This is a genomic window from Enterococcus sp. XAF26B05_ASV22 (genome assembly GCF_056727285.1).
The window spans coordinates 1,672,000-1,787,342 of the sequence record NZ_CM161538.1 but is presented as its reverse complement, the minus strand read 5'-3'; the positions used below and the strand labels follow the sequence as shown (position 1 = coordinate 1,787,342).

The following is a 115,343-nucleotide window of genomic DNA, read 5'->3' as shown; positions in this document are numbered from 1 at the left end:
CAATCCATTATATTAGACTCTGAAGCGAATGCATCGCAAATGCAGATCGATGCTGAAGCGCGTGCAAAACAAACGAAAATTGATGCCGAAGCACGTGCTGAACGAACAAAGATTGATGCGGATGCTGAAGCAGAAAGAATTCGTATAACAACAGAAGCTGAGAGACAGCGCATTTTAGCCTTGAATCAAGCAATTAAGGAAAGTGACTTAAATGAACAGGCCTTGGCTTATTTGGGAATAGAAGCATTTAAACAAGTTGTTAGAAGTGACACAAATACAGTTATCCTACCAAGCAACATGACAGAACTAGGGAATATTCCTGTAGTTAAAGAGTTGTGGGATGCACAAGATAGTAAAGAGTAATTATAAATATGGTGTGGAGTAATCTACAAAATTGACAGAAAAAGCAGATGAACGTTATCTGTTTTTTTGTTTTCTTAAACTAATTCAGATTAGCATATTTATTTTATGTAAACCTTTTTTAATAAAATCCAAGGTTTATGAAAATAAGAGTGCAATTTACTTGAAAATTATGTTTAGTATGATACAATGAAAGATGTGTAATTGTGTCTTTTGAAAGTCGCGCTGAAGTTTTCAGTGCTTTTTTACTGACTATCGCATAAATTAGCGTTTTGCTATTTTGGAGGTGAGAACAGTGGCACAAAGAATTCCTCAAGAAGTCATCGAGGAAGTGAGACAACGTACGAATATCGTTGATGTGGTTGGACAATATGTTCAATTGAAGAAATCCGGTAAGAATTATATGGGTCTTTGTCCGTTTCATGAAGAACGTTCCCCTTCATTTTCAGTAGCAGAAGACAAGCAAATTTTTCATTGCTTTGGCTGTGGAAAAGGTGGAACTGTTTTTAATTTTCTGCAGGAAATAGAAGGAATCACTTTTCCAGAGTCCGTACGAAGAGTGGCTGAATTAGAACAAATACCTGTCAATATCGACTGGGTCAATACAATGGAGTCAGAGGCATCAGAAAACGTACAGAATCGAAAATTGATCGAACTGCATAAAAAAGCTGCGGATTTATACCATCATGTTTTGATGAACACGCAAATTGGTGAACCTGCGTTAAATTATTTAATAGAGCGTGGTTTGACTAAAGAGCTCATTGAAACATTTAAAATTGGATTTGCTCCTCAAAAACGTGATTTTTTAAGCCAAGTATTTCAAAACGAAGAAGTAGCAGAACAGTTATCCAAAGAGTCTGGATTGTTCATACAACGGGACAATGGTGAGTTTTTGGATCGTTTTTACCAACGTGTCATGTTTCCAATCACTGATGATCGTGGGAATGTAATAGCTTTTTCAGGAAGATTACTTAAAACAGAAGATTTTCCAGGGGACGATATGCCGAAGTATTTAAATAGTCCGGAAACTAATTTGTTTAATAAAAGAGATACCTTGTTTAACTTTGATAAAGCACGTAAAGAAATCAGAAAAGAAAATACTGTCTTTTTATTTGAAGGGTTTATGGATGTTATCGCAGCTTGGCAAGCAGGAATCACGAGTGGCGTCGCTTCTATGGGGACTAGTTTGACTAATGAACAGATCCGTAAACTTGAACGTGTAGCGAAAGAACTTGTGGTTTGTTACGATGGTGATACAGCTGGAGTAGAAGCGACAAATCGTGCTATTTCTTTGTTGAGTGAGCATAGTCGTTTTCAATTAAGTATCGTCAGTATTCCTGAAAAACTGGATCCAGATGAGTATTTAAGAAAATACGGTAGCGATTCATTTCGCGAGTTAGCACTTCATGGTCGTGAAACTGTTTTTAGTTTTAAAATGCACTACCATCGTTTAAATCGCAATATGAACAATGAAAAAGAACAACTGGATTATGTGAATGATTTACTGCAAGAATTGCTTTTGGTGCAATCACCATTAGAACGAGATCGGTATTTGAATCAGTTAGCACAAGAGTTTCAGTTATCATTTCATTCCCTAGAAGAGCAATTAAAGCAGCTAGAAACGCAACAACGCTCTACTAAGAGAAGGGAACGCCAGCAACAAACAGCACGACCGCCACAAATTTACGAGATCGACGATATGTTGGAGCCACCGGAGATGCTAGAAGAGAGTACTACTCCTCCGTCGGTCGAAAATAAATTACCGTTGACACAAGTAGAGAAAGCAGAGCGCACATTGTTGTATCGTTTAATGAATGAACAAAGCGTCAGAAATCAAGTCGTTCAGCTGCCAGAGTTTAATTTTGCCCATGATCATTACCAGGAGCTTTACTTGTTATTAGATAGTTACATGAGTATTCATTCTGAGTTTTTACTTGCTGATTTTATTGATTATCTAAAGGAAGAAACGATTAAGAAATTAGCGATTGATATTTCTTTACAGACAATTTCTGAAGAGAGTTCGGATCGTGAAATTGCCGATGTTATAAGAGTAATCGAAAATTCTAGCTTAGAAGATCAGATTAAAGAAAAACAACGGCAAAAAAAAGAAGCAGAACGTTTAGGGAATAAGCAGGTAGTAGATGAACTATCGATTGAAGTGATAAATCTAGTCAAACAATTGCAAAAAAGTCGTATACTGTCTTAATTTTTAGATGATGTATTTGACTATTATTTATATATTTAACCGAATGGAAAAATGAAGGGGGCCTTCTTTCATGGAAAAAGAAACAGAAAAAAAATATGCAGCTGCATTGGCAGCCTTTATCAAAGAAAACAAGCCTAAAGGCAATGTTTTTTACGATGATTTAACAAACACATTAGCAACACCATTTACATTGAATGCCGATGAAATGGAAAAGCTGATCCAAAAAGTTGAAGATGCTGGCATCAGTGTCGTTGATGAAAATGGTGATCCGAGTGAACATAGTCTAAAAAAAGACGAAAAAGTTGCTGAAAAAGCCCAAATGGAAGATTTATCTGCCCCGACTGGTGTTAAGATCAATGACCCTGTTCGTATGTATTTGAAAGAAATCGGACGTGTTCAATTATTAACGGCAGCAGAAGAAGTAGAATTAGCTTTAAAAATCGAAGAAGGCGACCAAGAAGCGAAACAACGTTTAGCAGAAGCTAACTTGCGATTAGTTGTTTCAATTGCAAAACGTTATGTTGGTCGTGGTATGCAATTTCTTGATTTGATTCAAGAAGGAAATATGGGTTTAATGAAGGCCGTTGAAAAATTTGATTATCGCAAAGGATTTAAGTTTTCAACTTATGCTACTTGGTGGATTCGTCAAGCAATCACTCGTGCAATCGCTGACCAAGCTAGAACGATCCGTATTCCTGTGCATATGGTTGAAACAATCAATAAATTGATCCGTATTCAACGTCAATTACTGCAAGATCTTGGTCGGGAACCAACACCGGAAGAAATCGGTGCAGAAATGGACCTACCAACTGAAAAAGTTCGTGAAATCTTGAAAATTGCTCAAGAACCAGTTTCATTGGAAACACCAATTGGTGAAGAAGATGACTCTCATCTTGGGGATTTCATTGAAGATCAAGATGCAACAAGTCCTGCTGAACATGCAGCTTACGAATTGCTGAAAGAACAACTAGAAGATGTACTTGATACCCTGACTGACCGTGAAGAAAATGTACTACGTTTACGTTTTGGTTTAGACGATGGTCGTACAAGAACATTGGAAGAGGTTGGTAAAGTGTTTGGTGTGACTCGCGAACGGATTCGTCAAATCGAAGCGAAAGCATTACGCAAATTACGCCATCCATCTCGTTCTAAACAATTAAAAGATTTTCTAGAATAAGAAGATTTTTTGAAACATTTGAACAGCTCTTTTCGATTTCTTTCGGAAAGGGCTGTTTTTAACAATCGTAACAAAAAAGTTAGATAGTACATATTGGAAGAAACGTGATTTTATGGTAGATTAGATTTACGAATGTGTAGAATGTGAGGCGGAATGAATGACGAAACAATGTCCGAATTGCGGAACAGAGTTAGACAATCAAGAAAAGGTCTGTCCCGAATGTGGTTATTCCTTTAAAGATAAAAAAATAATTGAAGACAAAAAAACAGAAAATAATACCAAAGATAAAAAAACAGAGGATACTTCTAATTTTTTGAATAAAGAAGAAAACGAAAATATTGAATGGTCAGAACTAAAAGATATGAGTATTGGCCATGTAATGACAATGTTTAATGAACAACAACCGGACGAAAAAAATAGTGAAATATCCATTGATGATGAAAAAGAAAAGATAGATGAAACTGAAAACAGCGTTAATTCATCCGATAATAGAACAGATGAACTTGTAAATACTGCTGCTTTGGATCAGTACATCAATGAACATAAAAATGATAAATCGATTTCGAAAACACCAACTGAAACAAAAAAGACTGTAGAAATCGATGAAAAATCAGAATTAGAAGAGGAATCTGTAACAATTGATGAAGAATCGAAATCAAAAGACAAAGGACAAGATGAAGTGAAATCAAATGAGTCAGATAAAAAAACAGAAGCGACGGATACTGAGACAGAAAAAGTAAATAATCAGATACCAAAAGAAGAAATTACAAAATTTACGAAACCCGCAGACAATTCTGCAGAAGCAAAAACTATTGGCCCTAAAGCTTTGCCTAGTGATACATCCGAGATCCCATCAAAAAGTAAAAAGCCAGAAGAGATTGAAATGGATGAAGCACCTATTTTCTTTAAAGATTCAGAAGAAGCTAAATCTGCTAAAAATCAGTTTAAGAAGCCTCTGGACGAAGCAACGCCAACAAAAGAAATAAAAACTGAGCCTGTAAACACAACGACAGGTAAAAACTATAAAAAAATGTCAATCATTTTAGCGGCAGTTGTTGTACTTGCAGGAGGCTCATGGTTTGCCTATAGTCAGTCACAAAAGAAATCGTCAACAGGCACCCAAGTCGCGCAAAAACAAGAAAAATTAGCTGAACAGACTGAAAAAGAATTAAAAAGCTATTTTACAGATGACAAACAACTATTCTTGAAACCAGAAATGGTGAGTGTTGCGCCAAAGACTATCAAGGAAAATTTAGACACACTGAAAGAAGATTCCAGTTACAAAAATTTAGAGACTCTTTATAAAAAAGTCACAGATAAACAAGCTGCGATTACAAAAGTAAACGAATTATTTGCTGAACCAATCATTGATGGAAACAAATTAAAAGATGTAGCCATTAAAGCGGATAAAAAAGTTGATCTTAGTAAACGTGAAGAAAAAGATGCGTTTGATCAATTGCTAAATCAAGCAACAGATCAAGCTGTGAGCCAATATGATCAATTACAAAAAGCTAAAGCAGCAGTTGATGTATTTTATAAAAATAATGAACTAACTGATGCTTTGACAAGAGAAAATTATGCTACTGCAAAATCAGAAGTGGACAAAGTAAAAAGTGACACACTCCGTAAACCACTTAGCGAAACGTTGGTCAAAGCGGATAAATTATTGACGGATACAGAAGCAGCGATTGCTTCACAACAACAAGCATATGTAAATCAAACGCCAGCTGAAACAAATGAAACAGCTGCGACGGACGACCAAGGAAATAATGCGGAAACAACGACTGGTGTGCAGCCAGATTCAAATACGTTTTCATCTCCAAACGCTCAAGGTATTTACACGGATCCTGTGTACTCAGTCAACGCAGCGGATGTTAGTGATATGAGTAATCCTGCATGGAGTTGGGCTCCTGGTGTTCAGGAAAAAGTGATTGCGACCTGTATTGAACGCGGCTATATCACTGCAGGCGGCTATTCCTTACAACCAGCGAGAATCATTAATGGAGAAGGATACTATAATTTATATGGATCAGACAATCAGTATCTAGTCACAATCAATGCAAAAACTGGCTGGTTCAAAGGAAACGCATCAAGAAACGCAGGAAGATAAAAATAACGCTTTCTGAGAAGGAAGGTGGGTCTGAGACATAACTCTTTGAGTTGTATCTCAGACCTTTTAAATCGGAATAAATACGTTTGTTTAACCTTCGTTGTCCTTCCGGATTAAATCAAAAAATCAATGACGATTGATTTCAGTACAAGGAGAAATGTATGGAAAAAAGAGAATATATAACCTTTAGAGAAGGTGTAAATGCTTGCGTACCGACAATTTTAGGGTATTTGGGTATTGGTATTGCGGTGGGGGTAGTTGGTAAAAATGTAGGTCTTTCACTTGTTGAGATCGCGCTGATGTCGATTTTAGTTTATGCCGGTGGAGCACAATTCATCATTTGTGGAATGTTGGCAATCCAGTCACCGATTTCAGCCATTATTTTCACGACTTTTTTAGTCAATTTACGTCACTTTTTGATGAGTATGTCAGTCGCTTCCTATTTTAAGAAAGAACCTCTGATTACAAGTATCGGGATCGGAACTCTCTTGACAGATGAATCATATGGTGTACTTATGACAGCGTTGTCGACTAACCATAGAGTCAGTTCCGCTTGGACCCACGGATTGAATATAACTGCTTACTTAACTTGGATTCTGTCAACGATCGTAGGTGGTTTGTTGGGGACGTGGATTCCGGACCCATATCTATTAGGCTTGGATTTCGCCCTAGTCGCAATGTTTGCAGGATTATTTATTTTACAAGTTGATGGACCTATGAAGAAATACACGAAAGAAACACTGATTGTTTTAGGTACAGTTTGTTTGTCACTATATTTATTTATGGGCTTTTTTTCGCCAGAACTTTCTGTTTTATTCGCGACACTTTTAGGATGTACAGTTGGGATGGTGAATCATCATGAGTAGCAATTATATTTTACTGACGATTTTAGGATGTTCAATCGTTACTTGGATTCCACGGATTTTTCCTTTTTTAATTTCAAAACGAGTAGATTTTCCGGATTGGTTTCTTCGCTTTTTATCATATATTCCAATTTGTATCTTGACGGCACTCTTATTTCAGAGTATTTTAGAGGTTCAGGCAACAGGCTTTCCTAAAGTAAAAACGTTAGAAGCGTTAAGTTGTATTCCTACTTTACTTGTTGCTATTCGTACAAAGGATTTGATGAAGACAGTTGTAGTAGGAATTGTTACGATTGCACTATTACGTATTTTTTTAGGCTAAGTGCCAGAAGGAGAAAAAGATGAACGAATTATTAGCACAAATTTTTACAGCATTAGTGATCGACGAGAATGAAAGTCACTACTTTTTACAAAAAAATGGCATTACTTTGCGATTATCGAAAGAAGAAGGTACGCATGAAATCGGTGAAGCAGTAGAAGGCTTCGGTTATATGAATCAAAAACAAGAGCCGGAGATGACAACAACCATTCCTACAGCTCGTATAGGACAATATGCATTTGGGACGGTAACAGGTACAAGACGCGATTTAGGAGCCTTTGTGGACATTGGTTTAAAAGATAAGGATGTTGTTGTGTCTTTGGATGAACTACCTGTAATGCGTGAATTATGGCCTAAAAAAGGCGATCAGCTAATGGTTGCTTTAAAAGTTGATAATAAAGAACGAATCTGGGGCGAATTAGCAGATGAGAAAATCTTTAAAGCTATGGCTAAACCTGGAACAGAAGAGTTAAAAAATGAGAATATCAGTGGCATCGTCTATCGTTTGAAAATGATTGGTTCATTCGTATTGACTGATGATTTTTATATTGCATTTATTCATCCTTCAGAACGGTACCAAGAACCTCGTTTAGGTGAAAAAGTGAACGGACGTGTCATCGGAGTACGTCCAGATGGTATATTGAATATTTCTTTGAAACCTCGTGCATACGAAGCAATCAGCGATGATGCTGCAATGATATTAACCTTTTTAGAAAGAGCTTCTGATCATAAAATTCCATTTACGGATAAATCAAATCCAGATGAGATCAAGCAAACATTTGGTATAAGCAAAGCTCAGTTTAAACGTGCAATCGGTAATTTGATGAAGCAAGGAAAAATTATTCAAGAAGCTGGATTCACCATTTTAAAAGAAGATCAGTCAGAAAAATAATTGTTTTTTATTCTAATTGAGAATCACTTGCAAATGTTTTAGAGTTATTTTATACTTATTATAATATAAGATCAGGATTTGTGATTTTAGATTAAAATCATTCTAAATAAGGGGCTGCATTTATGGATTCTACTGCTGCTTTAAAAAAAACAAAACAACAATTGCATGAATCTGGTTTCAAACTGACGCCTCAACGAGAAGCTACCGTTTTGGTATTGCTCGAAAATGAAAAAGATCATTTATCAGCAGAGGAAATTTACTTTTTAGTAAAACAAAAAAGTCCAGAGATTGGTTTGGCAACTGTTTATCGAACATTAGAAATTTTAACTGACTTAAAAGTCGTGGACAAGGTAAGCTTTAATGACGGCTTAGCACGTTATGACCTACGCAAAGAGGGAGCAAAGCATTTCCACCATCATCTGTTATGTTTAGAATGTGGAAATATAGAAGAAGTCGAAGAGGATTTATTAGGTGAAGTGGAACAAGTGATTGAACAACGTTACCATTTTATGGTAAAAGACCATCGCTTAACCTTCCATGGTATTTGCCATGAGTGTCAACAAAAAAAGAAAAATCAACCGAGTGATGCTGTTACATCAGGACATTCAGTTGTTGATTAGACACTCTTTTTTGAAAAAGGTTGACAAGTCTTTAGGAATCTCATACAATGACTTCAATAAACAATAAAAGTCTTGATAAGAACTAGTAAGATAATACAGGTGTACAGAAAGTAGCCGGCTGTTGAGAGGCGCACAAACCCAAGGTATCTGAATTCCTCTTTGAACTTCACACCGAATTGAGTAGGCTGTGACGGTTACGCACATCCGTTATAGTGGCAGGGTATAAAGATGTACCTGACAAGTCAATGAGTGTAAGCTGATTGAAAACAAAGGTGGTAACGCGGATCATTTGGTCTCGTCCTTTTCAGAAATGAAGAGGACGAGGCTTTTTTTATCTTAGTTGGGATCATTTTTTATTGTTGATTATAAAAATGAAGGGAAGTAATCATATGAGCTTTAAGGCATTAAGTGAACCAATCAATCTTAAACAAGTCAAATCATTATCTAAATTAACGCCCGAACAAGACAAGAAAAAGGCCGTTCGTGATCAGGAATTAAAAGATATAATCGAAGGCAAAAGTGAAAAGATTCTTTTAGTGATCGGTCCTTGCTCAGCGCATAATGAAGATGCTGTAATGGAATATGTCACTCGCTTAGCCAAACTGCAAGAAATAGTCGAAGATAAAATTTTTATGGTCCCTCGAGTTTATACGAATAAGCCTAGAACAAATGGCGACGGCTATAAAGGCTTATTGCATCAGCAAAACCCAGAAGGAGAAAGCAATTTAATCAAAGGAATTGCTGCTGTACGCAGTTTGCATAATCGAGTTATCAGTGAAACTGGTTTGACAACTGCGGATGAAATGCTCTATCCCGAAAATTTAGAATTTGTTCAAGACCTTGTCAGTTATATCGCTGTTGGCGCTCGTTCCGTGGAAGATCAGCAACATCGTTTTGTTGCTAGTGGAATCGACCAACCAACGGGAATGAAGAATCCAACTAGTGGTAATTTAAACGTATTGTTTCACTCATTATATGCCGCACAGCAAAAACAAGAATTTATTTTCAACGGACTTGAAGTAGAATCTAGTTCTAATCCATTAGCCCATATTGTGTTAAGAGGTGGTTTGAATGAATATAATGAGAATATCCCAAATTATCACTATGAAGAGTTGCTAAAAGTTGTTGACCTTTATAAAGCTGGTAACTATAAAAATCCGTTTATTGTCATTGATACGAATCACGATAATTCAGGGAAACAATATAAAGAACAAATTAGGATCGTCAAAGAAACGTTGTTTAATCGCTCTTGGAATGACGACATGAAGCGCTGGGTACGAGGTTTTATGATTGAAAGTTTCCTTGAAAGTGGTCGTCAAGATGCGGATGGGAAAGTCTTTGGCCAATCGATTACGGATCCATGTTTAGGATGGGATGAGACAGAGGGATTAGTGAAATATATTGCTGAACATGCTTGATTTGATTACTAAATTGAAAATACTCGTATGCATTAAGGCTGAGACACAACTCTACGAGTCACATCTCAGTCTCAATACATACGAGTCAACGGTGAGCTAGAAGCTTATTTATCGGAGTAAAACTCTTCTAGCCCACACAATTTTTCATACTATTATTGATTATTTTTACAAATTAGCAAACTTTTCTAATAAACGAATCATTTGGCAAGTAAAGCCATATTCATTATCATACCAAGCGACAGTTTTGACTAATTGGAAATCACCAGAGGTTGTTACTTCTGTTTGGGTGGGGTCGAAAATAGACCCTTCTGTTGTTCCAATGACATCACCAGATACGATTTCACGATCATCATAGCCGAAAGAAGGATTGTCAACGGTTTGTTTTTTCATTGCTTCATTCACTTGATCAGCAGTTACTTTTGTTTTTAAAATAGAAACTAATTCTGTTAAGGAGCCATCAACAACGGGGACACGTTGCGCATGCCCTTGTAGTTTTCCGTTTAATTCTGGAATAACTAATCCTATTGCTTTGGCAGCACCAGTCGAATGAGGTATCGTATTGTCAGCGGCAGAACGAGCAGCTCGCAAATTACCACCTTTTACCGGACCATCAAGTAACATTTGAGTAGAGGTATACGCATGAACCGTTGTCATTGTACCAACTTCAATACCAAACTCATTATTTAAGAAAAAGGCCATAGGAGCTAAACAGTTTGTTGTACATGAGCCAGCAGAGATTATTTTGTCTTCTGGTGTCAAGGTGTCATCATTAACATTGTAAACAATTGTCTTCATGTCTCCAGCAGGTGCTGAAATGACGACTCGTTTTGCGCCTGCGTCTAAATGGGCTTGTGCTTTTGCTTCAGAAGTGTAAAAACCAGTACATTCTAAAACAATGTCCACATCGTTTTTTTCCACCCATTTCAATTTGCTGGCGTCAGCTTCTGCGTAAACTTTTGTTTTCTCCCCATCTACTACAATGGAATCATCTGTTGCTGTTACGTTTCCAGGATAAGTGCCATGAGTTGAATCAAATTGTAGTAATTGAGCTAACATTGTCGGACTTGTCAAATCATTGATTGCAACAACTTCAATATCATCGGAAACTTCTTTGATGCGACGGAATGCAAGACGGCCAATGCGTCCAAATCCATTAATTCCTACTTTTACTGTCATACTAAATTTCCTCCTTAAAATTAAATGCTTAATGAGCTGTTAGAGCCACAACTAAATTATATCCATGAGACACAATTTTAGCTTTAGACAACGTTACATTAAATAACATTATTTAATCATGTATTTAAAAAAACGCTGACTTACGCTATACTAGTAGCATGAACGCATTTCAAATTTTTGTCAAAAATCTTGTCTTTCAACGAGAGATTTTTACTGTATTCGTTTAACTTGATTAGAGTTGTTTCTATTAGGAGTGCAAGAACTGTAGCTATTGCTGTCTCTATAGTAGCTTACTATTCTAGTTCACAAAAGCCAATTTGGCTAGACAAAATCAGGTTTAACCTTTACAATAAGAAAGGCTTTCAAACTGAGAATGTTATTGAAAAGCGAAATCATGCAAACAACTAAAGTTGTTAAAAATGTAAAACCTGAAGAAATGGTGAGATTGATTTCTTTTATTTTTAATAAGAGATGCAATATTCCAAGTTCTTTAAGATAGGAGGACAAAATATGTCCATGTTTTTAGATCAGGTAACAATCGATGTCAAAGCCGGTAAGGGCGGAGATGGAATGGTTGCCTTTCGTAGAGAAAAGTATGTACCGGATGGCGGACCAGCCGGAGGTGATGGTGGTCAAGGAGGAGATGTGATTCTTGTTGTAGAAGAAGGATTACGTACACTGATGGATTTCCGTTTTAATCGACATTTTAAGGCACAGCCCGGTGAAAATGGTATGAGTAAAGGAATGCACGGCCGTGGTTCTGAGAATACCTTTGTAAAAGTTCCACCAGGTACAACAGTTCGTGATGCTGAGACAGGCACATTGATCGGTGATTTAATTGAAAATGGTCAAACTCTAACCGTAGCCAAAGGTGGACGCGGCGGGCGCGGTAATATCCGTTTTGCTTCTGCTAAAAATCCAGCCCCTGAAATTGCTGAAAATGGCGAACCCGGTCAAGAAAGAAAAATCGAATTAGAATTAAAAGTGTTAGCTGATGTGGGATTAGTTGGTTTTCCATCAGTTGGAAAATCTACTTTGTTATCTGTTATTTCATCAGCACGTCCTAAAATTGGGGCCTATCACTTTACAACCTTAGTTCCGAATCTTGGAATGGTATCAACAAGTGACGGACGTAGTTTTGCTGCAGCTGATTTACCAGGTTTGATCGAAGGTGCCTCTCAAGGGGTTGGACTAGGTACACAGTTTTTACGCCACATTGAACGGACAAGAGTTATTTTACATGTCATTGATATGAGCGGAATGGAAGGGCGCGATCCTTATGAAGATTATCTAGCTATCAATAAAGAGTTAGCCTCTCATAACATGCGTTTAATGGAACGTCCGCAAATCATCGTGGCGAATAAAATGGATATGCCTGAAGCAGAAGAAAATTTAAAGAAATTCAAAGAGAAAATCGAAGAAGAGCGGACAGATGAATACGCGGATCACCTACCTATTTTCCCAATATCTGGTGTTTCACGTAAAGGGATCGAACCTTTGCTTAATGCAACAGCTGATTTGATCGATGTAACGCCTGAATTCCCGTTATATGAGGAAGAAATTGTTGAAGATACGGTTCATTATGGTTTCCAACCTGAAGGACCAGAATTTACAATCGATCGTGATTCTGATGCAACGTGGATTTTATCTGGAGATTCATTGGAAAAATTATTCCAAATGACGAATTTTGAACACGATGAAAGTGTGATGCGATTTGCACGTCAATTACGTGGTATGGGAATTGATGAAGCATTACGCGCTCGTGGTGCAAAAGATGGAGATATTGTCCGAATCGGTGAATACGAGTTTGAGTTTGTCGAATAGAGGAATAATACGTATAAGAAGAGAGCTAGTGATTTCATTGGCTCTTTTTTTTGTACATTTAGTGATTTTCATCACAAACGGGTGTGTTTTGACTAAAGATATAAACAGATGGTTATTAAAAAGGGCCTGCTACTGATCTACCTCTAGATGTAAATGATTTTCTACTGGACTCTCCAGTACAATCGAACTTTTGACATTGGCGAATTGCATCCAATTTGCTAGTAAATCTTTCATTTCAGTAGTGTTAGTGACAGTTGCTTTCACTAAATAATTTACCTCTCCACTGACTATATGAACTTCATTTACATAAGGATTATGTTTTAGGAGTGCTACTGTTTTTTCAACAGGAGTCGTTACTTGGCTCAACTCCGTAAAAAAAGTAATACTTTGTTTGATATGTTGCATTGAAACTTGGATCGTAAAGTTTGTGATAATACCTTGCTCAACTAACTTATTGATCCGTTCTTTCACACTAGGACGACTTAAATTGACTTTTTGAGACAACTCAACGATTGAAATACGTGAATTTTCGTGCAGAATCTGTAAAAGCTTACGGTCAGTTGTATCCATTGTTTTACCTCCTACATAATGTTTTTTTATAAACAATTTGTCCATTTTATTATAGAGCAAAAAAATGGAGTTTTCCAGATAATTTTAGTGAAGTATCATTGCGAAGAACTGTATTTCAAAGGGTGAGTTTTCATATTGTAAAAAATTGTGCCTTACTTTTTCAAAAACGGAAGGAAAACGCTTACATTAAGTTCATATTTTTATATACAGGAAACCAAAAAATTCGTTATGATTAACCTATCTTGAGATGACGTTAATGTTTACTAGTAAATACAGTGTTTCTTCAATCTAAAAAGACAGACCAAAGAGGAGCGTTCTTTATGGTGAGAAACAGATGGTTAAAATTTTTGTTGCTATATGCAGGTGGTGTGGTTGTTTCTTTAAGTCAATTGAAACTAGTTCCGATTCAAAATGAATTAGGCCAAGATTTAGGTGTGAGTCTATCAATGGTTTCGTGGTTGATGTCAATATTTACAGTTTCTGGGATTTTTCTAGCGATACCAGGTGGCGCTTTCGTCACACGTTTCGGTCCTAAAAAATTATTGATTGGATTAATGGGGTGTTTGGCTATTGGAAATTTATGGGGAGCCTTTTCTACTAGTTTTTGGACCTTATTGATTTCAAGAGCAATTGAAGGAATTTCATTTTCTATGATTATTATGGTGGGAATCGTTTTGATTCATTTTTGGTTTAAAGAAGGAGATAGCGGCATTGCAACAGGACTTTGGGGAACCTTTTCAGCATTAGGATCAATGTTGGCAATGAACTTGTTTAAACCCTTATCACAGTCTTATGGCTTGCGTGCGCTTTGGCTGATTATAGCAGGTTTATCCTTGATTTTGCTGTGTTTGTACCTATTTTTCTTAGACCAACCAGCCAATCGATCTATCACTGAGCGAAAAGAAGTGAAAGGAACAGTCAAAAAAGTTATAGAGAACAAGTCGATTTGGTTTTTAGCATTGGCTCAAGGTTGCATGGCATTCATATTATTTGCTTTTATCAACCTTTATCCACAAATTTATACGCAACAATACGGATTATCGGAAACTTTAGCGAATCGTTACACAGGATATTTTGGTTTATTCGGCATTCCATTTGGTGCTTTAGCAGGTTATTTGATCGATAAGACAAAAAAGGGACAAATCATCATTTTCTGTTCATTTATACTGATGTTAGTGGCCACTTTTTGGATGGGTCACTTGTCAAATAGTTTTAGCTTCATTGGGCAACTCTTCGCACTTTCAGCTGGCGCGAGTTTATCGTCTTCATGTGTGATGATTTTAGCACCTAAAGTAGTAAAACAAGATCGGTTGATTGGGACAAGCATTTCCTTTATAAATTTATTTTATTACATTGGAATCTTTGTAGGAACACCAATTGTATCAGAGGTAAGCGAATCTAGTGATTCGTGGACAACAGCTATTTATGTATTAAGTGGTGTAGGAGTTGTGGCTTTGTTAGCTATTTTTGGTTTCGTTAAACGAAATAAAAACATTAGCAAGATGTAATTCGTTTGTTCAACAGGAAGTAGTTCATTTTTTTGGACATGCTTCTTTTAAATAAAACATTTGGAAGGTGACGAATAATGAAAAGAGAATTTCAGACAGATCTAGCGTTTGCAAAAGAATTAGATGAGAAAGATCCCCTCAAAAATATCAGAGATCGATTTTATGTTCAGCCTGGAGAAATATACATGGATGGTAATTCATTAGGTTTGGCTTCAAAAGATGCCGAAAAAGCATTGTTAAATATGATGGATATTTGGAAAAAAGAAGGAATCAAACTCTGGGATGGTTTATTTCATTACGCAGGGAAGTTGGGCGAAATGTCAGCACCACTGATCAATGCTCATCCAGACGAAGTTGTCATTACAGGAAGTACCACAATCAATATTCATCAATGCATTAGCACGTTATATAAACCCACTAAAGAACGCTATAAAATCTTAGTTGATGATTTGAATTTTCCGACTGATCGCTATGCTATTGATAGTCAGGTTCGTCTAAAAGGATATGAACCAAAAGACGCTGTAAAAGTTGTAAAAAGTCAGGATGGACGCCTAATTGATGAGTCGGCTATTATTGAAGCAATGACAGACGATGTCGCAATCATTCTTTTGCCGACCGTATTATATCGTAGCTCACAAGTGCTAGATATGAAACGAGTGACAGAAGCAGCACATCAAAAAGGGATTCTCATTGGTTGGGATTTATGTCATGCTATTGGCGCAATACCAATGGATTTTAAAGATGTTGAGCCAGATTTCGCCATTTGGTGTACGTATAAATATTTGTCCGCCGGTCCAGGATCGATTGCCGGACTTTACATGAATCGAAAACACTTTAAAGAAACACCAGGATTAGCTGGTTGGTGGGGGAATAAAGATGATACGCAATTTGAATTAAAACATGAATTTGAGCATCAAAGAGATGCAAGCGGATGGCAAATTGGTTCCCCAAGTTTCTTGGCAATGGCGCCGTTAGAAGGGACATTAACAATTTTTAATGAAGTAGGAATGGATCAGATTCGGACAAAATCACTATTGATTACCGCCTATCTAATGTATTTAATCGATGAAAAACTTGCAAAATATGGGTATGCAGTTGGTAATCCTCGTGAAGATAGCAAGCGAGGCGGGCACATTTGTTTAGAACATGACGAAGCTTACAGAATATGTAAAGCATTGAAAGAAGCCAATATCATACCTGATTTCAGAGAACCTAATGTGATTCGATTAGCTCCAATCGCTCTTTATAACACCTATGAAGAAGTCTACACATTAGTTGAAACATTAGAAGATATTGCAGTCAATAAAAAGTATGAAAAATTCAGTAATGAACGGACATTAGTTGTATAAAAAAACAGTGAGGTGAAAAGCATGCGTATCGGTATTCCAAAAGAAATCAAAAACAATGAAAACAGAGTGGCTATTACACCAGCCGGCGTAGTTAGTTTGATCAATAATGGACATCAAGTAATCGTTGAAAGTATGGCTGGTCTTGGTTCAGGTTTTACAAATCAGGAATATGAAGAAGTAGGCGCTACAATAGAGGACAACGTTGCGAACGTTTGGCAGTCTGAAATGGTTATTAAAGTCAAAGAACCTTTAAAAGAAGAATACCAGTATTTTCATGATGAGTTAATTTTATTTACCTATCTTCATTTAGCCCCCGAACCTGAACTGACTGATTCTTTGATTGAAAACAATGTCACAGCTGTGGCTTATGAAACGATGAGCTTGAATCGTACACTACCGTTATTGACACCAATGAGTGAAGTTGCTGGTAGGATGTCTGTACAAGTTGGTGCTCAATTTTTAGAAAAACCTAAAGGCGGAGAAGGAATTCTATTATTTGGTGTTCCAGGAGTCGAAAGAGGAAAAGTTGTGATTATCGGTGGTGGAGTAGCTGGTACAAATGCGGCAAAAATTGCTATCGGTTTAGGGGCAAAAGTAACGATTTTAGATGTTAATCCTCATCGATTAGCTGAACTGGATGATCTTTTTGGCAATAATGTTCAAACCTTGATTTCTAACGCTTACCACATTGAGAATAAAGTGAAAGAAGCAGATGTAGTAATCGGAGCAGTTTTGATTCCAGGTGCCAAAGCGCCAAAACTTGTGACTGAAGCGATGGTTAAACAAATGAAGCAAGGGGCAGTTATCGTCGATATTGCCATTGATCAAGGCGGAATTTTTGAAACGACGGATCAAATCACTACACACGATAATCCAACGTATATTAAACATGGAGTTGTTCATTATGCTGTAGCAAATATGCCAGGTGCTGTTCCAAGAACATCTACCTTCGCGTTGACAAATGCAACGATTCCTTATGCTGTTACGATCGCCAATAAAGGAATTGTACAGGCCGCAAAAGAGAACGAAACTATTTTAACAGGAATCAATACGTATAAAAAACATTTAACAATGGAAGCAGTGGCCAAAGATCAAAATAAAAACTATACATCTGTTAACGAATTACTAAAATAAAATACAGCGTTTAAATCATCTTATCTCTGAAGAATGAACATATTCAGAGATAAGATGATTTTTTCTTTTTATCTTTAAGGTTCATTTATGTTTCCTTTTATAAAATAAATTCAGTTAAAGGAGGCAATAAAATGGTTAAACTTAAAAATAGTTTTCAAAGAAAAGAAAAAAAATATGCATTAACCCATACAATGTATTCCCAATTAAGAGAAAAATTAACTCCCTATATGCAAGAAGACGAGTATGGGTTACACACAATCCTTTCAATTTATTTCGACACTCAAGATTATGAGATGATCAGGCATTCGATAGAAAAGCCTGTATACAAAGAAAAGTTCAGAATTAGAAGTTATGGTATCCCTACTGAACAGTCAATGGTTTTTTTGGAAATAAAAAAGAAAGTCAGTGGTGTCGTTTATAAAAGAAGGGTTGCTCTATCTTACCAAATAGCGAAAGAATATAGTCAAAAACCACATTCATTCAAGCTAAAAACAACAAAAGATCAGCAAATCAAACAGGAAATTGACTGGTTAGTTGCTCGCAGAAAATTAGAACCTAAAGTGATGATTGCATATGATCGACGAGCACTGTTTACTGCAGAAAATGACGATTTTCGACTTACCTTTGACTTTAATATTCGTTATCGAAAAGAAGAATTAACGCATACTTTAAATGATCAAGGTGAACGAGTAGCACCAGAAATCGATGTCTTAATGGAAGTCAAAGCATTGGGGGCATATCCACTTTGGTTTTCAGAAATCTTAGCAGCGCTTAATATTTATCCACTATCGTTTTCAAAATACGCTCAAACATATCAACGTTACTTATATTGCAAAGGAGATTTTCAGCATGTTGTCTAGTTTATTAGTAGAAAGTTCAGTGGATGTATCAATCAAACAACTATTAATTTGTATTGTAGTTTCAGTTTTATTAGGTCTTTTAGTGGCTTACGTTCATATGTACAGAAATATTTATAGTAAAAACTTTGTCATTACGTTAGCCGTCTTACCTGTTTTAGTCCAATTGGTTATTATGTTAGTCAATGGTAATTTAGGCACGGGGGTCGCTGTGCTAGGTGCATTTAGTTTGATCAGATTTCGTTCAGTGGCAGGTGGTGCTAGAGAAATTACGAGTATTTTTTGGTCGATGGGTATCGGCCTTGCTACTGGAATGGGCTACGTCAGTTACATTACGATATTTTCTTTGATTATTGCATTATTTTTACTTGTTTTGAATACACTTCATTTTGGTGAAAAGCAAAAATTGGCAGAAAGGGAAGTGAAAATCACGATTCCTGAAGATTTAGATTACCCAGGATTGTTTGATGATTTGTTTCAGCACTACACATACTCTGCCTATTTAGATTCAGTGAAGACCACAAATATGGGAAGTTTGTATGAACTACGTTATCGAATCACGTTAAAAGATAGTCGAATGGAAAAAGAATTAATGGATGCTATGCGTATAAGAAATGGAAATTTAACGATTGTTTCAGGAAAAGTTTCGACAAATAGAGAAGAATTGTAGGTGAATATCATGAAAAAAACCAAATTAGGTATCACAACTTTAACGATGTTACTCATTCTATTTACTGGATGTACCAAAACAACAAGTACAACTACTGCGACCTCAAAAAGTAATGAGAACGTTGTTGCGGTTCAGGAATCAAAAAAATCCTCTAATAATCAATATGGTAAATATGATGAAGAGGATTATGATGAAGGGTATGATGAAAAAACAGCCACAAAAATTGAATTAAAAGACTCAGGAAGTATTATAGATGGATCAGGTGTTTCTGAAAAAGATAATACGATCTCAATTACTGCAGGTGGTACGTATATTTTATCAGGAGATTATAAAGGTCAGCTAAAAGTTAGTGCAAATGAGGAAACAGTACATTTAGTCATGAACAATGTTTCAATTAGCAATGAATCATCTTCTGCAATCTATGTTGAGCAAGCAAAAAAAGTTATTACTACTTTAGTAGAAGGTTCAAAAAATAGCCTTTCAGATGGTTCTGATTATACATTTGCATCAGCGGATGAAACCGAACCAGATGCTACTTTTTTTAGTAAAGATGATCTAACAATCAATGGTTCTGGTACTTTAGATGTTACAGGGAATTATAGTAATGGCATTCGTAGTAAAGATGATTTGGTTATTACTAATGGTGTTCTCAACATTATAGCCAAAAACAATGCTATCAAGGGCAAAGACTCTGTATCTATTGCAAATGGAACATTCTCTTTAAAAACAACAGAAGGGGATGGAATTCAAGCGAATAACAGTACTGATACAGATAAGGGGTGGGTTGCATTAGATGGCGGCACGTATACGATTCAGTCTGGGAATGATGGCATTCAAGCGGAAACCAATCTGTCTATTGCGAAATCTGATCTCAAGATACAAACAGCTAGCGGGTATAACGATCAATCGATTGACACAACAGCCAGCTACAAAGGACTGAAGGCAGCAGGAAATATCATTATTGATGATGGGACTTTTGACATAAATACAGCTGACGATGCAATCCATTCAAATGCAACAGTCACAATCAATAATGGGACCTTTTCATTAACTAGCGGTGATGATGGTATTCACGCTGATACTGATTTGCTTATCAACAATGGGAAAATAACGGTCAGTCAATCATATGAAGGCTTAGAAGGAGCAACGGTAACGATTAATGATGGTGATATTTCTGTTAAAGCATCCGATGATGGCATCAATGCTGCCGGTGGTAGCTCTGGAGAAGATGGACAAGAAGGACAATTCGGTGCAGATTCATTTGGTGAACCTGGTAGTGGTGGTGATAGCACAAAATTCATAGAAATCAATGGTGGAACGACCTATGTGAATTCTGATGGCGACGGTATCGACAGTAATGGAGATGTTCGAATGACTGCAGGTACGCTAATCGTAAATGGTCCAACTGACAGTGGGAATGGAGCACTTGATTATGACGGAACTTTTACAATTGATGGCGGGATTTTTGCTGCAAGTGGGAGTTCGGGTATGGCAATGAGTGCTAGTGATACCTCTTCCCAAGCCGCACTAAGTCTTTTCTTCGATGATACCCAAAAAGCAGGAAGCCTAGTCAACCTTAAAAATGAAGCAGGTGAAACGGTCATTTCATTTGCGCCAGAAAAAGACTTTTCTCACATTGCAATTAGTTCACCTGATTTAAAGGTTGGAGAAACGGTCACGTTATCTACTGGCGGTAAAGATTCTGGAACAGCAAAAAATGGATTATACAGAGGAGGTGACTATACAAATGGAACAGAATTAGCAAAAATTTCGCTTAATGGCGTATTAACGTCCGTTGATCAATCTGGTTCTGAAGTGACTGGTAATCAAATGGGTGGAGGACCAGGTGGCCAACCGCCAAGATAATTGATTTTCATTGCTTTAAGGGCTGGTTTATTGATAGAATATAGCTATCAAATAGAACGAGGTGTTCATATATGTCCAAACGAGTTATTATTATGCATTTTGAAGTAGAAAGCCAAGCATATCAGGCATTCTCAGAAATAAAGAAACTATATGCTAGCAAAAAGATCAAGGGGGAACAAATGGCTGTTGTAACGCATGTAAACGACGGCGTGCATCAGTTTAAGATCGATGATTTCCTAGATTTTACTGGTAATAACCATACATCAACGAATAGTATGATTGGTATGCTGATTGGTATTTTAGGCGGCCCGTTAGGTATTCTACTAGGTTGGTTTGCAGGAAGTTTATTAGGCGCTTCGCAAGATGCGAAAGAAATTCAAGGTGCTCAAACCGTTTTTGAACATGTGACAAAGCAAATAGGTGAAGGGGAAACTGGTTTGATTTTGATTGCAGAAGAAGATGATAATCGACCTTTGAACCAACTGATCATGAACGAATTAGGTGGCGAAATCACGCGTTTAGATTTTGAAGATGTAGAAAAAGAAATCACACATGCGAAAGATGTAGAAAAAGAAACAACTGATTCAGCTAAAAAATCTTGGCAAGATAAAAAACAAGATTCAACTGAAAAAAACGACCATTAATCACTCATCAATGGTAAAATGAATAAATACACTAGAAGACGTGACAGAGAATTTTTCTATTCGTCTTCTTTTTTTGATTATAAGGATGTGAAAACAAGTGTTAAAAATACTCTTAGTAGAAGATGATGAAATCTTATCAGATAGTATTTTAGAGATTTTATCTGAAATCGGCGAAATCGTTCAAGTTTATGACGGAGAAGAGGCTTTATACGAAGGAGAACGAGGAATTTATGACTTAATCGTATTAGATTTAATGTTGCCATCACTATCTGGCGAACAGGTTTTAACGGGTTTAAGAAAGAAAAATATCTATACACCAGTTTTGATTTTAACAGCCAAAGATGGGCTACAAGATAAAGTAAACGGCTTTAAAAATGGTGGGGACGATTATTTGACTAAACCATTCCACCGAGAAGAATTGTTACTACGTGTTCAAGCATTAGCGCGTCGTTCATTAGGAATGAATGGAAAAAACGAGTTAATCGTTCACGATCTATGTTTAGATCTTGACAATCGACAACCAAGTTTTAAAGGGAATGACTTCACGCTCCAAGGAAAAGAATTCGATTTATTACATTATCTAATGCAAAATCAAGGGCGCATCATTACCAAAGATCAATTGTTTGATCGAATTTGGGGATTTCAATCCGATACAACATTGACGGTCGTTGAGGTTTATATGAGTAATCTTAGAAAGAATTTAAAACCTTTTGGGCTTGATCGATGGATCAAAACGTTGCGTAATGTTGGTTATCTTTTTGAAGTACCAGAAGGGATAGAACATGAATAAACAACTAAGCAAAAAACAAAGATTCAATTATTTTTTGATCAACTTAATTTCATTTGCAAGTATCTTTCTGATTTTAGGTTTGATTGTATTTCAGCTACTACAGACATCTATATACCAAACAGTAGATCATGACTTACAACGTTTAGCAACTGATCAAAAATTTCTACAACATCAAATGCTTCAGACTGAACGGCGGCAAGAAAACGTTTCTCAGTTAGGAAAATTCGATACACCGCCGCCCAATAATTTCCAGCAACAAGTGATTCTTTGGTCGAAAGATGGGAAGATACTGAATGAAGCAGAGTTAGGTTCTCGTTTTTATGATTTTCAAAATTTGACGTTATCAACGGATCAATTGAGTACAATAAGCAGTATACAAACAAAAGACAGTAACGATCGAACTTTGCAATTTCGCTCGATTACACTGCCTGTTGAAAATCAGGAGCAAGTCGCTTACATTCAGCTTTTAGTGAATATTGATCCAATCAAAGGAACTGTTGAACGGATTAAACAAATACTGATTATCTGTATGATTATTTTTGGCTTATTATCGATTGCATTGAGTTATTTTCTCTCTAAATGGTTCATGAAACCTATTATGATTTCCTGGAAAAAGCAACAGGAATTTGTTGAAAATGCATCTCACGAGCTAAGAACACCGCTAACAATCATTCAAGCAAAACTAGAAAAATTGTTTACCAAACCCAATCATACGATTTTAGAAGAATCTGAAACGATTGCTTTGTCTCTTGACGAAGTTCAACGTTTAAGTCAATTGACAAGCGATTTACTCTTATTAGCTCGCTCAGATTCCAATTCATTAACCTTAGAAAAAGAGCCTATAAAGAGTAACAACTTTTTGAATACGGTTCTACTGCCATACCAAGAATTAGCTTTGGCAGAAGAAAAAGAGTTTATTATCGATCTAGGCGAAGATCAGCAACTATGTTTCGATAAAAAAAGAATTCATCAATTACTGATTATTTTGTTAGATAACGCATTAAAATATACTGCAACTGGCGAGAAAATAACGGTCTTTTCAAGTGTTAAAAATAACGAATGGCTCATTAAAATCAGTGATACAGGTATAGGCATCGTTGAAGAAAATAAAGCCGCAGTATTTGAACGCTTTTATCGAGTAGAAGGATCTCGAAACCGTAAAACAGGCGGTTATGGCATTGGGCTTGCTATTGCGAAATGGATCGTAGAAGAACATCAAGGGAAAATTGAACTCACAGATACTATGCCAAAAGGCACCACTGTTATTTTGCGTTTTCCTGTATAATAAATATTATTTGCTAAAGCAGCCACTTTCTTCTAAAATAAAGAAGAAGATTAAGGAAAGTTAGGTAGAAGATGGAATTACAATTTTTAGGTACAGGAGCTGGGGTTCCAGCAAAACATCGTAACGTAAGTAGTATCGCTTTAAAATTATTAGACGAAATAAATGCAGTGTGGCTATTCGATTGTGGGGAGGGCACTCAACTGCAAATTTTGAAAAGTACTATTCGCCCAAGAAAAATCGAAAAGATTTTTATCACTCATTTACATGGAGATCACATTTTCGGCTTACCTGGGTTATTAAGTAGCCGTTCGTTTCAAGGTGGAAATGAAAAATTAGAAATTTATGGACCGGTAGGTATAGCGGAATTCATTCGGACAGCTCTGAAAGTTTCACAAACGCGTCTTTCGTATGAATTGAAGTTTATTGAAATCAAAGAAGGCGTCGTATTTTCTGATAAGCAGTTCACTGTCTCTTGTAAACCATTAGATCATGGCATTGCAAGTTTTGGCTACCGTATCGTGGAAGCTGATCATGAAGGAGAGTTACAGGTCGATAAATTAGCCGCTTTGAATATTCCATCCGGGCCAATCTATGGGAAAATTAAACGAGGCGAATCTGTAGAATTACCAGATGGACAAGTGATCAACGGAAAAGACTTTGTTGGTGAAAAAAAATTAGGCAGAACTGTAACGATTCTTGGGGATACAAGAAAAACACCAAATAGTGTAGCACTGGCAGAAAATGCGACTGTTTTAGTGCATGAGAGTACCTTTAACAAAGATGAAGCAAAAATGGCTAAAGCATATTATCATTCTACAAGTCATCAGGCAGCACAAGTAGCGTTAGAAGCAAAAGTGGAAAAACTAATATTGACACATATTAGTGCTCGTTATTTAACTGGAGATATCATCCAATTAGAAAATGAAGCCAAAGAGATTTTTCCAAATACAAAAGTCGTGAAAGATATGGAAATTATAGAAATCCCGTTTAAAGCGGAGTAAGGAGGCGTTAGAATGTTTAACGAACAGGATTTAACAGATAAAGTCGTTGTTGTAACAGGTGGTTCTGCAGGTTTAGGGGAACAAATTTGTTATGAAGCAGCAAAAAAAGGCGCAATTATCGTTGTATGTGCTAGACGGATTAACTTAATAGGGAAAGTAAAGGAAACTTGTGAAGAACTGAGTGGAAAAACCGCATTTTCCTTCCAATTAGATATTTCAGACCCTGAGAATGTGGAGAATGTTTTTGAAAAAATCAAGGCAGAGGTAGGACCTATTGATGTTTTAGTCAACAATGCTGGCTTTGGTATTTTTGAAAACTTCGTAGATATTGATTTAGCTGTTGCTAGAAATATGTTTGAAGTAAATGTATTAGGTATGATGGTCTTTACTCGAACAAGCTGCGATCCAGATGGCTGAAAGAGGGATTGGACATATCATTAATATCGCTTCAATGGCTGGAAAAATGGCTACAGCAAAATCAACGGTTTATTCGGCAACCAAATTTGCAGTTTTAGGTTTTTCTAATGCTTTACGCCTAGAATTGAAACCACTTGGTGTTTCTGTAACAACAGTAAATCCAGGGCCTATTCAAACAGAGTTTTTTGATAAAGCTGATCCGTCAGGGGATTACTTAGCCTCCGTAGATATGTTCGTTCTTGAGCCTAACAAGTTAGCAAAAGAAATTGTAAATACTATGGGGACTTGGAAGCGAGAAATCAATCGTCCGCGGGTTATGGAAGGTGCCTATCGTTTATATACATTGTTCCCACACCTAGGAGATTTATTAGCTGGTGGTGTATTAAACAAAAAATAATGGTTAGATCTAGCTTCTAATGCTAGCTTTAGTTTCAATCAGATGAGGAGGAAATGTAATATGAAAAATCAGTGGCGTGTTGTTATTGGGTTGATTTTGGTGCTAATTGTGGTCATCTTTGCAGTGTTAAATAACCAAACAGTACCTGTCAGCTTCGGTTTTGCCAAAATTTCTGGTCCATTGATCCTTATTATTTTAGGATCTGCAATAGTCGGTGCATTGATTGGTTTGTTAACTTCAACAACGACCATGTGGAAACAGAAAAAACAAGTAAAAGAATTACAGAAAGACATCGATGTTTATAAAAACGATGCAGATAAAGTAGTGCAAGAAGAGGTTGATAAAGTAAAACGATCGTACGAAAATCAGATCGCTGAACTACAGGCGAAATACGATGCCACAGCAGCTCAAGCCCCAATTACGCCTAGTGAAGATGCAGAATCTGTCGGTAGTCGTGTGGATCATTTTACTAAACCAAGAAGTAGCGAAGAAGAAATATAAAGCTTAAAAAGCAAAGATAATGCAGAAACAGTTTATCTTTGCTTTTTAATTTGCGGATTTTCAGGATACTTTCTTTAGTTTTCCCACTGTATTTGATATAATTACTTGGTTAGGAGTGACGTCGTGAAAAAAGCAAAATATACGTGGCAATTGCGGGAAAAGACAGAATTGCCAGAAGAATTTTCAACTATACTAACAAATGAACAGATCAATCCTTTACTAGGCCAAATTTTATGGCATCGGGGTATTCAGTCAAAAGAAGCGTTGGAAACATTTTTACGTCCGACAGTAGAAAACCTTTATGATCCTTTTTTACTGCATGATATGGAAAAAACTGTCACAAGAATTCAAGATGCTGTAGCACAAGGCGAAAAAATCTTGGTTTACGGTGATTATGATGCTGATGGTATTACAAGTACTACTGTTATGAAAGAGGCAATTGAACTGATTGGTGGGGAAGTAGAGTACTTCTTGCCTAACCGATTCATTCAAGGATATGGGCCTAATTTAGCTGTATTTAAAGAACAAATTGAGAATGGTATCCAGCTGATCATCACTGTGGATAATGGTGTGGCTGGACACGAAGCTATAAATTATGCGACAGAACAAGGCATAGATGTCATTGTAACAGATCATCATGAGTTACCACCTGAATTACCAAATGCATTCACAATCATTCACCCGAAACATCCCTTAGGAGAGTATCCATTTGGAGAATTAGCTGGCGTTGGAGTAGCTTTTAAAGTTGCAACAGCGTTATTGGGAGAACTGCCTGTTGAATTTCTTGATTTAGTTGCAATTGGAACGATTGCCGATTTAGTTTCACTGACTGATGAAAATAGAGTTCTCGTCAAAATGGGACTGGAAATGATTCAAACAGGTGAACGGATTGGTTTAGATGTGTTGGTTCACCTAGCCGAACTTAAAAAAGAGGCTATTAGTGAAGAAAATATCGGTTTTACAATTGCACCGCGCTTAAATGCATTGGGAAGATTAGGTGATGCGAGTCCTGGTGTTGAATTGATGACAACATTCGATGAAGAAGAAGCAAAGCGGATCGCAACCTATATCAATAGCCAAAATGATGAGCGCAAAGAAATCGTTGCTACCATTACGAAAGAAGCTTTTGAACTAATTGATCCGACTGCTCCAATCCATATTGTGGCAAAACAAGGTTGGCACGAAGGAGTACTTGGTATTGTTGCTGGTAGAATCATGCAAGATACAGGGAAACCGACAATTGTACTTACAATCGATGAAAACAACCAGCTAGCAAAAGGTTCTGGACGTAGTGTTTCCGCATTGAATTTGTTTGATTCATTAAGTGAAATCCGTGAAGAATTTATTCATTTTGGTGGTCATCATATGGCTGCTGGTATGACATTACCTGTAGCGAATATCGTCAAAGTAAAAGAACATTTAATTCAGTATTTAGAAATAAATCAAATTGATTTATCTCAAGGTCAAGAAATGCTGATCGATGAGTCATTGAAAGTCGAAGACGCTACGATTCCATTTATTCAGCAACTAAAAATACTGGCTCCTTTGGGAACAGATAATCCTGTACCTAATTTTGTTTTTGAAGATGTCTCAGTTGAGCAAAGTCGGCAAATTGGAGCCGACAAAAGTCATCTTAAATTCCAAATAAGTCAAGAGGGCACTAAATTAGATGCGATTGCTTTTCAGATGGGCAATCAAGTAGATGAATTTGGACAAGGAACAACAAACATCGTAGGGCAGTTGTCGATCAATGAGTGGAATGGTAATAAAAAACCACAACTGATGGTCAGTGATTTTTCAGTAAAAGGGACTCAATTGTTTGATCTAAGAGGAAAAAATGCTCGCCAAAAAGAGATACCTGCTGAACATACACTATATATTTACTTTAATGCGGAGAGTCAAAAATTGATTAATGATTCGAGCAGTCAGCGCTATTTATTTACGACGGTGGCTGAAACAGTAGAGTCTATCAAAACAACCGACAGTCAACAACTAGTGTTCGTTGACTGTCCAGATGATAGTGCTTTATTAAAACAAATCACTCAAGCTGGAAAAATTGAACGTGTTTATTTAATGGGAATTTCTCAAGAAGAAGCGTATTTGAATGGAACAGGAACAAGAGAACAGTATGCACAACTGTATAAATTTGTAAGACAACAAGAACAAGTGGATGTTCGTTACAAACTAAATGTTGTTGTACAACATTTAAAAATCCAAGAAAAGCTATTAATTTTTATGATTCAGGTGTTTTTTGATCTAGGATTTGTTACAATAGAGAACGGTGTTTTAAGAAAAGTTGAAAACCCTGAAAACCATCCTTTGACGGAAAGTATGGTCTATCAAACTCGCTTAAAAAGAATCAAAACAGAAGAATTTTTGTTATACAGCGATCGTGAGACATTACAACATTGGCTGTGGAATGAGGAGGAAGTATAAAAATGGATTTAAAAGATTATATTGCTAGTATTCCAGATTATCCAGAAAAAGGTGTTATCTTTAGGGATATCTCACCCTTAATGGCAAATGGCGAGGCGTACCGTGAAGCAACAAAGCAAATCGTTGATTACGCAAAAGAAAAGAGAATCGATATGGTCGTAGGTCCTGAAGCACGTGGCTTTATAGTAGGCTGTCCTGTTGCATACGAGCTAGGAGTTGGTTTTGCTCCTGTCCGTAAAAAAGGAAAGTTGCCTCGTGAAACAATTGAAGTAACTTATGACTTAGAATACGGATCAGATACATTGACACTGCATAAAGATGCAATCATTCCAGGACAACGCGTCTTGATTTGTGATGATTTATTAGCAACTGGGGGTACAATCAAAGCGACTATTGAATTGATTGAATCATTGGGGGGAATTGTTGTCGGCTGTGCATTTCTGATTGAATTGATGGATTTACATGGACGAGACAAAATTGCTGGTTATGAAATCGTTACATTGATGGAATATTAGAAAAAACTCTTTACTTCGAAATTCTGGAGTAAAGAGCTTTTTTTAAATATGCGGAAGTATTATTTTACTTTGATTTATGGATATTTGCGATATATATAATGTTGATGGTCCTCTTTTTTTCTTGTATGTGTGTACCGTTTTTCGTCCCATAACATGAACCATATAATAAATAGAGGGCTAACAATAAGTAAAGCGGACTGTAAGCCTAATGTTCCTAAGAAAATACCAATAATCAATACAACAAATAATAACCCGCCACGACGAACTGCTTTCATTCTTAATCACCTCATAATTTTTTATCGAACAAACGTTTGTATAGTTATTATACGAATGTTTGTTCGGTTTGTAAAGAGATAAATATAAAAAAAGATACTTCTTTTTTACTAATCAAAAAAGAAGTACCTAAAAGCCTTTAAACTAATGGGTTTTACGTTTTTCTAAGTATAAAGCAAAATTGAAAAGAACATGAAACCAGCACCTAGCATCACGAACAAATGCCAAACTACATGCATAAAGCGAACATTTTTTAAGCTATAAAATGCGGCACCTAATGTGTAGGAAACGCCACCTGCAACCAATAATGAGATACCTGTAGGACCTAAAGAGTCATATAAGGGTTTTGCAGCAGTAATGCACAGCCAGCCCATAATAATATAAATCACAGTAGAAACATTTTTTACTGTTTCTTGTTTGTGTAAGGTCAGGGATTTATAGACAACACCACTGATAGCCATTACCCAGATAAGCACAAACAATAACCAACCAAGCCAACCTTTTATGCTCAGCAAACAAAACGGCGTATAGCTTCCGGCGATCAATAAAAAAATCAAACTATGGTCAAAAACCTGAAAAACTTTTTTCGCTCTAGTAAAAATCAAACTATGAAATAGGGTTGAAGCCAGAAATAAAAGCACTAATGTTGAGCCATATATGGCGTAGGAAACGACATGTACAGTAGAATCAAGACGTGCGCCTTTTATTAATAAAATCACTAAGCCAGCAATACTTAATCCAGCCCCAATCCCATGAGTTACTGCATTAAGAACTTCATTTAAAATCATATATTTTTTTGAGAATTTTATTTTTTCCAAGAAATCAACTTCCTTCATTTTAATTTGGTGAAAAATAATTCTTTGTCTGTTATAATAATAATAGACATTTAAGCCTCAACTGTATTTTAACACGAATTGAGGTTGTTTTTAAAGAAAGAGTGATAAAATTATGACAAATGTTAAAATTGTGACCGATTCTTCTTGCACAATGCTGAAAAGTGTACGCGATGATTTGGATATTCAAATGATGCCTTTATCTGTAATGATTGACGGTGTAGTATACGCTGATGACGACCATTTAGAAGGCGAACAGTTTATGGAATTGATGAGTACAGCAAAAGCATTGCCAAAGACAAGCCAGCCGCCAATCGGCGAATTTGTGGAGCTATACGATCGCTTAGGAGCTGATGGAAGCGAAGTGATTTCCATTCATATGACAAAAGGCTTGAGCGGTACAGTAGAAGCGGCTAGACAAGCGGGGAATTTAAGCTCTGCCAATGTGACAGTAATCGATAGTGATTTTACCGATCAAGGCTTATCATTTCAAGTAATTCAAGCAGCTAAATTAGCTAAAAATGGTGCAAGCGTTCCAGAGATTTTAGCTGAAATCAATCATGTCAAAGAAAATACGAAGCTATTCATTGGAATTTCTACATTAGACAATCTAGTTAAAGGTGGTCGGATCAGTCGTACAACCGGACTTTTATCCAACATTTTTAATATGAAAGTAGTCATGGATTTCGAACATACAGAACTGATTCCTGTGGCTAAAGGTCGAGGAATGAAGACGTTCAATAAATGGTTTGATGAACTAAAAAATGAATTAAGTACTTTATCAAATGTGCGTCAAATCGGTATTTCTCACGCAGATGGATTAGAGTTAGCTAATGGATTTAAAGAAGGCCTACAAGCACTATTCCCTGATATGGAAATACCTGTGTTGCATACAAACCCTGTAATCGCAACTCACACAGGTAAGAGTGCATTTGCTATCATGTACTATACGGACTGAGTTTTGAGCAGATCAAACTGATCTGCTTTTTTTAATCAATTTTTTTATAACTTTTTACTGTACAAATGAAGTGAAAATAGAGATAATTTACTTTAATTAAAAATAATATTGCCAAATACTGTTAATCAGCGAATGTTCAACCTTTTCGTGATTCACAGCAAAGGAAGGGATACAATGAAATTACTTTTCAAAAGAAATTGGCCAAGCTTCACACTTTTTTTCATCACGATGATTGGTATTTTTTTATTATTAGTAGTGGCAATACCTAAAGCCAAACCAATTTTAGGTACTGGAACAATGCAAGTAGCTAAAACGGAAACAAAAGAAGTGCTCCACTACACCGCCATCGGTGACTCATTGACTGAAGGAATTGGTGATTTAACAAATTCAGGTGGATTCGTTCCACTCGTGGCTAAGGATTTGCAGGAGGAATATCATTTAAACGGTGTCCAAACAGATAATTTTGGAAAAAACGGTGATCGCAGTGATCAAATTCTTAAGCGAATCAAAAAAAATAAAGAAATCCAAGATGGCTTAGCTTCAGCAGATATTATTACGTTGACTGTGGGCGGAAATGACTTGATGAAAGTAATTAAGGGAGACGTATTCCGTTTAACGAAAAATTCGTTTGAAAGACCACTGAAAAATTATCAGAAAGAAGTAGAAAAAGTTCTAACGGAAATTCGCAATTACAATGCAGAGGCACCCATTTATGTCCTAGGCATTTACAATCCATTTTATCTTTATTTCCCTGATATTACAGAAATGCAAGAGATTGTGGACAACTGGAATAATGGGACAGAAGAAATCGTCAAAGCAGAAAAAAATGCGTATTTTATTCCAATAAATGATTTGCTTTATAAAGGAGCAGGTGATGAGGTAGGGATCGTCAGCAGTGAAGATTTAGCCTCTGGCACAGCATCAAGCAGTGAGCTAGATATCAAAAACAATGCGCTATATGAAGAAGACCACTTTCACCCCAACAATTTAGGATATCAACTCATGGCAAGTGCAGTGCGTGACGAAATGGTAAAAACGCAAGATAAATGGCTCAAAAAAGGAAGTGAGTGATACAAATGGCAAATGAACCAGAAGAAAAAAAAGAAGTGAAAAAAACGATCAAACGAAGCAAAAAAGCGCCTGAAGTAAAACGATCCATTAATTATTGGAAGGTTGCGTTCATTGTTTTGGTAGCAGCCTTGATTGGAAGTTTAGCCTTTGTTTTTGTAAGAGTCACCCAAGTTCGCGAACCAAACTATAAGCCCGTTCCAGAATTAGTTGAAAAAGACGGTACACCTGTTATAGCGGTTCAATCAACGAAGAAGCAAATAAATTCACTGATCGATTTTTACCTAGGTGATTTCCAAAAAGGATCAGATATTACTTATAAATTTTATCTGGAAAATGAAGCGATGCTAAATGGTACTTTTAAAGTCTTAGGACATCCGATTCAATTTTATCTTTATTTTGATCCTTACGTAATGGATGACGGTAATGTGCAACTCAAAGCAAAAAGCTTATCGATTGGTACACTAGGATTACCAATGAAAGAAATCCTAAAGTTTGTTCAAAGAGATTACAAATTACCAAACTGGGTAGAAGTAAATCCAGATGATAGCACTGTTTTACTTCGTTTAGATCAATTTAGAATGCAAAACGGGTTATTTATCCGAGCAGAAAAAATAAATTTAGTAGATGACGACATTCGTATGAATATCTACTTACCAAAAGATAGTAATAATACTACTTTAGACACGAAGGAGGAGTCAAATTGAGTGAAAAAGCAATTTTTGCCGGTGGTTGTTTTTGGTGTATGATCCAACCATTTGATACACAACCAGGGATTCAATCAGTAACGTCTGGTTACACTGGAGGACATGTAGCTAATCCCACATATGAACAAGTGTTAAGTCATACTACAGGGCATACTGAGGCTGTTGAGATTGAATTTAATCCTACTGTTATATCCTATGAAAAATTAGTTGAAATCTATTGGCAACAGACAGATCCAACGGATGCTTTAGGTCAATTTGAAGATCGTGGTGATAATTATCGCCCAGTGATTTTTTATATAAATGAGAAACAGAAAAAAATTGCAGAAAAAAGTCGAAAAGCATTACAAGAAAGTGGCCGTTTTACTGAACCAATCGTTACAACGATTGAACCTGCAGCTATTTTTTATCCAGCAGAAGACTATCATCAAGACTTTTACCAAAAAGACCCAGAGCGTTATAAAGATGCTCATATAAATCGAGCAAATTTTATAGAAAAGAATTGGTGACCATATGAGAAGAAGTTTTTATCACTATTTAATGACGCTAAGAGCGCCAAAAAAAACAGAAGAGAGCCAATTTGCAAACGATGCTGCGAAAGATATTCAGTTTCCTAAACAGTCTGAAGAGTATCATGAATTATCTAGCTATTTAGAAATGAATGCTGATTATTTAACAAACATGCACATTTTTGATGACTTATGGGAAAAATACTTAGAAAACAATAAATAAAAAGAGAAGGAAAGGCAAAGAAAGCTTTTCCTTCTTTTTTTTTCATGGTAAACTTGAAAACATGCAATGATATTTTTACAGAAAGAGATGACCGTATGAAAAATAAAAGACAAATCCCTTTTCACCAATACATTATTTCGATTCTTTGTGTTGCTTTTTTAGCCGGCGGTAGTTGCTATATTTATTTTGACTACCAATACAAAAAACAATTAGCAAACACTCCAGTTCAAAATAGTGAGTTAAAAAAAGTCGATAATCTATATAATGAAATCATCAATAATTATGTAGGAAAAGTTGATGAAAAGAAATTAGTCGATGGGGCACTAAAAGGTATGACAGAAGCCTTGGATGATCCCTATTCAAGCTACTTAAATGAACCAGAAGCAGATGAATTAGATCAAAGTCTAGCAGGGAGCTTTGAAGGCATTGGGGCAACAATGACCATGATGGATGAGCTACCAACTGTGGCACAAGCACCAATCGAAGGGTCTCCAGCAGCCAAAGCAGGAATCAAGGCGAATGATATAGTTTTAAAAGTCGATGATAAAGAAACAAAAGGAAAGACTCTTTCCCAAGTTGTCAGTAAAATTCGCGGAAAAAAAGGCACTGAAGTCCGTTTAACAATCAAACGGGGCGAAGAAACCTTTGAATTGAAAATCAAGCGAGATACGATTCCGATCGAGACTGTTAAAGGAGAGATAGATAAACAAGATCCTACGATCGGTTCGATAAAAATCACTTCATTTGGTGAAAATACCTATAAGGAATTACAAGACACAATCAAAAATTTAAGAAAAGACGGAGCTAAAACTTTTGTGATTGATTTACGGCAAAATCCTGGTGGCTTACTGGACCAAGTCGAAAAAATGGCGAGTATGTTCCTTGAAGACGGCAAAACAATCGTTAAATTTGAAGACAAAAAAGGCAATACCAGTGAGGATGTCGCTTCTACTGATTTAGATGGTGGCTTTAAAGTAACTGAACCGACCGTTGTTTTAGTTGATGAAGGAAGCGCTAGTGCATCTGAAATTTTTGCGGCAGCTTTAAAAGAATCTGGGAATAAAAAAATCATTGGAACTAAAACGTTTGGTAAAGGAACCGTTCAAACCATTAAAAATTTGAATGACAAGAGTGAAATCAAGTTAACCGTCTTAAAATGGCTGACACCAAAAGGGGAATGGATTCACAAAAAAGGACTAGAACCGACCATTACAGCTGACTATCCAGATTTTGCTTATTTATCGCCGATTTCAAGAGATAAAACGTTAAAAGCAGGGGATTCTTCACCAGTTGTCAAAAACGTCAATGCTCTGTTAAATGCTCTTGGTTATGAAGTTAATCCTGATACTAGCGATTTTACTGAGCAAACAAAAGAAGCCGTAAATGCGGTACAAACAGACAACGATTTACCCGTTACAGGGGAAGTTGACAATGATACGGCCGCTCAAATTGAAATTGAAGTTGGAAAGAAAATTAAGGATAACGACCAAGCATATGAAACTGCCATAAAGGAACTACAACACGAAAATAAAAAGAACTAAAAGAAACCACTGTGAAAAATAACGATACATTCAAAACTGAAATTGACTGTTCACGCCAATTTCAGTTTTTACTATGATCTGTTTTATTTTTCCTTTAAATTAGTCGCTTTTTCTAGTGTTTTTCCTTTATAATAGAATCAGCAAGAAAAAAGGGAGAGAAAAGAGTGGAAAAACGAAAATCTTATATTGGCTATTTTATTTTTTTCATAAAAATACTCATTCCTTCCCTAGTGTTGTTGTTTATACTAAGAGGTTTTATTTTGATTCCTGTACCTGTCGATGGGAATTCGATGGAGAAAACCCTTAGTCAAGGTGACATGATCGTGATGGAAAAATTCACATCAATCAAGCGATTTGATGTAGTTGTTTTCAAATTACCAAATGGAGCCATATACATTAAACGAGTAATTGGGCTACCAGGAGAAGCGATTCGCTATGACAATGATCAGCTTTTTATAAATGAAAAGCCTATTGAGGAGCCGTTTTTAGAAAAAAATATAAAAAAAGATCACGAGACAGCCCCTTATACGACTAATTTTAATTTAAGTGATCTTACTACGGAAGAGGTTTTACCCGAAGATAGTTATTTTGTATTGGGTGATAATCGACGAATGTCAAAAGACAGCCGCTCTTTCGGAGCTGTAGAAAGCAAGTATATTTTAGGTAAAGCACAGTTTGTATACTACCCAATAACACATATGAAATTCATACCAAGATAGGTGATAAAATGACAATACAATGGTTTCCAGGACACATGGCTAAGGCCAGAAGAGAAGTATCCGAAAAAATAAAGTATGTTGATATCGTTTTTGAATTGATAGATGCAAGGCTTCCCCTTTCATCAAGAAATCCAATGATGGATCAGATTGTACAACAAAAACCGCGTTTGATTTTACTTAACAAAGGTGATTTAGCTGATAAGGATCAAAATCAAAAGTGGCAAAAGTATTTCCAAGAAAAGGGCTACAATACTTTAGTTATTAATGCTCAACAAAATAAAGGCATCAACAAAATTGTTCCAGAAGCAAAGAAAGCACTAAAAGAAAAACTAGATCGAGAACGTTCAAAAGGGTTAAAACCACGTGCTATTCGTGCAATGTGTATCGGGATTCCAAACGTTGGAAAGTCAACATTGATGAATCGTTTAGTCGGTAAAAAAATTGCCCAAACAGGTAATAAACCCGGTGTGACGAAAGGCCAGCAATGGCTTCGTTCGGGAACAGATTTAGAATTGTTGGATACCCCAGGTATTTTATGGCCTAAATTTGAAGATCAAGAAATCGGTAAAAAATTAGCTTTAACTGGCGCAATCAAAGACCAACTTCTACACTTAGATGATTTAGCAATTTACGGGTTAACATTTTTTTCACGTTTTTATCCAGAGCGACTGGTTGAACGTTATAAGCTAACACAAGAGGAGACCTTTTTACAAGGAGCTGAACTTCTGATGCTAATTAGTCAAAAGCGTGGCTTTCGCGATGATTACGATCGTGCAAGTGAAATGATCATTCAAGAAATCCGCAGCAGCAAATTAGGCCCTTACACATTAGATCGCTGGGAAGAATTAGGAGTTACAAAAGATGAAAACTGAGTCAATTCTGCAAATTAAAGACACTTTAGCCACGATTGATAATCGAGATGATGACAGAATCCGTTTGTGGCAAGCAGATGAGCGTAGCGGTGTTCAACAAGCGTTAAGACAATGGGATAGAAGGATTCAGCGCCACGAAAACGAAATAGCGTTGTTTGAAGAAATGCAACAATTTGAAAATGAAGCCCGAGCTAAGGGGCATCGATTGATTGTTGGAATCGACGAAGTAGGTCGTGGACCGTTGGCGGGTCCTGTTGTTGCGGCAGCTGTTATTCTTCCTGAAAATTTTAAACTTCTCGGCGTAAATGATTCTAAAAAATTATCTGCAAAAAAAAGAGATGAACTCTACAATGAAATCCAAAATCAAGCTATTTCAATTGGGATCGGCATGGTAGATCATCATAAAATCGATGAAATCAATATTTATCAAGCTTCAAAAATGGCTATGGGCATAGCGTTGGAAGATCTTTGTTTTGTTCCTGATTATTTATTGATTGATGCAATGACGTTAGATGTTAATATTCCCCAAGAAAGTATCATTAAAGGGGATGCTCGCTCCATATCGATTGCTCAGACAAGTATCGTTGCTAAAGTTATTCGAGATCGTATGATGGAAAACTATGCTAAAACGTATCCTGGTTATGGTTTTGAAAATAATGCAGGTTATGGTACAAAAGAACATTTGCTAGGTTTGGAAAGACAAGGAATTTGCGAAATTCATAGAAAAACGTTCGCTCCAATTAAAAATATGTATTAATAAAATAAAATAACCTTTTTTTTGCGAATACTTACTATAACAAGTATTTGTGAAAGAAGGTTTTTTTATGGAAGAAAAACAACAAGCGTTACTTTTTAAATTAGCTATTTGTAACGGCATTGGAAATTTAGGTATGCTGAAAGTACTAGATTTTTCAATGAGATACAACAATAGTACAGATTTTTCTAAAGAAGAAATTATCCAAATTGCTGGAATTACGACCTATCAAAAACTATTTTCTGAATCATGGGATTTTTGGTCAAAAGACCCTGAAAAATTAGCAGTATACCAGCACTCACACCGCTTTATTACAATTTTAGATCCAATATATCCTTATTACTTAAAACAAATCTATAATTGTCCTGTGATACTGTTTTATAAAGGAAATATCGAGCTTTTAAAACAAAATTGTTTGTCTTTTATCGGAGCAAGAGCTGCTTCTGTATATGGAATTAATGTTGTACGCCAATTGATTCCGGAAATAGTCAGTAATAATTTAACTATTGTTAGTGGATTGGCTAAAGGAATTGATAGTGTCAGTCATCAAATCACGATGCAACATGGTGGGAATACCATTGGTGTCATTGGAACAGGGGTAGATAGTTGTTATCCTAAGGAGACCGCACATATTCAGCGAAAAATGATGGAGGAGCAACTAGTTATAAGCGAATACCCTAATGGTACAGGACCTAGAAAGTATCATTTCCCAATGAGAAATAGGATCATTGCAGGAATGAGTCTAGGTACTTGTGTAATCGAAGCCAGAAAAAAAAGTGGTTCTTTGATCACAGCCCAAGCTGCTCTAGAGTATGGTCGTGAAGTTTTTGCGGTCCCAGGTAATGTATTTGATTCCCAATCAGATGGTTGTCACGGCCTCATTCAAGATGGAGCAAAATGTACTATTTGTCCACAAGATATTTTAGAAGAAATTCAATTTTTTACGATTTAACTGTATCAATCCTTGACAAACCTGTAATGAATAGATATGATGAAGTACGATTTGTGAGTTCTCTACATTTTGATATATATAATAGAAGAAACACAAAAACCGAAAGGAGCCACACGTTTAATGGCGTATAAATATCTAGTTATTGTGGAATCACCAGCTAAAGCCAAAACGATTGAAAAATATTTAGGAAAAAACTATAAGGTTGTTGCCAGTGTTGGGCATATTAGAGATTTACCTAAAAGTAAAATGGGTGTTGATACTGAAAATAATTATGAACCGCACTATATCTCAATTCGAGGTAAAGGCGACGTCATAAAAAGTTTAAAAGCTGCTGCAAAAAAAGCTGAAAAAGTTTATCTCGCAGCCGATCCGGACCGAGAGGGGGAGGCCATTGCTTGGCATCTGTCTTTCCTTCTTGGCTTGGATTTAAATGATAAAAACCGTGTTGTATTTAATGAAATTACGAAAGAAGCGGTAAAAGCTGCGTTTAAAGAACCTCGCACGATTAACCTAGACTTGGTAGATGCGCAACAAGCACGCCGTATTCTAGATCGTTTAGTGGGTTATTCACTAAGTCCAATTCTTTGGCGTAAAGTGAAGAAAGGCTTAAGTGCTGGTCGAGTACAGTCTGTAGCACTTAAAATTATCATTGATCGTGAAAATGATATTCGCAAATTTATTCCAGAAGAATATTGGAGCATTGATGGTAATTTTCAGAAAGCAAAGAAAAAATTTAAGGCTAATTTCTGGGGCCTAGATGGTAAAAAGAAAAAATTACCGAACGCTGAAGCAGTAAAAGAAGTAACTACTCGAATCAAAGGCAAAGAATACGATGTGACAAAAGTTGAAAAGAAAGAGCGGAAACGTAATCCTGCATTACCTTTTACAACTAGTAGTTTACAACAAGAAGCAGCCAGAAAATTAAACTTCCGAACACGAAAAACTATGATGGTTGCGCAACAATTATACGAAGGAATTCCCTTAGGGAAACAGGGTACAGTAGGTTTAATCACGTATATGCGTACAGATTCCACTAGAATCGCAGATTCTGCAAAAGCAGAAGTAGCAGAATATATTGAAAAAACGTACGGTAGTGAATTTTCTGCTCATGGTGGTCGTAAAGTAAAAAATGCGCAAGGAGCCCAAGATGCTCATGAGGCGATTCGTCCTTCTAGCGTTATGCGTGCCCCGAATGAAATCAAACAATATTTAGACAAAGACCAGTTAAAACTGTACACTTTAATTTGGTCACGTCTGGTTGCCAGTCAAATGACACCGGCTATCTTGGATACAATGAAAGTAACATTGGAACAAAACGGCGTGATTTTCATTGCGAATGGTGCTAAAGTAAAATTCAAAGGTTTTATGCAAGTTTATGTTGAAGGTCGCGATGATGGCAAAGAAGATAAAGAAAATATCTTACCTGATTTAGCCGAAGGAGACAAAGTCAATGCTCTTGATATCGAACCGAAACAACACTTCACACAACCACCTGCAAGATTTAGTGAAGCAACATTGATCCGAGCTTTGGAAGAGAATGGTGTTGGACGGCCATCAACCTACGCACCAACCTTAGAAACGATTCAAAGACGTTATTATGTTAAGCTAACAAATAAACGTTTCGAGCCGACCGAGCTAGGAGAGATCGTTAATTCATTGATTGTTGAATTTTTCCCACAAATCGTTGATGTTCATTTTACAGCTTCAATGGAAGGGGATTTAGATAAAATTGGTGTTGGTCAAGAAAAATGGGTAGAAGTCGTGGATCGTTTCTACAGACCGTTTGAAAAAGAATTGACAAATGCAGAAGAAAAAATCGAAAAAATTCAAATCAAAGACGAGCCAGCTGGCTTCGATTGTGATCTCTGTGGTCATCCAATGGTAATCAAGCTAGGACGTTATGGTAAATTTTATGCATGTAGTAACTTCCCAGAATGTCGAAATACTAAAGCAATTGTCAAAGAAATTGGTGTTACTTGTCCAGTTTGTAAAGAAGGGCAAGTTATTGAACGTAAATCTAAAAAGAATCGATTATTCTACGGTTGTAGCCGCTATCCAGATTGTGACTTTACATCTTGGGATAAACCAATTGGGCGTCCATGTCCAAAATGTGGTCAATATCTCGTTGAGAAAAAAGTCAAAGGTGGAAAACAAGTCGTCTGTATCAATGGTGATTATGAAGAGAACGTTCAAAAATAAACGATATCTATAAAAACAAGAAAATTAAAAAACCAGCGGAAAAGCCCGTTGGTTTTTTGAAGAAAAGAGGAAATAGATGAATACTCCTGTAACAGTTATCGGCGCTGGCTTAGCGGGCAGTGAAGCTGCTTGGCAAGTTGCCCAATCTGGTGTCCCAGTAATACTTTATGAAATGCGTCCTGTAAAAAACACTCCAGCTCATCAAACTGAAAATTTTGCTGAATTAGTATGTTCTAACTCATTGAGAGGCAATAACTTAACGAATGCTGTTGGTGTTCTGAAAGAAGAAATGAGACGTTTGGATTCAATCATCATCAACAGTGCGGATAAAACTGCTGTACCTGCTGGTGGCGCTTTAGCCGTTGATCGAGATACGTTTTCACAAGAAATTACGGATAAAATAAAAAATCATCCATTGATTACAGTTAAGAATGAAGAAATCACTGCTATTCCAGATGGAATCGTGATCATTGCCACAGGGCCATTGACTTCAGAAGCATTAGCAGAACAAATCAAAGAGTTTAACGGTTCAGACGGTTTTTACTTTTACGACGCTGCGGCACCGATTGTGGACAAAGCAACGATTGATATGGATAAAGTTTATTTAAAATCTCGCTACAACAAAGGTGAGGCAGCATATTTAAATTGTCCAATGACGGAAGAAGAGTTTAAAGCTTTTTATGAAGCCTTGATTTCTGCTGAAGTTGTTCCTTTAAAAACATTTGAAAAAGAAAAATTCTTTGAAGGATGCATGCCAATTGAAGTAATGGCTAAACGAGGCATCAAAACGATGTTATTTGGGCCATTAAAGCCAGTTGGATTGGAAGATCCTAAGACAGGTAAACGTCCCTATGCTGTTATCCAATTACGCCAAGATAATGCAGCCGCTTCATTATACAATCTTGTAGGTTTTCAAACACATCTAAAATGGGGCGAACAAAAACGTGTTTTCCAAATGATTCCAGGTTTAGAAAATGCTGAATTTGTTCGTTATGGTGTTATGCATCGTAATAGTTTTATGAACTCACCAGAACTATTGAAACCAACTTATCAATCTCAAAAGAGAGAAAACTTATTCTTTGCTGGTCAAATGACAGGTGTTGAAGGATACGTAGAAAGTGCAGCTAGTGGTTTATTAGCAGGTATGAATGCAGCTCGTTTGGCCAAAGAGGAAGAACTTATCGTTTTCCCAAGAGAAACAGCTTTAGGAAGTATGGCCTATTATATTACGCATGCAGAAGGCAAACATTTCCAACCGATGAACGCTAACTTTGGTTTGTTCCCTGAATTGCCAGAAAGAATTCGGGATAAAAAAGAACGATATGAAGCCATTGCAGACAGAGCTTTGACGACATTAGCTAAAATGAAACAAGATTTAACTATCGAAGAATAAACGAAAGAACAAAAAGACCAGTGCGAATCAAACGATTTGCATTGGTCTTTTAAGCGATACAAAACAACCGAAAAACAGATTAAATTACGCTTACAGTTTATGAGCATTTAAAGTTAAATATGAATAAATTGTTACTAAATTTGAAAATATTGATTAAATTCTGACAATTCGTTTGTTTTTTCAAAATGGTTATGCTAAAGTTACTGTGTAATTTAATGGAGGAAGGTTTATGCAAGAGAAAAATTGGTCTGAACTATTTTTAAACTACTTGATCATTGAACGTGGTTATTCTGAAAAAACCAAAATTGCATACGAAGAAGACATGCACAATTTTTTTGTGTTTTTAAAAAATTCGGGAGAGCCTGATTATTTAAACGTCGACCATTTGGATATTCGCTCCTATTTGAGCTTCCTATATGATAAAGAATATAGTCGGAATTCTATTAGTCGAAAAATTGCTAGTTTACGTTCTTTCTATCAATTTCTGCTTAAAAATGAAGTCATCAAAGAAAATCCATTCTCGTATGTACACATGAAGAAAAAACAATTACGTCTTCCTCGTTTTTTATATGAAAAGGAGATGGATGCTTTGTTTGACAGTGCTAAAGGGTCGAAACCTTTAAATTTAAGGAATCAAGCATTGTTAGAAATTCTCTATGGTACTGGAATTCGAGTAAGTGAATGTACAAACTTAACCTTGCAATCCATTGACTTTTCTGCAAACGTATTACTTATTCATGGGAAAGGAAACAAAGATCGGTATGTGCCTTTCGGTTCTTTCGCGCAAGATGCATTAAAAGAGTACTTGGAAAATGGACGAGCTGTTTTGATGGAAAAATACCATCGTGAACATGCGTTTGCTTTTGTTAATCATCACGGGGAACAAATTACCCCAACTGGTATCGAGTATATTTTAAATCAACTTATAAAAAAAAGTACCTTAAATAGCGATATTCATCCTCATATGTTACGTCATACATTTGCCACACATTTACTAAATAACGGAGCTGATATGCGAACCGTTCAAGAATTATTGGGGCATTCTGATTTATCAACGACCCAAATTTATGCTCATGTAACAAAAGAAAGTTTACAAAAAAATTATCGAACATTTCATCCTCGTGCGTAACGAGTCTTGTATCAACTAGCTTGCAGGCTAGCAACACTAAAAAATAGAAACAAGCCTGTTCAGCTTTTAAATTAGGAGGAACTATAATGGTTGAATCACAATTTCATTCAACAACGATTTGTGCTGTTGAAAAAGATGGAAAATTTGCGATGGCTGGTGACGGTCAAGTAACAATGGGAGAATCTGTTGTTATGAAAGGCACTGCTAAAAAAGTTCGTAGAATATATAATGACGAAGTCGTTGTCGGTTTTGCTGGAAGTGTAGCAGATGCGTTTACACTAGAAGAGAAATTTGAAGGAAAATTAAACGAATACAATGGCAATTTAACTCGTGCTGCAGTTGAATTAGCTCAAGAATGGCGTACACAGCAATCTATGCAAAAATTAGAAGCCATGTTGATTGTTATGAATGAGAAGGAAATGTTGCTAGTTTCAGGTACAGGTGAAGTAATCACTCCAGATGATGGTATCTTAGCAATTGGTTCAGGCGGAAACTTCGCCTTGTCAGCAGCTCGTGCAATGAAACATTACGGAGATAAAGATATGTCTGCTAAAGAAATCGCAAAAAATGCGTTAACTATTGCGGCAGATATCTGTGTCTTTACAAATCACAATATTATTGTAGAAGAATTATAAATGGGGGACAATGACCATGAATGAATTAAATAGAACACCAAGAGAAATTGTCAAAGAATTGGATGAATATATCATCGGACAAGAAACAGCCAAAAAATCAGTTGCAGTAGCTCTAAGAAATAGATATCGCCGTTTACAGCTTGAAGAAAAAATGCAACAAGATGTAACGCCAAAAAATATGCTGATGATTGGACCTACAGGTGTAGGGAAAACAGAAATCGCCAGACGCCTGGCAAAAATCGTCAATGCTCCTTTTATCAAAGTAGAAGCGACTAAGTTTACAGAAGTTGGTTATGTTGGTAGAGATGTAGAATCAATGGTACGTGATTTAGTAGAAAACGCTATTCAAATTGTAGAAAAAAAACAATACAGTAGAGTTTATTCTCAAGCCTTGAAAAAGGCGAATAACCGTTTAGTAAAAGTTCTTGTTCCAGGAATCAAAAAAGAACAAAAACAAACGTCCAATAATCAATTTGAACAAATGATGCAAATGTTCAACAGTGCGCAACAACCTCAAGAATCACAAGAAGAAGTAACGGAAGAAATCAAAGTGAATCGCAAAACGATTCTCGAGCAACTACAAAAAGGATTACTAGACAATCGTGAAGTAACGATTGAAATCGAAGAGCCTAAAAAGACAATGCCAGCTATGAATAACGGCATGGAACAAATGGGCATCGACTTAAACGAAACTTTAGGAGCTCTATCTCCTAAGAAAAAAGTCGAACGTACAGTTACTGTCAAAGAAGCCCAAGAACTATTAGTTAAAGAAGAGTCCGCTAAAATTGTTAAAGATGCAGACATTCACAGCGAGGCAATTCGTTTAGCTGAAAGTAGTGGCATTATTTTCATTGATGAATTTGATAAAATCACTTCAAAAAGTCAGCAAAACTCAGGCGAAGTTTCTCGTGAAGGAGTACAACGTGATATTTTGCCAATTGTTGAAGGTTCTCAAGTCAATACAAAATATGGTCCGGTTCAAACAGATCATATTTTATTTATCGCATCTGGCGCATTCCATTTGTCTAAACCAAGTGATTTGATTCCTGAATTACAAGGTCGATTCCCAATTCGTGTCGAGTTAGACGATCTAACTGCAGAAGACTTTGTCAAGATTTTGACAGAGCCAAATAATGCGTTGATAAAACAATATATCGCTTTAATTGGCACTGAAAATGTCACAGTTGTTTTTACGAAAGAAGCAATCGAACGGATCGCAAATATTGCGTTTGATGTCAATAGAGACACTGACAATATCGGAGCTCGACGCTTGCATACGATTTTGGAACGTTTGCTAGAAGATTTATTATTTGAAGCACCAGATATGCAAATGGGGGAGATTACAATTACAGAAGCATATGTGAATGAAAAACTGAACAGTATTGTTCAAAATGAAGATTTAAGCCGTTACATTCTTTAAGAATTTCAATCTTCAAGTCTGCAGAAGTTCTTTTGAAACAAACAAGGGTCGTAACAAGAACTGAGTTGAGAATCTTTGGTACAAGATGATGAAAAACGGATCGATAATACCATCTATTTTCTAGCTCAGTTTTTAAATTAGGAGGAGTAAAAATGACTACTTTATTAGAAAAAACGCGTCAAATCAATAAACTTTTACAACAAAAAAATACCTTTGATCAAAAGGCCGAATTACCTTACGACAAAATGGCTATGATTTTAGGCGATGTTTTAGAAAGTAATGCGTATATTATCAGTAACGAAGGGGTTTTGTTAGGGTATAACGAAAAATTAGATGTTAATAATGCGCGTGTGAAACATATGTTTGAAGAAAAACGTTTCCCACAAAGTTACACAGACGCAGCAGATAACTTGGTTAAGACAGAAGCAAATATTTCAATCACTAGCGATTTAACTGCTTTTCCTATCGAACTACGTGAAAAATATCCTTTTGGACTAACAACCATTGTCCCAATGTTTGGTGCGGGTGAACGTTTAGGAACGATTATTTTGGCAAGAGTAGAACAGTCCTTCAATGATGAAGATTTGGTTCTAGCTGAATATAGTGCTACTGTTGTTGGCATGCAGATTCTTTATCAGCAATCACGTAACATCGAAGCAAGCGTTCGTAGTGCAACTGCCGTACAAATGGCGATTAATACATTGTCATACAGCGAGTTAAAAGCAGTTCAGGCTATATTTAAAGCTTTGGATGGCGAAGAAGGTAGATTAACGGCTTCCAGTATTGCCGATGAAATTGGAATCACGCGCTCAGTAATCGTAAATGCTTTAAGAAAATTAGAATCAGCAGGTATCATTGAATCAAGATCCCTAGGAATGAAAGGGACTTATCTGAAAGTCTTAAATAAACAATTCATCAAAGAATTAGAAAAAGATAGTAAGTAGGGGGGCAGAGAACATGACTGTACAAATTGAAAATGATTATTTGATTGCAACAATAGCAGAAGATGGTGCCGAGCTTATCAGCTTGAAATCGAAGAAAAATAATATTGAATACATCTGGCAAGGAGATCCAGCATTTTGGGGCCGTCACGCACCTGTATTATTTCCAGTTGTCGGGCGCTTAAAAGATGATCAATACACATATGAAAATCAAACTTACCCGATGGGACAGCATGGATTTGCCAGAGATAGCCTTTTTGAAGTAATCGAACACGGGTCAGAACTAGTTTCACTATCGTTAAAAAGCACCAAAGAGTCGAAAAAAATATATCCTTTTGAATTTGAATTGATTCTTTCATATGTCCTAGAAGAAGACAATTTAATTGTTAAGTATCAAGTAGAAAATACAGGTAATGCGGATATGTATTTTTCAATTGGTGGACATCCTGCATTTAATGTACCTTTAGAACAAGAGTTGACGTTTGATGATTATTATCTAAGTTTTTCACCCAAAAAATCTCGTACTCAGATTCCGTTAGCAGGTCCTTTTGCAGATTTCGAGCATAAAACATTAGGACAAACGAATACTAGTCTTGATCTTCGGAGAGAGCTATTCAAAGAAGATGCAATTATTTTCGAAACCAAAGGAGTAAATACCTTTACAATTGAAACAGACGAAGGTCCTCACAGCATTAGTTTAAGTTTTACAGATATGCCTTATGTCGGCGTTTGGTCTCCTTATCCACAAGAAGCCCCATTCGTTTGTATCGAGCCTTGGTGTGGTATTGCAGACGAAGTAAATACTACAGGAAATCTTGTTGATAAAAAAGGGATCAACAAACTAGTTACAGCAGATATTTTTAAAACACAATATACACTTACAGCTAAATAAACTAAAAAACTAGGACACGAAGTATTGCAAACTTCATGCTCTAGTTTTTTTAATAATTTGTTTTATTTTTTTTGCGAGCGCCCAAACCAAACGGTATTCGACTTTCGGTGCCATCTTTGATTCGTTCTATATTATCTTTGTGACGGATAAAAATAAAAATTGTCAACGCTAATGCAATCGATGTTAATAACCAATCAAAATGAGGCAAGATAGCTGGAATAGCGAAAGGCAAAATAATTGTCGAAAGTGTGATTAGCACAGCACTGATCATACTGGACAAACTTACCATGCTAGTAATATATAACATAATAATAAAAATTAAAGCAGAATAAACAAAAAATGCTGGATTGTACGCCAAAATCATCCCTGCACTAGTAGCGACAGCCTTTCCTCCTTTGAAATTTGCAAAAATAGGAAAGGTATGACCTAGAACGGCTGCAACACCAAAAACTAGTGGATTTACATCTAAAGTAAATAGTAGAGGCAGGCAAGTTGCAAAGGTTCCTTTTAAAATATCCATCAGCAAAACAGCTATTCCTGCTTTTTTTCCAAGAACTCTAAACGTATTTGTCGTTCCTGTGTTACCACTACCAAATTGCCGAAGATCCTTTTTGAAAAAAAGTTTGCCTATCCAAACGCCAGAAGGAATAGAACCAAGTAGATAAGCTATAATCAATAGCACAAAAAATTTCATTAAGTAACCTCTTTCTGTTCAAACTAGCATTTATTCTATCATGAATAGAAACAGCTAACAATAATTAAATATTCGTTGTATAATGAAAATGAAGAGAAAGTAGAAAGGATGATCAACATGCCCATAGAAAACCCAACACAAAAACAAATTTTTGATTACCTAAAACAAGCCAAACGAATCGCAGTCGTTGGACTAAGTGCGAAAGAAGACCGTACAAGTTATAAAATAGCTGAATTACTACAAGAATCTGGTTATGAAATTATTCCAGTAAATCCAAAGTTGGTAGGAAAAAAGATCCTTGGTGAAAAAGTCTATGAGAAATTGCAAGATGTACCAGGACAAATCGATATCGTCGATATATTTCGTCGAAGTGAATTTTTACCTGAAGTTGCTCGAGATTTTATAGAAACTGATGCAAAAGTCTTTTGGGCCCAATTAGGACTGGAAAATGAAGAAGCTGCTGAAATCTTGAAAAATGCAGGAAGAAATGCTATTATAATGAATCGTTGCATTAAAATTGAATTAGCTGAAATGCCTAAATAGATGCAAATAATCTTAAGAAAGAGTGGCCGTTGAGGAAAGCTCTTTTTTTTTGAGAGCTTTTAGAGTATTATTGTAATGATGTGGCCTTGCGCCCTATAATTCAAGTATAAGGAGTTTTTTCTTTGGCGAAAAAAGTAAACAATGAATACAACGACGCCTCCATCCAAGTTCTAGAAGGATTGGAAGCCGTACGAAAAAGACCAGGAATGTACATCGGCTCCACAGACAGCCGCGGATTACATCATTTAGTCTATGAGATCGTTGATAATGCAGTTGATGAAGCACTATCTGGTTATGGAAATGAAATCAGTGTGACAATTCAAAAAGACAATAGTATCAAAATAACTGACGCTGGACGTGGTATGCCAGTTGGCATGCATGCATCAGGAATCCCAACTGTAGAAGTAATTTTCACCGTTCTTCATGCAGGAGGAAAATTCGGTCAAGGCGGGTACAAAACTTCCGGCGGACTACACGGTGTAGGTGCTAGCGTAGTGAATGCATTATCTAGCTGGTTGGAAGTGCGTATCGTCCGTGACGGTGTTGAATACATGGAGCGTTTTGAAAATGGCGGAAAACCCGTTGGAACCTTAAAAAAAGTTGGAAAAACGAATAAAAAGAATGGAACTTCCGTAATTTTTCTTCCAGATGACACCATTTTTTCTACTATACATTTTTCATACGATACCTTAGCAGAGCGCCTAAGAGAATCTGCATTTCTATTAAAAGGTGTAAAAATCTCTCTAACTGACCTTAGAGGAGAAGAACCTAAAGAAGAAATTTTTCATTATGATGAGGGAATCAAAGAATTTGTTGCCTACCTTAATGAAGAAAAAGATACATTAACACCTGTTGTTTATTTTTCAGGGGAAAAAGATGGCATCGAAGTTGAGCTTGCTTATCAATATAATGATGGCTATTCAGAAAATGTCCTTTCATTTGTCAATAATGTCCGTACAAAAGATGGTGGTACTCATGAAGTAGGGATGAAGTCTTCAATGACAAAAGCTTACAATGAGTATGCAAGAAAAGTCGGTTTGCTAAAAGAAAAAGATAAAAATCTCGAGGGTAGTGACTTTCGCGAAGGATTGGCAGCAGTCTTATCGATTCGTGTTCCGGAAAACTTGCTGCAATTTGAAGGGCAAACAAAAGAAAAACTAGGGACCCCAATGGCACGAAATGCAGTAGATAATGTTGTTGGAGAACAAATGGGCTTTTATCTACAAGAAAATAGCGAAATGAGCCAACAATTAATTCGTAAAGCGATCAAAGCGCGAGAAGCCCGTGAAGCAGCTCGTAAAGCGCGAGAAGAAAGTCGCAATGGCAAAAAACGGAAAAAAGGCGAATCTCTTTTATCTGGAAAACTGACACCGGCTCAATCACGTAATCCTAAAAGAAATGAATTATATTTAGTCGAAGGAGACTCTGCCGGTGGTTCAGCAAAACAAGGGCGCGACAGAAAATTCCAAGCGATTTTACCTTTACGAGGAAAAGTATTAAATACTGAAAAAGCTAAAATGCAGGATATTCTGAAAAACGAAGAAATCAACACGATGATCTACACAATTGGGGCAGGTGTTGGGCCAGAATTTTCAATTGAAGACTGTAACTACGATAAAGTTATCATCATGACCGATGCGGATACCGATGGCGCTCATATTCAAGTATTGCTATTAACCTTCTTTTATCGTTACATGAAACCACTGATCGAAGCTGGTAAAATCTACATTGCGTTACCACCGCTCTATAAAGTGTCAAAAGGAATTGGTAAAAAAGCAGTAACAGAATATGCCTGGACAGACGAAGAATTATCGAATGTGACGGAGCAAGTCGGCAAAGGATATATGCTTCAACGTTACAAAGGATTAGGTGAAATGAACGCAGACCAGCTGTGGGAGACCACAATGGACCCTGAGACACGTACTCTGATCCGAGTAAGAATAGATGATGCAGCTCAAGCAGAACGTCGCGTAACGACTCTTATGGGCGATAAAGTAGAGCCTAGAAGAAAATGGATCGAACGCCACGTCCAATTTACATTAGAAGAAGACGGCAGCATCTTAGATAGAAAAGATGGCGATAAAGAGATTTCACCATCTATTTCAACTGACGTGCTAGATGAAGAAAAAAAAGAAGAAACTGAGCGTAAAAATGCCGAGTCTGAAGCAACACAAGATATCAGTTTATTCGATTTAGAGTAGGGAGTGACAAATTTGGAAAAACGCCAGGATATTCAAGAATTGACGCTTGAAGAAGTAATGGGCGATCGTTTTGGAAGATATTCCAAATATATCATTCAAGAACGTGCCCTACCTGATATTCGTGATGGGTTAAAACCTGTACAACGTAGAATTTTATTTTCCATGAATAAAGATGGAAATACATTTGAGAAAAGTTTTAGAAAATCTGCAAAATCTGTCGGAAATATCATGGGGAATTACCATCCTCATGGTGATAGCAGTATTTACGAAGCAATGGTTCGTTTAAGTCAAGACTGGAAACTACGTGAAGTTTTGATCGAAATGCACGGGAATAATGGGAGTATGGATGGTGATCCACCAGCTGCGATGCGGTATACAGAAGCACGTTTGTCTGAATTAAGTGGAGAACTTCTGAAAGATATCGAAAAAGAAACAGTTGACTTCGTTTGGAACTTTGATGATACAGAAAAAGAGCCGACTGTTTTACCTGCTAAATACCCCAATTTACTCGTGAATGGTTCAACAGGGATCTCGGCAGGTTATGCTACAGAAATTCCTACTCACAATTTAGCGGAAATTATCGATGGTACAATTTATTTAATCGATCATCCAAATGCAACCTTAGATAAGCTAATGGAATTTATTCCAGGACCGGATTTTCCAACAGGTGGTATTTTACAAGGGAAAGAAGAAATCAAAAAAGCTTATGAGACAGGTCGCGGCAAAGTAATTCTTCGCTCAAAAACAAGAATTGAACCTTTAAAAGGTGGAAAACAACAAATTGTTGTCACCGAAATTCCTTACGAAGTGAACAAAGCGACATTGGTTAAGAAGATGGATGAAGTCCGTTTAAATAAAAAAATCGATGGTATTGCTGAAGTTCGTGATGAAAGTGACCGAACTGGGCTGCAAATTGCGATTGAGTTGAAAAAAGATACGAATGCCGAGGGTATTTTAAATTATCTTTTCAAAAATACTGAATTACAAATCAATTACAACTTCAATATGGTTGCTATCGACAACATGACACCACAACAAGTTGGTTTAAAACGGATCTTAGATAGCTATATTGCACACCGCAAACAAGTCATTACAAACCGTAGCCAATTTGAATTGAACAAAGCTAAAAAACGTCAGCACATCGTTGCTGGTTTGATCAAAGCGCTGTCTATTTTAGATAAAGTAATCGAAACTATCCGTGCTAGTAAAGACAAAAAAGATGCTAAGATGAATCTGGTAAAAGCCTATGCATTTACTGAAGAACAAGCTGAAGCTATCGTGACGTTGCAATTGTATCGTTTAACCAATACAGACATCACACAACTTGAAAAGGAAGCAGAAGAGTTGAATCAGTTCGTCACTGAATTAACAAAAATTTTAAGTGATGAAAGAGAGTTGTTCAACGTAATGAAAAAAGAGTTACGTGAGGTCAAAAAACAATACGGCAACCCACGTTTAACTCAGATTGAAGATGAAATTCAAGAAATCAAGATCGATACAAAAGTTTTAGTTGCTCAAGAAGATGTCGTGGTGACTGTAACGCACGAAGGGTATATCAAGCGGAGCAGTTTGCGTTCTTATAGCGCATCGAAGCCAGAAGAGGTCGGAATGAAAGAAGGAGACTTCTTGCTTTATACTGGGGAAGTAAATACCTTAGATCATATTTTACTGATTACAAATAAAGCCAACGTGATTTATCGTCCAGTTCATGAACTTCCTGACTTACGATGGAAGGAAATAGGTGAACATATTTCACAAGCTATTCTAAATCTATCAGTAGATGAATCCATTATTGCTGTTTATACCTATAAAGAACTATCTCCAACGAAGACATTTGTTTTCATGACAAAAGAAGGTATGATCAAACAAAGTAAAATGACCGATTTCGAACCATGGAGAACGTATAAGAGCCGTCCAACGAACTGTATGAAATTGAAATCGGACTCAGATGAAATTGTAAATGTGTATTTAACAAATGAACAAAAGATCTTAGATGTCTTTTTAGTCAGCCATCGCGGTTTCGGTTTACGCTATCCATTAGAAGAAGTACCAGTAGTTGGTGCTAAAGCTGCTGGAGTTAAGGCAATGAACTTAAAAGAGCAAGATTATGTAGTCAACGGCTTACTTGTCCATGAAGATGGAGACACACCAGTTGTAGTATTAACGCAACGAGGAAGTATCAAACGAATGTTAGCACAAGAATTACCTCAACTCGGGCGAGCAAAACGCGGACTAATGGTTCTTAGAGAATTGAAAAAGAACCCTCATCGCGTAACATTTATGTCTGAAAGTAGTCCTTTAGAATTACTAGTGACAACACAAAATGGTAAACAATATACGCTGGATTCAGAAAAATATCCAATCAATGATCGAACATCTAATGGTTCATTTATGCTTGATGAAAAACAAGATGGTGAAATTTTAGAAGTTCATGAAATGCATACAGCAGAACTAATACCTAAAAATGAAGAAGAATCTAAATAGGACTGCTAAACTGTTCTATAGAATTTAAAGGAAGAAGCATCTGTACTAGCACAGATGCTTCTTTTTCTATTACAGATTTCTTATATTTTTTATCTGCATAAGGAAAATTAGTTAATTAAATCACAAACTAAAAACACTTATAATTAAACGTTTTTAGCTTTTTTTATCTGAAAATAAGGTAATTAGCTCAAATTATAGTAAGGAAAAGCTTGCATATAATCAATCATGTGTTATACTAATCACATAAAGCTGTTACAATAGATTTCAGCATACTAAGGAGGCCCACAATGGAACAATGGAAAGGCTTTAAAGGCGACAAATGGAAAACATCAGTAGACACACGTGATTTCATCCAAAGAAACTACACTGAATACAAAGGCGACGATTCTTTCCTGGAGCCAATCGCACCAAGTACAGACAAATTATGGACAAAATTACAGGAATTATTTGAGATACAACATGAAAAAAATGGTGTATACGATATGGATACTAACATTCCTGCAACCGTTACATCTCACGAACCTGGATATTTGATTAAAGAAGAAGAAACAATCGTTGGTTTACAAACAGATGTACCATTGAAACAAGCATTCATGCCATTTGGTGGTATCAACATGGCTAATAACTCATTAACATCAAATGGTTACGAAGTAGATGCTGAGATGTCTAAAATCTTCACAGAGTGGAGAAAAACACATAACCAAGGAGTTTTTGATGCCTACACACCAGAAATGAGATCCGCACGTAAAAATAAAATCATCACAGGTCTTCCAGATGCTTATGGTCGTGGCCGCATTATCGGTGACTATCGTCGTATTGCGTTATACGGAATGGACTTTTTGATTGCTGAAAAGAAAAAAGATTTAAGTAATACTGGTAACAAAGTAATGACAGATGACGTGATTCGTTTAAGAGAAGAAATTTCTGAACAAATCAGAGCAATGGCTGACTTAAAAGAAATGGCTTCAACTTATGGGTTTGATATTTCACAACCAGCAGCTAATGCAAAAGAAGCGATTCAATGGTTATACTTCGGTTATCTAGGTGCCATCAAATCACAAAATGGTGCTGCTATGTCTATCGGACGCATCTCTGCGTTCTTAGATATCTATATCCAGCGTGATTTAGAAGCAGGTGTAATCACTGAATTTGAAGCACAAGAAATGATTGATCACTTGATTATGAAATTACGTATGGTTAAATTTGCTCGTACACCTGAATATAACCAATTATTCTCTGGTTACCCAATCTGGGCTACATTATCAATCGCTGGTATGGGATTAGATGGACGTTCATTAGTGACGAAGAGTGACTTCCGTATCTTACACACATTAACAAACATGGGCCCATCTCCTGAACCTAACTTAACTGTGTTATATTCTTCACATTTACCAGTTGGATTTAGAACATTTGCTTCTAAGATTGCAAAACAAAGTTCATCTATCCAATTCGAAAATGATGACTTATTACGTGCTAACTGGGGTTCTGACGACTGTGCTATCGCATGTTGTGTGTCTGCAACAGTTATGGGTAAAGATATGCAATTCTTCGGCGCTCGTGCCAACTTAGCAAAAGCCGTTCTTTATGCAATCAACGGTGGTGTAGACGAAAAAACTAAAATGCAAGTAGCTCCTAAATTCCGTCCAATGACAGGTGATACTTTGGACTATAATGAATTTATTGATCGCTACAAAGATATCATGGATTGGTTAGCAGAATTATATGTAAATACATTAAATGTCATCCACTATATGCACGATAAGTATTCTTATGAAGCAGCACAATTAGCCTTCATGGAAAGCGACTTACAACGTACTTTCGCAACGGGTATTGCCGGGATTTCACATGCTGCTGACTCAGTAATGGCAATCAAACACGGTAACGTACAAGTAATCCGTGACGAAGACGGTTTAGCAATTGATTATGTTCCTCAAAATGAGTTCCCAACTTATGGTAACGATAATGAAGAAGCAGATGCAATGGCTAACTGGATTCTTGAATACTTCATGACTCAAATCAGACGTCAACATACGTACCGTAATGCGAAACCTACAACATCATTATTAACAATCACTTCAAATGTTGTTTATGGTAAAGCAACTGGTAATACACCAGACGGACGTCGTGCAGGTAAACCACTAGCACCAGGTGCTAACCCTAGTTACCAAGATGGTAAATTCTTAGGTGAGAAAAATGGTCTTTTAGCATCTCTTAACTCAACTGCTAGATTAGAATACACAAGTGCATTAGATGGAATCTCTAATACACAAACAATCAATCCTAATGGTTTAGGTAAAGACGATGATACAAGAATTGATAACTTACGTAACGTAATGGATGGCTACTTTGATAAAGGTGGATACCACTTGAACGTTAACGTATTCACAAATGAACTATTATTAGATGCACAAGCACATCCAGAAAAATACCCTAACTTAACAATCCGTGTATCTGGATATGCAGTGAAATTCCGTGACTTAACACCTGAACAACAAGCAGATGTTATTTCTAGAACTTCACATGACAGACTATAATAAACGATTAATTGAAGGGTTGGCCACGTGTCAGCCCTTTTTTTAAAAGAAATGAGGAACGAGCAATGACAACTCCTGTTATCGGTAGAATTCACTCTACAGAAAATTTTGGGACCGTTGACGGACCAGGTGTTCGATTCATCGTATTTACACAAGGCTGCCGCATGCGCTGTCAATTTTGTCATAACCCCGACACTTGGAAAATCGGGTCTGGTGGACATGAGGTTACCACAGATGAAGTGTTAGATGAAGCGATCAAATACCGTTCTTATTGGGGAGAAAAAGGTGGAATTACTGTAAGTGGCGGTGAGCCATTACTTCAATTAGAATTTTTAACAGACTTATTTAAAAAGGCCAAAGAAAAAGGAATACATACAACAATTGATACTTGTGGCAAACCATTTACAAGAGAAGAACCCTTTTTTAGCCAATTCCAAGAATTAATGAACTATACGGACTTATTATTATTTGATATCAAACACATTGATAATGAACAGCATAAGTTACTTACTTCCTTAGGAAATGAAAATATTTTAGAAATGGCCCAATATCTTTCAGAGATTGGGAAACCTGTTTGGATTCGTCACGTTTTAGTTCCTGAGCGTAGTGATTATGATGAATACTTGATTCGTTTAGATGAATTTATAAAAACATTGAAGAATGTCGATAAAGTTGAAGTTTTACCCTATCACACAATGGGAAAATACAAATGGGATGAATTAGGGTTAGAATATCCACTTAATGGGATAGAACCACCTAAAGACGATAGGATAGCAAATGCTAAAAAGTTACTTCATGTCGATGATTATCAAGGCTATACGACAAGGTAACGTATAAAAATGGAAAAGACCGACAATTATTGTTGTTTCTTTTCTATTTTTTGTTATTATTAATAATGAAGAAAAAGAAGGAGTGAACTATTTTTATGTCAAAAATTCTTGTTTTTGGACACCAAAATCCTGATACAGATGCTATTGGAGCAGCAATCAGCTTTGCATACTTACAAAAAGAACTAGGCAAAGATACAGAACCAGTTGCATTAGGAACGCCGAGTGAAGAAACGCAATACGCACTAGACTATTTTAAAGTAGATGCACCAAGAGTAGTAGAGACAGCGGCTGGAGAAACAAATCAAGTCATGTTAGTCGATCATAATGAATTTCAACAAAGTATTGCAGATATTGCAGAACTAAATATCCTTGCAGTCGTTGACCATCACCGTATCGCTAACTTTGAGACTGCTGATCCGTTATATTACCGTGCGGAACCTGTTGGTTGCACAAGTACAATCGTTTTAAAACTCTTTAAAGAAAATAATGTCACCGTTCCTAAACAAATTGCCGGAATGATGGTGTCTGCCATTATTTCAGACACACTTTTATTTAAATCACCAACATGTACACAAGAAGATATTGATGCAGCACACGAATTAGCTGTTATTGCAGAAATCAATTTAGACGGTTACGGCTTAGACATGCTAAAAGCTGGTACAAATTTAAGCGATAAATCTGCTGAAACGTTATTAGACTTAGATGCTAAAAGCTTCCCAATGGGGGATAAGAATGTTCGAATCGCACAGGTCAATACAGTTGATCTAAACGAAGTCCTGGATCGCCAAAATGAGCTAGAAGCCGCAATGAACACTGCAAATTCTACAAATGGCTATGACTTATTCGTATTGATCATTACAAACATTTTAAACAGCGACTCAGAACTATTAGTAATCGGAGATTCTCTAGACAAAGTAGAAGCAGCATTTAAAGTTAAACTGGACAACAACCGTGCATTCTTAAATGGTGTTGTTTCTCGTAAAAAACAAGTTGTTCCTCAATTAACTGAAGCATTCAGTTAAAAGTCACACACATCTGATTTAGCAACTTCATAAACTACAGGTGGTGTTTTCATTACGCCAGCTGTAGTTTTTATTAGTTATCAAAGTTAAACGAGAAAGAGTGATTCTACCGTGAAAAATGTAAGCTATTATTTTGCATCGAATAAAAGTGAAGAAGAATTAACCAGAATCATCTCAGATCCATTGTTCACAAGGATTGTTAGTTACCTTTCAGAGCGCAAAGAACAAGATGTGATTTTACGACAAATAAAAGCGAATATCTTAACAGATAAAAATTTAGAATTATACTTGGACAAGTTGATCAAATACAATCTGATTGAAAGGGCAAATAGAAGATACACATTAACTTTTCCAATTTTTTCTCAGGGGGAATCACTAACATTACCCGATTCGATCACACAATCTTTTAGAGCGGTTACACAGACAGAATCTATATCAACGGATTATTTTGTATTGGGTGAATGGCTTTGGTCTTTATTATTTCAAGAAGAACAAGATCCCTACTTTTTTGGCATTGAATTATCTTCAAAAAGCTTACCAATCTTTCGTAAAAGAGAAGAGGGGAATGATTTGCTACGTTTTGTTTCTGTTTATCCTGAGGAGCTTGTACCGTTAGATCTGGCAAATTATTTCAATTTACTATCGAGAAGGCAAGAATTACCCTCTCATTTTGAACCTTTACAGAATATAATCGGAGATGTTGATATTCATTATTTTATTCCACAAATGCAAAAGACATTGCGAGCTATAAAACGAAATAGGACTAGAGATAGCAAAAAAAATATTTTTCAAGAGGCACTATTGGTGACTGGTGACCTTAAAAAAAATGAAGAGAATCAATTGTTTCTTGCTACGCCGATTTTAGACAGTACTGAACCTTCTGAAGCATTTCAACTTGCCTTAGACAAACTGAAGACAGAATTGACTCTTTTATGGGAAGGGATTGAAACAAACAATCAACGCCTATTCTATAAACAGCAGTTATATAGTTTTATAGTAGTAAATTATCTACCTATAGATCTAAACTACATTAAGTACTTTAAATAGATAGTTACCATAATTATATTATGTAACCTAAAATGAAAGATTTAAATCATCCGCTCCTGATTGACGAAAAATCAAGAGCGGATGGTTATATTAATGGTTTCTTTTACGTACTTTCTTTGTCCAAAATCCACCTGAGATAAACTTAGGCTCATAAGAAATGATAAAGGCTCTAGGTTCTTCTTCGTTGATTAATTTGTATAAACTGCGTTCATTTTTACGTGGAGAAAGAATTTCTAATATCATTCGTTCGCCTTCGCGACCTGCACCGAAACTTTGAGTAACACCATAACCATGTTCTCTTAGTATTTCCGGTAAATTTAATTGTTCCGTTGAAGAGGGGAGGATAGCTGTTACCATAATATAGCCTAAAGCTAAATAATCCTCAATTTTGATTCCGACGCTGATCCCAACCGCATAACCAAGAGCATATACAACTAGATTTATCGGGTTATCTAAACGGTTCAATACCATGCTGAGTCCTAATACATAAATCGTTATTTCAGCCATACTGACTAAAGGAGCAATTAAACGATACCCTTTCATTGTCAGCATAAAACGGATTGTATTCAATGTGATATAAGAAAAATTGACCACAAAGATTGTAATGAGCATTTTGATGTCCATTTTTTTAGATACCTCTTTTCAATTAAACATATCTGCATATTATAGTACAACATTATGAGAATTAAAATAGGGAATGTCCAAATATAATTAAAAATTGTATTTACCTAGTTCCTAAAATAGATAAAAATTATATATGGCGTTATTGTTGGATGAATCAATAGTTTTTGCTATAATCAATGTATTACGTTTTTATAAGGGAGAAATGAAATCGGATGAGAATATTTATCATCATACTTTTGGTGTTATTGTTATTAAATACAACGGCTGCACTTATTACTGTTTTTAGAAAACCACGGGGCATTTCTAGCGTTCTGGCATGGATCATGACATTGTTGTTCCTACCAGGTATTGGTTTTATTATTTATCTTTTTTGCGGTAGAGGGATCAACGGTCAAAAGGTTTTTAATCTAACCGCTCACGATAAAGAAAAGATTGCTGAAATCAAAAATATAGTTGATGACGACAATCTAAAATCAGACGGAAAATTAGATATTAATTTGCTAACAGACGCTCGCGTTTTGAACCGATACTTTAGAAATATGGATTCTTCACCATTAAGCAAACGAAATAGTCTCAAAATTTATACCGATGGAAAAGAAAAGTTCGATGCCTTATTCGAAGATATCCGCCATGCTAAAGAAACAGTTCATGTTGAATATTATTCATTTTTTAATGATCATATAGGCAATCAGTTTTTAGATTTATTAGGGGAAAAAGTCAAAGAGGGCGTAGCTGTTCATTTAATATATGATCCATGGGGTTCTCCAGGTGCAAACAAGAAGTTCTTTGCGCGATTCGTTGCTTTAGGTGGGAAAGTAGCGCCCTTTATTACCTCTAAAAATATGATCAGTAAAACTCGTCTCAATTATCATTTGCATCGTAAAATAGTCGTAATTGACGGGAAAATAGGGTGGACTGGTGGATTTAATGTGGGGGATCAGTATCTAGGAGAAAGTAAGAAATTCGGTTACTGGAGAGATACACACATCCGCTTGGTAGGAACTTCTGTTTTCTCATTGCAAGAGATTTTTATTATGGATTGGAATGCTTCTGTCCAACATGACTCACACAAAATGGATTATTTAGAGAACTATTTTCAAATTGCCGAAGACAATGAGCTTGGAAACTTAGCATTACAAGTTGTTTCTGACGGTCCAGATTCTGAAGAAGAAATTCTAAAAAGTGGTTTCATCAAAATGATTTTGTCAGCTGAAAAATCGGTGTGGATTCAAACACCATACTTAATTCCTGATGATAGTATGATCAACGCCTTATTAATTGCTGTTCGTTCAGGAATCGATGTACGAATTATGATTCCATGTATGCCAGATCATCCATTTATCTATCGTGCAACGCAATATTATGCAAACTATCTGCACAAACGTGGGGTCAAAATATACATGTATCAGAATGGTTTTTTACATGCTAAAACAATGGTTATTGACAATGAAATTTGCATGGTTGGTACGACAAATCAGGATATTAGAAGTTATGCCTTGAATTTTGAGGTAAGCACATTTATCTACGATACAAGAATCGCATGGGAACTGACACAAATAGTTGAAATGGATATGATTAACAGCATCTTATTAACGGATGAAATCATACAAAACCAATCACATTGGTTACGATTTAAGCAGAATTTTTCACGGTTACTATCACCGATATTGTAAGCTTAAATTATGAATGAATACTTAAAAAAGATTAACTGAACAGAGTAAAAAAATCGAACAAGGTGAGGGATTGCTATGTTCGATTTTTTATGATTATATTTTAGTTAACATAATATACATTATACAAAGTAGTTTTAGAGCAGTTTATAACTAGTTTAAACTGCGTTACAAGTCACGTACAAATAGTCCCAATATAAATATGACAAGCACAATTCCTGCGAAAATTAACAAAGGCAACGGATCACTAGCAATCATATAAAGCATTTCTTCAATGTAACATTCAATTTTCATGTTAAACCTCCTATAATTCGTGTTTTTGTGGACGTTGGTTGATACCTGGTCAAATTATCGTACGTGTTTTTAGTCGTTTTAGTGGTGAGATTCTCGACTGCAGCAAGCAAAATCGAGGATAAAAACCGAACGTTTCATTTATAAGTTGCGCTATCAGTGTAATATGATTTCCCACGAAATTCATTGCCTTGTTGTAAATAGTAAAAGAGGATATTTTGTAAAAAAAACCAAACTTTTTTTTAAATCTCGCTATTTTGTATCATATTTCTCGGCAACAGTTTTTAAGCGATGATAAATAATTTCGAAAACTGGAACTATTTTAAAAGCACCGTACAAAGCTAACAACAGCGTGATAACATTCAAAATATCCATTTAAAATCCTCCTATAATTCGTGTTTTTAGTCGTACGATCAATTATAAATGTTTACATGACTGACAATCATTTTGATCACGTTTTAACCCAACGCCAAAGCCACACACCTTACAAACTGGTATACAATCAGCAACCACAAGCAACTCTAAACAACTATCACAGGCATAAGCACCCACATAAAAATCAAATACAGTCTCTTCTTTTTTCAAATACATATGACACCGTTCGCATTTTTTATATCCTTTAACGCCCAAAATAATCACACTTTGTTCTTGATCCATTTTAAGACCTCCTTAATATATTGTGTAACTCGTTGATCACGTTCGATTTTTTAGCTTGATCTATAACAACACCTGCATTAGACGATTCCTCGATTATGCCTTGTAGCAACGTTTGCACGTCCGCAGCGGTAAAATTTTTAGATTGTATCTGTAAACGTTGGAGTAATGTATCGAGCGCAGCGTCTGCACCGTATACAAATAGATCACGTACGTATAACATTAATTCAGCTTTATCAGGTCCATGTTTTTCCAACCAATTCTCTTTCTTTTTTAACGTTGGTTTATCTTTTGCGACATATAAATTAGTTAGTCTAGCACCGCCGATAAACTCAACCCACCAACGCCCAAGATCTCGGCGAGATCTATTTTGATCACCTGTAAGGGTAACAAATTTATAATGAGCGCCAAGAATACCCGCAAATAGATCCGCAAGGTGGCGACCGTTCACAAGTTCTAAAAACGCCATGTGAGCCTTATCACTGCCGAGCCTTAACTCCCAACGTGTCCAGTTGTCCACCTCATACTCCTCCCCCGCTTTATCAAATCGCTCCCCTTTTTTATCATAAATATTGAGCTGTTGGGGTTTATCACCAATATAAATACTTGCGTGATAGTCCTCTCCAGTCCTTGTATTGATTTTATTGTATCGGACTACTTTACCACGATAAACAAGCGTTTTAGAGTAGATTTTTTTAAGTAAAAATTGCCATGTATATTTAGAGTTTACAAAATCATGAGCGATATCAATATGCGTGCATTTACCGCCTAAACTCTCCAGCTCTTTGATTGTGTCATACCACGTCCACAGCTCGTTGTTAGTCCAACGCAGCATTTCATATTGTCGGCAACCTTGACCACTAATGTGGATTGTAAAACCTTTATTATAGCCGTTTTGTATATCTAAATGAGTTGAGTAAAAAACCTGTATATCGTTAAAACTAGCGGTGTTTCCGTATCGATAACTAGCACCAATCCCAAGCGGTTTAAACTCAAAATCAAAAGGATCTAAGTGCAGATACTCCCTTATTACGTCCATAACCTCAAAATCTTCAACGTTAAAGCTAAGAGTTAACCAGTCAATCGTGATATATCGTAGCTCATGTTTTTGCATGTCCTTAGTAATTTCTTGCATTTCCCCAACAACCCCTGTTATTTTAATTTGAGAGTAATTTTCCCACTTTAAAACCCTATGTAAATCATGTGACTGTAAGCGTAGTGTAATAGTCTATGTATTGTAGACCCCCCTGTTAGTAGGGGGGTTCTAGCGATAAATCTGTTATTTTATTTTTTGCCCAAATTTGGCCGCATTTACTGCAGTAGTAAAACCCCACTAACGCTAAATTGGGGGCTGTAGCTGCGCCCACGCCTAAAAATGTGTAACTGCAGCTTAATTTTATTACCTTTTTTTAAGTGCGAGATCTCAACCGTATTCGGCACGCCGATAGAAAATAACTGCTTTTTATCAGGCAGTTTAAACTGTAAAGTTTGAGATCTCCATTTATTGCCAAAGCGATTAAACTCTGTGATCAAAATTTTATGTACGATAACATACTCATGATCCGTGTACATACTCCACCTCGATTAAATAACAAACCAAATTATAAATTTTTGTACGTTTGAACCACTAACAACAAAAATATTTTTTAAAACATTGATTTAACAACTTTTATATAAAACGCTGCACCAGGAAAAATTTGATCTCTGCAGTTTTTTAAATAACAAGACCTTGGCGCTGTCGCCCAAACCAAACTAAGCACATGGGTGCTTAACCCCCACAACTTCGCCAGTTGGTGGCGTCCTCAACAATGTGTTGAGGGGCTTAGGAGCGTGGGGCATAGTATTAAAGCCCTCAAGGCATAAATTCCCATGCGGTCAGACATTTATACTTGACCGCACGATTTTAAACGTTACTATTTTTAATTGATCAATATGCGTTTAGGTTCCGCAGCTTGTCCAATGATTGGGTCATTTTTACCATAACCCATGCGTATGCGCTCCTCTAAAGACAGCTCAACTTGTTTACCTAAATTATCAATAACAGCATAAGAATCGTATTGATCACGCATGTGATCGGTTTGTACATAGTTGTATTTCCGCTTAACAGGCAACTTTTGATCTTTATTAGCATTAGCAATATAATACTCATACTCAACGGGATCGTACCATTTTTGGAAGACCCAACGACCAACAAATGTACGACATTGTACAACCTCAAACGTCTGCTCTCTAATCGGTTTAGCTACACGAGTGAACACTTGACTAGTAGCTAGGATCTTGATTGCTTGTTTGCGCTGTTGAGTAATCGTGCGTAAGATCGTTACAGGGAAATTACGAGTAGTATTGTCAAAATCATTTTGGATCTCGTCCCAACCAATAACTAAACCAATATAGCCTAACTCTCTAACTAGTTTAGGCAAGTCCACTAGATCCTCAAACGTTTCTAGTGCTAAATCTTGATTTTTATAACCAAAGTTAGTCGCAATAAACAATTGACCGCCATACTCTAATCTATAACGCTCTAACTGCTCGATCATACTTGACGTTTTGCCAGATCCTTGACAACCGCTGTAAAGTCTCAAGCCGTACTCACTAAACGTTTTAACACCACTTTTACGCAGATCATAATTAGTCTTTGTATCTAATGCCTTATATTTTAAAAATTGTAATAGTTTCAAAAGGTCACTCCTCACCTTAAATTTTTTTGTGTTTTAGACAGTCACTTTTGTAGTTTTAGCTGCGGCGTGTCGCAAGCGACTACCCCGCAAAATAAAGCTAGATAAAAGGAATTTTGTCATAAATCATTAAAATAATATTTTTAAGAAAAACGAAGTTGTCCCTTAAAAAAACAATACCCAATATAGTTAAAATTACATTGACACTTACAAACATATCTAAGTAACCAAGAGCTTCCCCAACTGGAGCAAGTAGCCCAGTAAAATTCAAATCAATTTCAAAATTAGGAATGAGGTTGATAATAAAGCCAATAATGCCAAACGTTAATTTAAACAAAAGTTCTAAAAGCATTAGTCGACTACCTCCCCTCTTGAATAAAACCACTTGTACATATTAATGATAAAAGCCAAAATCAGGAAACCCGTTATGATCGGTTTAACAACGGGGGCATAATCATTGATTAAAGACATTGGAATCACAATTGCTTCCGAAACATTAAAATCTGTCAGTTGCCAATGATAATCAGTAAACTTGTTTTTATTACCACTAAACAATCCTTTAAAACCGTTTATACCGTCAAAAATAAAATTAAATTTAGTTTTAAAAGTCTTAGACGTGCCGTCAAATTCCTTTGTCATAAAATCCAAATTATCAGGGATTAACAAATCCTTAATAAAATCTAGTAACCCGCCTAAAAAGTCGAGTATGCCTTGAGTGATCTTAACGAGTCCGTCTATTCCTTTACCTAAAAGGTCACCTAATGTCTTGATAGCCGTCTCTATGACCCCGCCAACGGTTTTTATGATCTGTTTTAGCCAACCGCCCTCACCGTCACCGTCAAAGCCTAAATCTTTCAATATTTTTTCTAATCGATCAAAATCAAATGGCGGTACGCTAACATTAACGGAGCCTGTAGGCTTATCGTAAATTAATTTAAGCCAATCGCCAATAATAGCTTGATTTTGTCTAACACTAAGCAAAGATTCTTTTAATTCGTCATATATCAAATTAAGCCAAGTGTTACTGGTATTACTGGAACTCAAAAGGGTAGCAAGTTCACTTTTAAAAAAATCTGTTAAATCGGCAAACTCGGAAATAGTGGTATATCTAAGTCTATAAATCTGATCACCTAAATATTTGGAAAAGACCCCCGTAGGTGTCAATGTTGTACCGTCTTCTTTAACGCCAAAATATTTTTCAAAAAAATCTTGTCCAAAATAATCTTTAAACAATTTTGATAAGTCGTTCCTTAATGACAAAAATTGTTTTTTTAACATACGAACAAAAATACCGTCATGAGCATTTAATCCGTCTTCTCCTGCGACAACAAAAGTATCTTTAAAAGTATCAAAAGAATCCTTAAGTAAAAGGACGCTTGTACCTATCAAACCGTTAGCAATCAACAAGTCATTAAGCTTTCCACCCAACGTATCTAGCTTAGAGCCATTAGACCTAAAACCCGCACTCATATTACTATTGGTTGTGTCTAGTTTATTAAAAATATTTTCAAGCCAGCTAATCATTTTTAATTGATTGATTGCCATGTTTCCATTGGTGGTATCTAATTTTGATAACAAAGCGTCTAACTTTTTTCCATTTGAACTGAAACCAGAAGCCATATTTCCGTTGATTGTGTCTAGTTTATTAAAAATACTTTCGAGCCAATTAATCATTTTCAATTGATTGATTGCCATATTTCCATTGGTGGTATCTAATTTTGATAACAAAGCGTCTAACTTTTTTCCATTTGAACTGAAACCAGAAGCCATATTTCCGTTGATTGTGTCCAGTTTTTTAAAAATACTTTCGAGCCAACTAATCATTTTACCGTGATTAAGGGCAACGTTTGTATTCAACGTGTCTAACTTCGCAAAAATATTTTTAAGCCAAGTTACAGTTCCACTGGATTCCGTGAGCAAATAATTAATTTGATCGGTGTGTGTATTAATCCTAGCATTTTGGTTATTGATTTGGGTTGTAAAATGATTATAAACGTTGGTTAATCGTTCGTTGACGTCTGTAACTCTATTACTTACTTTGGTTACACGACTATCAACATAATCAACTTTATTACTTAGACTACTTGCCCAAGCGTCATGCCCTCTTTTCCAAGATTCTAAAGCCCCTATCCTATTAGCAAGATTACCCGCCCAAATATCATGACTATTTTGCCAATTTTTAAGACTGTTAATTTGTGATTGTAAACTATTATTAATACTAGTAACACGATTACTAAGATTACCCGCCCATTTATTATGATCGTTTATCCACTTATTTATGTCATTTACAGAGCTTTTTAAAGCGTCAACTTCTCCCCAACCGCCAGAAGACCCACCGCCACCAGAAGACCCACCATTACCAACGAAAAGACTTAATCTACTGGAATTTTGGCTTTCTTCTCTTTTTTCTTCCAATAATTTTTCAGGTTCGGAACTTTTTTCTTGTTTAAGCAAATTAGTATTATCTCGTAGGATATTTTCAACAGTATTATCCCGAAAGTCACTTGAAAAGCTATCATTCCTATTTCCTGTATATATATCGCTGCTAAACTCACCATAGGCAGAAACGCCACCGCAACTAGCAACAAAAACAAAAATAAAAAAGCTATACCTACCCACTTACTAATTTTTTTTATATTAATCATATATAATTATAATCTCCTTCCAAAAATAAAAAGACTAGACTTAAAGCCTAGCCTTTTAGGCATTAACCTTTCATAGCTGATTTACCCATGCCTTTGACTTTTTTAATCACAATAGGCATAGCAGCCATAATGATACCCGCAGTAATGATTAACCCAGCGTTACTCGTCCATAGCGACACGATACCATTCTGTACCCATTCAATCGTTGGAGCCAAGTCAACTTTTGGAAATTCCGGCAAAGTTGAAGCCCCTACGACAGTAAATAATTTATCCATTTATACGACACCTCCAATCAATAAAATAAAGCATTATTTATTTTAGAAGCTATCCAACCGCCGAATTTTACAAGAAAATATATGCCAAACCCAAGTAATAACACAGTTAGAATAGCAGTTCCAACAAATTCCATATTCACATTTTTTTGTGAATTTTGTTTTTCATACTCGATCAAAATTTCGAGATTTTCATTTAGTTTAGTGATTGATTCGTTCGTTAGTTGATTGTCTTCATTATTGTCAATATTTTTTAATGATTCCAAAACCGATACACGGAAATCTTCACTAGCCTTTTTTTCTATTTGATTTGATTCAGCAAGCGCTTTGTCCTGTTCTGCTTGCTTTACCGCCTTTTCAGCAAGTATTTGATTTTCACTAGAATCGACAGTAGCTTGTTTATCCCGTTCAGCTGCTTCACGCTCCAGTTCTTTTTGATAAGCTTCTTTAAGCTCTTTCAAATCATTTTCAAGCTGTTCTAGATCCTTTTTAGAAAATTCTTCAGCCATAGCCTAACCTACTTCATTTTTACGGAAACAGCTTCGACTTGATCAAATGTGACTGGTTTTACTTTAGTGTTTTTTCCACTCATTTCAAGATTGGCACGCATAACCGCCAAACACGGTACCGCCATACTCAAAATTTTTGTGTACTGATCTCTAGGAAGCGTTTGTTTAATGCCCTCATATCCTTTACCTTTATCGCTGTCGATAGGACTATCAAGATTGATATAATGACAAGACACACCTTCTCTGATTTCGCCTGTTTTCTCGTCTACCATTTTCCAAGGTTTAGCACCTAGCAGCATAACGTTAAATTCTAGCATTTGGTTCCTCCTTTTTTTATTTTTTTATAAATTAAGCCAAATGGCGTAATTATCGTATGAGTACGTGTTACATTGTCCGAGTACATAACTATTAAAACATTTGGAACTAGAGTTCCCCTGTCAGAAGTCTGTCAAAAGTCTCCCAACGTAAAAAAAAATAATTATTTACAACAATTAAACGTCAAGTTATGACTAAATATCGTTGTTTATATTTTTATATTAAACGATTTACCGTCTCTTGTCAAACGATTTATCGTCTACACCATAAAGTTGTAAAAACGTTGTTGTATCGGTAATATATCAATAAGACCAAAAGAAGTAGGTGGAAAAAGTGGATAAATCAAACATAATCAGAAAAAGAATAAAAGAACTAGCCCGTACTAAAAACTTGTCTATAAACGCAATAGCAATCAATGGGGACGTTAAACCGTCAACATTACAATCATTTATAAATGGCAGCAGTAACAACCCGACAGTCAAAATAATCGAGGGTGTATCTGACGGGTTAGGGATATCGGTTAAAGATTTCTTTGATTTTGAGCCGTACAATCTAAATCCAGATCAAAAAACAGATATACATCAAAAAACACCCGACGAAATACTTGATCAATATGGTATTTCTCCCGATCAGTTAGAAGATATATTAAAAATAGTAAAAAAAAAGACTAGTTAAAAATCAGGGGATAAAATTATGAGCAAAAAAATCAGTATGAAACAAATAAAAGATTTTATAATGAACGAAGCAAACGAACATGATATGAGGGATATAGTGGAACTAATGCGAGCTAGAAAGGCAAGTATGGACTTAGAAAAACTAGCTCAAGAAAAGAAAAAAATAATTGATAGCGTTAAGCACATATAAAAAAGACCCCCGATTTTCCGAGGGTCTTTGATTTTACAATCTATACATTATGCAAAGTAGATTTGCATAGTCACAAAACCACAATAACCAATATACAGTAAATAAAATACAGTTTATGCATATAACACACTTCATATTCTATACATTATACGACAATTAATTCAAGGAATCCCTTTGACCATGATTTACGGTACAGCATTCTATTTTAGTTTAAAACAAGGTATAAAGACCTACAAAGAGTAATATAAAAAGCGCTCAAACAACTCACTAAAGGAGTTTATTTGAGCGCTTTTTTCTGTTAGAGTAATTCCAACACTCAAATAATAAAAGTTACAAGCTAAACATTATGCGAATAATATATAAAAAAAACACTTATGGTATTTACAATTGAAATAAAAATGGTATTATTTACTTATAGGTATATTAAATTAACTTTGTACCTAATAAATATTATTCAAGGAGGGAAAAATCATGTGGGTTAATATCGTACAATATTGGTTAGACGCTACTTCAAACTTCTTTAATTTATTTAAATAATTACTTAAAGAGGAACAGAAATTCTGTTCCTCTTTTTATTTTTAACCTATTTTTTTTGACATACTAATATCTGTTGGTACAAAACCTGTTTGTTCGTATAAATGGATCGCACCTTTGTTATGAGCAAATACGTGTAAATCAATCTGCGACACATTCATTTCTTTTGCTTTTTCATCTAGACAAGAAAGGGTTTCTTTTCCATAACCAATACCTCTGAATTCTTCAAACACAATAAAATCATAAATAAAAAATTTTGAATCGTATGGTGTTTTATTTAAATGTACCCATAAAAAACCAACTTTCTTATCTATAGACTCTTCTTCAATAGAGTAGAGAAATTCGTTTTTAGTCTCCTTCCCTTCCGGTAAAAGCTCATTAAAACTTTTTGCTGCCAAATCAATTGCTTCATTCTTACTCCAAGTACCTGCTGTAATTTTATCATGAGCATAGTCTTTAATTGCAAAGGTAATGTACTTTTCATAATCTGCTTCAGTCATTTCTTGTAGTTTAATGGTCATTCCAATTCTCCTATAATTCAATGTATTTTATTTGAATCATACCATTTTTATTCTATTAAAAAAAGACTGAAGAAAATTTTGTTTCTTCAGTCTTTTTAACTTGTTGATTATTGTTCATTTTTCATTGCTGCTAAAGCCGCTGTATTGATGATATTCCACGGTTTATCAAATGATGGTTGGAAGAAAAAGTCAGCATAAGCTAGGTCTTCAATCGTCATTTTCGCTTTGATTGCCAATGAGATAGCATTGATATTAGCAGTTAAATCAGCTTTAGACATTAATTGCGCACCTAAAATTTGAGTTGTCTCAGGATCGTACACAAGTTTGAACCAAGCTTTTTCTTTATCGGGATTGAAATCCATTAGATAATCTTCAACCACTAATGCAGATTTTGTTTTCTTATTCAATTTTTTGGCCATTTCTTCATTGATACCTGTAGAAGCAAATTTATAATCGAAAACAGCTAAACCAGATGAACCTTGAATACCAGGAAATGGTTTTACTGGGCCTAATAAGTTTTTAACAGCAAAACGACCTTGTTTTCTGGCATTTGTGGCTAATGCAATGTTCACTTCAGTTTCACCTGGATTGTATTTGATTAGTGTAGCATCCCCAACGGCAAAAATATCATCAGCACTTGTTTGCATGTATTCATCCGTTTTTATAAGACCATTGGGGTGTAATTCTAAAGTATCCTTCAACCAACCAGTGTTAGGACGAACACCAACCGCTACAACAACTAAATCGGCATCATATTCAGCTTTATCCGTGATAACTTTTTGAACATGACCTTCCCCTTTGTATTGTTGAACCGTTTCATTGGTCACGACGCTAATATTATTAGCCTCCATTTCTTCAGTTAAAACGTCAGTAAACTCTTTATCTAAATAGACACCTAAAGGTCGATCTAAAATATCGATAACTGTTACATTTTTCCCAGCTTTCGCAAATGATTCAGCAGCTTCTATTCCAATATAGCCACTACCAATTACAACTACATTGTTCACCTCAGGATCAACTGTTTTTGCTTTTAATTTAATTGCCCATTTTCTGCCACGCATTAAATAGATATTTACTAAGTCTTTACCCGGAACATTTAATTCAAATGGAACAGCTCCTGGGCTGATAATAAGTTTATCGTAAGCTTCAACACGTTCTTCGCCAGATAATAAATCTCTAACTACAACTTGATGATCATCAGGTTTAATTGCTGTAATTTCTGTGTTTGAGAAGACATTTACGCCTCTGCTCTCCATTTTTTCACCAGTCATATATCGAACAGAATTAACGTCTTTAACTTTTCCTTCAAGATAAAGTTGCATACCGCAAGATAAAAACGAAATAAAATCGCCTTTTTCATACCATTGGATTTCTGCTTCCGGATGTAGCGTCAATAACTCCTCAACTGCCTCATAGCCTCCGTGCGATGAACCTAAAACAATAACTTTCATTCCAAGTACCTCCAATATTATTTATTATTTAATAAAGAGTATCATATAAATGTAAATAATAACAAGGATTTTGACTATAAATTCTCAACTATATAATTTAATTGAGAATTAAGGACGCTTTTTACTACACTATTTTAGGTAGTCTATTTCTTAGACTCTTCATCAATTAGTTTACATAACAATATTATGTTCTATCTATTTTTGTTTACCAAAAATAACCACCTAAGACATTTTTTGCCTATAGCTGGTTATTTAACGCTCTTATTTGAATATTGTTGTTTCTTTTTTCACTTCAACTGTAATTTTCCCATTCTTAATTACATAGTTTCGTTCGGGTATATCAATGATTGCATCTGCTACCACTTTCGTATCTAGCAAGATTAAATCAGCTTTATTACCAATATTTATACCATAGCTTTTTAAGCCCAACGCTTTTGCTGGATTTTCAGTAATCATCGGTAAAACAGTTGGTAAATCATCTGCTCCACCTAAATGTCCTACAGGAATCGCTAACATCGCAATTTGCATTAAATCACCATTTCCATAAGGAGTAAATGCATTACGAATATTATTGGTCGCTAAACAGACATTGACACCTGCATCGCGAAGTTTTCTAATAGGAGTAACCGCTCGTCTAACGTTGTATACATCATTTCTAGCACCTAAATGCAAATCTGTTGCTGGCAAAGCCATCACACTAATTTGTGCTTCTGACATCAATGCCAAAATGTCACTTAAGCGTTCTGGCTTTAGCGCATGAAGAGCTGTTAAATGGCCCACTGAAACTCTACCTTGATAATCTTCAGCAATTGTTTTCTTACATAAATATTCTATTGACATATCCGTTGCTTCATCATTAAAATCTTGATGAAGATCAATATCTTTGTCGTATTTTTTCGCAATTTCAAACACTAAATCAATATGTTTATCTGCTGGAGCATCGTTATAAGGAATACCACCAACGACATCAGCCCCCATTTCCATAGCTTCATGCATCATTTTTTCTGTGCCAGGCGCTTTAAAAATTCCTTCTTGCGGAAACGCAACGATTTGCATATCAATTAAATCCCGGTATTCTTCTTTTATTGCCATAATGGTTTTAAATCCGGAAAAACCTTGTGCTGTATCAAATTCAGCGTGGGTTCTAACCGCGGTTACACCATGAGAAATGATCATGTCTAAAGCTTTTTTTGCTCTTCGGTAAATATCTTCTTCGGTAAATGTTGGTTTTAGTTCAGCTGTAACACTGATGGCTTCTTGTAAAGTCCCGGATTTGTTTGGTCTTCTGTCAGCAATCAGTGCTTTATCCAGATGAATATGACTTTCGACTAAACCAGGAATTAAAACACGCCCGTTTGCTTCGATTACCTTTACTGCATGTTCAGTCAAACTTTCCGAAATAGCGATGATTTTACCATCTTTTATACCTATATCCTGTAACGCTTCTCCATCACTTAATCTTGCTTGTTTAATTAAAATGTCCATTTGTTAACATCCTTTCAATTTGATTTATACAAAGAAGCCAATTCCAATCAATAGTACAGAAGCAATACTGATCCATTTAACGTTGCCCTTGACAACTTCCAAAATCGGAATTTGAAAACCAGAAGATAAAGCTTGCATCGTAATATTCACAAAACTCATTTGGCTTCCTAATCCTACTCCAACCGCAACTAAACCTAACTCGATAGAAGAAAAACCAAGGGATACGGCTACGGGTAAAACAAGTGTTAACACAGAACCAACATACGCACCTGCCGGTATCCCAATCAAAATTCCAGTTAAAATAGCGACAGGAACCATGATCAACGTTGGTGCCGCGCTAGCAATGCCCGCAATAACCGCGAAGGTACCCGTTTGAGCAATAATATTAATAAACGCAAGAAAAATCCCCACTTGGAATAACCGAGTCAAAATATATGTTGAGCCATCAACCATGGCTTCTACTGACTGATTCAGTGAAAAATCTGAACAAATAAAAATCAAGGCTATTGTTAAAACCATATACACTAATGGCGTCAATAATGGGAACCCGACAAGGTTATTCACTACAGGCCCGAAAATTACAGCGAATAGTAAAAAAATCGCAGGTAACGTTAATTTAAACAAGGCTCTGTTACTCATTGAAACGTATTCATCATTACTATTTTCTTTAAATCCGATATTCCGACGTTTCGTTCCCCAAAAAGCGAGAACAATTGCTAACGCACAAAAAAATAACCAAATTGGACGCATATCTGAAACGTATGTCGCAACACTAAAATCTCCTAATTTCGAAACGATGCTGGATTCTAATGAAGCGGGCGATGTCGTAAACGAAACAGCCGCAGCAAGTGACATTGCTGCAATCAACTCAGGGACAACTCCAACTGCTACAAAGGCTAATGGTGCGATAACCATTGCACTACCACCGCCGATACCTGACATATAAGTTGCAGCGGCTAACAAAAGAACAATAAATGCTGAAACATATTCTACTTTTCCTTTTGTCCCTCGTTTGGCAAGAGTTAATGCAGCAGAGTAGCCACCTGATTTAAAGACTGCCATTGCAACAGCTGAATTAATGATTGGCACAGTAATACCAAGCATCATTGGAATCGTTTCTAATAGTTGTTCATTCGCTTGTTCTAACCCAATACCACCGATGATCATTGCCAAAACGCCTCCAACAAATCCAGCGATGATCATATCTACTTTCATAAATAATAGGACTAAAACTAAAATCAATGGAATGATCACTATCACAGCGTTTAGTCCTGTAGGTGCAGCAATTGAATTAATTTCTTGTGCAAACGCAGGCACAAAAGAAAAAAGAAATAGTAGTGAAAGGAACAAACCGCTGAAAAACTTTTTAGGCAATTTCATCATTTTTCCTCCAATTATAGCTAATTAAAGCATTTTCATTTCTACAATGAGTAATAATTGCTTTCGGTAATAGAAATACTAAGTTTTCTAAACTAAAAAAGTACAATAACAATATTGATTGGTTGATAGCCTCTAAAATTTTCTCTTTTTAGCACTTATCAACACTTCAACTGTTAATCCCCCCTTCCTTCTCCTAATGATACGTTTAAATTCCAGAAAAAGAAAAAAGAATGCCTCAATAATTATACAAATAAACTAAAAAGATAACGTTTGCATTCTTACCTAGACTATATTAGCAAAAAACAGCTAAAACAAACGTCATGATAATTTGTCTTAGCTGATCTATAATTATCCTTTTGCTTTATCTAGTAATGTCGATAATTCATAAGGTGTATTTTGGTAAACTGCATAATTTATCCAATTAGAGAATAACAAGGATGCAGCCATGTGCCATCTTAATTTGGGAACTTCTTTGATGTCATCATTTGGAAAATAATTTTCAGGAAGATTTGGTTGAATCCCTTTTAATTGATCCCGTTCAAATTCTTGTTGTAATGTCTCACGATCATATTCCAAATGACCCATTGCATAAAATGCTCGATTATTTTTATTTCCAACTAAAAAAAGACCCGCTTCTTTCGACTCGACAAGAACTTCCAATTCGTCTGTCTTCTCGACATCACTTCTCTTGATCCCTGTATACCGAGAATGCGGAGCGAAAAACAAATCATCAAATCCTTTTAAAATACTCCAAGTAGGTGTTAATACTTCATGAGAATAAATACCGGTTAACTTTTGATCCAAGAAATACTTATCGATTTTGTGATGATGATAAAGCCCTGCCTGCGCACCCCAACAAATGTGAAATGTAGAAAATACGTGTGACGTACTCCATTCAAAAATATCCTGTAATTCTTCCCAATAATCAACTTTTTCAAAAGGAATCTGCTCAATTGGGGCTCCTGTAATGATCAATCCATCGTAGAACTTTTCTTGTACTTCTTTAAACTGATAGTAAAAACGAGTTAAATGTTCACTAGAGGTATTTTTTGCCTCATGACTACTCATATGTAAGAACTCCACATTTATTTGTAACGGTGTGTTACTTAAAAGCCTCAAGAGTTGAACTTCTGTCTCATCTTTTTTGGGCATCAAATTCAAAATTAAAATTCGTAAAGGTCGAATGTCTTGATGCATGGCGCGATCTTCGTCCATTACAAAAATATTCTCTTTTTCTAAAACTTTAATAGCTGGTAATTCTTTTGGAACACGAATCGGCATGCGTAAATCCTCCCTTTCTTTTTGTCTAATTTTATTTTACGATAAAAAGAGGCAGAAAGAAAGATTCTTTGTAAGAAAATGTTACGTTTTAAAAAAATAACTCGATTACTTTAGCTATTAAAAAAAACATGAGACAGGGTGCTTATCCATCTCATGTTTTGTCTTATAGAAAATTATTACACTACTTCGGTACTTTATTCATCTTCTCTTTTCATTTTACGTTTGAAAGTGAAAGTTGCTACTGATTTCTCTGAATCAGCTGGTGTTGCAAAGGGTGCAGTAAGATTAATTTCTTAGCTATTCACTTTTTCTTTCACACTTTTTTCAATTATAGGAGTACTAACTTTTTTATTCCAGAAATCAATCAGTGGTCCTGTGAAAAATGCATTGATTACGGTTCCAATACCAACTGGGCCTCCAAAAATAAAAGCTAAGATCACAAAAAAGATATCTTGAATTACTCTTACTACACGATACTGGGCTTTACTTCGATCTACAATGATCGGAGCAATTGCATCGTATGGCGCATTTCCTAATTTTGCTGACATATAAAAAGATGCCCCGAAAGTAAAAATCACTACACCAAAAACAAGTAAGAGCCCTTGAGAGAGTATATTGATTTTAATTGTGAAAAATGTGTCATAGATCCATGTATAAAAATCAATGAAAAAACCTGTCAGCACCATATTGATTACGGTTCCGATACCAATATATTTTCTACCAAAAATAAAAACGAAAACTAGAATGATTATATTGACAATCAGTTGATAAACACCCAGTGATAAGCCTAGAACATTCCCAATACCAATATTGGCTGCAGTATACGGATCCAATCCTACTTGACCTACACGTAATGTTGCCACTCCAAACGCTAGAATTGCTACACCAATTAAAGCATATAAAGCACGTATTATAATTTCCTTCATTTTCCTATTCTCTTTCATCTTTTAACCCCTCAATCTTGTTTACCTTTTAATTATCTCAAAAATTGTCAAAAACGCCAAATGTTAAGATTTTATATAAAAAAATAGAGCTGAATTTTCACTCAACTCCATTTTTTATCTATTACTTTTTAGCGATATCTTTAAGTGCCGCTTGAGCTAACAAGTTTAAGTAGTTCCAAGGACGATCAAAGTGTGGCTGGAAGAAGAAATCTGATAAGGCAAGATCTTCAACAGTCATTTTGTTTTGTACAGCTAATGATAGTGTATTAGCTGATTGAGTAATGTCATACTTAGACATTAATTGTCCACCGACAATACGGTTTGTCCCTTTTTCGTAAACTAATTCCATCATGACATTTTCAGTCGTTGGCATGAATTCTGGACGATAATTATCCTCAAACAATGTTGCTTCTACATCTAAGTTGTTCATTTTTGCACTTTCCAAGGTAACACCTGTTGAACCAATTTTCCAACCAAATAAATATAGACCGGAAGTTCCTTGTGTTCCGCGATATGCTAATTTTTCTTCTGTTAAATTGTAACCAACTAACATTCCTTGGCGAACAGCATTCGTTGCTAATGGAATATAATTCGTCGTATTGCTTGGGTTGTAGTGCACAACTGCACTATCCCCTGCAGCAAGAATATCAGGGTTGCTTGATCTCATAAATGTATCAACCACAATAGCACCATTAGGGAGCATATCTACTTTATCTTTAAGTAAAGTTGTATTTGGGCTAAATCCAACACACATGATGACCATATCTGCTTCGAATTCTTGACTAGGTGTAATTACTCTATTCACATGTCCGCTTGCATCAGCTTGAAATTCCTGAACATTCTCACCTAACGCTATCGTCACTCCTCGATCAGCAAGTTCTTTTTCTAAAACATCTGTAAATGGTTTATCTAAGTACTTATTCAAAATACGATCTAAACCGTCAATCAATGTAACCTCCTTACCTGATTCTACAAAGGCTTCAACTAATTCGATTCCGATATATCCCCCGCCTACAACGACAACTTTTTTCGCATCTTTCGCACGTTCGATAATCACATTTGCTTGATTAAAGTTTTTACATAATAAAATATTTTCAGCTTCAATCCCTTTAATAGGCGGGATAATTGGCCATGAACCTGTTGTCATAACTAATTTATCATATGAAACAGTTTCTTCAATACCAGTGTGTAAATCCTTTGCAGTGACTGTTTTATGATCAACATCGATTGTTTCGACTTCATGTTCCATTTTAACTGTAGCACCTAGAGACGCTAACTCTTCAGGACTTGAATAGAATAGACTGTCAGCCTCCTTCACTACTCCTCCAACATATAGAGCAATACCGCATGATAAAAATGACACATTATCATTTCGTTCATAAACGATTACCTCCGCGTTTGGGTGATTTGTTAAAATACTTTTGACTGCAGCAGTTCCTGCATGCGTACATCCTACGACTACGACTTTCATTTTGTAAATCCCTTCTTTCAAGTTAAATTTTTCACCAACAAATCTATTCTAAATCTATCGGCATACTAAAAATATAACAAAGTAGAAAGCCAGATTCGAGTTCTTTGCTTGTGAATCACAAAGTTATTTTTTCACAAACTCTTCTTTTTTTAACCCTTTCTTCATTTTATCCAATTAAATATTAACAAAAAAAGCTGATTTAACAATAAAAAAAGCTGAGAAAAATTATTTTCTCAGCTTGTGAAATTAAATTGCTATTCATTTACTGAAGCAATAATTTCTATCTCAATAAGAACATCTTTAGGCAATCGGGCTACTTCTACAGCAGAACGAGCAGGTAATTGCGTTTTAAAAGCGCCAGCATAAACTTCATTAAAAGCTGCAAAATCATTCATATTTTTTAAAAAGCAAGTCGTTTTGACAACTTGGTTAAAATCACTTCCAACTTCTTTTAAGATTGCCGCTATGTTTTTAAGCACTTGTTCTGTTTGTTCTTCTATTGTACTACCAATAACTTCTCCCGTTTCAGGACTTAAAGGAACTTGACCTGAAGCAAACAATAGTCCATTGACAATATTTCCTTGTACGTATGGTCCAATTGCTTTTGGAGCTTTGTCTGTGTGAATCGATTTCATTTTATCCCTCATTTCATTCTTATTTTGCTTTTTGACAGTCCGGGCATAAACCATATAATTCTAATCTATGCTCATTAATTTCAAAACCAGTTAATTTACTTGCTGCCATCTCTACGTCTTCCAATCCAGGATAATGGAAATCGACGATTTTACCACAGTTCTGACAGATAGCATGATAATGTTTCTTTGAGCTGAAATCGAAACGACTAGATGCATCGCCATAATTCATCTCTTGCACAAACCCAATATCAGTAAACAATCGTAAATTATTATAAACAGTCGCAACACTCATATTTGGAAAACGATCTTCTAATGAACGATAAATTTCATCTGCTGTTGGATGGCTATGATTCTCAATTAGATATTCTAAAATTGCATATCTTTGAGGAGTAATACGAATATTGGCTTCTTTTAATTCTTCAAGTGCATTCTTTACCAATATATTGTCCATTTGGTTCCCCTCCCAGTCTTCTTCCTTAAATGATACTATTTCTAATCTATCTTGACAAGAATAATTGCATAAATACTATCGGAAATATCATGTTTATCACGATTTTGATGAATTTCAACATTATTATATACTTTTTGGGTGGTTAAATGTGTTAAAAAAGGAAGCCGCAACAGTGCACTTCCTTTTTTTCTAAATTATTCAGAAAAATTGTAAAGTGCAGTTGAAAGATATCGCTCACCATTATCAGGAATAATGGTCAATACTTTCTTTCCAACACCCAATTTTTTGGCTACTTGAATTGCTGCATTCACAGAAGCTCCCGCTGATATCCCAACTAACAATCCTTCTTTGACAGCTAATTGTCGTGCTGTTTCCATTGCATCTTCACTTGGAACTGCAAGAATTTCTCCATATATATCAGTATCTAAAACGTTAGGAATGAAGCCTGCACCAATTCCTTGGATTTTATGTGGACCAGGAGCACCCCCTTCAAGAACAGGCGATTCTGTTGGTTCAACAGCAACTATTGAAATAGTTGGATATACTCGTTTTAATTCTTTTCCAGCACCGGTTATTGTCCCACCAGTCCCGACTCCTGCCACAAATGCATCTAACCCTGCTGGACCAAAGACATCTTGAATTTCTTTTCCGGTTGTTCTTTCATGTGTTTCGGGATTCGCAAGATTGTCAAATTGCATGGGCATAAAGTAACCGTCTTTTTCTGATAATTCCGTAGCCTTAGCAATTGCGCCTTTCATCCCTTCTGAGCCAGGAGTCAACAATAACTCAGCACCATACGCTTGCATCAGTTTTCTGCGTTCAATACTCATTGTATCAGGCATTACGATTACGACTTTATAGCCTTTTGCAGCCCCCACCATTGCTAACCCGATCCCAGTATTCCCACTAGTAGGTTCGACAATTGTATCGCCTTTTTTTAGCTTCCCACTTTTTTCAGCTTTGTCGATCATACTTAAAGCAATTCGATCTTTTACACTTCCACCTGGATTGAAAAATTCAAGCTTCACAAACACATCAGCAGCTCCATCTGGGACAATTCGTCCTAATTTTACTATCGGTGTTTTACCTATTAATTCGGTAACAGAATTAAAAATTTGAGTCATGATCCATTCCTCCATTCTCGTATTCTTATAAGCAAAACCTTTCTTGTGTTTATAATAGCTTATATCGTTTAATCTGGCTATCATTTTGTTACAGCTGAAAGATTGATCTTAACTTTTTATCCATTTCTAATAAAAATGTTGTATAGTAGAAAAGACTTTCAAATGAATAAATAGGAGTTACATCATTTATGAAAATAAAAAATATTAGTCCACGGGGTTATTGTTACGGTGTTGTTGATGCAATGGTCATTGCTAGAAATGCTTCTCTCGATGAAAATTTACCACGACCAATCTATATTTTAGGTATGATCGTTCACAATAAGCATGTGACAGATGCGTTTGAAAGTGTTGGGATCCATACGTTAGATGGAAATACCCGTGAAGATATCCTATCGCGAGTTGACCGTGGTACTGTTATATTTACAGCACATGGAACTTCGCCCAAAGTAAAGAAATTAGCAGTCGCTAAAGGTTAAACGGTAATTGATGCCACTTGTCCTGATGTAATGATTACACACGAATTGATTGCTGAAAAAGTGTCAGACGGTTATGAAATTATTTATATCGGAAAAAAAAATCACCCTGAACCCCAGGGAGCACTTGGTGTATCCCCGGAACATGTTCATTTAGTTTCTAACCAAGCTGATATTGCAAGTTTACAACTAACGACAGAGAAAATTTTTGTGACCAACCAAACGACTATGAGCCAATGGGACGTTAGCGATTTGATGGTTTCGATTCAGAAAAAATACCCTCATGTACTTATTCATAAAGATATCTGCAAAGCTACCCAAGTCCGCCAAGAAGCAGTTGTTGAACAAGCTCAAGGCTGTGATTTAACAATTGTTGTTGGTGGTCCAAAAAGTAATAATAGTAATCGGTTAGCTCAAGTTTCCGTTGAGCAAGCAAGGGTTCCAGCTCATCAAATTTCAGATGTCTCACAAATCAATGCTAAATGGTTAATCAATGTCGAACAAATTGCTGTGACGGCTAGTGCCTCCACCCCAACTAAAATTGTTAGGGAAGTCATTGATTATTTAATGCAATTTGATGCAAATGATCCTATAACGCATAACAGAAATTCAACTACTACTCCAGAAGAGAGTCTACCGAAGTCCAGAATAAAGGATTTGAGTAAAAATCGCACACGACGTCTAGAAGAACTACGATCAAGAAAACGATAAAAAATCTTCCAACAAATAGTCATTTTCACGACAGATTGTTGGAAGATTTTTTTATGCGACTTGTAAGACTTGTCCTATAGTAATCAACTCAGCCGTTATACCATTGGAAGCCATCAGTTGGTCGACAGTAACACCAAATTTTTCAGCTATTCCCCAAAGAGTATCACCAGAAGCTACAGTATATGTTTGAGCTGTGGTAGTTGCACTGCTTTGTCCAACAGCAGTTTGATTCGTTACAGGGCTCGCAACAGTTGTAACTGTTGCACTATTTCCACTATCATATGCAGTCAAACCATATGCCTCAATCAACCAATTTAATTTCCCAGCGTAGTTTGGATCAGTTGCATAGCGTCCAGCTAAAGCAGCTGTCGCATCCATGTAACTAGTTGTATTACTTTTCCACACGCCAGAATAATGATAGTCTCCGCTAGAAGCTAACGTCGTTTTAAGTACATTGGCATGATCTTGGAATGATTCAGTGTATGATGGATAACTTCTAAATGGCTCAGTCATCGTTACCCATTGACCATTCAAATATTCCGAAGTCGGCATATAGACTGTTTGTCCACCGTAACTTCCCTTTACGCCAAACAAATTATAATTCGGTGCTGCAGCTAATCCTGAAGTACCGTAGCTGCTTTCCAATAATGCTTGAGCAATCATAACAGATGCGTATAAATCATTAGCGTCAGCTACAGACGACGCTGAATAGCCAATAGAATCAATAAATGCTTGTTGTGAATAGTCTCCTTGTACTTCAACTTCATTTGCTTGAACACCTAATGGCAAAATATTCCCAGCAATCGGAAGAAATACTAATGAAGTTCCAATTATAGATACCATCCGTTTACGATTATTTCTACGTTCTTTTTGTTGGTGTCTACTACTTCTTGTTTCGATCTCGCTCATTCACTTGTTCCTCCTCAATAGAACATCATACTATCATTCTACTAGGGGACTTTTTTATGCACAATTATTTGTTCCTGAAATTTGAAGTTTTAAAGTGAGTGTAATCCAGTTGAAATCTTTGTTTTATTGATTATAGCGATTTTTGTTTCTTTCGTTTTACATAGTGTATATTATTCAGTATTATTCTTTTCACAAATGCCTTCATCCTAAGTTTATTAACTTTTTTAATTTTAATATAAAATATTACGTTTATTACTTTAATGTTACATAAAAATCGTTTTAAATATCTAATTTATTCGTATAAAAAGCAGAAATTCACGAAATGTGAACCTCTGCCTTTTATACTTTTTATAGATTATTGTATTTTGATACTACATTATCGACTGTAAAGCCAAATTCTTTCAAGACCAAATCTCCAGGAGCAGAAGCCCCAAAGTGATCAATCGTTACAGTCGTACCAGTTGTCCCAACATAACGCTCCCACCCAAAAGGTGATGCAGCTTCGATTGCAACTCGTTTATTTATATCTTTAGGTAATACAGCTTCTTTATATTCCGCTGTTTGTTTTTCAAACAAATCAAAACTTGGCATTGAAACAACCGAGACATCTTTCCCTTGTTCAGCTAATGCCTTTTGGGCTTCAATTGCTAAATTCACTTCTGAACCAGTTGCAATTAAAATCCCTTCAGGTTTCTCACCATTTTGTTTAGAAATAACATAAGCACCTTTTTGAACAAATTCTCCTGCATGTTCTTTTGTCCCTTCAATAACCGGTAAGTTTTGACGACTTAGAACTAAGACAGTCGGTGCATCTTTTGTTGTCATCGCAATTTTCCATGCTGCAACAGTTTCATTACCATCTGCTGGACGAATTACTTGTACACCAGGCATGCAACGAATACTTGCCAATTGTTCAACGGGTTCATGTGTTGGTCCATCTTCGCCCACCGCCACAGAATCATGTGTTAATACATATGTCACAGGAGTGTTTTGGATTGCAGCTAAACGTACTGCTGGACGTAGATAATCTGTAAATACAAAGAATGTTCCACCGTAAACGCGACTTCCACCATGTAATTGGATTCCGTTCATTGCTGCTGCCATAGCAAACTCACGAACGCCAAACCAAATATTGCGGCCTTCGTATTGACCAGGCTCAAAATCTTTTTCTGCTGTAACCATCGTATTGTTCGACGCAGACAAATCAGCTGATCCGCCCCAGAAACCTGGTACAGTTTTAGAGATTGCTTGAATCGTTTCTTTACTTGTAACACGACTAGCTGCACTTGAACCTATTTCATAGGTTGGTAATTCACTATCCCAATTTTCAGGAAGTTCATCGGCAAAAGCCTGTTTAAATTGTTTCGCTAACTCAGGATGATCTTTTGAATAATTTGCAAACATCTTATTCCATTGATTTTCTGCTTTCTCGCCTTCTTCTATCATCGTTTCTTTAAAGCGGGCAGCAACTTCTTCTGGAACAGTAAAGTCTGGGTATTCCCAACCATAAACAGCTTTAGCTGCAGTAATACCATCTGCTCCGATTGGCGCTCCATGTACAGATGATGTACCTTCTTTTGGAGCACCGTAGCCAATAACTGTTTTTACTTCGATCAATGTTGGCTTATCTGATTCAGCTTTTGCGGCTTCTATTGCTTTAGAAATTTCTTCTAGATCATTGCCGTCTTTGACTAAAATATGTTGCCAACCGTATGATTCATAACGAGCACCAACATTTTCCGTGAACGCTTTTGACGTTGGACCATCTAAAGAGATATCATTTGAATCGTATAACACGATCAGTTTACCTAATTTCATATGTCCGGCCATAGAACTTGCTTCTTGAGAAACACCTTCCATCAAATCACCATCTCCGCATAAGGCATACGTATAATGATCGATCACAGGAAAACTATCACGATTATATGTTGCAGCAGTATGTGCCTCAGCCATCGCCATCCCAACAGCCATCGCTATTCCTTGACCTAAAGGACCCGTTGTTGCTTCAACACCATCTGTGTGATGAACTTCTGGATGTCCAGGTGTCTTACTACCCCATTGACGGAAACTTTTTAGATCATCAATTGTAACACCATAGCCCGCTAAGTGAAGTAAGCTATAAAGCATTGCAGATCCGTGACCGGCAGAAAGGATAAAACGGTCTCTATCTACCCAATTTCTTGAAGTTTTAGGGTTTACTTTTAAGTGTTTTGTCCAAAGTGCATAGGCCATAGGTGCTGCACCCATTGGTAATCCTGGATGTCCCGAATTAGCTTTTTGTACTGCTTCAATGCTTAATGTACGAATCGTGTTAACGCCTAACTGATCAGTGTTGTCGAACAAAAAAATCATCTCCTATTTAGGTTTTTTTTACCTTTATTAACTACATTTTATCGCATTTCGTTTATGAAAGCAATTACTTTTAGTAAAAAAAACTAAAAATCACTTTCTATTGTGCAATCCTTTTGCTTTTTGGATCTCTTTCAATTTCTCTGGTGTTACATCATTTCCTTTAGGATCAACGACTTTCATACCTTCAATATGATGCCGCATCCCACCTCGAAAAGCTGCCAAATATTCTTGACGAAGTACTTTTTGCTCTTCTTTTTCTTTCTCAGTCAATTCATTTTCTTTCGCTTTTTTTGCTAGTTCATTAATACGGTTCATTTTTTCTGACGATAACATCTATTTTGCCTCCTCGTTTTTAACATTTAATAGGCGTATTCAATCTTTTTTTGAAAGGCTAGTTTTGAAGTTAGACAAGTTTACTTTCCAAGTCTATCTTATAAGATGGGCACAAAAAATACAACTATATTCTTATTAAAATTAGAAACGATTCCGTTTATTTACTGAAATTTTCATTTACTGCCTTATCACTTTTGGAGTATCCTTCCTACAATTATACTTTTTCAAAAATACACGAACGCTTGTTTGATTCCTATATAAAACTATGGTACACTAAAAATATAAATCGAAAGAAGGTGCGGGTTGTGGTGAAACGTACAGACACAAGACAAATCGAAGTATTAAAATATATATATGAACAAGTTGAACTAAAAGGCTATCCGCCGACTGTAAGAGAAATCGGAAAAGCAGTTGATCTTTCCTCAACCTCGACTGTTCATGGACATTTAGCACGTTTAGAAAAAAAAGGACTCATTTTACGTGATCCTACAAAACCAAGAGCAATTGAATTGACTGCAGACGGACTTGAAAGAATCGGTGTGAGACCGACAGTGATTCCAATGCTGGGTGTTGTTACAGCTGGTGAGCCGATCTTAGCTGTCGAAGAAGCTTCTGACTTTTTTCCTCTTCCACCTGATTTAATGGCAGAAGAAAATGCTTTGTTCATGCTGACTATCAGAGGTGAAAGTATGATCAATGCTGGTATTTTAGATGGCGACCAAGTTATTGTTCGCAAACAAACTGCTGCTTCAAATGGTGATATTGTTATTGCGATGACAGATGAAGATGAAGCAACTTGTAAACGATTCTTCAAAGAGACAGATCATGTTCGCTTACAACCAGAAAATGATGCATTGGAACCAATTATTTTGAATAATGTAAGCATTCTAGGAAAAGTTGTTGGTTTGTATCGCAATCATATTTAAATAGTAAAAAAACACACTAACTCTTAGTATGTTTTTTTGGCTCTATAATATATTGTGTTGGTGGAAATCAAAAAAGATTTTCTACCAGCACTTTTTTGAGCATTTAAATACAAAAAAGGAACAACTAACTGATAAAATGAAATCGACAAAAACCACAAATCATCAGAAAGGTTGTTCCCTATGGATAAGAATACCAGATTATTGCTCGGACTTACAGACAAAAACCTCCGGTTTGAAGAAAATTGGTTGGAACAAAGACCAGTAAAAGGAGTGCAAGCTCAAGTGATTAAAGCCAAGCTGACCTATTCACCTACTCATTGCGAGAAATGTGGGCGCCTCAATCATGGACAAATCATCAAAAATGGCAGTCATACAACAACAGCTCAATTGCCTGTATTTAATGAGCGCTTCACTCTATTAGAACTAAAACGGACACGTTTTCTTTGTCATGAATGCGGTGCTACTTTCCACGCTCATACAGAGCTGATTGAAGAACATCATCACTTATCTAAACAGCTTCAATACCAAATTATGCTTGACTTGAAAAAGAATGTTTCAAGAAAAATGATTGCTCAAAAACACTTTGTTTCAGACATAACAGTCCTTAGAATGATGGAGAGACTATCAAAAAATTATCGAACAAACTGGAACTTCCTCCCTAAAATTCTATGTATCGATGAATTTAAATCCATGAAATCTTGCCAAGGAAGTATGAGCTTTATTTGTGTGGATGGAGAACGGAATCAGTTGTTAGAAGTGCTGGAAGATAGACGACTATACAAATTGACCGCTCATTTCATGCGCTTTACACGTGAAGCTCGGCTACATGTAGCGTATCTCGTAACCGATATGAACGCTAGTTACCATCAACTTCTTCGAACGGTTTTTCCGAATGCTCAATTAGTGACGGATCGCTTTCATATCGTCCAACAAATGAATCGTACGTTGAACCAACTGCGAATTCAAACGATGAACCGTTTGAAAAGTTCTGAACCAAAACAATACCGTCGTTTAAAACGCTATTGGAAGCTACTATTGAAAGATTCCGATAAATTAGATATAAACTGTCGAGCTTATCAGCCCTTATTTAAACGGCCATTAAGTCAACAAGATATTGTCGATGAACTGTTGCACTATGGTGATGTCCTACGAACAGGCTATGATACAAATATGCTTTTTCTCATCGAGAACATACGCTCTTTTTTGAGTATCTTCAACAGCTAGATAATCAGCTACCACACTGGTTCAAAAAGAAATTACTCTTCTTTAACAAATATAAAGAAGGCATTAAGAATTCGTTTCGCTTCCCTTATTCTAATGGTATTACTGAAGGCTTAAACAATAAACTTAAGGTAATCAAACGTGTAGCCTATGGCTATCGAAACTTTTATCATTTTCGTTCACGTATTTATATTATTCAAGGTCTTATTTTTTCACAACAATAAAAAAGCCTGATAAGAATGTTCTATCCTTACCAGACTTTGATTTCTATTCAGTTTTTTGTTCACCAACACAATTTGACGTAGAACCGTTTTTTTTACTATTTATTTCTTTAAATCAAAAAACGTTTTAACCTACCATGACTTTGCGCTGATATGTTTCAAATTGATAGGCGTAACTATTTGCTTCGTCTTGTTCGCCTGCACTCAAATTGATCAAGGTCCAGTCATCCCAATTAACCGAAGGGAATAGTGTATCGCCATCAAATGAATGATGAATAACTGTACGGTATAATACATCACAATACGGTAAAAAATCTTCATACACTGCTGATCCTCCCGCAATGAATGTAATTCCTGAAAAAGTTTTAGCATAATCAAGAACTTCATCCACAGTATGAAATACAATGACTCCTTTTGCTTGATAGCTTTTGTCTCTAGTTAGAACAATCGTTTGACGATTTGGTAACGGCCGAGCGCCCATCCCCTCAAAAGTTTTTCTTCCCATAACAATGGTGTTGTCTTCAGTCATTTGTTTAAAAAATTTTAAATCATTTGGCAAATGCCAAGGTAATCGATTCTCTTTACCGATTGTCCCTTGCTCATCTTGTGCCCATATGGCTGCTAACATTGGAGAACTCCTTTCGAATTAAACGGCAATTGGTGCCTTGATTGTAGGGTGAGGATCATATCCTTCGATTACAATATCCTCCATCTCAAAATCAAATACTGATTTCTTATCTTGATTCAATTTTAAAGTTGGGAAAGAACGAATTTCTCTAGCAAGTTGCTTATTCATTTGATCGATGTGATTCGTATACAGATGAGCATCTCCTAAAGTATGAACAAAATCACCCACTTCTAAACCAGTTTCATGAGCAATCAAATGCGTCAACAATGCGTAACTAGCAATATTAAATGGGACACCAAGAAAAACATCTCCACTGCGCTGATACAATTGACAACTTAATTTTCCATCGTTGACATAGAATTGAAACATCGTATGACAAGGTGGTAACGCCATCGATGGGACGTCCTCAGGATTCCAAGCTGATACAATCAAGCGTCTGGAGTCTGGTGTTTTTTTGATCATTTCAATAACATTTTTTAATTGATCGATGAATCCACCATCTTTTGTTTCCCAATGACGCCATTGAGCACCATAAATATTCCCTAATTCACCATACTTAGACGCAAAATTATCATCTAATAAAATAGCATCACAGAATTTTGTGTGTTCTTTTTCATAACTTTCTTTAAAAGCTTCATCCGTCAGTACTCGACGACCAAAGTCAGTCATATCCGGACCTGTGTAATCTTCACTTTTGATGTAACGTTCAAAAGCCCATTCATCCCAGATATGATTGTTGTGTTGCAAGAGGAAACGGATGTTCGTATCCCCATTTAAAAACCATAAAAGTTCGCTTTTAATTAAGCCGAATGGTACCCGTTTTGTTGTTAAAAGAGGAAAACCTTTTGACAAATCGAAACGCATTTGATGACCAAAAATACTTTTTGTACCTGTACCTGTACGATCTTCTTTAAAGTGACCCTCCTTCAAAATTTTACGGCCTAACGATAAATATGCTTCTTCCATAGTTTCTGCCCCCTAATTTTCTGCAAATTCACTTAAATATTCCCAGCGTTCCATTTTTGATTCAAGTTCTTCTTCTGCGTTCGACAACTCTGTTTGAAGTTTTTGCAGTTTTGTAAAATCATCCCCTTGATGATTCATCTCTTCAGTCAGATGTGCTGTACGATCTTCAAGTTGTGCTATATCACTTTCGATTGTTTCCCATTCTTTTTGTTCCATGTAAGTCAATTTTGTTTTTTCTTTTTTCTCAATTTCTTTCATTGGTTTTGTTTCAGTCTTGATTGTCTTTTTCGATTGCTCTTTATTCGTCATCAAGTACTCACTCATCGAACCGAAGTACGTTGTAATTTGACCTTCACCTTGAAAAACAAGTAGTTTTTCCATCGTTTTATCAAGAAAATAGCGGTCATGTGAAACTGCGATAACTGCACCCTTGAATGTTTGGATATAATCTTCCAAAATCGTTAATGTATCAATATCCAGATCATTTGTTGGTTCGTCCAATAATAACACATTTGGCTGGCCAATCAAGAGTTTTAATAAATACAAACGACGTTTTTCACCACCAGAAAGCTTACCAATCACAGTTCCATGCATAAAGCGGGGAAATAAAAATCGTTCCAATAATTCAGCAACGCCAATAGTTGTTCCATCTGTCCGCTTCACTTGTTCTGCCGCTTCTTGTAAATAAGAAATCATCCGTTGGTTTGGATCCATTGCTTCATTTTGTTGGGTATAGTAAGCCAAGTTGACTGTTTCACCGATTGAGTACATACCACTCTCTAATTCTAAGCGACCAGCAAGAATATTCAATAATGTTGATTTTCCTGCACCATTTTTCCCAGTAATTCCAATACGATCTTTTGCTTGAATAAGTATATCAAAATCTTTTAAAATCGTCTTATGTTCAATTTGATAGTAACCATCTTTGATTTCTAAAACTTTCTTTCCTAATCGTTGCGTTGCAACATCGATTTCCAATTGACCTTTTTGGTTGACTTGATGAAGATTTTCTTTCAGATCATTGAAGCGATCTTGTCGCGCTTGCTGTTTGGTTCCTCGTGCTTTCACACCAGCACGCATCCATTCTAATTCTTGCTTATAAAGCTGCTTTCTTTTTTCTTCTTGTTCGACACCAACGCGTTCACGCTCAGCTTTCGCAATAATGTACGCTTCATAATTTCCTTTATATTCATATAACTTCCCAAAAGATAGCTCAAAAATTCGGTTTGTTACTCGGTCTAGAAAATAACGATCATGCGTCACCATTAAAATAGCACCGCGATATCCATTCAAAAAGCTTTCCAGCCAACTGATTGCTTCATAGTCTAGATGATTAGTAGGTTCATCTAATAGCAATAAATCTGGTGATTCGATCAATACTTGGGCTAAGCTAACGCGTTTCTTTTGCCCCCCTGATAGTTCACCGATCCTTTTATGCAACGTTTCAATACCTAATTTTTGTAAAATGATTTTGGCATCCGTATCCGCTGTCCAAGCATCTTCTTTATTCATTCGTTCTTCCGCTTGGGTATATTGCTTTTGAGCTGCTTCACTAAGTCCGTCATCTGCTAATGCAAGCAACGCTAATTCATAATTTTTGACCGCTTGAATAATCGGAGTGTCTCCCTGAAAAACGGCTTCTACAACAGTTAGTTCCGGATCGAATTCCTGGTCTTGTGACAGATAGCCTATTTGGTAATCGTTGGCTTGTTGGATTGCTCCGATATCTCCATCTCCGCTATCTTTACCAGCAAGGATATTTAATAAACTAGTCTTACCAGTTCCATTTGTACCAATCAATCCAATTCGATCTTTATCGTGAATATGGAAAGAAATGTGATCAAATAATGTCTTCTCTCCATATGTTTTCGTCAATTCATTTACTTTTAATTCATTCATATGCTCACGCCCTTTTCATCCTGCTTATTGTAACAAAAAAAAGCAAAAAAAAGAAGCTAGTTTTCTTCGTCTGCTTCTTTTTTTAATTCTCTTGTTAACTTTCTAAACGGAACAGCTCCTGAAATGTCATTAATTGAATAAGATTCTAATAGATTCACATTTTTCCGATACTCATTAGCCTCATAAGAAGAAATTATTTCAGATAGTTCATATTCATCGATGACTCTGCGTTCCTCTTGGTAACCAATCAGAAGCTCTTTAACGTAATTCGATTGAGAACGAACAATAAATGAGTCAATAAAGGTACCATCTTCTAATCTATGAGCAAATTGTAGTCGTCCTTCTATGAAAAATTGAATGATTTCGGCATCATAAACCCCTTTTAGATTATCTAAACTCTTCAAAACAACTTCCGTATTTTGTAAAAAGACTTGTCGAACATTTTCTAGTTCTTCTTTTTGAAATTCTCTTCGATTCTCATCTTCTTTTTTTGCAAATAAGTGTTTAGGATGGACGAAGAATGCAATGATTTGGCGCGCAAAAAGCAACCAAAAACCAATGATCGATAATAGTTGTCTAGCAATCGATCGTTCCATTCTAGAAATCAAGCGTTCGTAAAGTCGATACCCTTCAATACCAATTTCTTTTTGGCGAAAGCTTTCTTCTAGACCATCGCGCTCGATAGAAACAATCAATGCTCTTAACTCTTGTACCTCTTGCCGTTGATCTGAGGGCAATTGTTCTGTGTACAGTTCCTTAACACGATCTTGATAATTTTCGATTACAACATTCATTTCAACATGAGGATTATTATGATTTATTTTTTTAAGACGTTCAATAACTTCCTGCAGCAAGGTGATACCTTGTAAATTGTTGCTTTCTACCTCGTCAGATTCTGTTAAGAACGGTAAAAGGACAATACCACCGACCAATGTAACCAAAATTACACAAGCCGTAATAAACAAGAGCAACGAACGTTCAGGAAAATCTTGACCATTTAGAGTTAACGGTAAAATAAAAATAGTTGCTAAACTTACGGTCCCTTTTACACCACCAAAAGTCAAAATCAACATTTCATTCATCGACTGCCAAATATTTTTTAACCCGTTTTTTACACTATATATCAATACAATAGAGAAAAAGCGCGCAACAAATAATGTAACACTTAAAATCAATACAACAATCATCAGAAAACTGTTAGAATAGGTTTCACTATTCCAGATTGGTGAGAATACCTGTGATAACTCAATTCCCAAGAAAAGGAATACTAGAGCGTTCAACATAAACGTGATCGTTCCCCATGTACTTTCTGAAACACTTGAAAGTTCTGCTTCAAACAATGACACTTTTTTAAAACTAGCCGCTTGCATAACTCCTGCTACAACAGCAGCAATAATTCCGGAAACATGAAATAATTCAGCAACCATATACGCTAAAAAAGGCAACAGTAATTCTAACAATAGATAGCCCGTAACATCTCTTGCAGATGCTTTTTCTAAAACCATAACGATCTGACGTTTGATCATCACTAAAACAGCCCCTACGATAGCGCCTCCGATACTAGAAAAAATCAATGTAATCCCCGCATCCATCGCTGAAAAACTGCCTGTCAATAATGCAGCCAGTGCAAATTGAAACGCCGTAACACCGGACGCATCGTTGATTAGACCTTCACCTTCTAAAATATGCATCGCTTTAGGCGGAATTTGAATTTTCCCAGATAAAGAACCTACAGCTACTGCATCTGTAGGTCCAAGTGCTGCGCCTAAAGCAAAACAAGCTGCAATCGGCAAAGCAGGAATAACCATGTGTAACGCCCATCCTACGCTGACTAGTGTGATCAAAACACCAATAAATGCTAAAAATAATATTACACTAAAGTTTTTCATCGTTGCAGAAATATCATTTCGTTCTCCTTCTCGGAACAACAACGGTGCAATAATCATTACTAAAAATATCTCTGGTTCAAATACTATTTCACGACCGACATCCGTCAATCCAATTAAAACCCCTACAATTATTTGCACAATGGGTAATGGAATAATTGGTACGATTCGATTGAAGACATTTGAAAATGTTATCGCAAAAGCAAATACAATAATTAAATAAACAAACTCCATCTCGTATCCCCCTTACTAATCAATGATTGAGTTGTTTTCCTAAATACCGTAGTAATTTTTCTTTTTTACACATAATTTTTTTCTCTACTAAAGATAACTCTTTTTCCTTGTCACATAATTCTAATTGTGCGCGACGCGCTTCTAAGCGAAGTAATTCAGACTTGATTAATTCAATTTTTTTATAATTTAAAAAGTTTCTCTTTTTTATATGGTGTTCCCACTCCGCTTTTTTTTCAGGTGGTAACTCCTTGTATTTTTCGCGTAATTCAGCAATTCGTTGCTCTATTTCTTTATTCACAACAATACTTCCTTTCAGAATTTCTCTGCACATTATAGCAAACTGTTAAAGAAATACCTACTAAAATTTACTATTATTTAAAAAAAACTTTTTGAGAAAAATTTCTAACGCTTACATTTCAATAAAAGGGGAATAATGGTCATTCTACTTATTCACCTTCGTCTACTAGAATGCTGATTTCAGTATCTTCATTCAATCGCTCAGAAAAAAAGGCTAGTAAATCTTCTAATGGGATAGAAAATTTCATCATTGGACCTCGTCGTCCATTTTTAAAATAGTTTAAACAAATTTCTTTTTTTTGATCAATAGAGCCATCTTGTCTACGTCCTGATACAAAATACCATTCTTATCGAAGGGACCTAAAATAAGCCGATCATCTGACAATCCTTTTGTGTCTAATAAGAAACTCAAGACAAGCAACACTGATAAAAAACCACGAATGCGTTGATCAAAAGTTTGTTCCGTTACTAAAGTAAGAAGTAGAATAAGCAGGCTAAAACCAATCACTAACATATAAATAAGTTTTCTTTTGACACTTTTGATCAGGATGGTTTTTCTTACTAAAATAAGATAAACATACATGATCACAACAAAGGCTGATAACAGCAAAGTAAAATAATTTATCACCAAAATAGGCTCCTTTTATAACTTAACAATCGTTACTCTTTTTTATTTAGTTCTGTCAATTTCTGATTGATTTTTTTTATTTTATCCTTACAGGCTAATATATCTCGAATCATCTGATCTCTCTTATCGCCAAGCGGTAACCGATTAACTACTTGGTAATATGCAGCGAGTAGTTGAACTTGTTTCATTTTATCTTTTTGTAGACGTTCTTCAATTAGATTCATCCACTCGCCCTCCTTTTTTCTTTAAAGATCTCTTACCTTTAAAGGAAAATGACTATTGAATCGTTATTCTTTATCGATACTTGACTAAAAATGTATGATTTATTTATTATTATTGTAACATACTATATTTTTAAATTGAACTAACCAAACGTGTTTCCCAATAAAATAATAACAAATAGTTTAAGTAATAATAGCCACCTTTAGAATGAAAAAATAAAGATGAAACAGAAGCCGATAAACGCTTTGTTTCATCTTATTATTTATTGCGCTGAGATACAAATTCCGATTGCTTTCTCACCTAAATGGGTTCCAATAACTGGACCAAAATGACCGATTTCAATAATTGCTTCAGGATATTGCTTTTGAAGTTTTTCTTTCTCCTCTTCAGCAACTGCTAAGTTATTTGCATGGATTACATATAACTTCACTGGTCGATTGATTTCTTTATCACGTTGGCCAATAATATTTTCAGCACGGGCAAAAGCTTTTTTGGTCGAGCGAATCTTTTCAAATAAAATAATCTTACCATCTTCAAATGTCAAAATCGGCTTAATTTTCAATAATCCAGCAATCAGAGCCGCACCATTGGTTAAGCGTCCGCCACGTACAAGGTTATTCAGATCATCCACGATTAAATATGCATAGGTATTATCTCTGATGATATCTAATTTCGCAAATATCTCTTCTAAGCTAGCATTTTCCTTCACTAAATCCAAAGCAGCCTCTACCATATGTCCCATGGGTACACTTGTGATCTTAGAATCATACGGGTAAAGTGTCACACCTTCAATTGAATCGGTTAATGAAAATAATGTATTAACAAATCCTGAGATACCTGCCGAAAGATGAATACTGATAATCGTATCAAATCCTTTGGCTGCAATTCCTTTGTATAGTTCGATCACTTCACCTAAGGCAGGCTGAGAAGTTGTCGGAAACTCACTACTATTATTCAACAAGCTGTAATATTCGTCAGCTTCAATGTCGATTCCTTCGTTATATATTTTACCATCTAAAATTACAGGGATGGGAATAACAAACAGATTGGATGCGTCTTTGATCCGATCAGGTAAATAAGCTGTACTATCTGTCACAATAGCAATTTTCATTTTGTAACCTCGTTTCACTAAATTTACACGGTATTATAAATATAGCATAAATCAGTTCATAATTAAATAAAATACTTATTGGTCTAGAAAACTTTGTACGGCTGTTTTATTTGTGTCTAAATCGATTTGAAGAACACTACCCGCATAACCAATGTCTACATTACTCCATGATCCCTCAACTGGGATGGTTAAGCGCTCAATCCCGTTGCCACCTTTTAACAGGAATGAAGGGCCATTTTTTAGCATAAATGTCGTAGGAACATCTGTTGACATATACCCAACTAAACGACCTAAAGATTCTGGTGTACGAATCAATGCTAGAGGATTTTTTAATTGTCCCATCACGGCTGTCATAACTTGTTGCTGACGGCGCACGCGACCGAAATCCCCTTCTTCATCTTTTCTAAAGCGAGAATACTGTAAAAGTGTATGTCCATCCATTTTTTGACTTCCCTTGAAGATGTCAACACCGTCTAAATTTAGGTCTTTCTCAGCATCGATTTTAACTCCATTTGGAAACATCGAGTCAATAATTTTTTCAAAGGATTGAAAATCTACTTTAGCATAATAGCGACACTGAATATTAAAATTTTCCGCTAAAGTTTGACGTACTAAATCCGCTCCACCTAACGCATAAGCTGCATTGATCTTATTCTCATCATAGCCTGGAATATCAACAAAAGTATCTCGCATAAATGAAATCAATTTAGGTTTTTTTGAAGGTCCGTCCAATTGCAGTACCATAATAGTATCCGCGCGTCCAGAATCTTCTCCTCTTGTATCACTCCCTAAGATCAGAATATTATTTGCACCGTTCGCACTTTTTACTCCATTAAACGTCTCAATTGCTTCTTTTGGTAACGAAGTATCATTTTCAGCATATGATTTTCCTTTGAAAAAGAATCCAACTGCTAAAACAATCAGCAATACTAAGAATAAAGCGATTCTTTTAGGCCAGCTAAAACGTCTCTTTCGTCTCGGTTTTTTCGGTTTTTTTTCTTTTTTTGATACACTTTTTGCATTTTCAGTTGTTTCCGTTTGCTCTGCATACGGGTTTGAATCATTACTAGTTTCTGATTCCTGATAATAGCTACTTTCAAGTTCTTCTGTGTATTTTTTTTCTTTTCTTGGATTAAAACCATTTTTTTCTTCTACTGGTTTTGACTTATCATGTATATGTTTATAGCGATCTACACGGCTCATCATTTCCACCTCACTTCGATTAACAACATTTATAAGCATACCTTATTTTGCCATAAATTCCTATTAGATAGACAAAATTTAACAAAAAATAAAAAGACCTTTTCAGATCTTTATACTCCGTTGATTGGATGTATCGCGTAATTTCCGAATATTTTTACCGTTCCACCCAGTAAACGTATTTCTTCTAAAGCATTATCTAATAATTGTTGTGGTTTTTGAACATTAATATCAATCAAAAAAAAATATTCTCCTAACGTTGTTTTCAATGGCCGTGACTCAATCTTACTCAAATCAATTTCTCTCCAACTGAAGGCAGATAATGCTTTATGCAATGCGCCAGGCATATTATTGGGCATGGTGAGCGCAATCGTTAATTTATAACCACTTGACTTAATTGGTACGTCGACTTTCTCTGATCCAATCACCCAAAAACGTGTCTCATTGATTGCAACATCTTGAATGTCTTGCCCAACAATTTCAAGATCATATTTCTCAGCAGATAGAATAGGTGCAATAGCAGCAATTTTTTGTTCAGGATGAAGTGCGACAAAGTTAGCTGCATACGCAGTCGAAGGTGTCGCTTCAAGATCCGCCATTGGAAAATAAGCATGAATGAACTCTTGCGATTGTGCTAAAGCCTGAGGATGAGACAAAATTTTTGTAGTCTCCTGCCAAGATCCTTTGTTTTCTTTTGAGACCATCAATTGCTGGAAGATTGGTAAAACAATCTCCGCGCCCACAGGGATTGTTGTTTGATGAAACAGATAGTCTACGGTCGTGTTGACAGATCCTTCGATTGTATTTTCAATCGGTACAACACCCAAATCAACTTCACCAAACTCAACACCTTTAATACAAGCTGGAATCGAATGATAAGATATCAACTCGTCGGCAGGAAAAGCAGTTTTTGTTGCAGTATGTGTAAAAGAAGCTTCTGGACCTAAAAATCCGACTTTCATTAGCTCACCTACTTATATATTCTCTAAAATTTCACGAACGATTTCTTCTGGTGTTCGTTCATCTGTATCAACGACTATGCTAGCACTTTCTTCATAAAGAGGGATTCTTGGCTCAAAAACTTGTTTGATTTCTTCTGGAGATTTTGATACAACTAGAGGTCTAACCGTTGTATGATCGTGTTTCAAGCGCGGAATAAAGACTTCTGGTTTTGTTTGTAAATAAACAACAGGTGCCATTTGTTTTAAAAGTTCCCGATTCTCCGGTCTCATGACGATACCGCCACCTGTTGAGACCACTTGATTATGATCTAAATAACGTTTTAAGACATTCGTTTCTCTTTCTCTAAAAGCAGCTTCGCCATGTAAATCAAAATATTCTTGAATCGTCATACCGATTTCTTCCACGATTTTATCATCAAAATCAATATGTTCCATTCCAGTTTTTTCTGAAAGAAGTTTCCCGACGGTCGTTTTACCAGCGCCCATAAAACCAATTAAAATAATCCCCTTCATCTTTGTTCCTCCGTTTATCAATATAAGTTGTTTAAATCTTCAAAAAATCTTGGATAAGAAACAGAAATTGCCTCAGCTTTTTCTAATTCTACTGTTCCATCTTTTACCAAAAGAGCTGCAATTTGCAACATCATGCCAATGCGATGATCACCGTAACTAGTGACCTTTGCAGCATATAGCGGCGTTTTACCATGAATGATCAGTCCGTCATCAGTGGGTTCAATATTTGCTCCCATTTTAGTTAATTCAGTTGCAACTGCATCGATCCGATTAGTTTCTTTTACTTTCAATTCTTCAGCATCACGAATGATTGTCGTCCCTTCAGCTTGAGTGGCTAATAATGCAATGATTGGCAATTCATCAATCAAACGAGGAATAATTTCTCCGCTGATTTCGACGCCTTTTAAATTACTAGTTTCAACTGTTAAAGTTCCGGCTTTATTCGCTTCGCTTCCTGTTTCTTGAATCGTTAATGTCCCACCCATTTGCTGAATAACATCAATGATGCCGGTGCGTGTAGGATTCAACCCAACATTGTTCAGTGTAATTTGGCTATCTGGGACAATTAAACCCGCTGTAAGGAAAAAGGCTCAGAAGAAATGTCTCCTGGCACAATGACTTCTTGTCCTACAAGTTTTTGTGGACCAGTGATACTGATTTCTTTTTCTGATACAGAAATTTCTCCACCAAATTGACGAATCATATCTTCCGTATGATCCCGCGTTTTCTCTTTTTCTACAATAACTGATTTTCCTTGTGCTTGTAAAGCAGCAAACAGAATCGCTGATTTCACTTGTGCACTCGCAACAGGCATTTGATACTGAATCGGTTGTAAATTTTCTGTACCTTTAACCGTTATAGGAGGAAACTCTGTCCCGTCATGCCCCGTGCACTCAGCTCCCATTTGATTGATAGGTAACATAACTCGGTTCATTGGTCTTTTAGCAATTGAGTGGTCACCAAATAATTCTGTGCTAAAGGAAGTTCCTGCTAAAATCCCCATGATTAATCGAATCGTTGTCCCAGAATTCCCGACATCGATTGCTTGTTTCGCTTGTTTTAACCCAGAAAAACCAGTTCCATAAACCGTTATGACTTCACCATCATCTTCTATTTCAACTCCTAAATCTTGAAATGCTTTCAGGGTACTTAAACAATCATCTCCTCGTAAGAAGTTTTTAATTGTTGTAGTTCCGTGTGCGATTGCACCAAACATTATACTTCTATGAGAGATTGATTTATCACTAGGAATATCGATCATTCCGTTTAAACTAGTTTTATTGATTACTAAATCCAAAATAGCCCTCCTAAATGTAAAATAGTGTAACTAGATACAGCAACACGCAATTTCGATATTTACTTTTCATAACACTTGTAAGCTGTCTCTTTTTCAATAATTTCTTTCGCCTTTTCTGAATCTTCTTCTCGTTTAAAACTTAATTGTAAAATCCCATAGATATCTTCACGCGTTTCAAGAATTTTCAAATTAATTAGGGACAATTGCGCTTTGCCAAGTAATGCTGTTATCTCGGCAATTACACCTGGGACATCAGGCACATCCACAAATAAATCATGGAATGCAGGAATCGCCCCCTCTTTATGAACGGGCATTTGATTTCTTGTTTCCTTTGCTTCGTAGAAAAATTGAAAAATCGCTTCTTTGTTTCCGTTTTGTATCCAAGTCGAAACTTGTTCCATTTCAGCTTGCCATGAATGCATTAGTGCCAACAATGCTTCTTTATTACTCATTAAAATATCTGTCCACATTTGCGGATCAGAAGATGCAATACGCGTGATATCTCGAAATCCACCTGCAGCTAATTGTTTAGAGCGTGGATGTTCTTCGTTAAAAACTTTACTTTGGTTAACTAAACCAGCAGCAATAATATGTGGCAAGTGACTAAGCATTCCTGTAATTTGATCGTGCTCTTGGGCTGTAAGTACTACAAATTTTGCTCGTGTTCCTTGCAACAATTTTTGCAGTTCGTTGCCTTTTTTTTCAACCTTCTGAGAGGTTAAAATATAATAGGCATTCTCAAATAAATTTTCATCCGCCGCTGTCACACCAGATTTGTGTGAGCCCGCCATTGGATGTCCACCGATAAACGTTTTTAATCCAGCTTTTTTTGCCGCATGCATAATTTCTACTTTCGTACTACCGACATCTGTAATAATGACCTCTTGTTTTAAAGGCAGAGTACCTAATAAGTCTAGTTGACTCAGCATACTTTTTACTGGAGTACACAGAAAAATGAAATCAGCTAATATAGCAGCTTCTTCTATGGAATTACCTCTTTCATCGATGATTTTTCTTTTTAAAGCAAATTCTTCTGAAGTTTCTTGACAATCTATTCCGATAATTGTGACTGATGGGTGTTCTTTTTTGATACACAATGCTAATGAGCTACCAATCAGTCCTAGACCGACAATCAAAACCTTTTTATTCATTCCGTGTCACTCTCCATTTTTATTTTTTATTAAAAAGTTTGAGTATAACGGCGATACGATTCAACTTCTTCTTTCATTTGTTCAAAAGCATCACTGCCAAATTTTTCCAGCATTGCTTGGGCAACTTCTGTTGCGACAACAGCTTCACAAACGACACTTGCAGCTGGAACCGCAGTACTATCTGAGCGTTCCACACTTGCTTTATAAGGTTCTTTTGTATCAATATTGACACTTTGTAACGGTTTGTACAATGTTGGAATAGGCTTCATAACGCCTCTAACAACAATCGGCATTCCATTTGTCATACCGCCTTCAAATCCACCTAGATTGTTCGATGTTCTGGTATAACCTGTTGTTTGATCCCAAACGATTTCATCCATTATCTGGCTACCAGGTTTGAATCCCATTTCAAATCCAATTCCGAATTCAACCCCTTTAAAGGCATTAATACTTGTAACAGCTTGAGCGATTTTGGCATCAAGTTTGCGATCCCATTGAACATAACTGCCCAATCCAATTGGCACTCCGCCCACAACTACCTCAACAACTCCGCCGATCGTGTCACCATTCTTCTTAGTTTTGTCGATTAAATCACGAATATCTTGTTCGACTAACGGGTCAAGAACTCGGACATCTGAATTTTCAGAGCGTTCTTGGATCTCTTTGACTGTTAGGTTATCTGGGATTTCAGCTTTGATCCCGCCTAATATCGCAACATGTCCTGCTACTTCTACATCTAGTTCTTTTAATAGTTTTTTAGCAACAGCGCCAATTGCAACTCGCATCGTTGTTTCACGAGCTGATGAACGTTCTAATACATTTCTAAGATCATCGTGTTGGTATTTGATTCCGCCGACAAGATCTGCATGACCTGGTCGTGGCTTATTTACCCGTCTTATTTTTTTCTCTTTTTCCGAAACTTCTTCAATTGACATGACCGAAGTCCAATTTTTCCAATCTTTATTTTCAACAACAAGAGTTAACGGGGAGCCTAGTGTTTTGCCGTGACGAATGCCTGAAGTGATTCTTACTTGATCTTTTTCAATCAGCATTCTTCCGCCGCGACCATATCCGCCCTGTCTTCTAGCTAACTCGAGATTGATATCTTCCGGTGATAATGGCATCCCTGCTGGTAACCCTTCTATAATGGCTGTTAATTCTGGTCCATGTGATTCTCCCGCTGTAATAAAACGCATATGATTTCCTCCTAATTTAAATAACCCTTCATTTCTTCAATTGGAATTCGAACGATTTTTGCTTCACCGATCGAATCCAATAAAATAAGATTAATTTTCCCGCCTCGTGCCTTCTTATCATGAGTTAATGCCGCATATAGTTGCTCTTGATCCCATTGATTTGATCTAATCGGTAAATGAAATTTTTGAATCATTTTAGTCAATTTTTCTGTTGTTCCTTTTGGCGTTAGTTTCTTACTTTCGGCAACTCTTGTGACCTGACTCATCCCAATTGCGACTCCCTCGCCATGAGTTAAATTGCCGTATCCTGCAGTGTTTTCTAATGCATGACCGATTGTATGACCAAAGTTAAGAAGTAAGCGAACTCCGTTATCCAACTCATCTTCTTCTACAACTTTGCGTTTGATTTTACAGCAGGCAGCTATAATTTCTGTTGCATGAGCTTTTAAATCATTCTCATCCGTCAGTGCATCTAATTTTTGCCATAAGTCCTGGTCTGCGATAGCAGCAGATTTAATAATTTCGGCGATTCCTTCTTGAATCCTTCTTACCTCCAATGTATCCAAAGTATCTGGATCAATCAAGACACCATCAGGCTGAGCAAATGTGCCTACTAGATTTTTAGCTTTTTTCGTATTTACAGCTGTTTTTCCACCAATACTACTATCAACTTGAGCCAACAAAGTTGTTGGAACTTGTAAAAAATGAAGACCTCTCATATAAGTTGATGCAACAAATCCAGCTAAATCGCCAACAACTCCGCCACCTAACGCTATGATTCCATCGCTTCTAGTCATGCCTTCATCTGCTAAAACATCATAAACTTCAGCCGCTACAGACAAACTTTTACTTTGTTCTCCTGCTTTGATTACAAAGGTTGCTGTCTCAAAACCTGCTTCTTTTAAACTTTTTTGAACTTGCTCACCATATAATGGTTGAACATTTGTATCTGTTATGATCACGATTTTCTGCGGCAACCATAACTCTTTTACCCAAGAACCGATAGTTTTCAACAATCCTTTTTCAATAGTCAGATCATACGAGTGATTAGGTAAAGTGACCGTGAGTTTCATTTGTTTCAACTCCTATTTTTTAGTGAAGAGAAAAAATACTCTCCGTTCATTTTTAATCTAATTCATTAATTTCTTTCATTGCTTTTTCAATGATATGGACTTCTTTCATCATGCGCAAGTAAGTCTTTTCGTTTAATGATTGAGGTCCGTCAGACCATGCGTTGATTGGATCTGGATGAATTTCCACAATAAGTCCGTCTGCGCCGGCAGCGACACCAGCACGAGCCATTGAAGGAACAAGATCCCAAATTCCGACACCATGACTTGGGTCAACGATGATTGGAAAATGACTTAATTTTTTAATTAATGGAACAGCACTTAGATCGAGTGTATTACGTGTCGCTGTTTCGTATGTGCGAATACCACGTTCAATAAATATCACATTAAAATTCCCTTGGGCAGCGATGTATTCAGCCGCATTTAGCCACTCATCAATTGTACCAGATATTCCACGTTTCAAGCCAATTGGTTTCCCTGTTTTTCCAACAGCTTGTAATAATTTAAAGTTTTGCATATTTCTGGCACCAATTTGCAAAATGTCACTGTATTCCGCAATCATAGCAATATGCGCTTCATCCATTACTTCAGTGATGACTTTCATGTCAAATTCGTCCGCTGCTTGGCGAATGTATTTTAAGCCTTCTTCTTCTAATCCTTGGAAAGCGTAAGGGGATGTTCTTGGTTTAAAAGCACCACCGCGTAAAATCGTTGCTCCGCCTGCTTTAGCAATTCTTGCACACTCTCGAATTTGGTCTAAACTTTCGATTGAACATGGCCCAGCCATCATTGTCATGCTACCATCACCGATTTTGACACCATCAACATTAACAATTGTATTTTTTGGATGAAACTCACGACTTGTTAATTTGTAAGTTAAAGATATTCTAACTGCATTTTCAACACCATCGTAACTGTTGAATGCCACATCCTGCATTTTTCGAGTATTTCCAATCAAGCCAATGATTGTTTGTTCTTTTCCTTCACTTAGATGAACTTCTAAACCTTCTTTTTTTACTCGTTCTATTAATGAATTGATTTGTGCTTTCGTTGCTTCTGATTTCATAATTACGATCATTGGTGTTCTCTCCTTCAGTAGATTCTGATTTAGTTGTTTTCAATAATTGGTTTTACAACTTCTATAGGCATTTCTTGACCAGTCCATTTTTCAAACGCTGCAGCACCTTGATAGAGTAGCATGCCTAACCCATTATTTGTTTTAGCTCCACGTAACCGTGCTTGTTTTAGAAATTCTGTTTCTCTAGGTGTATAGATAACATCACAAACCGCAAGATCGGGACGAATGATTGAAAAATCTTGAATCGGTGTTTGTTTTTCTAATGGTTTCATTCCGACGCCTGTTGCATTTAGTAATAGGGCACTCTCTGCTACATCTTTTGCCAAACTATTTTCATCAGATAATTCATGTAATGTTATGATGCAATTTGTATTTTCTGAAATGTACGCTAGTTTTTCTTTGATTTTTTCGTAGAACTCATCTTTTCGGTTGTACACAGTAATTTCTTTTACTCCATCTAAAGCTGCTTGCACAATAATTGCTGTAGCTGCCCCACCTGCTCCAATGATTGTCATTTTTTTATCGATAATGTCAACCTCGATATCTTTCAAGCTTCTCATAAATCCTGTTCCATCAGTGTTATGACCTGTTAATTTACCTTGGTCGTTGGTGATGGTGTTAACGGCACCAATCAAGCGCGCCGCTTCACTTAGTTCATCCATATAGTCAACGGCTAAAATTTTATTCGGCATTGATAAGTTGGCACCCATCATTTCCAAATTTTTGATTGAATCGATCGCTCGTTCTAATCCATCTGTTCCTATTTCGAATGCAAGGTATACGGCATCGATTCCTAACGCTTGAAACGCTGTATTATGAATCATTGGTGAAACACTGTGACGAATTGGTGTCGCGAATAATGCGGTCAAGCGCGTATGGCCAGTAATCGTATTTTCCATCTTATTTCCTCCTTGAAAATCATTTTTTTAAACAAAAAAGGTATTCACGCAAATTTTCAGAAAAAAATCTACAGTGAACACCTCACAAAAAATAGGTAATATAAAAGCCACTATAGATTTTCTCATCTACGCGGCTGAAAGTAATCTCAAAATACCCTAGCCATCATAGATACAAACTTGCTAGTCTGCATCCATAATGTTATGAATACAAACTCATCTAAAATAGCTAAAGTAATAATTATTCAGTTGTGATTGATTATGCTTCATGTCTACCATATGAATCACTCCGTAACTGATTTATTTAAGAATTGTTATCAGTATATACCTACGTATACTGTGTGTCAACCTCTTTTATTCCTTAATGTCTAATTTTTTTCTGTCTTTTTAAATAAAAACCTTTCATTAGATCTTTTAATCACACTTTATTTTTTTGCTTTTATTTTCTTTTATAAGATGTTTAATCGCTAAAATTGGATGATACAGTGTCATTCTTGGTCCAGAATATCTCATTACTTCTTTCATCTGCTCTTTGTAATCTGGACGATAACAATGAACGGGACATTGCTTACACGTTGGTTTTTCTTCACCGAAACGGCAAACATCCAAGCGAAGTTGTGAATAAGACAGCAACTTTTCTTTGTCTATCTTCGGTGTTTTATGTTTGCTGTAATAGATGTCAATCATTGCACGAATGGTCTTTTTTTCTTCTTGTATTTTTGGTCCATTATTCTTTTTTACCATTTTTCAGCTCACTATTCACTCATCTATTTTTAAAATGATTTTTCCTTTATTTTGATTATGCCTCATATACTGGTGTGCTTTTTCTACTTCTTCCAATGAAAAAATTTTATCTACAACTGGTTTTAAATAATGTTTATCAAAAAGCTTTTTTGTTTTTATTGAAAATTCTTTGGTCAACTCTGCTTTATAGGCATCACTTCTTGGCGTTAGTAATGTCCCTTTGATGGTTATTCGTTTTTCTAATAACTCCATTAAATTAATTTCTTCTACAATTGCGCCACCTAAAATACCAATGAGAATCAACCGACCATCGTAAGCTATACTAGAAAGGTTTTTTTCCCAATAAGATGCACCAATAAAATCTAAGATCACGTTCACACCCTGACCTTTAGTTTCTTCCAGAATTCTCTTACTGAACAATTCTTCATGATAATTTATTAGAACATCTGCCCCCAACGAGTGGCATAATTCTAGTTTATCAGACGTGCTTGCTGTGACAAAGATTTTAGCAGTCGTTAATTGTTTTACTAACTGAATAGCCGCGGTTCCTACGCCACTAGCACCAGCATGAATCAAAATAGACTCATTAGGACCTAATTCACCAAGCCAAAATAACGTTTGATAAGCCGTTAAAAAGACTTCTGGGATCGCCGCCCCTTCTTCATATGTTAACTGATCGGATAAAAGCATTGCATTCCCACTATTCATTACAGCGTACTCCGCATAGCCGCCCCCGTTTACAAGTCCCATCACGCGACTGCCACAAGGAAATAAATCTGAGTCGCTTTCGATTACTTTTCCTGAAACTTCAACCCCTAGAATCGGATTTCCTTTTGGAAGTGTTCCTGTTTCTATCGCTACTAAATCCGTACGGTTGATTGCGGCTGCTTCGACTTTTATTAATAGCTGGTGGCTTTTTCTTTTAGGTATCAACGCATCTTTCTTCAATTCCAAAACGGGTTGACTATCCTTATACGATAACTCAATGGCCTTCATTTTTTCACCTCACAAATTTTGACGAAAAAACCGTAGAATCTCCCAAAAAGAAATCTACGGTCCCATTTATTTAGTTATTAAAGTTCTTCACCATATACATCATCAACCGTTTGTGTTGGATCGATTACGATGTACAAGCTTTTTGTTTTTTCGCTGACTTTTGTAGATTGGTAAATGTTATCTAAACCTTCGTCAGTTTTGTCTTTGTATGGGAAGTAAACTAAATCTGGTGTTCCCGTTTTATATAAGATTTCCATACGTTCGATATCTTCATATTTTAGAGCACGTGCAAACATTCCTAATTCTAGCCCACCAAGGTTGATATCATGGGTTTGAACATGATCTCCTTCTTGGAAGATTTCGATTTTAAAGCCTTCGCACGGATGAATTTCCATAAATTCGCTTCCGTGGATACGGCCAAAGCTAGTTGTGATGTGTTTGATCCATAGATCTCCGATAAAACGACGACCAATCGTCCAAGTTTCACCATTTCTAAAATAAAATTTTAATCCTGTCATTTCTCTACTCATAATATAAGTCTCCTTATCTAAAATAATTTCTACAAAGCTAAGTTTAGCATAACTTTAAGGTTAGGTCACACCATTCGCACTATCACTTAGGAAGAGCTAATTTATCCAAAAAAACATCTGTTAAGATAACAGCTCTCTGATGGATACCTGTTGCGATGATTTGCTCATTGTCAATAGCCTCGAAAGAAAAATTGATTTTCGTTTTTTCTTGAGACTCGACTTTCACTTTAACCATAATTTCCGCGCCAACTTTAGATGGTCTTAAATGTCTAGCTTCGATTAGAGTACCAACACTTGTTTCTTCTGAAGCTAATTCTTTATGCAAGTATTCTTTTGCAGTATTTTCTATCATTGCAAGTACTGCAGGTGTACCTAATACCTCTAAATCACCAGACCCGATTTCTTTTGCGGTATCCTTGGAACCAACAACAAACTTTTTTGAGAACTCTTCCATGGCTATCACTCCTCGTCAATCCTCTCTTTTGCATATGCAAGCAGTAATTCTTTGTCATTTTTTATTTGGCTATTTACGACAGCGGTCTCAAGTTTCTCAATCATATCACCTAGCCATTTTCCAGGCTTCTTATCGAAATAATTCAATAAATCATATCCTGTAACAGCAAGTTGCTTTCTGTCGTGAATGGGCAAACTTAAATAACGTTCTTTTACTTCTTCAAGTTTACTCTTTTGCCCGTAATAAAACAACAGTTTTTCAACAGACAATGCTGCGTCTATCCCTAAATCGAACAAATCCATGACTTGCCAATCCTCTAAAAGACGTCTATTCAACCCATAAATTAGTTGCTGGACTTCCTGAATCATTTGATTTGACTGTTTCCACGACTTCAAGAAGCTACGAATCTCGTTTTCTTTTAATCTCATTGTCTTGATCAATAAAGCCCATGCTTGATTTTCCAATTCAATTTGTTTATTGGGAAGTTCTATAAAATTAAATAGTGCTTCACCAAAGTATTTTAGACCTGGACAGTATTGATAACAATTTGTTTCGATAAACGGCAATAGTGCAAGCTTGCCGATTTTTTCCTAATAAAAGTTTGATGAATTCCACAGCTATACGTTCTACAGATATTTTTCCTAAAAGTGGATGAAATTCTTCAATAGCTAATAGTGTGTTTTCTTCAATCGTAAAATTTAGTTGACTGGCAAAACGAAGTCCCCTCATCATTCGTAAAGCATCTTCATGAAATCGCTCTTTGGGATTCCCAACAGCTCTTATGACTTGTCTCTCCAAATCAGCTATCCCGTCAAATAAATCGATGATCTCTCCGTCAACGTTCATTGCCAATGCGTTAATTGTAAAATCTCGACGTTTCAAATCTTCTTTTAAAGAACGAACAAACGTAACTGTATCAGGACGTCTAAAATCTTGATACGTTGATTCCGTTCTAAACGTAGTGATCTCGTACTGTTCCTCACCGTCTAATACAAGAACGGTCCCATGATCGATTCCTACATCGATCGTCCGATGGAAAATTTGTTTGATTTCCTCTGGATATGCGCTAGTAGCAATATCAACATCGTGTATTGATTGTTTTAATAATGCATCACGAACGCTTCCACCAACAAAATAGGCTTCAAAACCATGCGCTTGAATTTCTTTCAATACACTAGCTGCTCGAGTAAATTCATCTGGTATGATTTCTAATTTCATAATAAGTTTTCCAGCCCGTAGACTAACTTTTCTAAGTGGACTACTTTTTCGCATCCTAAAGCTACACCCGTCATAAATGAACTACGATCATAAGAATCGTGTCGGATTGTTAAGCCTTCTCCAATCCCACCAAATTGAACTTGCTGATGGGCAATCAAGCCTGGTAGGCGAACACTATGGATTTTCATTCCTTCAAAATCAGCTCCTCGGGCACCTTCAATCAATTCTTCTTCTTCAGGATGTCCTTGTTTTTTCTTTGCACGGACCTCACTCATCATTTCGGCTGTTTTGATGGCCGTTCCACTTGGTGCATCTCGTTTATTGTCGTGATGTAACTCAATGATTTCAACATCAGGGAAATATTCGGCTGCTTTTTGGGCAAATTGCATCATTAGAACCGCCCCCACTGCAAAATTAGGTGCAATCAGACCACCGACTTGCAATTCTTTTGAACGATCAGTCAACTCGGCTAATTGTTCTTCTGTTAAACCGGTCGTCCCTACAACGGGGGAAATGTTGTGTTCAATAGCAAACCGTGTGTTTTCATAAGCTACTGCTGGGATCGTAAAATCAATCCAAACATCAGGCTGAACAGAAAGAACGGCTTCTTTCGTTTTAAAAATTGGGACATTAATTGTTGGATACTCAATTAATTCATTCAGATTACCTTTTTCTTCAAAAGGATCTAATACTCCTACTAGCTCAAATTGGTCATGATTTAAAACCATTTTTGTTGCGGTTGCACCCATTTTCCCTTTAAAACCTGCGACTAAAATTTTAATCATTTGTTTGCCCATCCTTTCGTTCAAAACGATATTTATCCCGTTGGTTGAATTTATCCATATTTTTTTGAAACGCTTCAGTTAAATCTATGTCTAAAGAATTAGCCATAATCATTGTCACGAATAAAACATCCCCAAGTTCCTCAGAAACTGTTTTTGGTTTCTCCTCTGTTTTCTTAGGTTTTTCGCCATAATAATGATTGATTTCTCTTGCTAATTCACCTACTTCTTCTGTTAATCGTGCCATCTGGCTTAGTGGAGAAAAATAGCCCGTTTTAAATTGCTGGATATACGTATCCACTTCTTCTTGCATGGAATGCAGAGATTGATTGTCGTCTGTCATCTTACCCCAACCTTTCTACTACTCATCTTATCAAAAAGTGCGCCATCTGAAAAGGTTCTGCTTGTTGTTTTATAGTGAGAATGATAAAGTGAGTACTGGATAAGGGTTTTTCACTTTGGCTATACGTGTAATGAACCAATATGTTATAGGAGTGAACATTATGGAAGAAAAAAAGTTTTATGTTAAAGACATTCTGTTTATTTTGGCTGGCACATGTCTTTACGCATTTGGGTTGGTAACATTTAATATTGCAAATGATCTAGCAGAGGGTGGCGTAACTGGGATCACGTTGATTTTACGTGCGCTTTTTTCTATTGATCCAGCCTATTCAACATTGATCATCAATATTCCGTTGATTTTGATTGGCGGAAAAATATTAGGTAAGCACTCATTTTATTATACAATTTTGGGTACTGTTTCTTTATCTGTCTTCTTGTGGTTATGGCAACGATTCCCGATAGAAGTGAATTTAGATCATGATTTATTAATCGCTTCTTTATTAGCCGGACTTGCTGCAGGTCTTGGTAGTGGACTGGTTTATCGTGTTGGTGGGACAACAGGTGGAACCGATGTAGTTGCTCGTATTTTAGAAAAAAATCATGGCATTAGTATGGGCCGTTCGTTGTTGATTTTTGATATTTTAGTTTTGATTCTTTCATTGAGTTACATTGATGTCAAAAGAATGATGTATACTTTAATTGTTTCATTTGTTTTTAGTAAAGTCGTCGATTCTGTCTTAGATGGCGCCTATGCTGCAAAAGGGATCTTGGTTATTTCTGACCATTCTGAGGATATTGGGGAAGTGATTATGGCTCTTTTAGAGCGTGGTGTAACGTATTTAGATGGTCAAGGGGGATACTCTCAAGTACATAAGAAAGTTCTTTATGTAGTTGTTAGTCCTAGTGAAATTATTGAAATTAAACGTATCGTTCATGAGTTAGATACCAAAGCTTTCATTTCTGTCATCAATGTTCATGAAGCCATCGGGGAAGGATTCACCTATTCTCGACCTGAAAAAATGCTTTTTAAAAGAAAAAAACAATTAACTTAGCCTAAATAAAAAAAGGTAAAACAGACGGGATTCGTGCTATTTTACCTTTTTTATTATTTTAATCGATTCAATTCATCTGTTAATTCTAAAAATGCCTCATAATTGTTATCCTCTAATGCTAAATCGATTTGACTATATAGCAAGTCTATTTTTGCTTGTTTTTCTTCATGGGCAAAGAAATCATTGATACTCTCAATCACATCATCACTTACTTGCTCATTCCAACGAGCATATGGATTATCTTCCAGAATCGACAAATACTGACTATTTTGCCAAGAACCATCAAAAATGCATTCTATATACAATGCTTCTTTCCAATTCATACGAATTTCATGAAAAATCTGATCAGTATCATTAAATTCTTTTCCTGACAAGAACAATTGGATTGGTTCATCATCTAGTTCTCTTGCCGTAACTTTTAACCCGCGAACTGCTTTGTCTGCCTGCTCAATGAAATGAACATTATTTAAAATAGCTTCGTGGTTAATCAAATAATTCAAAATCCATAACACTTCTCTTTGGCTAAATGAGATATTATTCACTAGCCAAACCAAAAACTCTTTTTTATCAGCTACATTAACAAACATCTTATCACCTATCTTTCTTCAATATCATCTAACAGGGATTGTGCTTCATTATCCCCTGGCTCGTGTTGAAGATAGTGTTGCAATAACTCTTTTGCTTTTTCTAATTGTCCTTCTTCACGAAGAAAAACAGCATATTCCTTTAAAAATTCAGGTTCATGAGACAATTCTTGATAAGCTTGTTCAAAATGAACTTTTGCTAAATCAAATTCCTCTAGCTCATTATATGCATGAGCTAAATTCCATTCACCATATGGATGGCCTTGCTCTTCCATTTGTTGTATGACTTCAACTACTTCATCGAAACGCTGTTCATTCAAATACAGATTACTTAATGTAAGTCTCGTTTCATCCGTCTTTTCACCAAGTTCCAGTGCTTGCTTCAATAAAGATTCAGCTTTTTCTGTATCATGAAGGCGATAAGCATTCTCAGACGCTAATTGGTATAAATCTACTTGGAAAGGATTTTCTTTGATTCCTTCTGCTAAAACAGTTTGCGCTTCTTCCAGTTGCTCTTCTTCTTGTAACGCCTCGCCTAAAGATAAATACAATGATTGATAATGCGGATTTAGCACTCTTAACTGTTGTAACAGTGCGATTGCTTTTTGATTTTCATGTAATTGTAGATAAGTGAAAGCTAATTGGAACATCCGATCATCCGTTTGACCTTCTTTTAATGCTAGTTCTAAAAATGGAATCGCGTCCTCAAAATCACCTGACATGCTGTGAGTGCTTCCCAAACGTTCATTGATTGAGACATTGGATATTTCTGTAACGTGGTTGTTAAGCAGCTCTTGATAGGCTACTGAGGCCTCTTTAAATTGTCCGTTAGAAAAATACAACTCCCCTAAAGCAAACAGAATCAAAGGTTCATCTGGCATCAATCGTTGCGCTTCTTTTAATTTCGCTTCACTTACCTCTGGAATGCCTATTACTTGATATAAATCTGCTGTTACAAGCAAACTTTGAACATAACTATCGCTTTCTTTATCAACTTTTTCTAAGTAACCAAAGGCGTCGTCAATTAAATTATTTTCAATTGCAATTTCAGCTAAAGGGATATTCAAGCCGTCTGCATCAGGAAAAATTGTCAGCAAATGATCAAAAACTAATTTAGCCTCTTCTAAAAATCCTAGTGACAATAACTCTTCTCCTAAATCAGCAAGTGTATCATCATCATCTTTCTTGATTGCTTCTGCTAGCATCAATTGTGCTTGAGCCAACTCTTCTTCATGTAATGCTTGGAGCATTTGTTCACTATATGTTGTCATCTTTTATCCTCTAATTTCTTTTAATATATTTTTATATTGTTCTACTGTTTTTAGTAGTTCGTCCGTTTTTGGCTGTTGCATAGAATCAAGCTGCCCAATCTCTTTTAAAAGAGCAGCTGTTTCGCCACAGTTCACGTATTTTAAAACACCTTCCACGTAATCACTGACTAAAATTTGCTCTGGAAAATCCACTGGAAAACCTAAGCGAATCAACCAGATCATAAAGTTCTTATAATGGAACGAAAACTGACTAACGTCTTGAGACCAGAGCAACTGCAATAAACACCCTAAGAACCGTTTCATATGACTGGACAACAAATGACCATTCTCAGTCTCTAAAAAACCTTGTTCAAACAGTTGGCCAAATCGATCGATCGTTTGTCCTTCTTTTTCGTAATAACCTATCATCTCGTCCAACATACCATTAAACGACTGCTGATTCAATCGAGTTTCATCACTGTAGTTCTTAAAAAGCATCCGTAAAAAATCATGGCTACAAACTAATCCACAACGAATAAAAACAACAAAATCCACAAGTTTTCCATCGCCTTGACCCGTGGTTAAGGTATGATCATAGATAATTTTTTCTGCTAGCACTTTACTATATAAAACCGGATGATTTTTTAATTCTATTTGAGCTTCAGCAATCAAACTTTTACTTAATGATTCAATTGATAGTGGTAAAAGCCAGCAATCTGAAGTTAGCACAGATGTTTCGTGTAAAAAATGGGTTAATTGAACGACTCCTTCATTTCCGACACCTAGAAAAAGAAACTCTTGTTGCTGGTCAAAATTCGACAAAAAAGCCAATAAGCTTTCCAGCTCTTTCATATTGTTACAATGTGAATCATTCTTACAAATATACCAATCTAATTCCTGTTTGTCATCAAAAAGCTGAATGAGTTTTTCCGAAAACAAATCATAATACCGCTGATTGGTAATCAAAAAAAGATGTTTTGAATCGAATGAGGCTGATTTGATATGTGAGGCAAACGTTTCGCCATAGATAATCGTCGTTTGCAACTGATTCTTCTTATAAACTAATTCCATTGATAACACCCCTCTTTATACATTTTACCATTAGTTGTTATAAAACAGAAAGGGGATGATTTTTTTAAAAAAATGCAATGATAACTGTTCAAAGTCAATTATTCTTTTACTTTCTTTAAAGAACAGACATAATTGTTTCACTATTTCGTTACAGTTATTCTACTATATCTATGCAAAAAAAACTTACTTTACCTTTATACTTAACTTGTTTCAAGAAATAGTTCGCTTTTAAAGAAAATAGCGCACTTCTTAAAAAGTGCTATTTTGAAGAAACCTTGTGATTCAGTCTAAGCTGAATAATTAGCACTTTGTAACGTTCATAGTTATTTTAAACATAGCTGATTATTCATTATCCGCAAAAGGTTGGGATATAACTCCAAAAAGTTATGTCACAACTTTTTTTAACAGAAAATAAATGAAAGAACTCTCAATTAATGACGAGCTCTTTCATTCGGGGGTTCCTATCAAAGCAATATAACTATCTATGTTAACGATGCGCATATGTTTTACGTCAAACTGTCCTCTACTATTATAGTTTCCTTTTACCTCAACTTCATACTGGTGCATCGGTAGCGATAGGACATACCTGGCAAATGGTCTGTTTTTGATAACACAATTGATACAGACATCATTTTCCCAAATTAACATTCCTGTTATAGCATACGGCTTTTCTTTGAACACCTTGATATGGGTTAATAATCCTGTGTGAGTTTCCATAACTTCATGATACACGAAATAATTATGATGTCCACTCTCATGTTTTTTTATTAAAAAAAACACTATTGGTATAATGCTGATATGTAAAAAACATAATGAAATAAAGAAAGAACCCTTGACTCATCAAGGGTTCTAAGATCTGTCTTATTTAACAGCATCTTTCAACGCTTTACCTGGTTTAAACGCAGGTACTTTACTTGCAGCGATTTGAATTTCTTTACCAGTTTGTGGGTTACGTCCTTTACGAGCCGCACGTTCGCGTACTTCAAAGTTACCAAAACCGATTAATTGAACTTTTTCACCTTTAGCAAGAGATTCTTGGATTGTTGAAAATACAGCATCCACTGCTGCAGTTGCGTCTTTTTTAGTTAAACCAGTTGAAGATGCAACGTTTTCGATTAATTCTGCTTTATTTGCCATGGATTATTTCACCTCCTCCACAAGGGATAGGATATCTAAAAGATATCTAATTTACGTTTCTTTTTGAGTGGTCCAAAAATGACGTACAAATATTGAATTGAATCAATATTCTGTTATCACGATATCATAGGAAGCTTGTAATATCAAGGTTTTTGATGCGTTTTAACCAGTTTTTTCTAAAAATATCATTTTTTTTTATAACTCAATGAATTTATTTGTGCAATTAAAACAAGTGTGGTAAAATGCTCTATTTTCGCCTTCTTGGAATGATTTTGATTGGTGTTCCTTCAAACGTAAAAGCTTTACGAATTTGATTTTCTAAAAAGCGAGCATATGAAAAATGCATTAATTCTTCTTCATTTACAAAAATAACAAATGTTGGCGGCTTAATTGCCACTTGTGTTCCATAAAATACTTTCAACCGTTTGCCCTTGTCTGTCGGGGTCGGATTAATAGCAATGGCATCCATTACCACATCATTCAACAAAGCAGATGGAATACGCAGATTTTGATTCATGCTGACACGTTCGATCAATTCTGGTAATTTGTTCAAGCGTTGTTTTGTTAATGCTGAAACAAAGATGATTGGTGCGTAATCAAGATATCGAAACTCTTCACGTATCTCTTCTTCAAAGTCACGCATCGTGTTGGTTTCTTTTTCAACAGTATCCCACTTATTCACAACGATAATAATGCCACGTCCTGCTTCATGCGCATATCCAGCAACCTTCT

At 36.1% G+C, this 115,343-nt stretch carries 108 protein-coding genes, 5 pseudogenes and 1 other annotated feature (2 of these 114 only partly in view); of the genes and pseudogenes, 55 read left to right on the top strand and 58 right to left on the bottom strand.

The window, feature by feature from the left end; genetic code table 11:
• The 9 genes from AC1PU0_RS08895 to AC1PU0_RS08855 all read left to right on the top strand — a co-directional run.
• Positions 1 to 363: the 3' end of an SPFH domain-containing protein gene (locus AC1PU0_RS08895; protein ID WP_373681194.1), read on the top strand. The gene continues 525 nt to the left of window position 1, outside the view; 363 of the gene's 888 nt are visible here — the last part of the coding sequence; its start codon lies beyond the left edge, outside the window; its stop codon occupies positions 361 to 363.
• A 292-nt stretch (positions 364 to 655) separates the two neighbouring features.
• Positions 656 to 2,566, top strand: coding sequence for a DNA primase (gene dnaG / locus AC1PU0_RS08890; RefSeq protein WP_206850210.1), 1,911 nt, complete (start codon positions 656 to 658; stop codon positions 2,564 to 2,566).
• Between the two features lie 70 nt (positions 2,567 to 2,636).
• On the top strand, positions 2,637 to 3,743 hold the full coding sequence (gene rpoD / locus AC1PU0_RS08885) for an RNA polymerase sigma factor RpoD (RefSeq protein WP_069653135.1): 1,107 nt from the start codon (positions 2,637 to 2,639) through the stop codon (positions 3,741 to 3,743).
• 157 nt (positions 3,744 to 3,900) lie between these two features.
• On the top strand, positions 3,901 to 5,853 hold the full coding sequence (locus AC1PU0_RS08880; RefSeq protein ID WP_479998210.1) for a cell division site-positioning protein MapZ family protein: 1,953 nt from the start codon (positions 3,901 to 3,903) through the stop codon (positions 5,851 to 5,853).
• A 161-nt stretch (positions 5,854 to 6,014) separates the two neighbouring features.
• Complete coding sequence (locus tag AC1PU0_RS08875) at positions 6,015 to 6,719, top strand: AzlC family ABC transporter permease (protein ID WP_206850214.1); 705 nt, start codon at positions 6,015 to 6,017, stop codon at positions 6,717 to 6,719.
• Positions 6,712 to 7,038, top strand: a complete 327-nt coding sequence (locus AC1PU0_RS08870; protein ID WP_069653138.1) for an AzlD domain-containing protein — start codon at positions 6,712 to 6,714, stop codon at positions 7,036 to 7,038. The genes AC1PU0_RS08875 and AC1PU0_RS08870 overlap by 8 nt, the downstream gene beginning before the upstream one ends.
• A 19-nt stretch (positions 7,039 to 7,057) precedes the next feature.
• On the top strand, positions 7,058 to 7,927 hold the full coding sequence (locus AC1PU0_RS08865) for a CvfB family protein (RefSeq protein ID WP_206850216.1): 870 nt from the start codon (positions 7,058 to 7,060) through the stop codon (positions 7,925 to 7,927).
• A gap of 122 nt (positions 7,928 to 8,049) precedes the next feature.
• On the top strand, positions 8,050 to 8,547 hold the full coding sequence (fur, locus tag AC1PU0_RS08860) for a ferric iron uptake transcriptional regulator (RefSeq protein WP_069653140.1): 498 nt from the start codon (positions 8,050 to 8,052) through the stop codon (positions 8,545 to 8,547).
• A 63-nt stretch (positions 8,548 to 8,610) separates the two neighbouring features.
• Positions 8,611 to 8,853, top strand: a binding site (T-box leader).
• A gap of 83 nt (positions 8,854 to 8,936) precedes the next feature.
• Positions 8,937 to 9,965: a 3-deoxy-7-phosphoheptulonate synthase gene (locus tag AC1PU0_RS08855; protein ID WP_479998209.1), complete on the top strand. Its 1,029-nt coding sequence runs from the start codon at positions 8,937 to 8,939 to the stop codon at positions 9,963 to 9,965.
• Between the two features lie 165 nt (positions 9,966 to 10,130).
• On the opposite strand, the gene gap is transcribed toward AC1PU0_RS08855, so the two are convergent.
• Complete coding sequence (gap, locus tag AC1PU0_RS08850) at positions 10,131 to 11,141, bottom strand: type I glyceraldehyde-3-phosphate dehydrogenase (protein WP_479998207.1); 1,011 nt, start codon at positions 11,139 to 11,141, stop codon at positions 10,131 to 10,133.
• Positions 11,142 to 11,651: 510 nt separating this feature from the next.
• Between gap and obgE the strand changes: the two genes are divergently transcribed.
• Positions 11,652 to 12,965 (top strand): GTPase ObgE, encoded by a 1,314-nt coding sequence (gene obgE, locus AC1PU0_RS08845; protein ID WP_069653143.1) that lies wholly within the window; start codon positions 11,652 to 11,654, stop codon positions 12,963 to 12,965.
• 129 nt (positions 12,966 to 13,094) lie between these two features.
• Here obgE and AC1PU0_RS08840 read toward each other — a convergent pair whose 3' ends face one another.
• On the bottom strand, positions 13,095 to 13,535 hold the full coding sequence (locus AC1PU0_RS08840) for an Lrp/AsnC family transcriptional regulator (protein WP_069653144.1): 441 nt from the start codon (positions 13,533 to 13,535) through the stop codon (positions 13,095 to 13,097).
• 320 nt (positions 13,536 to 13,855) lie between these two features.
• Between AC1PU0_RS08840 and AC1PU0_RS08835 the strand changes: the two genes are divergently transcribed.
• The 14 genes and pseudogenes from AC1PU0_RS08835 to AC1PU0_RS08770 all read left to right on the top strand — a co-directional run bounded on the left by AC1PU0_RS08835 (position 13,856) and on the right by AC1PU0_RS08770 (position 28,905).
• Complete coding sequence (locus AC1PU0_RS08835) at positions 13,856 to 15,043, top strand: MFS transporter (protein ID WP_206850222.1); 1,188 nt, start codon at positions 13,856 to 13,858, stop codon at positions 15,041 to 15,043.
• Between the two features lie 77 nt (positions 15,044 to 15,120).
• Positions 15,121 to 16,392: a kynureninase gene (gene kynU / locus AC1PU0_RS08830; RefSeq protein WP_206850224.1), complete on the top strand. Its 1,272-nt coding sequence runs from the start codon at positions 15,121 to 15,123 to the stop codon at positions 16,390 to 16,392.
• 21 nt (positions 16,393 to 16,413) lie between these two features.
• Complete coding sequence (gene ald / locus AC1PU0_RS08825) at positions 16,414 to 17,526, top strand: alanine dehydrogenase (RefSeq protein WP_069653147.1); 1,113 nt, start codon at positions 16,414 to 16,416, stop codon at positions 17,524 to 17,526.
• Positions 17,527 to 17,657: 131 nt separating this feature from the next.
• Positions 17,658 to 18,386, top strand: a complete 729-nt coding sequence (locus tag AC1PU0_RS08820) for a polyphosphate polymerase domain-containing protein (protein WP_206850228.1) — start codon at positions 17,658 to 17,660, stop codon at positions 18,384 to 18,386.
• Positions 18,376 to 19,053 carry a DUF4956 domain-containing protein gene (locus AC1PU0_RS08815; protein WP_069653149.1) on the top strand — a complete coding sequence of 226 codons (678 nt, stop codon included), beginning with the start codon at positions 18,376 to 18,378 and terminating at the stop codon, positions 19,051 to 19,053. Before AC1PU0_RS08820 ends, AC1PU0_RS08815 begins: the two co-directional genes overlap by 11 nt.
• A 9-nt stretch (positions 19,054 to 19,062) precedes the next feature.
• On the top strand, positions 19,063 to 20,919 hold the full coding sequence (locus AC1PU0_RS08810; protein ID WP_206850230.1) for a carbohydrate-binding domain-containing protein: 1,857 nt from the start codon (positions 19,063 to 19,065) through the stop codon (positions 20,917 to 20,919).
• Between the two features lie 71 nt (positions 20,920 to 20,990).
• Positions 20,991 to 21,563 carry a DUF1269 domain-containing protein gene (locus tag AC1PU0_RS08805; RefSeq protein ID WP_206850232.1) on the top strand — a complete coding sequence of 191 codons (573 nt, stop codon included), beginning with the start codon at positions 20,991 to 20,993 and terminating at the stop codon, positions 21,561 to 21,563.
• A gap of 97 nt (positions 21,564 to 21,660) precedes the next feature.
• The gene (locus AC1PU0_RS08800) at positions 21,661 to 22,353 is read left to right on the top strand and encodes a response regulator transcription factor (protein WP_069653151.1); all 693 of its coding nucleotides are present in this window, start codon (positions 21,661 to 21,663) and stop codon (positions 22,351 to 22,353) included.
• The gene (locus AC1PU0_RS08795; protein ID WP_206834160.1) at positions 22,346 to 23,638 is read left to right on the top strand and encodes a sensor histidine kinase; all 1,293 of its coding nucleotides are present in this window, start codon (positions 22,346 to 22,348) and stop codon (positions 23,636 to 23,638) included. Before AC1PU0_RS08800 ends, AC1PU0_RS08795 begins: the two co-directional genes overlap by 8 nt.
• Positions 23,639 to 23,709: 71 nt before the next feature.
• Positions 23,710 to 24,639 carry a ribonuclease Z gene (gene rnz / locus AC1PU0_RS08790; RefSeq protein WP_206850234.1) on the top strand — a complete coding sequence of 310 codons (930 nt, stop codon included), beginning with the start codon at positions 23,710 to 23,712 and terminating at the stop codon, positions 24,637 to 24,639.
• A 12-nt stretch (positions 24,640 to 24,651) separates the two neighbouring features.
• A pseudogene (locus AC1PU0_RS08785) lies at positions 24,652 to 25,453 on the top strand (SDR family NAD(P)-dependent oxidoreductase).
• 60 nt (positions 25,454 to 25,513) lie between these two features.
• On the top strand, positions 25,514 to 25,954 hold the full coding sequence (locus AC1PU0_RS08780) for a LapA family protein (RefSeq protein ID WP_206834162.1): 441 nt from the start codon (positions 25,514 to 25,516) through the stop codon (positions 25,952 to 25,954).
• A gap of 123 nt (positions 25,955 to 26,077) precedes the next feature.
• Entirely contained in the window at positions 26,078 to 28,390 is a 2,313-nt protein-coding gene (gene recJ / locus AC1PU0_RS08775; RefSeq protein WP_206850238.1) for a single-stranded-DNA-specific exonuclease RecJ, read from the top strand.
• A gap of 2 nt (positions 28,391 to 28,392) precedes the next feature.
• On the top strand, positions 28,393 to 28,905 hold the full coding sequence (locus AC1PU0_RS08770) for an adenine phosphoribosyltransferase (RefSeq protein WP_069653157.1): 513 nt from the start codon (positions 28,393 to 28,395) through the stop codon (positions 28,903 to 28,905).
• A gap of 74 nt (positions 28,906 to 28,979) precedes the next feature.
• Here the strand turns inward: AC1PU0_RS08770 and AC1PU0_RS08765 are convergent, their stop codons facing one another.
• On the bottom strand, positions 28,980 to 29,180 hold the full coding sequence (locus AC1PU0_RS08765; RefSeq protein WP_069653158.1) for a hypothetical protein: 201 nt from the start codon (positions 29,178 to 29,180) through the stop codon (positions 28,980 to 28,982).
• A gap of 162 nt (positions 29,181 to 29,342) precedes the next feature.
• On the bottom strand, positions 29,343 to 29,996 hold the full coding sequence (trhA, locus tag AC1PU0_RS08760; protein ID WP_206850240.1) for a PAQR family membrane homeostasis protein TrhA: 654 nt from the start codon (positions 29,994 to 29,996) through the stop codon (positions 29,343 to 29,345).
• Between the two features lie 130 nt (positions 29,997 to 30,126).
• Here trhA and AC1PU0_RS08755 point away from each other — a divergent pair, with 130 nt between their 5' ends.
• The 17 genes from AC1PU0_RS08755 to AC1PU0_RS08675 all read left to right on the top strand — a co-directional run bounded on the left by AC1PU0_RS08755 (position 30,127) and on the right by AC1PU0_RS08675 (position 46,920).
• A complete protein-coding gene (locus tag AC1PU0_RS08755) occupies positions 30,127 to 30,969 on the top strand; it encodes a DegV family protein (RefSeq protein WP_069653160.1) in 843 nt (280 codons plus the stop codon).
• A 174-nt stretch (positions 30,970 to 31,143) separates the two neighbouring features.
• Positions 31,144 to 32,040 (top strand): SGNH/GDSL hydrolase family protein, encoded by an 897-nt coding sequence (locus AC1PU0_RS08750; protein ID WP_069653161.1) that lies wholly within the window; start codon positions 31,144 to 31,146, stop codon positions 32,038 to 32,040.
• Between the two features lie 5 nt (positions 32,041 to 32,045).
• Entirely contained in the window at positions 32,046 to 32,744 is a 699-nt protein-coding gene (locus AC1PU0_RS08745; protein ID WP_206850243.1) for a YpmS family protein, read from the top strand.
• Entirely contained in the window at positions 32,741 to 33,250 is a 510-nt protein-coding gene (gene msrA, locus AC1PU0_RS08740) for a peptide-methionine (S)-S-oxide reductase MsrA (protein WP_206850244.1), read from the top strand. The genes AC1PU0_RS08745 and msrA overlap by 4 nt, the downstream gene beginning before the upstream one ends.
• Positions 33,251 to 33,254: 4 nt before the next feature.
• A complete protein-coding gene (locus AC1PU0_RS08735) occupies positions 33,255 to 33,473 on the top strand; it encodes a YozE family protein (RefSeq protein WP_069653163.1) in 219 nt (72 codons plus the stop codon).
• Between the two features lie 95 nt (positions 33,474 to 33,568).
• The gene (locus AC1PU0_RS08730) at positions 33,569 to 35,014 is read left to right on the top strand and encodes a S41 family peptidase (RefSeq protein ID WP_206850276.1); all 1,446 of its coding nucleotides are present in this window, start codon (positions 33,569 to 33,571) and stop codon (positions 35,012 to 35,014) included.
• Positions 35,015 to 35,178: 164 nt separating this feature from the next.
• Positions 35,179 to 35,733, top strand: a complete 555-nt coding sequence (lepB, locus tag AC1PU0_RS08725; RefSeq protein ID WP_206850245.1) for a signal peptidase I — start codon at positions 35,179 to 35,181, stop codon at positions 35,731 to 35,733.
• Between the two features lie 8 nt (positions 35,734 to 35,741).
• The gene (gene ylqF, locus AC1PU0_RS08720) at positions 35,742 to 36,605 is read left to right on the top strand and encodes a ribosome biogenesis GTPase YlqF (RefSeq protein WP_069653165.1); all 864 of its coding nucleotides are present in this window, start codon (positions 35,742 to 35,744) and stop codon (positions 36,603 to 36,605) included.
• Positions 36,595 to 37,362 (top strand): ribonuclease HII, encoded by a 768-nt coding sequence (locus AC1PU0_RS08715; RefSeq protein ID WP_479998203.1) that lies wholly within the window; start codon positions 36,595 to 36,597, stop codon positions 37,360 to 37,362. The genes ylqF and AC1PU0_RS08715 overlap by 11 nt, the downstream gene beginning before the upstream one ends.
• A gap of 67 nt (positions 37,363 to 37,429) precedes the next feature.
• On the top strand, positions 37,430 to 38,311 hold the full coding sequence (dprA, locus tag AC1PU0_RS08710) for a DNA-processing protein DprA (protein WP_206850248.1): 882 nt from the start codon (positions 37,430 to 37,432) through the stop codon (positions 38,309 to 38,311).
• Between the two features lie 120 nt (positions 38,312 to 38,431).
• On the top strand, positions 38,432 to 40,510 hold the full coding sequence (gene topA, locus AC1PU0_RS08705; protein ID WP_111247177.1) for a type I DNA topoisomerase: 2,079 nt from the start codon (positions 38,432 to 38,434) through the stop codon (positions 40,508 to 40,510).
• Positions 40,511 to 40,586: 76 nt separating this feature from the next.
• The gene (gene trmFO, locus AC1PU0_RS08700) at positions 40,587 to 41,903 is read left to right on the top strand and encodes an FADH(2)-oxidizing methylenetetrahydrofolate--tRNA-(uracil(54)-C(5))-methyltransferase TrmFO (RefSeq protein WP_206850249.1); all 1,317 of its coding nucleotides are present in this window, start codon (positions 40,587 to 40,589) and stop codon (positions 41,901 to 41,903) included.
• A gap of 229 nt (positions 41,904 to 42,132) precedes the next feature.
• Positions 42,133 to 43,032, top strand: coding sequence for a tyrosine recombinase XerC (gene xerC / locus AC1PU0_RS08695; protein WP_206850251.1), 900 nt, complete (start codon positions 42,133 to 42,135; stop codon positions 43,030 to 43,032).
• Positions 43,033 to 43,118: 86 nt separating this feature from the next.
• Entirely contained in the window at positions 43,119 to 43,667 is a 549-nt protein-coding gene (gene hslV, locus AC1PU0_RS08690) for an HslVU peptidase proteolytic subunit (RefSeq protein ID WP_069653171.1), read from the top strand.
• Between the two features lie 16 nt (positions 43,668 to 43,683).
• Positions 43,684 to 45,087 (top strand): ATP-dependent protease ATPase subunit HslU, encoded by a 1,404-nt coding sequence (hslU, locus tag AC1PU0_RS08685; protein WP_069653172.1) that lies wholly within the window; start codon positions 43,684 to 43,686, stop codon positions 45,085 to 45,087.
• 152 nt (positions 45,088 to 45,239) lie between these two features.
• A complete protein-coding gene (gene codY, locus AC1PU0_RS08680) occupies positions 45,240 to 46,031 on the top strand; it encodes a GTP-sensing pleiotropic transcriptional regulator CodY (protein WP_069653173.1) in 792 nt (263 codons plus the stop codon).
• Positions 46,032 to 46,044: 13 nt separating this feature from the next.
• Positions 46,045 to 46,920, top strand: a complete 876-nt coding sequence (locus AC1PU0_RS08675; protein ID WP_111247852.1) for an aldose 1-epimerase family protein — start codon at positions 46,045 to 46,047, stop codon at positions 46,918 to 46,920.
• Positions 46,921 to 46,969: 49 nt separating this feature from the next.
• Here the strand turns inward: AC1PU0_RS08675 and plsY are convergent, their stop codons facing one another.
• Positions 46,970 to 47,614, bottom strand: coding sequence for a glycerol-3-phosphate 1-O-acyltransferase PlsY (gene plsY / locus AC1PU0_RS08670; RefSeq protein ID WP_206850253.1), 645 nt, complete (start codon positions 47,612 to 47,614; stop codon positions 46,970 to 46,972).
• A gap of 117 nt (positions 47,615 to 47,731) precedes the next feature.
• Here plsY and AC1PU0_RS08665 point away from each other — a divergent pair, with 117 nt between their 5' ends.
• The 7 genes from AC1PU0_RS08665 to AC1PU0_RS08635 all read left to right on the top strand — a co-directional run bounded on the left by AC1PU0_RS08665 (position 47,732) and on the right by AC1PU0_RS08635 (position 58,275).
• The gene (locus AC1PU0_RS08665; RefSeq protein WP_206850254.1) at positions 47,732 to 48,157 is read left to right on the top strand and encodes a CoA-binding protein; all 426 of its coding nucleotides are present in this window, start codon (positions 47,732 to 47,734) and stop codon (positions 48,155 to 48,157) included.
• A gap of 122 nt (positions 48,158 to 48,279) precedes the next feature.
• A complete protein-coding gene (parE, locus tag AC1PU0_RS08660) occupies positions 48,280 to 50,358 on the top strand; it encodes a DNA topoisomerase IV subunit B (RefSeq protein ID WP_069653177.1) in 2,079 nt (692 codons plus the stop codon).
• 12 nt (positions 50,359 to 50,370) lie between these two features.
• On the top strand, positions 50,371 to 52,842 hold the full coding sequence (gene parC, locus AC1PU0_RS08655; RefSeq protein ID WP_206850255.1) for a DNA topoisomerase IV subunit A: 2,472 nt from the start codon (positions 50,371 to 50,373) through the stop codon (positions 52,840 to 52,842).
• A 287-nt stretch (positions 52,843 to 53,129) separates the two neighbouring features.
• Complete coding sequence (gene pflB / locus AC1PU0_RS08650; RefSeq protein ID WP_069653179.1) at positions 53,130 to 55,376, top strand: formate C-acetyltransferase; 2,247 nt, start codon at positions 53,130 to 53,132, stop codon at positions 55,374 to 55,376.
• A 65-nt stretch (positions 55,377 to 55,441) separates the two neighbouring features.
• Positions 55,442 to 56,206, top strand: a complete 765-nt coding sequence (gene pflA, locus AC1PU0_RS08645) for a pyruvate formate-lyase-activating protein (protein ID WP_069653180.1) — start codon at positions 55,442 to 55,444, stop codon at positions 56,204 to 56,206.
• Positions 56,207 to 56,301: 95 nt separating this feature from the next.
• On the top strand, positions 56,302 to 57,228 hold the full coding sequence (locus AC1PU0_RS08640) for a manganese-dependent inorganic pyrophosphatase (RefSeq protein ID WP_111247855.1): 927 nt from the start codon (positions 56,302 to 56,304) through the stop codon (positions 57,226 to 57,228).
• Between the two features lie 111 nt (positions 57,229 to 57,339).
• Positions 57,340 to 58,275: a DUF1803 domain-containing protein gene (locus AC1PU0_RS08635; protein WP_206850256.1), complete on the top strand. Its 936-nt coding sequence runs from the start codon at positions 57,340 to 57,342 to the stop codon at positions 58,273 to 58,275.
• 90 nt (positions 58,276 to 58,365) lie between these two features.
• On the opposite strand, the gene AC1PU0_RS08630 is transcribed toward AC1PU0_RS08635, so the two are convergent.
• Positions 58,366 to 58,899 carry a DUF2179 domain-containing protein gene (locus AC1PU0_RS08630; RefSeq protein ID WP_069653183.1) on the bottom strand — a complete coding sequence of 178 codons (534 nt, stop codon included), beginning with the start codon at positions 58,897 to 58,899 and terminating at the stop codon, positions 58,366 to 58,368.
• Between the two features lie 212 nt (positions 58,900 to 59,111).
• On the opposite strand from AC1PU0_RS08630, the gene cls reads away from it, so the two are divergent.
• Entirely contained in the window at positions 59,112 to 60,572 is a 1,461-nt protein-coding gene (cls, locus tag AC1PU0_RS08625) for a cardiolipin synthase (protein WP_206850257.1), read from the top strand.
• A 165-nt stretch (positions 60,573 to 60,737) separates the two neighbouring features.
• Here the strand turns inward: cls and AC1PU0_RS08620 are convergent, their stop codons facing one another.
• From AC1PU0_RS08620 to AC1PU0_RS08575, 10 genes are all read right to left on the bottom strand, one after another.
• Positions 60,738 to 60,863: a hypothetical protein gene (locus tag AC1PU0_RS08620; protein ID WP_277989348.1), complete on the bottom strand. Its 126-nt coding sequence runs from the start codon at positions 60,861 to 60,863 to the stop codon at positions 60,738 to 60,740.
• 249 nt (positions 60,864 to 61,112) lie between these two features.
• Positions 61,113 to 61,235: a hypothetical protein gene (locus AC1PU0_RS08615; protein ID WP_277989349.1), complete on the bottom strand. Its 123-nt coding sequence runs from the start codon at positions 61,233 to 61,235 to the stop codon at positions 61,113 to 61,115.
• A 42-nt stretch (positions 61,236 to 61,277) separates the two neighbouring features.
• Positions 61,278 to 61,517, bottom strand: a complete 240-nt coding sequence (locus tag AC1PU0_RS08610) for a hypothetical protein (protein WP_206850258.1) — start codon at positions 61,515 to 61,517, stop codon at positions 61,278 to 61,280.
• Between the two features lies 1 nt (position 61,518).
• Complete coding sequence (locus tag AC1PU0_RS08605) at positions 61,519 to 62,649, bottom strand: replication initiation factor domain-containing protein (protein ID WP_206850259.1); 1,131 nt, start codon at positions 62,647 to 62,649, stop codon at positions 61,519 to 61,521.
• A 784-nt stretch (positions 62,650 to 63,433) separates the two neighbouring features.
• Positions 63,434 to 64,192, bottom strand: coding sequence for an ATPase (locus tag AC1PU0_RS08600; protein ID WP_206850260.1), 759 nt, complete (start codon positions 64,190 to 64,192; stop codon positions 63,434 to 63,436).
• Positions 64,193 to 64,289: 97 nt separating this feature from the next.
• Entirely contained in the window at positions 64,290 to 64,541 is a 252-nt protein-coding gene (locus tag AC1PU0_RS08595) for a hypothetical protein (RefSeq protein ID WP_206850261.1), read from the bottom strand.
• Positions 64,541 to 66,808 (bottom strand): hypothetical protein, encoded by a 2,268-nt coding sequence (locus AC1PU0_RS08590; protein WP_206850262.1) that lies wholly within the window; start codon positions 66,806 to 66,808, stop codon positions 64,541 to 64,543. Before AC1PU0_RS08590 ends, AC1PU0_RS08595 begins: the two co-directional genes overlap by 1 nt.
• Positions 66,809 to 66,896: 88 nt before the next feature.
• Positions 66,897 to 67,109 (bottom strand): hypothetical protein, encoded by a 213-nt coding sequence (locus AC1PU0_RS08585; RefSeq protein ID WP_206850263.1) that lies wholly within the window; start codon positions 67,107 to 67,109, stop codon positions 66,897 to 66,899.
• Between the two features lie 17 nt (positions 67,110 to 67,126).
• Entirely contained in the window at positions 67,127 to 67,615 is a 489-nt protein-coding gene (locus AC1PU0_RS08580; protein ID WP_206850264.1) for a hypothetical protein, read from the bottom strand.
• 8 nt (positions 67,616 to 67,623) lie between these two features.
• Positions 67,624 to 67,932, bottom strand: a complete 309-nt coding sequence (locus AC1PU0_RS08575; protein ID WP_206850265.1) for a hypothetical protein — start codon at positions 67,930 to 67,932, stop codon at positions 67,624 to 67,626.
• Positions 67,933 to 68,263: 331 nt separating this feature from the next.
• Here AC1PU0_RS08575 and AC1PU0_RS08570 point away from each other — a divergent pair, with 331 nt between their 5' ends.
• Positions 68,264 to 68,605 (top strand): helix-turn-helix domain-containing protein, encoded by a 342-nt coding sequence (locus AC1PU0_RS08570; protein WP_479998198.1) that lies wholly within the window; start codon positions 68,264 to 68,266, stop codon positions 68,603 to 68,605.
• An 18-nt stretch (positions 68,606 to 68,623) separates the two neighbouring features.
• On the top strand, positions 68,624 to 68,794 hold the full coding sequence (locus tag AC1PU0_RS08565; RefSeq protein ID WP_206850267.1) for a hypothetical protein: 171 nt from the start codon (positions 68,624 to 68,626) through the stop codon (positions 68,792 to 68,794).
• 578 nt (positions 68,795 to 69,372) lie between these two features.
• On the opposite strand, the gene AC1PU0_RS08560 is transcribed toward AC1PU0_RS08565, so the two are convergent.
• The 10 genes from AC1PU0_RS08560 to cysK form a co-directional block, all read right to left on the bottom strand.
• A complete protein-coding gene (locus AC1PU0_RS08560) occupies positions 69,373 to 69,849 on the bottom strand; it encodes a GNAT family N-acetyltransferase (RefSeq protein ID WP_206850268.1) in 477 nt (158 codons plus the stop codon).
• A 107-nt stretch (positions 69,850 to 69,956) separates the two neighbouring features.
• Complete coding sequence (locus tag AC1PU0_RS08555; protein WP_206850270.1) at positions 69,957 to 71,300, bottom strand: FAD-dependent oxidoreductase; 1,344 nt, start codon at positions 71,298 to 71,300, stop codon at positions 69,957 to 69,959.
• 261 nt (positions 71,301 to 71,561) lie between these two features.
• Positions 71,562 to 72,785 (bottom strand): amidohydrolase family protein, encoded by a 1,224-nt coding sequence (locus AC1PU0_RS08550; protein WP_206850271.1) that lies wholly within the window; start codon positions 72,783 to 72,785, stop codon positions 71,562 to 71,564.
• A gap of 24 nt (positions 72,786 to 72,809) precedes the next feature.
• Positions 72,810 to 74,165, bottom strand: a complete 1,356-nt coding sequence (locus tag AC1PU0_RS08545) for a citrate transporter (RefSeq protein WP_206850272.1) — start codon at positions 74,163 to 74,165, stop codon at positions 72,810 to 72,812.
• Between the two features lie 348 nt (positions 74,166 to 74,513).
• A complete protein-coding gene (metA, locus tag AC1PU0_RS08540) occupies positions 74,514 to 75,446 on the bottom strand; it encodes a homoserine O-acetyltransferase MetA (protein ID WP_206850273.1) in 933 nt (310 codons plus the stop codon).
• A 293-nt stretch (positions 75,447 to 75,739) separates the two neighbouring features.
• Positions 75,740 to 76,372: a YczE/YyaS/YitT family protein gene (locus AC1PU0_RS08535; protein ID WP_479998195.1), complete on the bottom strand. Its 633-nt coding sequence runs from the start codon at positions 76,370 to 76,372 to the stop codon at positions 75,740 to 75,742.
• A 139-nt stretch (positions 76,373 to 76,511) separates the two neighbouring features.
• Positions 76,512 to 77,861, bottom strand: a complete 1,350-nt coding sequence (locus tag AC1PU0_RS08530; protein WP_111247862.1) for an NADH oxidase — start codon at positions 77,859 to 77,861, stop codon at positions 76,512 to 76,514.
• A 254-nt stretch (positions 77,862 to 78,115) separates the two neighbouring features.
• Complete coding sequence (locus AC1PU0_RS08525; RefSeq protein WP_069653194.1) at positions 78,116 to 78,496, bottom strand: RidA family protein; 381 nt, start codon at positions 78,494 to 78,496, stop codon at positions 78,116 to 78,118.
• A 19-nt stretch (positions 78,497 to 78,515) separates the two neighbouring features.
• Positions 78,516 to 78,947 carry a peroxide-responsive transcriptional repressor PerR gene (gene perR / locus AC1PU0_RS08520; RefSeq protein ID WP_069653195.1) on the bottom strand — a complete coding sequence of 144 codons (432 nt, stop codon included), beginning with the start codon at positions 78,945 to 78,947 and terminating at the stop codon, positions 78,516 to 78,518.
• A gap of 194 nt (positions 78,948 to 79,141) precedes the next feature.
• Positions 79,142 to 80,071, bottom strand: coding sequence for a cysteine synthase A (gene cysK / locus AC1PU0_RS08515; RefSeq protein ID WP_111247863.1), 930 nt, complete (start codon positions 80,069 to 80,071; stop codon positions 79,142 to 79,144).
• 188 nt (positions 80,072 to 80,259) lie between these two features.
• On the opposite strand from cysK, the pseudogene AC1PU0_RS08510 reads away from it, so the two are divergent.
• Positions 80,260 to 81,255 (top strand): annotated as a pseudogene (locus AC1PU0_RS08510) (4-hydroxy-3-methylbut-2-enyl diphosphate reductase).
• Positions 81,256 to 81,306: 51 nt separating this feature from the next.
• On the opposite strand, the gene AC1PU0_RS08505 reads toward AC1PU0_RS08510, so the two are convergent.
• The 3 genes from AC1PU0_RS08505 to AC1PU0_RS08495 form a co-directional block, all read right to left on the bottom strand.
• Positions 81,307 to 82,164, bottom strand: a complete 858-nt coding sequence (locus AC1PU0_RS08505) for a glucosaminidase domain-containing protein (RefSeq protein ID WP_111247864.1) — start codon at positions 82,162 to 82,164, stop codon at positions 81,307 to 81,309.
• A gap of 348 nt (positions 82,165 to 82,512) precedes the next feature.
• Entirely contained in the window at positions 82,513 to 84,507 is a 1,995-nt protein-coding gene (gene tkt, locus AC1PU0_RS08500) for a transketolase (protein ID WP_206850275.1), read from the bottom strand.
• 99 nt (positions 84,508 to 84,606) lie between these two features.
• A complete protein-coding gene (locus AC1PU0_RS08495; protein ID WP_069654912.1) occupies positions 84,607 to 84,849 on the bottom strand; it encodes a DUF896 family protein in 243 nt (80 codons plus the stop codon).
• A gap of 296 nt (positions 84,850 to 85,145) precedes the next feature.
• On the opposite strand from AC1PU0_RS08495, the gene lexA reads away from it, so the two are divergent.
• On the top strand, positions 85,146 to 85,775 hold the full coding sequence (gene lexA, locus AC1PU0_RS08490) for a transcriptional repressor LexA (protein ID WP_141706568.1): 630 nt from the start codon (positions 85,146 to 85,148) through the stop codon (positions 85,773 to 85,775).
• A 180-nt stretch (positions 85,776 to 85,955) separates the two neighbouring features.
• Positions 85,956 to 87,220 (top strand): annotated as a pseudogene (locus AC1PU0_RS08485) (ISL3 family transposase).
• Between the two features lie 124 nt (positions 87,221 to 87,344).
• On the opposite strand, the gene AC1PU0_RS08480 reads toward AC1PU0_RS08485, so the two are convergent.
• The 24 genes and pseudogenes from AC1PU0_RS08480 to AC1PU0_RS08365 form a co-directional block, all read right to left on the bottom strand.
• Entirely contained in the window at positions 87,345 to 87,845 is a 501-nt protein-coding gene (locus tag AC1PU0_RS08480; RefSeq protein ID WP_206850051.1) for a dihydrofolate reductase, read from the bottom strand.
• Between the two features lie 18 nt (positions 87,846 to 87,863).
• A complete protein-coding gene (locus AC1PU0_RS08475) occupies positions 87,864 to 88,811 on the bottom strand; it encodes a thymidylate synthase (RefSeq protein WP_206850053.1) in 948 nt (315 codons plus the stop codon).
• A 12-nt stretch (positions 88,812 to 88,823) separates the two neighbouring features.
• Positions 88,824 to 90,710, bottom strand: coding sequence for an ABC-F family ATP-binding cassette domain-containing protein (locus tag AC1PU0_RS08470; RefSeq protein ID WP_206850054.1), 1,887 nt, complete (start codon positions 90,708 to 90,710; stop codon positions 88,824 to 88,826).
• Positions 90,711 to 90,766: 56 nt separating this feature from the next.
• Positions 90,767 to 92,830 carry a cation:proton antiporter gene (locus AC1PU0_RS08465; protein WP_206850055.1) on the bottom strand — a complete coding sequence of 688 codons (2,064 nt, stop codon included), beginning with the start codon at positions 92,828 to 92,830 and terminating at the stop codon, positions 90,767 to 90,769.
• A 19-nt stretch (positions 92,831 to 92,849) separates the two neighbouring features.
• Positions 92,850 to 93,128, bottom strand: coding sequence for a hypothetical protein (locus AC1PU0_RS08460; protein WP_083241820.1), 279 nt, complete (start codon positions 93,126 to 93,128; stop codon positions 92,850 to 92,852).
• A gap of 279 nt (positions 93,129 to 93,407) precedes the next feature.
• Positions 93,408 to 93,755, bottom strand: coding sequence for a hypothetical protein (locus AC1PU0_RS08455; RefSeq protein ID WP_479998192.1), 348 nt, complete (start codon positions 93,753 to 93,755; stop codon positions 93,408 to 93,410).
• Positions 93,756 to 93,787: 32 nt separating this feature from the next.
• Positions 93,788 to 93,979: a hypothetical protein gene (locus tag AC1PU0_RS08450; protein WP_069654904.1), complete on the bottom strand. Its 192-nt coding sequence runs from the start codon at positions 93,977 to 93,979 to the stop codon at positions 93,788 to 93,790.
• Positions 93,980 to 94,239: 260 nt separating this feature from the next.
• On the bottom strand, positions 94,240 to 95,088 hold the full coding sequence (locus AC1PU0_RS08445) for a DegV family protein (protein WP_206850057.1): 849 nt from the start codon (positions 95,086 to 95,088) through the stop codon (positions 94,240 to 94,242).
• A 75-nt stretch (positions 95,089 to 95,163) separates the two neighbouring features.
• A complete protein-coding gene (locus tag AC1PU0_RS08440; RefSeq protein WP_206850058.1) occupies positions 95,164 to 96,291 on the bottom strand; it encodes an LCP family protein in 1,128 nt (375 codons plus the stop codon).
• A gap of 110 nt (positions 96,292 to 96,401) precedes the next feature.
• A complete protein-coding gene (gene pheA, locus AC1PU0_RS08435) occupies positions 96,402 to 97,250 on the bottom strand; it encodes a prephenate dehydratase (protein ID WP_206850059.1) in 849 nt (282 codons plus the stop codon).
• Positions 97,251 to 97,262: 12 nt separating this feature from the next.
• Positions 97,263 to 97,763: a shikimate kinase gene (locus AC1PU0_RS08430; RefSeq protein WP_206850060.1), complete on the bottom strand. Its 501-nt coding sequence runs from the start codon at positions 97,761 to 97,763 to the stop codon at positions 97,263 to 97,265.
• 17 nt (positions 97,764 to 97,780) lie between these two features.
• Positions 97,781 to 99,024, bottom strand: a pseudogene (aroA, locus tag AC1PU0_RS08425) (3-phosphoshikimate 1-carboxyvinyltransferase).
• Between the two features lie 95 nt (positions 99,025 to 99,119).
• Positions 99,120 to 100,211, bottom strand: coding sequence for a prephenate dehydrogenase (locus AC1PU0_RS08420; protein WP_206850062.1), 1,092 nt, complete (start codon positions 100,209 to 100,211; stop codon positions 99,120 to 99,122).
• Positions 100,212 to 100,240: 29 nt separating this feature from the next.
• On the bottom strand, positions 100,241 to 101,407 hold the full coding sequence (aroC, locus tag AC1PU0_RS08415) for a chorismate synthase (RefSeq protein WP_111247876.1): 1,167 nt from the start codon (positions 101,405 to 101,407) through the stop codon (positions 100,241 to 100,243).
• Between the two features lie 11 nt (positions 101,408 to 101,418).
• Positions 101,419 to 102,480: a 3-dehydroquinate synthase gene (gene aroB / locus AC1PU0_RS08410; protein ID WP_206850063.1), complete on the bottom strand. Its 1,062-nt coding sequence runs from the start codon at positions 102,478 to 102,480 to the stop codon at positions 101,419 to 101,421.
• A 52-nt stretch (positions 102,481 to 102,532) separates the two neighbouring features.
• A complete protein-coding gene (gene aroF, locus AC1PU0_RS08405; RefSeq protein ID WP_206850065.1) occupies positions 102,533 to 103,555 on the bottom strand; it encodes a 3-deoxy-7-phosphoheptulonate synthase in 1,023 nt (340 codons plus the stop codon).
• Positions 103,556 to 103,584: 29 nt separating this feature from the next.
• Entirely contained in the window at positions 103,585 to 104,454 is an 870-nt protein-coding gene (gene aroE / locus AC1PU0_RS08400) for a shikimate dehydrogenase (protein WP_206850067.1), read from the bottom strand.
• A gap of 411 nt (positions 104,455 to 104,865) precedes the next feature.
• Positions 104,866 to 105,195, bottom strand: a complete 330-nt coding sequence (locus AC1PU0_RS08395) for a nitrous oxide-stimulated promoter family protein (protein WP_206836466.1) — start codon at positions 105,193 to 105,195, stop codon at positions 104,866 to 104,868.
• Positions 105,196 to 105,210: 15 nt separating this feature from the next.
• On the bottom strand, positions 105,211 to 106,191 hold the full coding sequence (locus AC1PU0_RS08390; RefSeq protein WP_206850069.1) for an NAD(P)H-quinone oxidoreductase: 981 nt from the start codon (positions 106,189 to 106,191) through the stop codon (positions 105,211 to 105,213).
• Positions 106,192 to 106,268: 77 nt separating this feature from the next.
• A complete protein-coding gene (locus AC1PU0_RS08385) occupies positions 106,269 to 106,721 on the bottom strand; it encodes a hypothetical protein (protein ID WP_069654891.1) in 453 nt (150 codons plus the stop codon).
• 82 nt (positions 106,722 to 106,803) lie between these two features.
• On the bottom strand, positions 106,804 to 107,175 hold the full coding sequence (locus AC1PU0_RS08380) for a thioesterase family protein (RefSeq protein WP_206850070.1): 372 nt from the start codon (positions 107,173 to 107,175) through the stop codon (positions 106,804 to 106,806).
• A 5-nt stretch (positions 107,176 to 107,180) separates the two neighbouring features.
• Positions 107,181 to 108,393 (bottom strand): annotated as a pseudogene (locus AC1PU0_RS08375) (CCA tRNA nucleotidyltransferase).
• On the bottom strand, positions 108,390 to 109,178 hold the full coding sequence (gene dapB / locus AC1PU0_RS08370; RefSeq protein ID WP_206850072.1) for a 4-hydroxy-tetrahydrodipicolinate reductase: 789 nt from the start codon (positions 109,176 to 109,178) through the stop codon (positions 108,390 to 108,392). The pseudogene AC1PU0_RS08375 and the gene dapB overlap by 4 nt, the downstream one beginning before the upstream one ends.
• A complete protein-coding gene (locus tag AC1PU0_RS08365; protein WP_069654887.1) occupies positions 109,171 to 109,518 on the bottom strand; it encodes a nucleotide pyrophosphohydrolase in 348 nt (115 codons plus the stop codon). The genes dapB and AC1PU0_RS08365 overlap by 8 nt, the downstream gene beginning before the upstream one ends.
• A 160-nt stretch (positions 109,519 to 109,678) precedes the next feature.
• Here AC1PU0_RS08365 and AC1PU0_RS08360 point away from each other — a divergent pair, with 160 nt between their 5' ends.
• Positions 109,679 to 110,569, top strand: coding sequence for a YitT family protein (locus AC1PU0_RS08360; protein WP_206850073.1), 891 nt, complete (start codon positions 109,679 to 109,681; stop codon positions 110,567 to 110,569).
• A 53-nt stretch (positions 110,570 to 110,622) separates the two neighbouring features.
• On the opposite strand, the gene AC1PU0_RS08355 is transcribed toward AC1PU0_RS08360, so the two are convergent.
• The 5 genes from AC1PU0_RS08355 to der form a co-directional block, all read right to left on the bottom strand.
• Positions 110,623 to 111,156: a YpiB family protein gene (locus AC1PU0_RS08355; protein WP_206850074.1), complete on the bottom strand. Its 534-nt coding sequence runs from the start codon at positions 111,154 to 111,156 to the stop codon at positions 110,623 to 110,625.
• Between the two features lie 8 nt (positions 111,157 to 111,164).
• Positions 111,165 to 112,424 (bottom strand): tetratricopeptide repeat protein, encoded by a 1,260-nt coding sequence (locus AC1PU0_RS08350; RefSeq protein WP_206850075.1) that lies wholly within the window; start codon positions 112,422 to 112,424, stop codon positions 111,165 to 111,167.
• Between the two features lie 3 nt (positions 112,425 to 112,427).
• On the bottom strand, positions 112,428 to 113,474 hold the full coding sequence (locus tag AC1PU0_RS08345) for a hypothetical protein (RefSeq protein ID WP_206850077.1): 1,047 nt from the start codon (positions 113,472 to 113,474) through the stop codon (positions 112,428 to 112,430).
• A gap of 861 nt (positions 113,475 to 114,335) precedes the next feature.
• Positions 114,336 to 114,611: an HU family DNA-binding protein gene (locus AC1PU0_RS08340; protein WP_010761417.1), complete on the bottom strand. Its 276-nt coding sequence runs from the start codon at positions 114,609 to 114,611 to the stop codon at positions 114,336 to 114,338.
• A gap of 247 nt (positions 114,612 to 114,858) precedes the next feature.
• Positions 114,859 to 115,343: the 3' portion of a ribosome biogenesis GTPase Der gene (gene der, locus AC1PU0_RS08335; RefSeq protein WP_069654882.1), read on the bottom strand. Its footprint extends 826 nt past the window's final position; only the last 485 of its 1,311 coding nucleotides appear in the window; its start codon lies beyond the right edge, outside the window; its stop codon occupies positions 114,859 to 114,861.

What these genes read in the sequence shown, in the direction of transcription:
- AC1PU0_RS08495 (WP_069654912.1), bottom strand. Translation starts at nt 84,849, where the DNA reads ATGTTATCGTCAGAAAAAATGAACCGTATTAATGAACTAGCAAAAAAA.
- kynU (WP_206850224.1), top strand. Translation starts at nt 15,121, where the DNA reads ATGAAAAGAGAATTTCAGACAGATCTAGCGTTTGCAAAAGAATTAGAT.
- AC1PU0_RS08575 (WP_206850265.1), bottom strand. Translation starts at nt 67,932, where the DNA reads ATGCTAGAATTTAACGTTATGCTGCTAGGTGCTAAACCTTGGAAAATG.
- rnz (WP_206850234.1), top strand. Translation starts at nt 23,710, where the DNA reads ATGGAATTACAATTTTTAGGTACAGGAGCTGGGGTTCCAGCAAAACAT.
- AC1PU0_RS08765 (WP_069653158.1), bottom strand. Translation starts at nt 29,180, where the DNA reads ATGAAAGCAGTTCGTCGTGGCGGGTTATTATTTGTTGTATTGATTATT.
- AC1PU0_RS08555 (WP_206850270.1), bottom strand. Translation starts at nt 71,300, where the DNA reads ATGAAAGTTATTGTTTTAGGTTCATCGCACGGAGGCTATGAGGCAGTT.
- AC1PU0_RS08480 (WP_206850051.1), bottom strand. Translation starts at nt 87,845, where the DNA reads ATGTTAGCAGCCATATGGGCACAAGATGAGCAAGGGACAATCGGTAAA.
- trmFO (WP_206850249.1), top strand. Translation starts at nt 40,587, where the DNA reads ATGAATACTCCTGTAACAGTTATCGGCGCTGGCTTAGCGGGCAGTGAA.
- AC1PU0_RS08475 (WP_206850053.1), bottom strand. Translation starts at nt 88,811, where the DNA reads ATGGAAGAAGCATATTTATCGTTAGGCCGTAAAATTTTGAAGGAGGGT.
- hslU (WP_069653172.1), top strand. Translation starts at nt 43,684, where the DNA reads ATGAATGAATTAAATAGAACACCAAGAGAAATTGTCAAAGAATTGGAT.
- AC1PU0_RS08380 (WP_206850070.1), bottom strand. Translation starts at nt 107,175, where the DNA reads ATGGAAGAGTTCTCAAAAAAGTTTGTTGTTGGTTCCAAGGATACCGCA.
- topA (WP_111247177.1), top strand. Translation starts at nt 38,432, where the DNA reads ATGGCGTATAAATATCTAGTTATTGTGGAATCACCAGCTAAAGCCAAA.
- AC1PU0_RS08345 (WP_206850077.1), bottom strand. Translation starts at nt 113,474, where the DNA reads ATGGAATTAGTTTATAAGAAGAATCAGTTGCAAACGACGATTATCTAT.
- AC1PU0_RS08630 (WP_069653183.1), bottom strand. Translation starts at nt 58,899, where the DNA reads ATGGACATCAAAATGCTCATTACAATCTTTGTGGTCAATTTTTCTTAT.
- AC1PU0_RS08745 (WP_206850243.1), top strand. Translation starts at nt 32,046, where the DNA reads ATGGCAAATGAACCAGAAGAAAAAAAAGAAGTGAAAAAAACGATCAAA.
- gap (WP_479998207.1), bottom strand. Translation starts at nt 11,141, where the DNA reads ATGACAGTAAAAGTAGGAATTAATGGATTTGGACGCATTGGCCGTCTT.
- aroB (WP_206850063.1), bottom strand. Translation starts at nt 102,480, where the DNA reads ATGAAACTCACGGTCACTTTACCTAATCACTCGTATGATCTGACTATT.
- AC1PU0_RS08470 (WP_206850054.1), bottom strand. Translation starts at nt 90,710, where the DNA reads ATGAATGAATTAAAAGTAAATGAATTGACGAAAACATATGGAGAGAAG.
- aroE (WP_206850067.1), bottom strand. Translation starts at nt 104,454, where the DNA reads ATGGAAAATACGATTACTGGCCATACGCGCTTGACCGCATTATTCGCG.
- AC1PU0_RS08535 (WP_479998195.1), bottom strand. Translation starts at nt 76,372, where the DNA reads ATGAAGGAAATTATAATACGTGCTTTATATGCTTTAATTGGTGTAGCA.
- AC1PU0_RS08385 (WP_069654891.1), bottom strand. Translation starts at nt 106,721, where the DNA reads ATGAGTAGAGAAATGACAGGATTAAAATTTTATTTTAGAAATGGTGAA.
- AC1PU0_RS08565 (WP_206850267.1), top strand. Translation starts at nt 68,624, where the DNA reads ATGAGCAAAAAAATCAGTATGAAACAAATAAAAGATTTTATAATGAAC.
- fur (WP_069653140.1), top strand. Translation starts at nt 8,050, where the DNA reads ATGGATTCTACTGCTGCTTTAAAAAAAACAAAACAACAATTGCATGAA.
- perR (WP_069653195.1), bottom strand. Translation starts at nt 78,947, where the DNA reads ATGGACAATATATTGGTAAAGAATGCACTTGAAGAATTAAAAGAAGCC.
- AC1PU0_RS08610 (WP_206850258.1), bottom strand. Translation starts at nt 61,517, where the DNA reads ATGGATCAAGAACAAAGTGTGATTATTTTGGGCGTTAAAGGATATAAA.
- AC1PU0_RS08445 (WP_206850057.1), bottom strand. Translation starts at nt 95,088, where the DNA reads ATGAAAATTGCTATTGTGACAGATAGTACAGCTTATTTACCTGATCGG.
- AC1PU0_RS08580 (WP_206850264.1), bottom strand. Translation starts at nt 67,615, where the DNA reads ATGGCTGAAGAATTTTCTAAAAAGGATCTAGAACAGCTTGAAAATGAT.
- hslV (WP_069653171.1), top strand. Translation starts at nt 43,119, where the DNA reads ATGGTTGAATCACAATTTCATTCAACAACGATTTGTGCTGTTGAAAAA.
- AC1PU0_RS08390 (WP_206850069.1), bottom strand. Translation starts at nt 106,191, where the DNA reads ATGAAGGCCATTGAGTTATCGTATAAGGATAGTCAACCCGTTTTGGAA.
- AC1PU0_RS08815 (WP_069653149.1), top strand. Translation starts at nt 18,376, where the DNA reads ATGTTGTCTAGTTTATTAGTAGAAAGTTCAGTGGATGTATCAATCAAA.
- AC1PU0_RS08875 (WP_206850214.1), top strand. Translation starts at nt 6,015, where the DNA reads ATGGAAAAAAGAGAATATATAACCTTTAGAGAAGGTGTAAATGCTTGC.
- AC1PU0_RS08735 (WP_069653163.1), top strand. Translation starts at nt 33,255, where the DNA reads ATGAGAAGAAGTTTTTATCACTATTTAATGACGCTAAGAGCGCCAAAA.
- AC1PU0_RS08550 (WP_206850271.1), bottom strand. Translation starts at nt 72,785, where the DNA reads ATGGACATTTTAATTAAACAAGCAAGATTAAGTGATGGAGAAGCGTTA.
- AC1PU0_RS08450 (WP_069654904.1), bottom strand. Translation starts at nt 93,979, where the DNA reads ATGAATCTAATTGAAGAACGTCTACAAAAAGATAAAATGAAACAAGTT.
- dprA (WP_206850248.1), top strand. Translation starts at nt 37,430, where the DNA reads ATGGAAGAAAAACAACAAGCGTTACTTTTTAAATTAGCTATTTGTAAC.
- AC1PU0_RS08665 (WP_206850254.1), top strand. Translation starts at nt 47,732, where the DNA reads ATGCCCATAGAAAACCCAACACAAAAACAAATTTTTGATTACCTAAAA.
- pflB (WP_069653179.1), top strand. Translation starts at nt 53,130, where the DNA reads ATGGAACAATGGAAAGGCTTTAAAGGCGACAAATGGAAAACATCAGTA.
- AC1PU0_RS08770 (WP_069653157.1), top strand. Translation starts at nt 28,393, where the DNA reads ATGGATTTAAAAGATTATATTGCTAGTATTCCAGATTATCCAGAAAAA.
- AC1PU0_RS08350 (WP_206850075.1), bottom strand. Translation starts at nt 112,424, where the DNA reads ATGACAACATATAGTGAACAAATGCTCCAAGCATTACATGAAGAAGAG.
- AC1PU0_RS08530 (WP_111247862.1), bottom strand. Translation starts at nt 77,861, where the DNA reads ATGAAAGTCGTAGTCGTAGGATGTACGCATGCAGGAACTGCTGCAGTC.
- AC1PU0_RS08840 (WP_069653144.1), bottom strand. Translation starts at nt 13,535, where the DNA reads ATGGATACAACTGACCGTAAGCTTTTACAGATTCTGCACGAAAATTCA.
- AC1PU0_RS08355 (WP_206850074.1), bottom strand. Translation starts at nt 111,156, where the DNA reads ATGTTTGTTAATGTAGCTGATAAAAAAGAGTTTTTGGTTTGGCTAGTG.
- ald (WP_069653147.1), top strand. Translation starts at nt 16,414, where the DNA reads ATGCGTATCGGTATTCCAAAAGAAATCAAAAACAATGAAAACAGAGTG.
- AC1PU0_RS08755 (WP_069653160.1), top strand. Translation starts at nt 30,127, where the DNA reads ATGACAAATGTTAAAATTGTGACCGATTCTTCTTGCACAATGCTGAAA.
- AC1PU0_RS08750 (WP_069653161.1), top strand. Translation starts at nt 31,144, where the DNA reads ATGAAATTACTTTTCAAAAGAAATTGGCCAAGCTTCACACTTTTTTTC.
- AC1PU0_RS08810 (WP_206850230.1), top strand. Translation starts at nt 19,063, where the DNA reads ATGAAAAAAACCAAATTAGGTATCACAACTTTAACGATGTTACTCATT.
- AC1PU0_RS08805 (WP_206850232.1), top strand. Translation starts at nt 20,991, where the DNA reads ATGTCCAAACGAGTTATTATTATGCATTTTGAAGTAGAAAGCCAAGCA.
- AC1PU0_RS08605 (WP_206850259.1), bottom strand. Translation starts at nt 62,649, where the DNA reads ATGCAAGAAATTACTAAGGACATGCAAAAACATGAGCTACGATATATC.
- metA (WP_206850273.1), bottom strand. Translation starts at nt 75,446, where the DNA reads ATGCCGATTCGTGTTCCAAAAGAATTACCAGCTATTAAAGTTTTAGAA.
- dapB (WP_206850072.1), bottom strand. Translation starts at nt 109,178, where the DNA reads ATGATTAAAATTTTAGTCGCAGGTTTTAAAGGGAAAATGGGTGCAACC.
- AC1PU0_RS08870 (WP_069653138.1), top strand. Translation starts at nt 6,712, where the DNA reads ATGAGTAGCAATTATATTTTACTGACGATTTTAGGATGTTCAATCGTT.
- AC1PU0_RS08880 (WP_479998210.1), top strand. Translation starts at nt 3,901, where the DNA reads ATGACGAAACAATGTCCGAATTGCGGAACAGAGTTAGACAATCAAGAA.
- pheA (WP_206850059.1), bottom strand. Translation starts at nt 97,250, where the DNA reads ATGAAAGTCGGATTTTTAGGTCCAGAAGCTTCTTTTACACATACTGCA.
- AC1PU0_RS08715 (WP_479998203.1), top strand. Translation starts at nt 36,595, where the DNA reads ATGAAAACTGAGTCAATTCTGCAAATTAAAGACACTTTAGCCACGATT.
- cysK (WP_111247863.1), bottom strand. Translation starts at nt 80,071, where the DNA reads ATGACTCAAATTTTTAATTCTGTTACCGAATTAATAGGTAAAACACCG.
- AC1PU0_RS08505 (WP_111247864.1), bottom strand. Translation starts at nt 82,164, where the DNA reads ATGAGCGAGATCGAAACAAGAAGTAGTAGACACCAACAAAAAGAACGT.
- aroF (WP_206850065.1), bottom strand. Translation starts at nt 103,555, where the DNA reads ATGATCGTAATTATGAAATCAGAAGCAACGAAAGCACAAATCAATTCA.
- AC1PU0_RS08430 (WP_206850060.1), bottom strand. Translation starts at nt 97,763, where the DNA reads ATGAAGGGGATTATTTTAATTGGTTTTATGGGCGCTGGTAAAACGACC.
- AC1PU0_RS08395 (WP_206836466.1), bottom strand. Translation starts at nt 105,195, where the DNA reads ATGGTAAAAAAGAATAATGGACCAAAAATACAAGAAGAAAAAAAGACC.
- AC1PU0_RS08640 (WP_111247855.1), top strand. Translation starts at nt 56,302, where the DNA reads ATGTCAAAAATTCTTGTTTTTGGACACCAAAATCCTGATACAGATGCT.
- xerC (WP_206850251.1), top strand. Translation starts at nt 42,133, where the DNA reads ATGCAAGAGAAAAATTGGTCTGAACTATTTTTAAACTACTTGATCATT.
- AC1PU0_RS08820 (WP_206850228.1), top strand. Translation starts at nt 17,658, where the DNA reads ATGGTTAAACTTAAAAATAGTTTTCAAAGAAAAGAAAAAAAATATGCA.
- AC1PU0_RS08420 (WP_206850062.1), bottom strand. Translation starts at nt 100,211, where the DNA reads ATGAATAAAAAGGTTTTGATTGTCGGTCTAGGACTGATTGGTAGCTCA.
- AC1PU0_RS08865 (WP_206850216.1), top strand. Translation starts at nt 7,058, where the DNA reads ATGAACGAATTATTAGCACAAATTTTTACAGCATTAGTGATCGACGAG.
- AC1PU0_RS08585 (WP_206850263.1), bottom strand. Translation starts at nt 67,109, where the DNA reads ATGGATAAATTATTTACTGTCGTAGGGGCTTCAACTTTGCCGGAATTT.
- AC1PU0_RS08545 (WP_206850272.1), bottom strand. Translation starts at nt 74,165, where the DNA reads ATGAAATTGCCTAAAAAGTTTTTCAGCGGTTTGTTCCTTTCACTACTA.
- plsY (WP_206850253.1), bottom strand. Translation starts at nt 47,614, where the DNA reads ATGAAATTTTTTGTGCTATTGATTATAGCTTATCTACTTGGTTCTATT.
- AC1PU0_RS08360 (WP_206850073.1), top strand. Translation starts at nt 109,679, where the DNA reads ATGGAAGAAAAAAAGTTTTATGTTAAAGACATTCTGTTTATTTTGGCT.
- AC1PU0_RS08675 (WP_111247852.1), top strand. Translation starts at nt 46,045, where the DNA reads ATGACTGTACAAATTGAAAATGATTATTTGATTGCAACAATAGCAGAA.
- obgE (WP_069653143.1), top strand. Translation starts at nt 11,652, where the DNA reads ATGTCCATGTTTTTAGATCAGGTAACAATCGATGTCAAAGCCGGTAAG.
- codY (WP_069653173.1), top strand. Translation starts at nt 45,240, where the DNA reads ATGACTACTTTATTAGAAAAAACGCGTCAAATCAATAAACTTTTACAA.
- AC1PU0_RS08365 (WP_069654887.1), bottom strand. Translation starts at nt 109,518, where the DNA reads ATGACAGACGACAATCAATCTCTGCATTCCATGCAAGAAGAAGTGGAT.
- AC1PU0_RS08730 (WP_206850276.1), top strand. Translation starts at nt 33,569, where the DNA reads ATGAAAAATAAAAGACAAATCCCTTTTCACCAATACATTATTTCGATT.
- AC1PU0_RS08525 (WP_069653194.1), bottom strand. Translation starts at nt 78,496, where the DNA reads ATGAAATCGATTCACACAGACAAAGCTCCAAAAGCAATTGGACCATAC.
- AC1PU0_RS08465 (WP_206850055.1), bottom strand. Translation starts at nt 92,830, where the DNA reads ATGGAGTTTGTTTATTTAATTATTGTATTTGCTTTTGCGATAACATTT.
- rpoD (WP_069653135.1), top strand. Translation starts at nt 2,637, where the DNA reads ATGGAAAAAGAAACAGAAAAAAAATATGCAGCTGCATTGGCAGCCTTT.
- cls (WP_206850257.1), top strand. Translation starts at nt 59,112, where the DNA reads ATGAGAATATTTATCATCATACTTTTGGTGTTATTGTTATTAAATACA.
- AC1PU0_RS08795 (WP_206834160.1), top strand. Translation starts at nt 22,346, where the DNA reads ATGAATAAACAACTAAGCAAAAAACAAAGATTCAATTATTTTTTGATC.
- AC1PU0_RS08560 (WP_206850268.1), bottom strand. Translation starts at nt 69,849, where the DNA reads ATGACCATTAAACTACAAGAAATGACTGAAGCAGATTATGAAAAGTAC.
- AC1PU0_RS08615 (WP_277989349.1), bottom strand. Translation starts at nt 61,235, where the DNA reads ATGGATATTTTGAATGTTATCACGCTGTTGTTAGCTTTGTACGGTGCT.
- AC1PU0_RS08440 (WP_206850058.1), bottom strand. Translation starts at nt 96,291, where the DNA reads ATGAGCCGTGTAGATCGCTATAAACATATACATGATAAGTCAAAACCA.
- AC1PU0_RS08620 (WP_277989348.1), bottom strand. Translation starts at nt 60,863, where the DNA reads ATGAAAATTGAATGTTACATTGAAGAAATGCTTTATATGATTGCTAGT.
- AC1PU0_RS08780 (WP_206834162.1), top strand. Translation starts at nt 25,514, where the DNA reads ATGAAAAATCAGTGGCGTGTTGTTATTGGGTTGATTTTGGTGCTAATT.
- AC1PU0_RS08340 (WP_010761417.1), bottom strand. Translation starts at nt 114,611, where the DNA reads ATGGCAAATAAAGCAGAATTAATCGAAAACGTTGCATCTTCAACTGGT.
- AC1PU0_RS08835 (WP_206850222.1), top strand. Translation starts at nt 13,856, where the DNA reads ATGGTGAGAAACAGATGGTTAAAATTTTTGTTGCTATATGCAGGTGGT.
- pflA (WP_069653180.1), top strand. Translation starts at nt 55,442, where the DNA reads ATGACAACTCCTGTTATCGGTAGAATTCACTCTACAGAAAATTTTGGG.
- ylqF (WP_069653165.1), top strand. Translation starts at nt 35,742, where the DNA reads ATGACAATACAATGGTTTCCAGGACACATGGCTAAGGCCAGAAGAGAA.
- AC1PU0_RS08855 (WP_479998209.1), top strand. Translation starts at nt 8,937, where the DNA reads ATGAGCTTTAAGGCATTAAGTGAACCAATCAATCTTAAACAAGTCAAA.
- AC1PU0_RS08595 (WP_206850261.1), bottom strand. Translation starts at nt 64,541, where the DNA reads ATGCTTTTAGAACTTTTGTTTAAATTAACGTTTGGCATTATTGGCTTT.
- aroC (WP_111247876.1), bottom strand. Translation starts at nt 101,407, where the DNA reads ATGCGTTTTATTACAGCGGGAGAATCACATGGACCAGAATTAACAGCC.